109 protein-coding genes and 1 pseudogene (1 of these 110 cut by a window edge) are annotated in these 109583 nt (G+C 72.8%); 50 read left to right on the top strand and 60 right to left on the bottom strand.

Annotation, left to right across the window (positions count from 1 at the left end; genetic code table 11):
• Nucleotides 1-42: 42 nt before the first annotated feature.
• Nucleotides 43-843: an IclR family transcriptional regulator gene (locus OUQ99_RS19095; protein WP_267950421.1), complete on the top strand. Its 801-nt coding sequence runs from the start codon at nt 43-45 to the stop codon at nt 841-843.
• A 31-nt stretch (nt 844-874) separates the two neighbouring features.
• Here OUQ99_RS19095 and OUQ99_RS19090 read toward each other — a convergent pair whose 3' ends face one another.
• On the bottom strand, nt 875-1045 hold the full coding sequence (locus tag OUQ99_RS19090; RefSeq protein WP_267945139.1) for a hypothetical protein: 171 nt from the start codon (nt 1043-1045) through the stop codon (nt 875-877).
• Nucleotides 1046-1229: 184 nt separating this feature from the next.
• On the opposite strand from OUQ99_RS19090, the gene OUQ99_RS19085 reads away from it, so the two are divergent.
• Nucleotides 1230-2144 (top strand): LysR family transcriptional regulator, encoded by a 915-nt coding sequence (locus OUQ99_RS19085; RefSeq protein WP_267945138.1) that lies wholly within the window; start codon nt 1230-1232, stop codon nt 2142-2144.
• Between the two features lie 103 nt (nt 2145-2247).
• On the opposite strand, the gene OUQ99_RS19080 is transcribed toward OUQ99_RS19085, so the two are convergent.
• Nucleotides 2248-3336, bottom strand: coding sequence for an epoxide hydrolase family protein (locus OUQ99_RS19080; protein ID WP_267945137.1), 1089 nt, complete (start codon nt 3334-3336; stop codon nt 2248-2250).
• Between the two features lie 111 nt (nt 3337-3447).
• On the opposite strand from OUQ99_RS19080, the gene OUQ99_RS19075 reads away from it, so the two are divergent.
• Nucleotides 3448-3927: a MarR family winged helix-turn-helix transcriptional regulator gene (locus OUQ99_RS19075; RefSeq protein ID WP_267945136.1), complete on the top strand. Its 480-nt coding sequence runs from the start codon at nt 3448-3450 to the stop codon at nt 3925-3927.
• A gap of 45 nt (nt 3928-3972) precedes the next feature.
• Here OUQ99_RS19075 and OUQ99_RS19070 read toward each other — a convergent pair whose 3' ends face one another.
• From OUQ99_RS19070 to OUQ99_RS19050, 5 genes are all read right to left on the bottom strand, one after another.
• Entirely contained in the window at nt 3973-4302 is a 330-nt protein-coding gene (locus OUQ99_RS19070; RefSeq protein ID WP_267945135.1) for a PRC-barrel domain-containing protein, read from the bottom strand.
• On the bottom strand, nt 4299-4685 hold the full coding sequence (locus tag OUQ99_RS19065) for a hypothetical protein (RefSeq protein WP_267945134.1): 387 nt from the start codon (nt 4683-4685) through the stop codon (nt 4299-4301). The genes OUQ99_RS19070 and OUQ99_RS19065 overlap by 4 nt, the downstream gene beginning before the upstream one ends.
• A 1-nt stretch (nt 4686) precedes the next feature.
• Complete coding sequence (locus OUQ99_RS19060; protein ID WP_267945133.1) at nt 4687-5916, bottom strand: NRAMP family divalent metal transporter; 1230 nt, start codon at nt 5914-5916, stop codon at nt 4687-4689.
• On the bottom strand, nt 5913-6416 hold the full coding sequence (locus OUQ99_RS19055) for a hypothetical protein (RefSeq protein WP_267945132.1): 504 nt from the start codon (nt 6414-6416) through the stop codon (nt 5913-5915). The genes OUQ99_RS19060 and OUQ99_RS19055 overlap by 4 nt, the downstream gene beginning before the upstream one ends.
• Before the next feature lie 251 nt (nt 6417-6667).
• Nucleotides 6668-7678: a MerR family transcriptional regulator gene (locus OUQ99_RS19050; protein WP_267945131.1), complete on the bottom strand. Its 1011-nt coding sequence runs from the start codon at nt 7676-7678 to the stop codon at nt 6668-6670.
• A 315-nt stretch (nt 7679-7993) separates the two neighbouring features.
• Here OUQ99_RS19050 and OUQ99_RS19045 point away from each other — a divergent pair, with 315 nt between their 5' ends.
• Complete coding sequence (locus OUQ99_RS19045; protein WP_431061429.1) at nt 7994-8767, top strand: DUF2306 domain-containing protein; 774 nt, start codon at nt 7994-7996, stop codon at nt 8765-8767.
• A gap of 87 nt (nt 8768-8854) precedes the next feature.
• Here the strand turns inward: OUQ99_RS19045 and OUQ99_RS19040 are convergent, their stop codons facing one another.
• The 3 genes from OUQ99_RS19040 to OUQ99_RS19030 form a co-directional block, all read right to left on the bottom strand.
• Entirely contained in the window at nt 8855-8995 is a 141-nt protein-coding gene (locus OUQ99_RS19040; RefSeq protein ID WP_267945129.1) for a hypothetical protein, read from the bottom strand.
• Between the two features lie 202 nt (nt 8996-9197).
• A complete protein-coding gene (locus tag OUQ99_RS19035; RefSeq protein WP_267945128.1) occupies nt 9198-9347 on the bottom strand; it encodes an alkyl sulfatase dimerization domain-containing protein in 150 nt (49 codons plus the stop codon).
• Nucleotides 9348-9584: 237 nt separating this feature from the next.
• The gene (locus OUQ99_RS19030) at nt 9585-9872 is read right to left on the bottom strand and encodes a MerR family transcriptional regulator (RefSeq protein WP_267945127.1); all 288 of its coding nucleotides are present in this window, start codon (nt 9870-9872) and stop codon (nt 9585-9587) included.
• A gap of 160 nt (nt 9873-10032) precedes the next feature.
• Between OUQ99_RS19030 and OUQ99_RS19025 the strand changes: the two genes are divergently transcribed.
• From OUQ99_RS19025 to OUQ99_RS19015, 3 genes are all read left to right on the top strand, one after another.
• Entirely contained in the window at nt 10033-10461 is a 429-nt protein-coding gene (locus OUQ99_RS19025; RefSeq protein ID WP_276567167.1) for an Hsp20/alpha crystallin family protein, read from the top strand.
• A gap of 78 nt (nt 10462-10539) precedes the next feature.
• Nucleotides 10540-10863: a hypothetical protein gene (locus OUQ99_RS19020; protein ID WP_267945126.1), complete on the top strand. Its 324-nt coding sequence runs from the start codon at nt 10540-10542 to the stop codon at nt 10861-10863.
• Nucleotides 10864-11682: 819 nt separating this feature from the next.
• On the top strand, nt 11683-11955 hold the full coding sequence (locus tag OUQ99_RS19015; protein WP_267950419.1) for a MerR family transcriptional regulator: 273 nt from the start codon (nt 11683-11685) through the stop codon (nt 11953-11955).
• A 78-nt stretch (nt 11956-12033) separates the two neighbouring features.
• Here the strand turns inward: OUQ99_RS19015 and OUQ99_RS19010 are convergent.
• A pseudogene (locus tag OUQ99_RS19010) lies at nt 12034-12240 on the bottom strand (family 1 glycosylhydrolase); the annotation flags it as partial.
• 11 nt (nt 12241-12251) lie between these two features.
• Entirely contained in the window at nt 12252-13253 is a 1002-nt protein-coding gene (locus OUQ99_RS19005; protein ID WP_267945125.1) for an STM4015 family protein, read from the bottom strand.
• Between the two features lie 247 nt (nt 13254-13500).
• On the opposite strand from OUQ99_RS19005, the gene OUQ99_RS19000 reads away from it, so the two are divergent.
• From OUQ99_RS19000 to OUQ99_RS18990, 3 genes are all read left to right on the top strand, one after another.
• Nucleotides 13501-14427, top strand: coding sequence for a cation diffusion facilitator family transporter (locus OUQ99_RS19000; RefSeq protein WP_267945124.1), 927 nt, complete (start codon nt 13501-13503; stop codon nt 14425-14427).
• Nucleotides 14428-14619: 192 nt separating this feature from the next.
• Nucleotides 14620-15204 carry an SDR family NAD(P)-dependent oxidoreductase gene (locus tag OUQ99_RS18995; RefSeq protein WP_267945123.1) on the top strand — a complete coding sequence of 195 codons (585 nt, stop codon included), beginning with the start codon at nt 14620-14622 and terminating at the stop codon, nt 15202-15204.
• A gap of 126 nt (nt 15205-15330) precedes the next feature.
• Complete coding sequence (locus OUQ99_RS18990) at nt 15331-16341, top strand: STM4015 family protein (protein ID WP_267945122.1); 1011 nt, start codon at nt 15331-15333, stop codon at nt 16339-16341.
• A gap of 81 nt (nt 16342-16422) precedes the next feature.
• On the opposite strand, the gene OUQ99_RS18985 is transcribed toward OUQ99_RS18990, so the two are convergent.
• The gene (locus OUQ99_RS18985; RefSeq protein ID WP_267945121.1) at nt 16423-19242 is read right to left on the bottom strand and encodes a helix-turn-helix transcriptional regulator; all 2820 of its coding nucleotides are present in this window, start codon (nt 19240-19242) and stop codon (nt 16423-16425) included.
• A 186-nt stretch (nt 19243-19428) separates the two neighbouring features.
• Between OUQ99_RS18985 and OUQ99_RS18980 the strand changes: the two genes are divergently transcribed.
• Both OUQ99_RS18980 and OUQ99_RS18975 read left to right on the top strand, forming a co-directional pair.
• Entirely contained in the window at nt 19429-20343 is a 915-nt protein-coding gene (locus tag OUQ99_RS18980) for an MBL fold metallo-hydrolase (RefSeq protein WP_267945120.1), read from the top strand.
• Nucleotides 20344-20364: 21 nt separating this feature from the next.
• Complete coding sequence (locus OUQ99_RS18975) at nt 20365-21861, top strand: carboxylesterase/lipase family protein (RefSeq protein WP_267945119.1); 1497 nt, start codon at nt 20365-20367, stop codon at nt 21859-21861.
• A 117-nt stretch (nt 21862-21978) separates the two neighbouring features.
• Here the strand turns inward: OUQ99_RS18975 and OUQ99_RS18970 are convergent, their stop codons facing one another.
• Entirely contained in the window at nt 21979-22602 is a 624-nt protein-coding gene (locus OUQ99_RS18970; RefSeq protein ID WP_267945118.1) for an isochorismatase family protein, read from the bottom strand.
• 155 nt (nt 22603-22757) lie between these two features.
• On the opposite strand from OUQ99_RS18970, the gene OUQ99_RS18965 reads away from it, so the two are divergent.
• Nucleotides 22758-23711 (top strand): GlxA family transcriptional regulator, encoded by a 954-nt coding sequence (locus OUQ99_RS18965; RefSeq protein ID WP_267945117.1) that lies wholly within the window; start codon nt 22758-22760, stop codon nt 23709-23711.
• Between the two features lie 124 nt (nt 23712-23835).
• Nucleotides 23836-24291: an HIT family protein gene (locus OUQ99_RS18960; protein ID WP_267945116.1), complete on the top strand. Its 456-nt coding sequence runs from the start codon at nt 23836-23838 to the stop codon at nt 24289-24291.
• Nucleotides 24292-24382: 91 nt separating this feature from the next.
• Here OUQ99_RS18960 and OUQ99_RS18955 read toward each other — a convergent pair whose 3' ends face one another.
• Nucleotides 24383-24508 carry a hypothetical protein gene (locus OUQ99_RS18955; RefSeq protein WP_267945115.1) on the bottom strand — a complete coding sequence of 42 codons (126 nt, stop codon included), beginning with the start codon at nt 24506-24508 and terminating at the stop codon, nt 24383-24385.
• Between the two features lie 296 nt (nt 24509-24804).
• A complete protein-coding gene (locus tag OUQ99_RS18950; protein WP_267945114.1) occupies nt 24805-25512 on the bottom strand; it encodes an HAD family hydrolase in 708 nt (235 codons plus the stop codon).
• 478 nt (nt 25513-25990) lie between these two features.
• On the opposite strand from OUQ99_RS18950, the gene OUQ99_RS18945 reads away from it, so the two are divergent.
• On the top strand, nt 25991-27178 hold the full coding sequence (locus OUQ99_RS18945) for a helix-turn-helix domain-containing protein (protein ID WP_267945113.1): 1188 nt from the start codon (nt 25991-25993) through the stop codon (nt 27176-27178).
• On the opposite strand, the gene OUQ99_RS18940 is transcribed toward OUQ99_RS18945, so the two are convergent.
• From OUQ99_RS18940 to OUQ99_RS18925, 4 genes are all read right to left on the bottom strand, one after another.
• Entirely contained in the window at nt 27115-28101 is a 987-nt protein-coding gene (locus OUQ99_RS18940; RefSeq protein WP_267945112.1) for a helix-turn-helix domain-containing protein, read from the bottom strand. The two genes, OUQ99_RS18945 and OUQ99_RS18940, sit on opposite strands and share 64 nt — an antisense overlap.
• A 233-nt stretch (nt 28102-28334) precedes the next feature.
• Complete coding sequence (locus OUQ99_RS18935) at nt 28335-29243, bottom strand: hypothetical protein (RefSeq protein ID WP_267945111.1); 909 nt, start codon at nt 29241-29243, stop codon at nt 28335-28337.
• Between the two features lie 72 nt (nt 29244-29315).
• Complete coding sequence (locus tag OUQ99_RS18930; RefSeq protein WP_267945110.1) at nt 29316-29729, bottom strand: peptidase inhibitor family I36 protein; 414 nt, start codon at nt 29727-29729, stop codon at nt 29316-29318.
• 462 nt (nt 29730-30191) lie between these two features.
• Nucleotides 30192-31208 (bottom strand): arabinan endo-1,5-alpha-L-arabinosidase, encoded by a 1017-nt coding sequence (locus OUQ99_RS18925; protein WP_267945109.1) that lies wholly within the window; start codon nt 31206-31208, stop codon nt 30192-30194.
• Nucleotides 31209-31838: 630 nt separating this feature from the next.
• Here OUQ99_RS18925 and OUQ99_RS18920 point away from each other — a divergent pair.
• The 3 genes from OUQ99_RS18920 to trpD all read left to right on the top strand — a co-directional run bounded on the left by OUQ99_RS18920 (nt 31839) and on the right by trpD (nt 34268).
• Nucleotides 31839-32399: an NUDIX hydrolase gene (locus OUQ99_RS18920; protein ID WP_267945108.1), complete on the top strand. Its 561-nt coding sequence runs from the start codon at nt 31839-31841 to the stop codon at nt 32397-32399.
• A gap of 101 nt (nt 32400-32500) precedes the next feature.
• Nucleotides 32501-33004 carry an NUDIX hydrolase gene (locus tag OUQ99_RS18915; protein WP_267945107.1) on the top strand — a complete coding sequence of 168 codons (504 nt, stop codon included), beginning with the start codon at nt 32501-32503 and terminating at the stop codon, nt 33002-33004.
• A 220-nt stretch (nt 33005-33224) separates the two neighbouring features.
• Nucleotides 33225-34268 carry an anthranilate phosphoribosyltransferase gene (trpD, locus tag OUQ99_RS18910; protein WP_267945106.1) on the top strand — a complete coding sequence of 348 codons (1044 nt, stop codon included), beginning with the start codon at nt 33225-33227 and terminating at the stop codon, nt 34266-34268.
• Between the two features lie 6 nt (nt 34269-34274).
• Here trpD and OUQ99_RS18905 read toward each other — a convergent pair whose 3' ends face one another.
• Nucleotides 34275-35405, bottom strand: coding sequence for a DNA-binding protein (locus OUQ99_RS18905; RefSeq protein WP_267945105.1), 1131 nt, complete (start codon nt 35403-35405; stop codon nt 34275-34277).
• 161 nt (nt 35406-35566) lie between these two features.
• Between OUQ99_RS18905 and fxlM the strand changes: the two genes are divergently transcribed.
• Nucleotides 35567-36841 (top strand): methyltransferase, FxLD system, encoded by a 1275-nt coding sequence (fxlM, locus tag OUQ99_RS18900; RefSeq protein WP_267945104.1) that lies wholly within the window; start codon nt 35567-35569, stop codon nt 36839-36841.
• An 18-nt stretch (nt 36842-36859) separates the two neighbouring features.
• Here the strand turns inward: fxlM and OUQ99_RS18895 are convergent, their stop codons facing one another.
• From OUQ99_RS18895 to OUQ99_RS18885, 3 genes are read right to left on the bottom strand one after another with little or no spacing between them, the layout of a single operon-like run.
• Nucleotides 36860-37420, bottom strand: a complete 561-nt coding sequence (locus OUQ99_RS18895) for a kinase (RefSeq protein ID WP_267945103.1) — start codon at nt 37418-37420, stop codon at nt 36860-36862.
• Between the two features lie 47 nt (nt 37421-37467).
• Nucleotides 37468-38613: an RNA polymerase sigma factor gene (locus tag OUQ99_RS18890; protein ID WP_267945102.1), complete on the bottom strand. Its 1146-nt coding sequence runs from the start codon at nt 38611-38613 to the stop codon at nt 37468-37470.
• Nucleotides 38614-38617: 4 nt separating this feature from the next.
• On the bottom strand, nt 38618-39025 hold the full coding sequence (locus OUQ99_RS18885) for a YciI family protein (protein ID WP_267945101.1): 408 nt from the start codon (nt 39023-39025) through the stop codon (nt 38618-38620).
• A 140-nt stretch (nt 39026-39165) separates the two neighbouring features.
• On the opposite strand from OUQ99_RS18885, the gene OUQ99_RS18880 reads away from it, so the two are divergent.
• The gene (locus OUQ99_RS18880; RefSeq protein ID WP_267945100.1) at nt 39166-39429 is read left to right on the top strand and encodes a hypothetical protein; all 264 of its coding nucleotides are present in this window, start codon (nt 39166-39168) and stop codon (nt 39427-39429) included.
• Between the two features lie 42 nt (nt 39430-39471).
• Here the strand turns inward: OUQ99_RS18880 and OUQ99_RS18875 are convergent, their stop codons facing one another.
• The 6 genes from OUQ99_RS18875 to OUQ99_RS18850 form a co-directional block, all read right to left on the bottom strand.
• Nucleotides 39472-40350 (bottom strand): alpha/beta fold hydrolase, encoded by an 879-nt coding sequence (locus OUQ99_RS18875; protein WP_267945099.1) that lies wholly within the window; start codon nt 40348-40350, stop codon nt 39472-39474.
• Nucleotides 40351-40392: 42 nt separating this feature from the next.
• Nucleotides 40393-41691, bottom strand: coding sequence for a hypothetical protein (locus tag OUQ99_RS18870; protein ID WP_267945098.1), 1299 nt, complete (start codon nt 41689-41691; stop codon nt 40393-40395).
• 101 nt (nt 41692-41792) lie between these two features.
• Nucleotides 41793-42371 carry a TetR/AcrR family transcriptional regulator gene (locus tag OUQ99_RS18865; protein ID WP_267945097.1) on the bottom strand — a complete coding sequence of 193 codons (579 nt, stop codon included), beginning with the start codon at nt 42369-42371 and terminating at the stop codon, nt 41793-41795.
• A 329-nt stretch (nt 42372-42700) separates the two neighbouring features.
• Nucleotides 42701-42928 (bottom strand): hypothetical protein, encoded by a 228-nt coding sequence (locus OUQ99_RS18860; RefSeq protein ID WP_267945096.1) that lies wholly within the window; start codon nt 42926-42928, stop codon nt 42701-42703.
• A gap of 435 nt (nt 42929-43363) precedes the next feature.
• Complete coding sequence (locus OUQ99_RS18855) at nt 43364-44221, bottom strand: SigB/SigF/SigG family RNA polymerase sigma factor (protein WP_267945095.1); 858 nt, start codon at nt 44219-44221, stop codon at nt 43364-43366.
• 424 nt (nt 44222-44645) lie between these two features.
• A complete protein-coding gene (locus OUQ99_RS18850) occupies nt 44646-45695 on the bottom strand; it encodes a zinc-binding dehydrogenase (protein ID WP_267945094.1) in 1050 nt (349 codons plus the stop codon).
• Between the two features lie 100 nt (nt 45696-45795).
• On the opposite strand from OUQ99_RS18850, the gene OUQ99_RS18845 reads away from it, so the two are divergent.
• Nucleotides 45796-46371, top strand: a complete 576-nt coding sequence (locus OUQ99_RS18845) for a TetR/AcrR family transcriptional regulator (protein ID WP_267945093.1) — start codon at nt 45796-45798, stop codon at nt 46369-46371.
• Between the two features lie 208 nt (nt 46372-46579).
• On the opposite strand, the gene OUQ99_RS18840 is transcribed toward OUQ99_RS18845, so the two are convergent.
• Both OUQ99_RS18840 and OUQ99_RS18835 read right to left on the bottom strand, forming a co-directional pair.
• On the bottom strand, nt 46580-48184 hold the full coding sequence (locus OUQ99_RS18840; protein ID WP_267945092.1) for a BCCT family transporter: 1605 nt from the start codon (nt 48182-48184) through the stop codon (nt 46580-46582).
• A 406-nt stretch (nt 48185-48590) separates the two neighbouring features.
• Complete coding sequence (locus tag OUQ99_RS18835; protein ID WP_267945091.1) at nt 48591-49235, bottom strand: TetR/AcrR family transcriptional regulator; 645 nt, start codon at nt 49233-49235, stop codon at nt 48591-48593.
• A 39-nt stretch (nt 49236-49274) separates the two neighbouring features.
• Between OUQ99_RS18835 and OUQ99_RS18830 the strand changes: the two genes are divergently transcribed.
• The 7 genes from OUQ99_RS18830 to OUQ99_RS18800 all read left to right on the top strand — a co-directional run bounded on the left by OUQ99_RS18830 (nt 49275) and on the right by OUQ99_RS18800 (nt 57599).
• The gene (locus OUQ99_RS18830; RefSeq protein WP_267945090.1) at nt 49275-50117 is read left to right on the top strand and encodes an ABC transporter ATP-binding protein; all 843 of its coding nucleotides are present in this window, start codon (nt 49275-49277) and stop codon (nt 50115-50117) included.
• Nucleotides 50107-50862 (top strand): ABC transporter permease, encoded by a 756-nt coding sequence (locus OUQ99_RS18825; protein WP_267945089.1) that lies wholly within the window; start codon nt 50107-50109, stop codon nt 50860-50862. The genes OUQ99_RS18830 and OUQ99_RS18825 overlap by 11 nt, the downstream gene beginning before the upstream one ends.
• Nucleotides 50863-51322: 460 nt before the next feature.
• The gene (locus OUQ99_RS18820) at nt 51323-52240 is read left to right on the top strand and encodes a helix-turn-helix domain-containing protein (protein WP_267945088.1); all 918 of its coding nucleotides are present in this window, start codon (nt 51323-51325) and stop codon (nt 52238-52240) included.
• A 200-nt stretch (nt 52241-52440) separates the two neighbouring features.
• Nucleotides 52441-53319 carry an ABC transporter ATP-binding protein gene (locus OUQ99_RS18815; RefSeq protein ID WP_267945087.1) on the top strand — a complete coding sequence of 293 codons (879 nt, stop codon included), beginning with the start codon at nt 52441-52443 and terminating at the stop codon, nt 53317-53319.
• The gene (locus tag OUQ99_RS18810; protein ID WP_267945086.1) at nt 53316-54371 is read left to right on the top strand and encodes an iron-siderophore ABC transporter substrate-binding protein; all 1056 of its coding nucleotides are present in this window, start codon (nt 53316-53318) and stop codon (nt 54369-54371) included. Before OUQ99_RS18815 ends, OUQ99_RS18810 begins: the two co-directional genes overlap by 4 nt.
• Nucleotides 54368-56470: an iron ABC transporter permease gene (locus OUQ99_RS18805; protein WP_267945085.1), complete on the top strand. Its 2103-nt coding sequence runs from the start codon at nt 54368-54370 to the stop codon at nt 56468-56470. The genes OUQ99_RS18810 and OUQ99_RS18805 overlap by 4 nt, the downstream gene beginning before the upstream one ends.
• Nucleotides 56471-56504: 34 nt before the next feature.
• Nucleotides 56505-57599 (top strand): peptidase C39 family protein, encoded by a 1095-nt coding sequence (locus OUQ99_RS18800; RefSeq protein WP_267945084.1) that lies wholly within the window; start codon nt 56505-56507, stop codon nt 57597-57599.
• 26 nt (nt 57600-57625) lie between these two features.
• On the opposite strand, the gene OUQ99_RS18795 is transcribed toward OUQ99_RS18800, so the two are convergent.
• Nucleotides 57626-57766 (bottom strand): hypothetical protein, encoded by a 141-nt coding sequence (locus OUQ99_RS18795; RefSeq protein ID WP_267945083.1) that lies wholly within the window; start codon nt 57764-57766, stop codon nt 57626-57628.
• 41 nt (nt 57767-57807) lie between these two features.
• Here OUQ99_RS18795 and OUQ99_RS18790 point away from each other — a divergent pair, with 41 nt between their 5' ends.
• The gene (locus OUQ99_RS18790) at nt 57808-57933 is read left to right on the top strand and encodes a hypothetical protein (protein ID WP_267945082.1); all 126 of its coding nucleotides are present in this window, start codon (nt 57808-57810) and stop codon (nt 57931-57933) included.
• A 155-nt stretch (nt 57934-58088) separates the two neighbouring features.
• Complete coding sequence (locus tag OUQ99_RS18785) at nt 58089-58643, top strand: hypothetical protein (protein WP_267945081.1); 555 nt, start codon at nt 58089-58091, stop codon at nt 58641-58643.
• Between the two features lie 236 nt (nt 58644-58879).
• Here OUQ99_RS18785 and OUQ99_RS18780 read toward each other — a convergent pair whose 3' ends face one another.
• Nucleotides 58880-59332: a hypothetical protein gene (locus OUQ99_RS18780; RefSeq protein ID WP_267945080.1), complete on the bottom strand. Its 453-nt coding sequence runs from the start codon at nt 59330-59332 to the stop codon at nt 58880-58882.
• A 446-nt stretch (nt 59333-59778) separates the two neighbouring features.
• On the opposite strand from OUQ99_RS18780, the gene OUQ99_RS18775 reads away from it, so the two are divergent.
• The gene (locus OUQ99_RS18775) at nt 59779-61869 is read left to right on the top strand and encodes a serine/threonine-protein kinase (protein WP_267945079.1); all 2091 of its coding nucleotides are present in this window, start codon (nt 59779-59781) and stop codon (nt 61867-61869) included.
• Between the two features lie 207 nt (nt 61870-62076).
• Here OUQ99_RS18775 and OUQ99_RS18770 read toward each other — a convergent pair whose 3' ends face one another.
• Entirely contained in the window at nt 62077-62871 is a 795-nt protein-coding gene (locus tag OUQ99_RS18770; RefSeq protein WP_267945078.1) for an SAM-dependent methyltransferase, read from the bottom strand.
• Between the two features lie 536 nt (nt 62872-63407).
• On the opposite strand from OUQ99_RS18770, the gene OUQ99_RS18765 reads away from it, so the two are divergent.
• Complete coding sequence (locus tag OUQ99_RS18765; protein ID WP_267945077.1) at nt 63408-64208, top strand: GNAT family N-acetyltransferase; 801 nt, start codon at nt 63408-63410, stop codon at nt 64206-64208.
• A 314-nt stretch (nt 64209-64522) separates the two neighbouring features.
• Nucleotides 64523-65059 (top strand): class IV adenylate cyclase, encoded by a 537-nt coding sequence (locus tag OUQ99_RS18760; RefSeq protein ID WP_267945076.1) that lies wholly within the window; start codon nt 64523-64525, stop codon nt 65057-65059.
• A 111-nt stretch (nt 65060-65170) separates the two neighbouring features.
• On the opposite strand, the gene OUQ99_RS18755 is transcribed toward OUQ99_RS18760, so the two are convergent.
• The 3 genes from OUQ99_RS18755 to OUQ99_RS18745 form a co-directional block, all read right to left on the bottom strand.
• A complete protein-coding gene (locus tag OUQ99_RS18755) occupies nt 65171-66190 on the bottom strand; it encodes a LacI family DNA-binding transcriptional regulator (protein ID WP_267945075.1) in 1020 nt (339 codons plus the stop codon).
• A gap of 580 nt (nt 66191-66770) precedes the next feature.
• Nucleotides 66771-67241 (bottom strand): NUDIX domain-containing protein, encoded by a 471-nt coding sequence (locus OUQ99_RS18750; RefSeq protein ID WP_267945074.1) that lies wholly within the window; start codon nt 67239-67241, stop codon nt 66771-66773.
• 24 nt (nt 67242-67265) lie between these two features.
• Nucleotides 67266-68495, bottom strand: coding sequence for a helix-turn-helix domain-containing protein (locus OUQ99_RS18745; protein WP_267945073.1), 1230 nt, complete (start codon nt 68493-68495; stop codon nt 67266-67268).
• A 163-nt stretch (nt 68496-68658) separates the two neighbouring features.
• On the opposite strand from OUQ99_RS18745, the gene OUQ99_RS18740 reads away from it, so the two are divergent.
• A complete protein-coding gene (locus OUQ99_RS18740; RefSeq protein WP_267945072.1) occupies nt 68659-69906 on the top strand; it encodes a methionine adenosyltransferase in 1248 nt (415 codons plus the stop codon).
• A gap of 4 nt (nt 69907-69910) precedes the next feature.
• Nucleotides 69911-70813 (top strand): sulfatase-like hydrolase/transferase, encoded by a 903-nt coding sequence (locus tag OUQ99_RS18735; protein ID WP_267945071.1) that lies wholly within the window; start codon nt 69911-69913, stop codon nt 70811-70813.
• 1271 nt (nt 70814-72084) lie between these two features.
• On the opposite strand, the gene gltX is transcribed toward OUQ99_RS18735, so the two are convergent.
• The 3 genes from gltX to OUQ99_RS18720 form a co-directional block, all read right to left on the bottom strand.
• Complete coding sequence (gene gltX, locus OUQ99_RS18730) at nt 72085-73500, bottom strand: glutamate--tRNA ligase (protein ID WP_267945070.1); 1416 nt, start codon at nt 73498-73500, stop codon at nt 72085-72087.
• Between the two features lie 154 nt (nt 73501-73654).
• On the bottom strand, nt 73655-74722 hold the full coding sequence (locus tag OUQ99_RS18725) for a DUF2332 domain-containing protein (RefSeq protein WP_267945069.1): 1068 nt from the start codon (nt 74720-74722) through the stop codon (nt 73655-73657).
• Nucleotides 74719-75219, bottom strand: a complete 501-nt coding sequence (locus OUQ99_RS18720) for an NUDIX domain-containing protein (RefSeq protein ID WP_267945068.1) — start codon at nt 75217-75219, stop codon at nt 74719-74721. The genes OUQ99_RS18725 and OUQ99_RS18720 overlap by 4 nt, the downstream gene beginning before the upstream one ends.
• A 90-nt stretch (nt 75220-75309) precedes the next feature.
• Between OUQ99_RS18720 and OUQ99_RS18715 the strand changes: the two genes are divergently transcribed.
• The 3 genes from OUQ99_RS18715 to OUQ99_RS18705 are packed head-to-tail and all read left to right on the top strand — an operon-like array spanning nt 75310 to nt 77837.
• Nucleotides 75310-75591, top strand: a complete 282-nt coding sequence (locus tag OUQ99_RS18715; protein WP_267945067.1) for a hypothetical protein — start codon at nt 75310-75312, stop codon at nt 75589-75591.
• Nucleotides 75584-76345 (top strand): GNAT family N-acetyltransferase, encoded by a 762-nt coding sequence (locus OUQ99_RS18710; protein ID WP_267945066.1) that lies wholly within the window; start codon nt 75584-75586, stop codon nt 76343-76345. Before OUQ99_RS18715 ends, OUQ99_RS18710 begins: the two co-directional genes overlap by 8 nt.
• 28 nt (nt 76346-76373) lie before the next feature.
• Nucleotides 76374-77837, top strand: a complete 1464-nt coding sequence (locus OUQ99_RS18705) for a phytoene desaturase family protein (RefSeq protein ID WP_267945065.1) — start codon at nt 76374-76376, stop codon at nt 77835-77837.
• An 81-nt stretch (nt 77838-77918) separates the two neighbouring features.
• On the opposite strand, the gene OUQ99_RS18700 is transcribed toward OUQ99_RS18705, so the two are convergent.
• From OUQ99_RS18700 to OUQ99_RS18685, 4 genes are all read right to left on the bottom strand, one after another.
• Nucleotides 77919-78836 (bottom strand): AraC family transcriptional regulator, encoded by a 918-nt coding sequence (locus OUQ99_RS18700; protein WP_267945064.1) that lies wholly within the window; start codon nt 78834-78836, stop codon nt 77919-77921.
• A gap of 70 nt (nt 78837-78906) precedes the next feature.
• A complete protein-coding gene (locus tag OUQ99_RS18695; protein WP_267945063.1) occupies nt 78907-79815 on the bottom strand; it encodes a zinc-binding dehydrogenase in 909 nt (302 codons plus the stop codon).
• Nucleotides 79816-80446: 631 nt separating this feature from the next.
• Entirely contained in the window at nt 80447-81952 is a 1506-nt protein-coding gene (locus OUQ99_RS18690) for a multicopper oxidase family protein (RefSeq protein WP_267945062.1), read from the bottom strand.
• A gap of 287 nt (nt 81953-82239) precedes the next feature.
• On the bottom strand, nt 82240-83472 hold the full coding sequence (locus OUQ99_RS18685) for an MFS transporter (RefSeq protein WP_267945061.1): 1233 nt from the start codon (nt 83470-83472) through the stop codon (nt 82240-82242).
• Between the two features lie 120 nt (nt 83473-83592).
• Between OUQ99_RS18685 and OUQ99_RS18680 the strand changes: the two genes are divergently transcribed.
• Complete coding sequence (locus OUQ99_RS18680) at nt 83593-84150, top strand: helix-turn-helix domain-containing protein (RefSeq protein ID WP_267945060.1); 558 nt, start codon at nt 83593-83595, stop codon at nt 84148-84150.
• 34 nt (nt 84151-84184) lie between these two features.
• Here the strand turns inward: OUQ99_RS18680 and OUQ99_RS18675 are convergent, their stop codons facing one another.
• Nucleotides 84185-86884, bottom strand: coding sequence for an AAA family ATPase (locus tag OUQ99_RS18675; RefSeq protein ID WP_267945059.1), 2700 nt, complete (start codon nt 86882-86884; stop codon nt 84185-84187).
• A gap of 184 nt (nt 86885-87068) precedes the next feature.
• Nucleotides 87069-87806, bottom strand: coding sequence for an NADPH-dependent F420 reductase (locus OUQ99_RS18670; protein ID WP_267945058.1), 738 nt, complete (start codon nt 87804-87806; stop codon nt 87069-87071).
• Between the two features lie 152 nt (nt 87807-87958).
• On the opposite strand from OUQ99_RS18670, the gene OUQ99_RS18665 reads away from it, so the two are divergent.
• Complete coding sequence (locus OUQ99_RS18665) at nt 87959-88807, top strand: LysR family transcriptional regulator (RefSeq protein ID WP_267945057.1); 849 nt, start codon at nt 87959-87961, stop codon at nt 88805-88807.
• Nucleotides 88808-89032: 225 nt separating this feature from the next.
• Here OUQ99_RS18665 and OUQ99_RS18660 read toward each other — a convergent pair whose 3' ends face one another.
• From OUQ99_RS18660 to OUQ99_RS18650, 3 genes are read right to left on the bottom strand one after another with little or no spacing between them, the layout of a single operon-like run.
• Nucleotides 89033-89692: a response regulator gene (locus OUQ99_RS18660; RefSeq protein WP_267945056.1), complete on the bottom strand. Its 660-nt coding sequence runs from the start codon at nt 89690-89692 to the stop codon at nt 89033-89035.
• On the bottom strand, nt 89689-90852 hold the full coding sequence (locus OUQ99_RS18655; protein ID WP_267945055.1) for a sensor histidine kinase: 1164 nt from the start codon (nt 90850-90852) through the stop codon (nt 89689-89691). Before OUQ99_RS18655 ends, OUQ99_RS18660 begins: the two co-directional genes overlap by 4 nt.
• On the bottom strand, nt 90849-91685 hold the full coding sequence (locus OUQ99_RS18650) for a CPBP family intramembrane glutamic endopeptidase (protein WP_267945054.1): 837 nt from the start codon (nt 91683-91685) through the stop codon (nt 90849-90851). Before OUQ99_RS18650 ends, OUQ99_RS18655 begins: the two co-directional genes overlap by 4 nt.
• 457 nt (nt 91686-92142) lie before the next feature.
• Here OUQ99_RS18650 and OUQ99_RS18645 point away from each other — a divergent pair, with 457 nt between their 5' ends.
• Complete coding sequence (locus OUQ99_RS18645) at nt 92143-92400, top strand: carboxypeptidase-like regulatory domain-containing protein (RefSeq protein ID WP_267945053.1); 258 nt, start codon at nt 92143-92145, stop codon at nt 92398-92400.
• Between the two features lie 322 nt (nt 92401-92722).
• On the opposite strand, the gene OUQ99_RS18640 is transcribed toward OUQ99_RS18645, so the two are convergent.
• Nucleotides 92723-93721 carry a helix-turn-helix transcriptional regulator gene (locus tag OUQ99_RS18640; RefSeq protein ID WP_267945052.1) on the bottom strand — a complete coding sequence of 333 codons (999 nt, stop codon included), beginning with the start codon at nt 93719-93721 and terminating at the stop codon, nt 92723-92725.
• Nucleotides 93722-93818: 97 nt separating this feature from the next.
• On the opposite strand from OUQ99_RS18640, the gene OUQ99_RS18635 reads away from it, so the two are divergent.
• Nucleotides 93819-95066 carry an FAD-dependent oxidoreductase gene (locus OUQ99_RS18635; protein WP_267945051.1) on the top strand — a complete coding sequence of 416 codons (1248 nt, stop codon included), beginning with the start codon at nt 93819-93821 and terminating at the stop codon, nt 95064-95066.
• A gap of 208 nt (nt 95067-95274) precedes the next feature.
• Here OUQ99_RS18635 and OUQ99_RS18630 read toward each other — a convergent pair whose 3' ends face one another.
• Nucleotides 95275-96225 carry an NADP-dependent oxidoreductase gene (locus OUQ99_RS18630; protein ID WP_267945050.1) on the bottom strand — a complete coding sequence of 317 codons (951 nt, stop codon included), beginning with the start codon at nt 96223-96225 and terminating at the stop codon, nt 95275-95277.
• Nucleotides 96226-96309: 84 nt separating this feature from the next.
• Between OUQ99_RS18630 and OUQ99_RS18625 the strand changes: the two genes are divergently transcribed.
• Entirely contained in the window at nt 96310-96882 is a 573-nt protein-coding gene (locus tag OUQ99_RS18625) for a TetR/AcrR family transcriptional regulator (RefSeq protein WP_267945049.1), read from the top strand.
• Between the two features lie 257 nt (nt 96883-97139).
• On the opposite strand, the gene OUQ99_RS18620 is transcribed toward OUQ99_RS18625, so the two are convergent.
• The 6 genes from OUQ99_RS18620 to OUQ99_RS18595 form a co-directional block, all read right to left on the bottom strand.
• Nucleotides 97140-98084, bottom strand: coding sequence for an alpha/beta hydrolase (locus OUQ99_RS18620; RefSeq protein WP_267945048.1), 945 nt, complete (start codon nt 98082-98084; stop codon nt 97140-97142).
• Between the two features lie 496 nt (nt 98085-98580).
• Nucleotides 98581-99438, bottom strand: a complete 858-nt coding sequence (locus tag OUQ99_RS18615; RefSeq protein WP_267945047.1) for a maleylpyruvate isomerase family mycothiol-dependent enzyme — start codon at nt 99436-99438, stop codon at nt 98581-98583.
• 355 nt (nt 99439-99793) lie between these two features.
• Nucleotides 99794-100183: a VOC family protein gene (locus OUQ99_RS18610; protein WP_267945046.1), complete on the bottom strand. Its 390-nt coding sequence runs from the start codon at nt 100181-100183 to the stop codon at nt 99794-99796.
• Entirely contained in the window at nt 100180-100542 is a 363-nt protein-coding gene (locus OUQ99_RS18605) for an ArsR/SmtB family transcription factor (protein WP_267945045.1), read from the bottom strand. Before OUQ99_RS18605 ends, OUQ99_RS18610 begins: the two co-directional genes overlap by 4 nt.
• Nucleotides 100529-100963 (bottom strand): SRPBCC domain-containing protein, encoded by a 435-nt coding sequence (locus tag OUQ99_RS18600; protein WP_267945044.1) that lies wholly within the window; start codon nt 100961-100963, stop codon nt 100529-100531. Before OUQ99_RS18600 ends, OUQ99_RS18605 begins: the two co-directional genes overlap by 14 nt.
• Before the next feature lie 314 nt (nt 100964-101277).
• A complete protein-coding gene (locus OUQ99_RS18595) occupies nt 101278-101907 on the bottom strand; it encodes a TetR/AcrR family transcriptional regulator (protein ID WP_267945043.1) in 630 nt (209 codons plus the stop codon).
• Nucleotides 101908-101977: 70 nt separating this feature from the next.
• Between OUQ99_RS18595 and OUQ99_RS18590 the strand changes: the two genes are divergently transcribed.
• Together OUQ99_RS18590 and OUQ99_RS18585 are read left to right on the top strand one after the other, a co-directional pair.
• Nucleotides 101978-102850 (top strand): ketopantoate reductase family protein, encoded by an 873-nt coding sequence (locus OUQ99_RS18590; protein WP_267945042.1) that lies wholly within the window; start codon nt 101978-101980, stop codon nt 102848-102850.
• Nucleotides 102851-103588: 738 nt separating this feature from the next.
• Nucleotides 103589-104002: a spore-associated protein A gene (locus OUQ99_RS18585; RefSeq protein ID WP_267945041.1), complete on the top strand. Its 414-nt coding sequence runs from the start codon at nt 103589-103591 to the stop codon at nt 104000-104002.
• Between the two features lie 133 nt (nt 104003-104135).
• On the opposite strand, the gene OUQ99_RS18580 is transcribed toward OUQ99_RS18585, so the two are convergent.
• Nucleotides 104136-104843 carry a hypothetical protein gene (locus OUQ99_RS18580; RefSeq protein WP_267945040.1) on the bottom strand — a complete coding sequence of 236 codons (708 nt, stop codon included), beginning with the start codon at nt 104841-104843 and terminating at the stop codon, nt 104136-104138.
• Nucleotides 104844-105009: 166 nt separating this feature from the next.
• Nucleotides 105010-105612: a TetR/AcrR family transcriptional regulator gene (locus tag OUQ99_RS18575; protein ID WP_267945039.1), complete on the bottom strand. Its 603-nt coding sequence runs from the start codon at nt 105610-105612 to the stop codon at nt 105010-105012.
• A 122-nt stretch (nt 105613-105734) separates the two neighbouring features.
• Here OUQ99_RS18575 and OUQ99_RS18570 point away from each other — a divergent pair, with 122 nt between their 5' ends.
• From OUQ99_RS18570 to OUQ99_RS18550, 5 genes are all read left to right on the top strand, one after another.
• Nucleotides 105735-106388 (top strand): hypothetical protein, encoded by a 654-nt coding sequence (locus OUQ99_RS18570; protein ID WP_267945038.1) that lies wholly within the window; start codon nt 105735-105737, stop codon nt 106386-106388.
• A 25-nt stretch (nt 106389-106413) separates the two neighbouring features.
• On the top strand, nt 106414-107646 hold the full coding sequence (locus tag OUQ99_RS18565; RefSeq protein ID WP_267945037.1) for a DUF418 domain-containing protein: 1233 nt from the start codon (nt 106414-106416) through the stop codon (nt 107644-107646).
• Nucleotides 107647-107913: 267 nt separating this feature from the next.
• Nucleotides 107914-108447 (top strand): hypothetical protein, encoded by a 534-nt coding sequence (locus OUQ99_RS18560; protein WP_267945036.1) that lies wholly within the window; start codon nt 107914-107916, stop codon nt 108445-108447.
• Between the two features lie 294 nt (nt 108448-108741).
• The gene (locus OUQ99_RS18555; RefSeq protein WP_267945035.1) at nt 108742-109308 is read left to right on the top strand and encodes an FG-GAP repeat domain-containing protein; all 567 of its coding nucleotides are present in this window, start codon (nt 108742-108744) and stop codon (nt 109306-109308) included.
• A gap of 211 nt (nt 109309-109519) precedes the next feature.
• A protein-coding gene (locus OUQ99_RS18550; protein ID WP_267945034.1) for an SAM-dependent methyltransferase crosses the window boundary here: on the top strand, nt 109520-109583 show its 5' portion. It continues 788 nt past the right edge of the window; 64 of the gene's 852 nt are visible here — the first part of the coding sequence; its start codon is at nt 109520-109522; its stop codon lies off the right edge, out of view.

Below are 109583 nucleotides of genomic sequence, written 5' to 3'. Positions count from 1 at the left end.
GTCATCGACGACGGAGCGTGCTAGGAGGTCTCCTCAGTGGCGATGATCGACGGTGAATCGGCCGCTGATTCCAAGGGCACGGTCAACGCGGTGCTCCGTGCCTGCCGGCTCCTGGAGTGCTTCACCCACGAACGGCCCGCGCTCACGCTCGGTGAGCTGGCGGAGCGGACCGGCCTGAACAAGGCCACCACGCACCGCCTCCTGGCCACGCTGGTGCAGGCCGGCTGGGTCAGCCAGCGCGCGGACGGCGCCTACAAGGTCAACATGAGGCTGTTCGCGGTGGGGTCCGTGGCGCTGGCCGAGCTCAACCTGCGCGACGAGGCCGCACCGCTGCTGCGGGACCTGTCCGCGCGCTTCGGCCACACCGCCTACCTGATGGTGCCCTCCGAGGACGGGGCGGTCTGCATCGACCTCGTCGAGGGGGCCGGGCCGCTGACCGTCAAGCAGATCACCGTCGGCAGCGTGCTGCCCTTCCACACGGCGGCGGGGCCGATGACGATGCTGGCCCACTCCTCCGCGCTGCGGGAGCGGTGGCTGTCCCGGCCGCTGCGCAGGTACACCCCGCACACCCTGACCGACGCGGGGGTCCTGCGGGGTGAGCTGAAGAAGATCGCGTCCGAGGGCTACACCGTCAGCGACGAGGACTTCCTCCAGGACGTGGGCGCCGTGGCCGCCCCCGTGTTCGACTCCTCCGGGGACCTGGCGGCCACGGTGAGCCTGGGCGGCCCGGCCACGCACTTCCGGGGCACGGGCCTGGTCGGCGTCATCGCGGCCGTCCGCGAGGCGGCGGCCGAGCTTTCGCACCAGCTGGGGGCCCAGGGGCGGGTTCCCGCCGGGGGCTGAGGGCCCGGGGCGGCTCCGGCTCCCGGCCCCCTCAGCGGCGGGGGCGGCCCCACCCTCCGCCGGGCATCCAGGGCCCCTCGCACGCCACCCTCGACGCCTCCTCGGGCCGGCCGTCCTCCAACAGCCACACGATCACGTGGAGCTGCTCCCGGTAGGCGGTTTCCGCGGACCCGGCCGACGGCCGCCGCCACGCCTCTAGCATGGCCCGTAGCCCGCCCGGACGGCGCGCCTCCGGCCGCGGCCACCGCCACCGGCCGTCCCGTGTGACCACCATGGACCTCTCCCTCCGTGCTCGCCCGGAGCCGCCCGGGGCAGCGGCTCCCGGGGATTCTCGCCCATGGGCCCGGAGCTTGCGTTGAGGCCGGACGAAGAGGGGTGCCCAGAAGATGAAGGCAGGACCGATGGGGGTGGCCGACCTGAGCGACCTCGCGCTGCTCGTGGAGGTGATCGAGGCGGGTTCCATCACGGACGGGGCCCAGCGGTGCGGGATATCGCTGTCGGCCGCCAGTGTCCGCATCACCGCGCTCGAACGGCACTACGGGCTGCGGCTGCTCGACCGCCGCCACCGGGGGGTGACGCCGACCCCGGCCGGCGAGGCCCTGGCAGCGAGGGGCCTGGTCCTGCTCGACGGCGCCCGGGAGCTGGAGGCGGGCATGGCCGCCCGCGCCCGGGGGCTGGAGAACAGCGTCAGGCTGGCGACCAACAGCTCCGCCGCCGACGCCCTCACCGAGTTCCTCGCCGCCACGCTCAACCGCCTGCCCAACACCGCGGTCACCCTGGTCGAGCTGAGCAGCGAGGCGGCCGTCGCCCACGTCCTCGACGGGCTCTCCGACATCGCGGTCGTCTCCTCGGTGCCCGCGGGCGCGGCCTGCCAGACCCGCCGGCTGTGGGACGACGACCTCGTCGCCGTCGGCCCGGCCTCCTCCCCGCCCCGGAGGCCGCTCCGTCTGGCGGACCTGCTCCGCGAACCCGTGGTCGGCCTCCTGCGGGGGAGCCCTCTGCAGGACCTCGTCGACCGGCAGGCGCACGCGGCGGGGACGGAGCCCGCCTACCGGGTCCGGCTGCCCTCGCTCGGGGCCGTCTGCGCCGTGGCCTGCACCGGTGTGGGGTACGCCGTGGTGCCGCGGGGGGCGGCCCGGCGCCACGGTGTCTCTCCCGCGTCCCTGTACGAGTTGGACGAACCGTGGGCGCCGCGGCACGCCGTCCTCGTCGCGGCGGACTTCTCCACCCTCACCGAGGGCACGGCGGCGTTCGTCCACCACCTCCTGGAGCACGGTCCGGCCCTGGACGAGGAGGGGTAGGGCCCGCGCCGCTGTCGGGACGCGGCGGCGGGAGGAGGACGCGGCACAGCGAAACGCACAGGCGCCCCCCGGAGGGCGCGCGGGCCCGGCGCGGCGGCCGGTGTCAGTCCTTCCCGGGGAGGGCCAGGAAGAACTCCCGGACGTCCCGGGCGAGCAGGTCCGGCACCTCCATCGCGGCGAAGTGGCCGCCGCGCTCGAACTCCGACCACTGCCTGATGTCGTACAGCCGCTCGGCCAGCGGTCGCACCGACTGCGTGATGTCGTGGGCGAAGACCGCCACGCCGACCGGTACCGGGCACGGCTCGGTCCGCCGCCGGGCGTCGCGGTGCAGCCGCGCCGAGGAGGCCGCGGTGGCCGTCAGCCAGTACAGCGAGACGCCGGTGAGCATCCGCTCGTCGTCGACGGGCGAGCGGGGGTCGGTCCACTGGGCGAAGCGCTCGGCGATCCAGGCCAGCTGGCCGACCGGCGAGTCGGTCAGCGCGTAGCCGATGGTCTGCGGGGTCGCGGCCTGCAGGGCCTGGTACGGCGGGCGGTTCGCCATCAGGTGCCTGACCTTGTCCAGACGGGCCTCGTCCTCCTCGGACAGCTCGATGCCGGCGTCCGGGTCCGGCCTGGTCGGCAGGTAGTTGACGTGCACCCCGACGACCTGTTCGGGCGCCACCGCGCCGAGCGCGGTGGAGATGCCCGACCCGAAGTCGCCGCCCTGCGCCCCGTAGCGCTCGTACCCCAGGCGGCGCATCAGCTCGGCCCAGGCCCGCGCGATCCGGACCGTGTCCCAGCCGCGCTCGCGGGTCGGCCCGGAGAAGCCGTAGCCCGGGATGGAGGGGATCACCAGGTGGAAGTCGCGTGAGAGCGGTTCGACGACGTCGAGGAACTCCAGGAACGAGCCGGGCCAGCCGTGGGTGAGGACCAGCGCGAGCGCGTCCGGTCTCGGGGAACGGACGTGGACGAAGTGGACGGTCTGGTCCTCGATCTCGGTGGTGAAGTGCGGAAGCTCGTTGAGCCCGGCCTCGTGCTCGCGCCAGTCGTAGCCGGTACGCCAGTACTCGGCCAGTTCCCGGAGCCGTGCCAGCGGGAAGCCGTAGTCCCACCCGGCGTCGGCGACCTCGTCGGGCCAGCGGGTGCGGGAGAGCCTGTCGGCCAGGTCGTCGAGGTCGGCCTGGGGGATGTCGATGCGGAACGGCTTGATCATGGTCCTGGCTCCGGGGATTCATTGGCGACATGAATGTTTGGCCACCAAACGTTTGGGTCACGAACGGTAGCACAATCATTGGAGTCACCAACGGTTCGTTAGACTCCAGGCATGGAGAACCCACCGGAGAAGACGCCCGCGGCCTGGGAGGGCACGCCCAGCTGGCTGCTCACCCAGACCGCCCACCACGCGCACCGCCTGGTGGCCGACGGGTTCTCGTCCGTGCGCGCCCGCGGCTACCACTACCGCCTGCTGGCCACGCTGGAGGAGTCCGGCCCGGCCAGCCAGGCCGAACTGGGACGCCGCAGCGGCATCCACGTCAGCGACATGGTCGCGACGGTCAACGAGCTCTCCGACCGCCGACTGGTCGAGCGTGCCCTGGACCCCTCTGACCGGCGGCGCAACATCGTCTCGCTGACCGCCGCGGGCAGGAGGCAGCTGCGGGTGCTGGAGGAGCGGCTGGCCCGCACCCAGGAGGAACTGCTGGCCCCGCTGGCGCCCGAGGAGCGGCAGGTGCTGACCGGGCTGCTGGCCCGGCTGCTGGAGCACCACGACCGGCGGAGCGGTGCCTCCGGGGAGGCACGGAGCTGACAGGGGCCCGCCCCTCTCCGGAGGAGCGCGGTGCCGCGGCGCCGGTCAGGGCCGGCCGCGCCACCCGCGGGGCAGAGCCCTGCGCTCCACCGCGATCTCGACCCTGTCCTCCTCCACGGCCACGACGTCCTCCCACCGGACGTAGCGCTCGTGGCGCCGCAACCACCCCAGCAGATGCCTCCAGGGGGTGGGAGCCTCCAGGGAGTCCCCGAACCCGAAGCGTCCGGCGAGCGCGGAACGCCCCGCGACCAGTCCCAGGACGGTGTACGCGCCCCCGCTGTGACGGACGACGATGTCCTGGACCGAACCCGCGTCCTTCCCGTTGCAGTCGACGATCCGCAGCCCCAGGAGCGCGCCCGCGCGCAGCCGGTTCACCGCCGCCCCCCGGGGATGCGGCCGATGAGGTGGCGTGCCATCCACGCCTCCAGGGGGCGCATCCCCGGCGGGGCGTCCGTGGACAGCACCGTGGTGGGGGCGAACTCCTCGACGTCGGTGAGGGGGATCCGGGTGGGCGCCTCCTCCGGCGGGCGCATCCGTTCCAGGACCGTCTCCCAGAACCGGCCGAACCGCCCGGCGATCCGTCCGCCGAGGGAGGCCGCGTCGATGATCAGGGCCGTCATGGCCGGCGCCTCCCCCTCCCGCCAGGTGAACTCCACGTCGTCGACCTTGCCCAGGTTCTCGCCCCCGCGGTCGACCACCTGGCGGTCCAGGACGGTGAACCCGATCCGGAAGATCGTTCCGTCCGCCTCGTCGGACATCTCACTGCCCCGCTTTCGTGTAGAGCATGAGGGGGATGGCGGCCACCGACACCACGCACAGCAGCACCAGGTAGACCGAGGCCAGGATGTTGGTGAAGCGCGAGTTGACCTGGTCGCCGAGGTAGCCGCGGTCGTTGGCGACGACGAGGATCGGCAGGTAGGTCAGGGGCAGGGCCGCGGCCGAGAAGACCAGGCTGTACTCGGTGACGGTGATGGGGTCGACCCCGGTGAGGACGAAGAGGGTGCCGCTCAGCAGGCTCACCATGATGACGAGGTGGAAGTAGGGGGCGCTCGCCGGCGGCAGTGTCTTCCCCCAGTGCCAGCCGAAGTACTGGGCGACGCCGTACCCCGCCGCCAGGCCCGACTCCAGGGCGGCGCCGAAGGTGGCGGCGAAGAACCCGAGGATCACCACGATCAGTCCCAGCCTGCCGAGGGTCGAGACGACGGGGAGCGCGACCTGTCCCAGGTCGGACACCTGGACCCCGGCGGGCATGAGCAGGACGGCGGCGCAGCCCATGATGGCGAGGGACAGCAGCCCTCCCAGGGGGAGGCCGAAGAAGACGTTGAGGCGCGCGGTGGCCAGATCCTCGGAGGTCCACTTCTCCTCGACCCCGCCCGAGGAGAAGAAGAGGACGGTGTAGGGGGTCATCGCGGCCCCGAACAGGGTGATGGCGTAGTACCACCACACGGCCGCCCCCTCGTTCGGCGGCGGGGAGAAGGACACCGCCTCCGTGAAGAGCGCCCCCAGGTCCGGGCCCATCCTCCACAGGGCCACACCGAACACGACGAGGGCCAGGCCCAGGAGGCCGTAGGTCTTCTCCATGTACGCGAAGGGCAGCCGCCACAGCACGATCCAGACGAGGAACCCGACGACCGGCACCCACAGCAGGTAGTGGATGCCGCTGGCGAGCTCCAGGGCCAGCGCGATACCCCCCATCTGCGCGGACAGGGTGAGCAGGGTGATGAGGTAGGAGGCCAGGAGGTTGGCGAGACCGACCCTGGCGCCGAGCCGTTCGCGCACCAGGTCGAAGGTCCCGCGACCGGTGGCGGTGACCACGCGGGCGGACATCTCGGTGAACACCATCAGCCCGACCACGCCGACGGGGACGACCCAGGCCAGGGTCATCCCGAAGCGGGAGCCGACCACGGAGTTGGCGACCAGGTCGCCGATGTCCAGGAAGCCGCCGATGGCGGTGAGCAGGCCCAGGGTGAAGGCCGCCAGCCACCTCACGAGAGGGACTCCTCGAGGTCGGAGAGTCCGGACGAAACGGCACGGAGGGTCCGCCCGGCGGCCTCGACCGCGGCGCTGTCGTCCCTCTTCAGGGCGATGCGCAGGTCGGCGAGCGCGTTCACCGCGGTGTCGCAGAGGGGGGAGAGCTCCGCCCGCAGGGCGTCGGACCCGGCGGTGGGCGGTTGGCGCGTCCCGAAGGTGTCGGCGATCGAGCGGGCGGCGTCCTCGGCGTCCTCGGCGGTGGTCTCCGCGTAGGGGGAGAACGCCCTGTCGCCCCGGTGGATCTCGACGAGCAGGACGCCCGTCCCGACGGCCGAGAGGAGGTCCGTGACGGTCTGCTCGGCGGCGTCCCGGTAGGAGCCGGCGGTCGGGGTCGGGGCCGTGCAGCCGGCGACCAGGAGCAGGAGGACCGCCACCAGGGCCAGGACGGGGGCGGTGGGCTGCGCCGGGGACCGGCCGGTGCGACCGGGCTCCTGAGAGGGCGAACGGGGCTGGAGCACTCCACGACGATAGCCATCGGTGACGGGAGAATCACCGAGCGAGAGGGTGGGGCGTGTCGGGGCGGGGGCGGAACGGCGCCCCGGGGCGGTTCCGCTCCCGCGGTTCCCGGTCCTGCGCTCCGGCCGCCCGCCGGGGGACGCGGACGGGACAGGGGAGGAAGCCGCCGTCCGCGGCCCCGCGCGGGCGGTGTGCCGTCCCCCGGCACACCGCCCGCGCGTCACCCGTCCCGGGGTGGGCGCACGGGGTTCCCTCAGGCGCCGTCGTCCGGGGCGCGCATGGCGTCGGCGATCCAGGCGTAGGGCAGCGTGTCCTCCTCGGGCCCGGTCCCGTTGACCACTGTCACCAGGGACAGGTACCGGCCGTGGGTGTCGTCGTAGACGGGGTCCTCGGAGGCGGCGTCCTCCTCGGCGATCTGGCGCTCGATGTCGGGGAGCCGCCGGTAGGCGTCGGCCATCCGGTTGCGGATCTCGGGGGTGAGCGCTGTGTCGGCGGACACCGCCGTGACCGCCTCCATGAAGCGCGTGACCACCGCCTGCGCCCAGGGGGACCGGGGGGACTCACCGGCGCGGTAGGCGGCGAGGACCGCCTCCACGAGCGGTCCCCCGCTCTCGTAGATGAACTCCTGCATCGGCTCGGTCGCCATGGCCTGCCACTCGTCCGTGGTGTAGGTCTCGTGCAGGTAGGTGCGGACCGCGTCGCGGAACGCCGGGTCCCGCACCAGGTCGGCGAGTTCGATCCACGCCTCCAGCTGGGCGGCCGTGGGGTCGGCCGGCAGGATCGGCCGCATCGCGCGCAGCCGGTCGACGAAGCCGTCGGGGACGTCGAGGCCCTCCCCGACGTCGTTCCAGAAGTCGTCGATGGTCTGCTCGCGTTCCTCGTCGGTCATCGAGACGAGCTTGTGCATCAGGTCGGCCTGCGCGGTCGTGCCGCCCTGCCTGATCAGGGTCCGCAGCACCGCCCTCCTGGCCCGCAGGGTGCGCTCCTGGCGCTCGACGATCTCCAGGTGGGTGGTGAGCAGGTTGTGCAGGGTCGTGTCGCCTTCGAGCAGGCGGCGGATCTCGTCCAGGTCGGTGTCCAGATCACGCAGGGTGCGGACGAGTTCCAGGCGGGCGATGGCGTCGACGTCGTACAGGCGGTGGCCCGCCCCGGACAGGTGCGCGGGCTCGACGATCCCGGCGTCGGCGTAGAAGCGGACGGCGCTGACGCTCAGGCCGCTGCGGCGCGCGGCGTCTCCGATGGGGTACAGCTCGTTGTCGTTCATGGGAGCCACTGTGGTACCTCGAGCAGCTTGAGATGCAAGCCCCCGGGGCGCCCGGATCCGCGCGCAGGCGGCGGAGGGGAGGGGAGGGCTTCGCGTACGGGACACCCCGTCCGGTCGATCGCCTCAGGGGCGGGTCCCGCTCCGCGGCCGCCCGCCGACGGCCCGGGAGGGAACTGGGTGGTTCTCACCGACGCGAACGACCGCACGGGGACGCGACTGTGTCTGTGACACGCCCTGTGCCCCGGCGGGCGCCGTTCCGGCGCCGGATCCCGCCCCCGACGCGGCCGGGGCACCTTCCTTCCGTCCTCAGTGGAGATGCCTGTGAAAGACCTGACGAAGTCGACCCGCCGCCGCTGGTGGTGGACGCTCTGGGGCCTGTTGGCCGTGTCGGCCGCCGCTGTCGCCCTCTATTCGGCGGAGCCCTACGCTGTCGGGGACGTGGAGCGCAACAGGATCCCGCTCGACCCCGGGGTCGCCTCCCACTACCTCTCCATCGCCGTGCACGCGATCCCCAGCTCCTTGGCGCTGCTCATCGGGCCGTTCCAGTTCCTCACCCGGTTCCGCGTCCGGTACCCGCGTGCGCACCGCGTCGCCGGCCGGGTCTACATGGTCTGCGTGGTGCTGGGGTCGATGGCGGCCCTGTTCGCCGCCGCCTTCTCCGTCAGCGGGTTCTCGGTGCAGGTCGCCTTCTTCATCCTGACGGCGGCCTGGCTCTACACGCTCGTCCAGGCCTTCCGGACCATCCGCCGTGGGGAGGTCCGGCTCCACCGGGTCTGGATGATCCGCAACTACGCGCTCACCTTCGCCTCCGTGAGCCTGCGGATCTACCTCGGTCTCGGGCTGGCGCTCCAGGCGAACTACTTCCCGTCCCTGACCTTCGACGACGTCTACCACGCGAGCGCGTGGGCGTCCTTCCTGGTGAACGTCCTCGTGGCGGAGTACTTCATCGTCCAGCGCGTGCTGAGGCCCGCGGCCCGCCGACAGGGGGCCGCGGGGACCGCCCCCGCGTCGGCGGGGGACGGCCGCCGAGTCCCCGTGGACGCGGTCGGACCGGCCGGGAGCGGTTCCGGGGCACGGGACCGTACCTGAGCCCGCGCCCCTCCCCGTACGCTCGCGGTCGTGCCGCCCCGGGCGGCGACGGTCCGGGGCGGGGACGGGGCTCCGGGCGACGCCCTTTCAGGGCCGCACCACGGCGAAGGCGGGGGCCGGCGCCTCCAGGACGCCGAACAGCGAGCGGAGCACCCCGAGGCCCCCCTCGTGCCCGATGCCCCGGAGGTCCCGGCGGGTGATGACGCCGACCAGCTGCTGCCTCGTCATGGTGGGTGCCAGGCGCGCCCCCTCGTGGTCCGGCTCGGCGAAGACCGCGTGGTTGAGCAGGGTGGCGGCGAAGCGCAGGTCGCCCTCGCCGGCGAGGGCGTCCGCGTGCGAGGGTCCCGCCGATGCCGCCGAGCAGGTCCACCCAGAGCCTCGACTCCTCGATCGGCGGGTGCTCCCACAGGTGGGCGGGGTTTCCGTCGAGTCAGCCGAGGCAGTGCTGGTGGACGCTCTTGACGTTGTGGCTCAGCGACCCGCAGTAGCCGCGGCTGGCGCACTGCCGGTCCAGGGCGGGAGGAAGCGTGAGCTCCTCCGCGATCTCCCGGGGGGTGAGGCCCCGGTTGACCAGGCGCACCGTCCGGTCGTGCAGGTAGGCGTAGAGGTCGCGCTGCCCGGTCGGGAACCCCTCGATCCGGTCCGCGCCCCAGGTCGGCCGGTGGTGGGTGGCGAAGGCGACGTCGGCGCGGTGGCAGAAGAGCTGGACGGCCTCGGTGAGGTAGCGGGCCCACTGGTGCGCGTCGCGGACCCGGGCTCCTCGGAGGGGGCGCCGCCGCGGACCGGCCGCGGCGGCGGGGCCGGGGGGCAGACCTCCTCAACCGTTCCCGGGAGGGCCGTCGCGCAGGCGGGTGTTCTCCTCCTCCAGCTCCAGGATCCGACCGATCCCCGCCAGGTTCACCCCCTGGGCCGCCAGCTCGACGACCCGTCGCAGCCGGGCGATGTCGTCGTTGCTGTACATGCGCGTGCCGCCCTCGGTGCGCGCCGGGGCGACCAGGCCCCGCTCCTCGTAGGAGCGCAGGCTCGGTGGTGCGACCCCCGCCATCCGGGCGGCCACGGAGATCGTGTACAGGCCGCGTGCGGTACCCGGCCGCGGTTCTGCCATCAGCACGTCCTTCCTCGCCGAGCCATCGGTGCGCCCTCCGACCCTACCTCCGGGCTTGAGAAAACCTGTATCGGACACGGTTGTTTATCTCCCGTGTCCTGAGGTATAAAACTTGCGTCACCTCGCATCAGGTTTTCTCGTAGGGACAGAGGAGGTTTCCATGATGCTGATGCGTACCGACCCCTTCCGGGACATCGACCGCCTCACGCAGCGGATCCTGGGGGAGGCGTCACGACCGGCCACCATGCCGATCGACGCCTACCGCGAGGGCGATGACTTCGTCGTCTGCTTCGACCTGCCGGGGGTGCGCGCCGACTCCATCGACCTGGAGGTCGAGCGCAACGTGCTCACCGTGACCGCCGAGCGCCCCGACGCCGTGCGCGACCGCGAGGCGGTGGTGGTCGCCGAACGCCCCTCCGGCACCTTCTCGCGGCAGCTGTTCCTCGGCGAGACGCTGCAGACCGACGCCATCCGGGCCGACTACGCCGACGGTGTCCTGACCCTGCGCATCCCGGTGGCCGAGCAGGCCAAGCCGCGCAAGATCAGCGTCAGCCGGGGCGACGGCCGGCCTCGCAGCATCGACGCCTGAACCCCCGGCGGCCCGGCTCCGGCCGGGCCGCCCCCTGAGCAGTGTCCGTTCCCCTCTTCTCAGGAAGCAGTGAACCGAATGCCTTCCACACTCCGCAGGACGCGCGCGATGGCCGAGCACATCCAGCGCCACGACCACCGAGAGTCGACCCACCTGGCGTGCGTCCGCTTCTTCCGCGCGCTCCGGGCCTACGAGTCCGCCTGGGGGAGCACGCCAGGACGGCTCCGCCAGGCGCTGGAGGACCTCAGGAGTGCCACCGCCGACCTCACCGGCGATCCCGAGGCCTTCCGGCGCGCGTTCCGGGACCCCCGTCACCGGGGCGCGCCGCACAGCCTCGACGAACCGCTGGCCGAGCAGCTGCGGACGTTCTTGGAGGCCCCGGCCTACGCGGGGGCGGGCTGAGGCGCCGGCTCCAGAAAACCTGCCCACAGGGCGAGCCAAAATCTCCATCGGCCAGAGTAGACATGCGCCGGGACCGCTGATACATTTCCTGTCGTAGCCACAGGGATCCACGAGGTGGACCACCGGAAACGCCGGTGGGGAGCAGGATCGGCGTCCCGCCGACACGGGAGGCGCCGGGGTAGTGGGGAAGGACGCGGTAGGGCTCGACCGGTACGGAGATGTCGGACAGTACCGGGGGCCGGTAGGACCGCAGTGGCAGTAGCGGTGTCCCGCCCGTGGGGGACCGCGCAGTAACGAAGCAGGTCGGCTCGACCGGTGCGCACGTGCATCAGGGCACCGGCAGCCGGTTGGACCGGCGTCCCGTCTTCGCGGGGGACGCCGTGGCGGTGAAGAAGGACGCGGTAGGGCTCGACCGGTGCAGAAGACGTTGGACGGCACCGGGGGCCGGTAGGACCGCAGTTGCAGTACCGGCGCCCCCTTGTACGGGGGCGCCGCAGCAGGAGTGAAGTGCACGCAGTGAGATCGAGAGGAGTAGATGCCATCGAGGATCGCCCGGGTGTGGGTTGTTCCGCTCGGGTACCGCAGGCCCCGGTTCGGAAGAAGGTGGTCCACGGTCACACAACCGCGATCCCCGCGTTCCCGTTCCAGTTCCACATCGGGAAGCGGAAGACCGGCAGCAGCCGGTAGATGGTATTGAACTCTCGGACCCCAGCGCCGTTCGGCGCTGGGGTCCTCGGCGTGCGATGAGGAGAGAAAGAGAAACGCTTGACCAGTTCCGGAACCAACCGGTTCGACGATGACGACTACCCCGCCTACACCATGGGCCGCGCCGCGGAGATGATCGGCACCACGCCGGCCTTCCTGCGCGCTCTGGGCGAGGCCCGGCTGATCGAGCCCCTGCGCTCGGCGGGCGGACACCGCCGCTACTCCCGCTACCAGCTCAGGATCGCCTCCCGCGCCCGCGAACTCGTGGACGAGGGCACCCCGATCGAAGCCGCCTGCAGGATCATCATCCTGGAGGACCAGCTGGAGGAGGCGCAGCGGATCAACGAGGAACTCCGCACCTCCGGAGGCGGGCCGCGGACCGACTGAGCGGTCGCCGACCCGGAGGCGCCCGGGACGGCACGGACTCACAGGACCGCTCCTGGGAGCCCGTCCCGCCCGGTGGCCTCACCCCGTCCGGCGCTCCCGGTGTGCCCGCACCACCTGCCGGTACCAGTGGCAGCCGTCCTCGGGCGTGCGTTCCGGCGTCTCGTGGTCGACCGACACGATGCCGAACCCGCGGTCGTACCCGTAGGCCCACTCGAAGTTGTCGAGCAGGGACCGGACGAAACATCCCCGCACGTCGACTCCGGCCGTGACGGCGGCGGCCGGGGCACGTTCCGGGACTACTCCGAGACCGCCGTGTAGTAGCGGACTCCGTCACCGTTGTGGGCGGCCCTGGGCTCTCGCGGCTCGGACAGGTCGATCTCCACGCCCGGCAGGGCCTCGCGGATGCGTTGACCCACTTCCTCGGACAGGAAGTGGTGGTGCAGGTTCAGTCGGTCCAGGTGCGCGAAGGCGGGCGCGGCCTCGGCCAGGGCCCGTCCGCCCTCGTCGGCGAGGGCGCCCCTGGACAGGTCCAGCGTGTGCAGCCGCCGGGTGAGGGGGGCATCGGCCAGGACGGTGATCCAGTCGTCCACGTCCTGGGCGTTGCACAGACCGAGCGAGCGCAGCCGGGGGAACGCCTCTCCGCCCAGGACGGGGGCGAGGTCGCCCGGGGAGGTGTCGCCCCCGTACTCGGGCACCCCCAGCCACAGCTCCAGGTGTTCGAGTTCGGGGTAGCCGGAGGAGGCCACCTCTCTGGCCAGTTCGCCGGGCAGGCCTCCGCCCTGGAGGGTGAGCCGGCGCAGGGATTCGTGCCGGGGGACATGGAGGTACAGGGCCTCGGTGCCGCGCACCGCGAACTCCGTCAGCTGCGGAAAGGCCCTCAGCAGGAAGGACATGTCCTCGTGCCGGATCCAGGAGAGCTCGCACTCGTCGAAGGTGACGTCTCCGTAGAAGAGGGAGCGCAGTCCGCTCAGGCGGGGTGCGACCTCCACGAGGGACTCCGCGAGGGCGGAGTTGCCTTCCGAGACGAAGGCGTTGCAGACGTCCCCGATCACGATCGCGGCGACCCGGTCCTGGTCGACCGCCTCGGCGAACCGCCGGTAGTAGCCCAGGGGGGAGGTGTCGGAATCGCTCTCCTGCCCGTTGGCGTCGTCGAGCCGCCAGGCCACCGAACCGGGGTCCGCCAGGGCCGCGAGCAGCTCCGGCGGAGGGCCGGAGGAGGCGCCCTCGAAGGCCGTGGCGGAGCGGTACTCCACGACGGGCAGGCCGGCGAACTCGGACAGATGGTGGTTGAAGACCACAGGGACTCCCGGAGGGGGCAGGGGTGAGGTGTCCTGCCTACCAGCGCGCTCCGACATCCCGGCGCCGCGCGGCCCGGGACCCGTCCCGGTCCCGTCCGACACGGCAGCGGGGTGCTTGCACGTGCACCGCCCGCCACGGAACCTGGGAAAGTCCGGGGCGGGCCTTCCGGACACCGCGCCCCGGGAGGCCGGCGGTGCGACCGCCGCGGCCCGGCCGTCGGTCCGCAGCTGACGAGGAGGCGACGCGGTGAGTACCGAGGACAGCACGAAGGCCGTGGTCATGGCGCTGGCGGCCAACCTCGGGATCGCCGTGACCAAGTTCGTGGCCTATCTCCTGACGGCGTCCTCGGCCATGCTCGCGGAGTCGGTGCACTCGGTGGCCGACTCCGGAAACCAGATCCTGCTGCTCATCGGCGGACGGCGGTCGGTGCGCACCGCCACGCCGGAGCACCCCTTCGGCTTCGGCCACGAGCGCTACGTCTACGCCTTCCTCGTGGCGATCGTGCTGTTCACCCTCGGCGGGCTGTTCGCCCTGTACGAGGCATGGGAGAAGATCCGCGACCCCCACCCGATCACCTCCTGGCAGTGGGTGCCCATCGTGGTGCTGCTGCTGGCCGCCGTGATGGAGGCGACGGCTCTGCGCACCGCGCTGCGCCAGTCCAGGTCGGCGCGCGCCCGGGTGGGGTGGTTCGGGTTCATCCGCCGCACCAAGTCCCCCGAGCTGCCGGTGATCCTGCTGGAGGACACCGGCGCCCTCATCGGCCTGGCCTTCGCCCTGGTCGGGGTCGGTCTGACCCTGATCACCGGCAACGGCGTCTGGGACGGCCTGGGTTCGGGGGCCATCGGTCTGCTGCTCGTGGTGTTCGCCGTGCTCCTGGCCGTGGAGGTCAAGAGCCTGCTCATCGGGGAGTCCGCCAGCGAGGAGAACATCCGCCTCATCCGCCGGGCCATCCTGGACTGCGCGGACATCGACGCCGTCATCCACATGCGCACGATGCACCTGGGGCCCGAGGAACTGCTGGTCGCGGCCAAGGTCGCCGTGGACGCCGAGGACGACGCCCGGCGTGTCACCCGCGCGATCGACGAGGCCGAGCGCAGGATCCGCGAGGCCGTGCCCATCGCGAAGATCATCTACATCGAACCCGACCTGCTGCGCCCCCGCTCCCCGGGCTGAGGCGGCCGCGGAGTCCCCGGAGGCCGGGTCCGCGGGGGTGCGGTGCCCGGACAAACGGGTTGCGGCTGCGGGCGGGCGGGGCAACCCTGGGCGTACCGGCCCCCGCAGCGGGTCGGGCCGCGGCCGGGGCGTGGGGTGTGGGCACGCCGGCCTCCGCACCGGGCCGACCGACGAACCACCGAAGGGGCAACGATGATCGACACCCGCCTCGCCGGACAGACCGTCCTGGTCACCGGCGGATCCGGGAACATCGGCGCGGCGATCAGCCGCGCGTTCGCCGCCCAGGGGGCGCGCGTGGCGGTCCACCACCTCGACCGCGACCCTCCGGCGCCGGCCGGGGCCGGGTGGGCCCACGTCACCCCCGCCGCGGGGACCGCGGACGAGCTCGCGGAGGAACTCGGCAACGGCTCCTTCGCCGTCGGCGCCGACCTGTCCGAGCCGGACGGGCCCGTCCGGCTCGTGCGCGAGGTCGCGGACCGGGCCGGACCGATCAACGTCCTGGTCAACAACGCCGCCCACTGCGAGACGCCGGACACCGTCGACACCCTGACCCACGCGTCCCTGGAGCGCCACTACCGGGTGAACGCCGTCGCCCCGGGGCCCGTCCAGACCGGCTGGATGGACGAGGAGCTCGTCGCCCGGGCGGGGGAGGCCGTGCCGATGGGCAGGGTCGGAGAGCCGGACGACATCGCCGACGCCGTGGTCTACCTGGCCTCCCACCAAGCCCGATGGGTCACCGGGCAGGTCCTGCAGGTCGCCGGGGGACACGCGCTGTGACCGTGGCGGGGAGAGGTGCGCCTTCGGCCAGTCCCGCACCGGAAGGCTCCCGATCTCCTGTCTGTCCCTCGGAACTGCTAGGCATGGGGGACATTTCGCCCCCTGAAGCCTGAGAAGAGAACCCCCATGTCCGACCTCACCGAGTTCGCGGGCCTGCCCGTGGTCGAGTTCCCCGCCAGCGGCACGTGGGAGGAGCGGCTCGCCCGCATCCGGGAGCAGGGCGGCGACCCGCACGACCCCGCCGCCACAGCCTGGCGGCTGCGGACCAGCGCGGGCCTGCGGACACCCCCCGAGGACGAGTGCGCCGACTACCTCGCCCGGTTCCTGTCCGAGGTGGACGCCGAGCAGCTGACGGCACTGGTCATCGGCGAATGGTCCTATGCCAATGAGGGAGGCATGTACCAGGCCGCGGACCTGCTGGTCGAGCACGCCGACGCGCTGCCGAACCTGCGCTCGGTCTTCTTCGGCGACATCACCTTCGACGAGTGCGAGCTCTCCTGGATCTCCCAGCCCGACCTGGCGCCGCTCGTGGCCGCCTTCCCCCGGTTGGAGGCGCTGACCGTGAAGGGCGCCGACGGCATGGAGGGCCGGCTCGGACTGCACGTGCCCTCGCACGCCTCGCTGCGTTCCCTCACCCTGCAGAGCGGTGGTCTGCCCGGCCGGGTCGTACGCGAGGTGGCGTCCTCGGGGCTGCCCGCGCTGGAGCACCTGGAGCTGTGGCTGGGGATGGAGGACTACGGCGGCAGCACCTCCCCGCAGGACCTGGCGCCGGTGCTCTCGGGAGAGGCGTTCCCCCGGCTGCGGTACCTGGGGGTGCGCAACGCCGAGAAGTGGGCCGAGTGGGTCCCGGTGCTCGCCGAGGCCCCCGTTCTCGCGGGCCTGGAGGTCCTCGACCTGTCCCTGGGCATCCTCACGGACAAGGGCGCACAGGAGCTCGTCGACCGGGCCGGGGCCTTCTCCGGTCTGCGCCGGCTCGACCTGCACCACCACTTCCTGGGCGAGGAGACGGTGGAGCGGGTGAGGGCCGCGTTCGCCGGATCCGGGGTCGAGCTCGACCTGGACGCCGGCAGGGACGACGATGACGAGGAGTACGACGAGGACGAGGAGCCCTACTACTACACCGCGGCGTCCGAGTAGCCGGAACGCCCACGGCCGGGGCCGGACCGACCACCGGCGGCCCCGGCCGAACACGGTTCCCCGCGCCGCCACATCCCGCCGCTACCCGGTGGCGGGGCTCCGGCGGTCCCGGTGTCCGACCGCCGCGGGCGCGCCCCCGACGAGGTCGCGCAGCTGGGACCGGGCGGTGACTCCCAGCTTGGGGAAGCTGCGGTACAGGTGCGAGCCCACCGTGCGCGGGGAGAGGAAGAGCTTCTCGCCGATCTCGCGGTTGGTCAGCCCCCGGGAGGCGAGCCTGACGATCTGCTGCTGTTGCGGGCTGAGTTCGGCGAGCGCGTCCGGGGCGGAGTCCACGACGTCGAGGCCCGCGGCGCGCGCCTCGGCCCGGGCTCGCTCGATCCACGGCCGTGCGCCCAGACGGCGGAAGACCTCCAGGGCCTCGGCGAGCGGCGCCCGGGCCTCCGCGATGCGCCGTCGGCGCCGCAGCCGTTCGGCGAGGTCGAGCAGGGCCTGCGCCCGCTCGAAGGGCCAGTGCTCCAGGACCGGGTCCGCCAGGGCGGCCCGCAGGTGCGGTTCGGCGTCCCCGGGGTCCGCCAGCAGGCCCCGGGCCCGGTCGACCAGCGCGCGCAGGCGGGGTGAGGTGCCCTTGGCGAGCAGGTGTGCGCAACGCTCGACGATCGCGGCGGCCTCCTCGCGGTGACCGCTGCGCACGGCGGCCGCGGCCAGGTCGGCGAGGGCCGGGTGGGAGGCGTGGTAGTGCACGGGCCCGCCGTCCGCGGTGAAGACCGCGCGGAGGTGGTCGTAGGCAGTGCCGTACGCGCCTTCGACGGCAGCCGCGGCCCCGAGCGCACGGCGGGCGTAGACGCCGATCGAGCGGCTTTCCAGCGGGTCCACCAGGGCGAGCGCCTCCTCGGCCCGGGCGCGGGCCGCGACAGCGTCACCCCGGTGGGCCAGCACGACGGCGTCCACGGCTGCCGCGCAGGCCACGGCGTGGTCGAGGACGGCCAACCGGCCGACCGCCGTGGTGCGGGCGCAGGCCTCCCGGGCCTGGTCCCACCTTCCCCGGTCCACATAGGCCCAGGCGACGGCGCCGCCCAGCCCCTCCGGCAGCGTTCCCCGCACCTGCCAGCGGTCGAACGCCTCGTCGAAGACGCGGACGGCCCGCGGGGTCTCGTCCAGGAGCCATGCCATGATCCCGACGGCGGTGAGCCGCTCCGGCCGGTCCCGCGCCTCGGCGGCCAGCCGCGGGAGCAGGGGGAGGACCTCGTCCCTGGCGGCGAAGGGGTCCGACACGGTCCTCACCCAGGCGCGCAGGAAGGCGTCCGAGGCCCCCTCGGGAAGGCGCCCCAGGAGGTCGTGGACGCGGTCGTGCTGGGCGTCCTCCCCGGAGTAGAAGCGCACCACGGCGGCCTCGGCGAGAAGGTCCAGGGCGGCGGCGGGCCGGGAGGCCGTCAAGCCCCCGGCGGCGTCGGCCAGCCGGGAGAAGACCGCGGTGTGGCGCCCGGTCAGGACCGCCAGCCGTCCGGCCTGTACGGCGACGGACGCCAGCAGCGACGCGTCGTCCGTGCGCGCGCGTGCCGCGGCCGCCAGTTCCTCGACCCGGGCGAGGTCCCCGGTGAACACGGCCGCCGAAGCGGCCCCGACCAGCAGCCGGGCGCCGTCCTCGCGCCGCGGCGCCAGCTCCGCGGCGCGCTGGAGGGCCTCGGCCGCCGCCGCGTGGCCGCCGCGCCGGCGGGCCCGGTCGGCGGTGCGCTCCAGCTCCGCGGACACGGCCGCGTCCGGGCGCGTGCAGGCGGCGGCCAGGTGCCAGGCGCGCCGGTCCGGTTCGTCCCGCAGCAGTCCGGCGAGCGCGAGGTGGGCCTCGCGCCGTGCCTCCGGGGGTGCGGCGTGGTACACGGCGGACCGCACGAGCGGGTGGCCGAACCGGGGGACCGGGCCGGTCCGCCGGACCAGCCCGGCCTCCTCCGCGGGCGGCCAGACGGCGTCCCCGGCGCCGGGCAGCCCGGCCGCGGCGGCGACGTCGGAGTCGGCGCTGTCCATGGCGGCCAGGAGCAGCAGAGCCCGCCCCGTCGCCGCGGGAAGGCCGTCCAGGCGTGCGGCGAAGACCCGCTCCAGGTGCCCGGTGAGCGGGAGCGGGCCCGCGTCGGGCAGCCCCGCGGCCGTGTCGCGGGAGGCGGCCGCCCTTGCCAGTTCCACCAGCGCCAGCGGGTTGCCGGCGGCCTGCTCGGTGATCCGCGCCCTGGTGCGTCCGGTGGGAGCCGCCGGCTGCAGGTCCAGGAGCCGGCCGGCCGCGGCGCCGTCGAGCGGGCCCAGGGTGAGTGTGGGCACGTGGCGGTCGAACCCCGGGAGGCGGTGGCCCTCGCGGGCCGCGACCAGCACGGTGACCGGTTCCCCCGCCAGCCGCCTGGCGGCGAAGGCCAGGGCGTCCAGGGAGGCGCGGTCGAACCACTGCGCGTCGTCCAGTGCCACGAGCACGGGCTGCCGCTCGCCCACGGCCGACAGCAGGCCCAGGACGGCGATCCCGAGCAGGAGGGGGTCGGGCGCTCCCTCGCGAGCGACGGCGCGCCCCGCGCCGAAGGCCTCCCGCAGGGCGGCGCGCTGCCCGTCCGGCAGTTCGTCCACCTCCTCGTGCAACGGCCGCAGCAGCTGGTGCAGGGAGGAGAACGCCAGCCCGGACTCCGACTCGCTCCCCGCGGCGCGCAGCACGCGCGCGCCGTCGGCCCCGGCCCGGCGCGCCGCGCGGTCCAGGAGCGCGCTCTTCCCCGTGCCCGCGTCCCCCAGCAGCACCACCACCGGGTCCGCCGATTCCGGCTCCACCGCACGCAGGAGACGCGCCCACTCCGCTTCCCGGCCGACGAACGGCCCCCCGGCCTCCGGCTCCGGCCCCGCGGCCGTGCCGACGCCGCCTGTGTGCTCACCCACGGAAGCCCCCCGCAAACATGGCTCTTCGACCCGGTGCCGTCCTGCCCCGGCCCCGGCAGGCTACAAGCCGCCCGGCCCCGAGCCCGGAAGGGCCCTGCGCGCAGGTGCAGTCACGTGACGGATACCGGGCCCGCCCGGGCCGCCCGTACGGTTCCCCAGAACCCGCCGAAAACACGAGGACGCCCCATGGAACAGATCACGCTCGGAAACGTCACCATCGACCGGGTCCGGGAATACTACGGAACCGTCGACATGACGACCGACGCCTTCTTCCCGGAGACCCCGAAGGAGGCCTGGAACGACGGCGCCTCCTGGCTGGACCCGCATTTCCTGGATTCCGGGACCAATACCGTGAATTCCGCGATCCAGACCTGGCTGCTGCGCAGCGAGGGCAGGACCATCCTCGTCGACACCGGTGTGGGCAACCACAAGGAGCGCCCGTACTCGCCGGTCTGGAGCCGCCTCGAAACAGACTTCCTCGCCAATCTCGCGCGCGCCGGCGTCGAGCCCGAGGACGTGGACATCGTGATCAACACGCACCTGCACGTCGACCATGTCGGCTGGAACACCTACCTGGACGGGCGGAACTGGGTACCCACGTTTCCCAACGCCACCTATCTCATGCCCAAGGACGACTTCGACTTCTGGAACCCCGAGAACGGGCACGAGCCGAACCTCGGCCGGGGCAACCAGAACGTCTTCGAGGACAGCGTGGCCCCGGTCCACCGGGCCGGTCTGACACTGCTGTGGGAGAACAGCCACCGGATCGACGCCGGCCTGCGCCTGGACGCGGCTCCCGGGCACACCCCCGGCTCCTCCGTGCTGACCCTCACCTCCGGAACGGACCGCGCGGTGTTCGTCGGCGACATGCTGCACAGCCCGGTGCAGATCCTCGAACCCGACTCCAACAGCTGCTTCTGCGAGGACCCCGCGGGCGCCCGCGCCACCCGCCGCAAGGTCCTGGGCTGGGCGGCCGACAACAACGCGCTCGTCATCCCCGCGCACCTGGGCGGCCACGGCGCCGCCGAGGTGTCGCGCGCGGGGGACAAGTTCGCCGTCAAGGGCTGGGCCCCCTTCGCCCCGTACACCGAGCAGGGCTGAGGCCCGCGGAAAGGCATCACCATGAACCACCACACCGGACCCGTCGTCACCACTGCCCGGGGTGCGGTCCGCGGCCTGCGCCGGGGCGACACCGACGCCTACCTGAACATCCCCTACGCGGCGCCGCCCCGCGGCGCCGGCCGCTTCGCCCCGCCCCGGCCGCACGAGCCCTGGGACGGCGTCCGGGACGCCACCGCGCCGGGCCCCAACGCGCCCCAGGCCGAGCGCAGGCTCGGCAGCTTGGACATGTCCCCCTACTTCGGAACCGGCTGGAGCCGAGGGGAGGACTACCTCACCGTCAACGTCTGGGCGCCCGCCGGAGGCGGCGACGGCCTGCCCGTCATGGTGTTCGTCCACGGCGGCGGGTTCGTCGCCGGCTCGACGCGGTCCGCGCTCTACGACGGCTCGGCCTTCGCCCGCGACGGCGTCGTCCTCGTCACCCTCAACTACCGGCTCGGCATCGCCGGGTTCCTGGACCTGCCCGGGGCGCCCGCCAACCGCGGCCTGCTCGACGTCGTCGCCGCGCTGCGCTGGGTCCGCGAGAACATCGCCGCCTTCGGCGGCGACCCGCGCAACGTCACCCTCTTCGGCCAGTCGGCCGGGGCGACCGTCGTCGGCGGCGTCCTCGCCTCCCCCGAGGCCGTGGGCCTCCTGCGCCGGGCGATCGTCCAGAGCGGCAGCGGCCTGGGCGCGTTCACGCCCGAGCAGGCCGCCCGCGTCACCGAGGCGGCGGCACGGGACCTGGGGGTCGAGCCCCACGCAGACGCCTTCGCCGGCCTCTCCGACGACCGCCTGGTCGAGACGTCCTCCCGGCTCTCGGGCATCGACCTGCGGGCCGGGACGCACCGCGACCCGCTGATCGGGCTCAGCCCCTTCAGCCTGGTCCTCGACACCCAGCCCGCCGTCTCCCTCGCCGCCGGCCCCGGCGCCGACGCCGACCTGCTCATCGGGACCAACACCGAGGAGGGCAACCTCTACCTGGTCCCCGTGGACCGGTACTCCGCCTCGACCGCCGAGGACGTCGACGGCGCCGCGGCGCGCTCTCACCCGGATCCCGCCCGTCTCGTCGCGGCCTACCGCACGTCGCGCCCCCGGGCGTCCTTCGGCGAGCTGCGCTCCGCGGTCATGGGCGACGCGCTGTTCGGTGCGGGCACCCGGGCCCTGGCCGACGCCCACACCGCCCTGCCGCGGGTCGCCACCTACGGCTACGAGTTCGCCTGGCGCTCACGCGCCCTGGACGGACAGCTCGGCGCCGCCCACGGGGTGGAGCTGCCCTTCGTCTTCGACCTGGCCCACCTCTCCCGGCTGCGGGGTCCGGCCGCCCTGCTCGGCCCCGAGGAGCCGCCCGCCCGTCTCGCCGCGCGCATGCACGGGGCCTGGGTCCGGTTCGCCGGGACCGGCGACCCCGGATGGGACCCGTACGACGACGGGAACCGGGTCACCATGCGCATCGACGCCGAGTGGTCCCGCGTGGAGGACCCCCGCGGTCGGGAGCTGGAGGCCTGGACGACCGCGTGACGCCCCGTCCCACCGGTTCCGTCCACCCGCCCGCCGGGTGACGGAACCGGTGGGGGCCGCCGCGCCCGCCGGGGCGCTTCGGCAGGCTCCCCGCCACGGACGGGCCACCGGCAGGTGTCACCGGTCCCGGCCGGCGGCGGCCGACTCGACGAGGTTGCTCTTGGGCAGCCCGGCTCCGGAGGCCACGGCCCGGACCCACTCGTCGGTCGTCGCCACGGCGGCGAAGTTCGAGTTGAGCATCGCCATCAGGGTCTCGTGCACGGTCTTCGCGCGAACCGAACCGGCCGCGTTGGCGATGTCGACGGCGCCGGTCGCGTCGGAGAGCACCTCCGCCCGGAGCCCGCGGGCCTCCGCCTCCACGGAGGAGGCGAGGATGCAGTTGTTCGTCATGTATCCCACCAGCGTGACGGTGTCGATGCCCCGGCCGCGCAGCCAGTCCTCCAGGTCGGTACCGGCGAACACCGAACCGTGCTGCTTGACCAGGGGCTTCCACGCGTCGCTGCGGCGCTCCTCGACGGCGGGGTGGAGCTCGTAGGTCGGCAGCGTCGGGTTGAACACGGGGGACCGGTCCCCGGCCGAGTGCTGGACCACGACCACCGGGATCCCGGCTCCGGCGGCGGCGTCGATCGCGTTCGCGACCTTCAGCACGGACTCGTCACGCGGCGGGTACTGAATCGGCAGCAGGCCGGTGAAGTACTCCTGCTGGACGTCGACAACCACCAGTGCACGCGACTGTGCCATGGGTTCCTCCTCGGGTCGGGTGGCGGCGCTCCTGGCCACCGCGGGCATCCTCGCCCGCGTGCAGCGCCGCTGGGACAAGCCTGGCGAGAACGGCGAACGGCCACCAGTGGCACGAGTGCAATCCTTCGATGCATGCGTGCCATAGTGTGAGGATCATGCGGATCGCTGTCTATGCGTTCGACGACGTCACGATGTTCCACCTGTCCACGCCGACCCTCGTCTTCGACGAAGTCGCCCGGCAGGGGTTCGCCGACTGGTCGTCGGTGTTGTTCTCCGAGGCGAGGGGGCGTGTACGCACGGCGGAGGGGTACCAGCTCGGCGGGCTCGCGGACCTCACCGCCCTCGAGGACGCCGACGCGGTGGTGATCCCCTCCTGGCACACGGACTTCCGAAGGCCGAGCCCGGCCCTGATCGGCGCGCTCCGCCGCGCGCACGAGCGGGGGGCGACCGTGGTCGGCCTCTGCCTGGGGGCCATCGCCGTGGCGGACGCCGGTTTGCTGGACGGGCGGGCTGCGGTCACGCACTGGAAGGCGTTCGAGACCTTTCGCACGCGGCACCCGGGTGTCGCCCTGGACAAGAGCGTGCTGTACATCGACCACGGTGACGTCCTCACCTCCGCCGGCACCGCCGCTGGCCTGGACGCCTGCCTCCACCTGGTCCGCACCCGACTCGGATCGCACACCGCAGGCCAGGTCGCCAAGGAACTCGTCGTGGCCCCCCACCGCGGCGGTGGCCAGGCGCAGTACATCGACGGCCCCCGCCCTTCGCGGACCACTGCCGAACCGATCTCCCGGGTCCTCGAATGGGCGCTCGAACACCTCGCCGAACCGATCGACGTCGACACCCTCGCCGGCGTCGCACGTATGAGCAGGCGCACCTTCATCCGCGCCTTCACCGCCACCAACGGCACGACCCCGGCCGCCTGGCTCCGGGAACAACGCCTCAACGAGGCCCGCCGGCTTCTGGAGACCACCGACCTGCCGATCGAACAGGCCGCCGCCCGGTGCGGACTGCACAACGCGGCCACGTTCCGGAAGCACTTCCGGACCTCCTTCGGGATGACACCCTCGGAGTACCGCCGCGACTACAGCACCCGGCACGGCGACTGACCCGGCCCGGCCGGGAACGCGGGGCCGTGACCCCGGTGTCCGTTCGCCCCACCGCTATCGTGGCGACCGGACCAGAGCCGATCGAGGCTGCCTCAGAAGGACGCGACGGAGAGCCTGACGCACGATGACCGACCCGTACGATCCCCAGAACGTCTTCGCGAAGATCATCCGCGGCGAGGCGCCCGCCTTCACGATCCATGAGGACGACGAGGTCCTCGCGTTCCTCGACGTGTTCCCCCAGTCCTACGGTCACGCCCTCGTGATTCCGAAGACCGGGCAGCCCCGGACCCTCCTGGACGCCACGCCTGCACAACTCGCCACGCTCATCCAGAAGGTGCAGCGGGTCGCGCGGGCGATCGCCGACGAGCTCGAACCCGACGGCATCCAGATCATCCAGTTCAACGAGGCCGCCGCCGGGCAGACCGTGTTCCATCTGCACTTCCACGTCATTCCCCGATACGAGGGCGAGACCCTCGAACTCCACGCCGCCGTCCGGGCGGACGACAGCCGGCTCGAGGCGCTCCAGCGGCGGCTGCGGGACCGGCTGGACGCGGCACCGCAGGCTCCGTCCGCCTCCTGAGCGGCTTCGGGAGGACCGGGCCCCTCGCACGCGTGACGCCTGTGCGGCGTGGCACGCGTGCGAGGGGTGTCACTGCTGGCGGAGGGCCGGGTCAGCTGGCGAAGTGGTCGCCCGCCACGACACCGCTGGCGTGGTGGTCGTCGGCGTGCGCGGGGGCTCCGAGCACGAGGGCGGTGGCTGCGGCGAGGGCTGCGGTGGCGATCAGTCGGCGGATCATGTGTGTCTCCCAGGAGAGGCCAACAGGTCCCTTCGAGCATGGCAAGCCTCCCCGGAACTGTCGTTGGCCCCGAGTCGCCGCTTTCTTGATCCTCGGTCGACTGTTCCGGGACGGATCCGGCGGAGGGCGAGGCGCCCTCCTCTCCGGAACGGTCCCGGAGGTCGCCGAACCGGGGCCGAGGGTGTCGGTAAGAGGCCGACCTGGGGCCCGCCGTCGCGGTTCCCCTCGTCCGCCCCGCTCCGGCACCGTGAGGTCACGAGGCCCTGCGCGCGTCGGTGAAACCGGTGAGCAGTGCCTCAGACCGCTCCCGGGCTCCGCGTGGAGACCTCCGTCGCCCCCTCCCGGCCCACCCCGTCCGCTTCCTGGAGGGGGAGGTCCAGCAGGGCGGCGACCCTGGCGGCGAGGTCCGGCCCGCCGTCGGCGTGGACCGTCGTGATGCCCAGCTCCCGGGCCGGAGGCAGGTTGTCGGGGTTGTCGTCCACGAACACGCACGCGCCGCCGTCCAGGCCCAGGCGCTCCAACGTGCGCCGGTAGATCTCGGGGTCGGGCTTGGCGATCCCCTCGACCTCCGACAGCACCGTCACGTCGAACAGCCCGTTCACCCCGAGCGTCTCGTAGGGGTCGTACGGGTCCAGACCGAAGCTGTTGGACAGCAGGGCGACCTTCAGCCCCGCGCGGCGGGCGGTGCGGGCCAGGGCGATCATGGCGGCGTCGGAACCGACCCCGGCCCAGGCCCGTCCCATGAGGTCCTCGTGATCGGCGACGCCCAGCAGCGCCGCGGTGCGCCGGTTCCACTCGCTCTGGGAGAGCCGGCCGGCCTCCAGGTCCAGGTAGAGCCGACGGCCCTCGGGGTGATGGGTCAGCGTCGTCCCCCACGCACGGGGATGCAGCCCCTGGGCCACGCACCAGCCCTGCACGGACGCGCGCACGTTCGCGGTGAGCACGCCGACGAAGTCCAGGAGGAGCCCCCGGTAGGGGCCGGGAGGGGGAGGGGAGGAGGTCACGGTTCACCTTCGCTGTCGGAACGGCGGGGTACGGACGGGCGGACACGGGCCTGTGGCCGTGGGGCCGGGCTTCCGGAGGCCTGCCGCCGCTTCGGGACGGGGCCGCCCGCCCTCGCCGTCCGGCTCGAAGTGGCGGCCCGAGTGATACCTCCTCGCGCGTGTCCTCGAAGGACAGTAGCCCGCCGGGCGCCGTGGGTCCCCGGCGATGACCGGACCCGGTCATTCCGGGCATTCCAGGTTCCCCGGTGCCGGGACGGTCGGCCACGGAGCCGCGGAATCCTCCGCTGCCGGACGGCCCGCGCCCTGAGCAGCCTCCGCGTCGACCGGTCCGCCGACCGTCCCGGGCGTTCGCGTCCGAAGGGCGGCCCCGGGGCGACGTGCGGTGAAGGCCCGCTGAAAGCACCGTCGGTGACCCTGGTGGTACGTGGAGCCACCGGCTGACGGGGCCGGTGGCGGAGCCGAGCGAAGGACGGACACGGTGATCGAGTCGGAGTTCAACACCGACGAACTGCCCGCCGCGGACCGCTTCGAGGTGTGGCGCCGGATCATGGCCACGGCCCCGACGCCCATGGATGCCACGAGCGACCGGATCGCTGACTTCCGGGTCCACCAGCGGGACCTGCACCTGGAGGGCGCACGCGTGTGGAAGATGGGGTTCCGGGCCCTGACCGCGCGCAGGACGGCACGGTTGATCCGGCTCTCCGACCCCGAGGCGTACAACATCTGCCTGGTGCGGAGCGGCACGATGGAACGGGACTGGGACCGGCGCAGGGCCGCGTACGGCCCCGATGAGATCCACGTGAACGACTCCTCCACGCCGTACGACATCCAGGCGCCGGGCGACAAGGGACTCGTCGTGAGCGCGGGCGTCGACATCCCCAAGCACCTGCTGACCCTGCCCCGGAGCAGGGCCGACCGGATCACCGGTCTCCGGCTCTCGGGACGGGAGGGGTTCGGAGCCCTGCTCACCGGCTTCGTCCACCAGCTGACCGAGAACCCCGGAACCTACTCCCCGGGCGACGATCCCCGACTGGCGCTGATCCTGGGCGACCTCGTGTCGGCCCTGTTCGCGCACACCCTGGAGGCGGAGGACACCCTGGTCCCGGAGAGCCGCGGCCGGAGCCTGCTGCTGCGCATCCGGGCCTTCGTCCTGGAGCACCTCCACGACCCGCGGCTGACACCGGCGGCGATCGCCGCCGCGCACCACATCTCCACCAGCTACCTGCACCGCCTCTTCCAGGAGGGCGACACCACCGTCGCCGCCTGGATCCGGGAGCAGCGCCTGGAACGCGCCTGCCGGGACCTGGCCGACCCCGCCCTGGCGGCGGTCCCGATCCACAGCATCGCGGCGCGCTGGGGATTCGACCACGCCGCCGCGTTCAGCCGGACCTTCCGAGCCGCCTACGGGATCCCCCCGCGGGACTACCGGTCGCAGGCGCGGTCCGGTCGGCACGGCGGGCACGCGACGGAGGGCGGGCGTCCCGGCACGGTGCCTCCGCCCCACGGCCCGGCGGGGACGCAGCGGTCGGGCACGGTCCCGGCCGTGCGGCTGCACGTGGTGGACCACCCGGTCCGGGAACAGCGGGAGGGCCCCGGAAGGGTTCAGCGGGCCGGTGGCCGTGCCGTCCGGCGTTCGCCACGGGTGTCACGGGGAGAGACTCCGTAGCTCTCACGGTAGGCCCGGCTGAAGACGGACGCGCTGGAGAACCCCCACTTCTCGGCGATGCGGTGGATCGGCACCGGGTCCAGGTCCGGGTTCTCCAGGTCGGCACGGGCGTTCGCCAGGCGCTGTCCGCGGATCCACGCGCCGACGCTGGCGCCCTCGTCGCTGAAGAGCCGGTGCAGGTAGCTGGTGGAGATGTGGTGGGCACGGGCCACGGTGCGGGGTGTCAGGGACGGTTCTCCCAGCCTGCTCCTGATGAAGTTCCTGGCGCTCATGCGCAGGGTTCTCGCCCGGCTCTCGGGAGGGAGCCGATCCTCCGCCTCCAACGCGTGGGCGAACAGGCCCGAGACGAGGTCGCACACGACGGTGGAGAGGTGGTTGCCGTCCGAGGGCCGGTAGGAGGCGCTGTCCTGTGCCAGCTGGGAGAGGAACCGGCGCAGGAGGGCGCCGTAGCCGTCGGCGGCGGAGAGCTTGGCGCCCACCAGGGGCTCCACGCTGCGCCCGGGGATCGCCAGTCTCCTCTTGGGGATCTCGAGGCCGATGCCCACCTGTCGGGGAAGCCCTGCCGCGGCTCGGATCCGGAAGGGGACCGAGGTGTCGACCACGTTGATCTCGTGCTCGCGGACGTCGCTGGAGCGGCCCTCGGACTCCACCTCGAGCCGACCTGTGGTCACGAGGCTGAGGTGGTAGCGCTCGGGGTCCGAGGCCCGGATGAGCCGCGGGATCCTCTCGAAGGTCACCGGCTGGAAGGCCGTCGGCCACACCATGACGTCGGACAGCTCCATCATGTGCTGGTAGGCGAGGAAGTCGTCGGTGCGGTCGCTGGTGAGGCGGACGGGGGCGTGGGTCATGCCGATGCAGTCCTGCCAGTAGCCGAACCGGTCAGCGGGGGGAAGGTCCCGTGTGTGGAACACTTTCTCGATCACAGAGAGATGTCCTGGGTCTCACGGATTCTGCTTTCGAGGAATGGTACGTCGGCTCGGCGAGCGGCCGTCAAGGATTTCTTCTACCGAACGCCGTGAGGGGAAATCACTTTTCACACCGGGCCGTTGCCGCCCCTCGGGCAACCTTCGGGAAGGGAAGTGCACGGTGTTCCTTGAAAAGGGCTCCCGCTGTTCCGGGGACGCGTGTTCCGGCATTGCCGGTGCGGCGTCAGGGGCTACGGGCCGAGAACGACGTCCGAGGGGCGCCGCGGTTCCGTGTCCGACTGTGCGGGGGCGGGCCCGTGCCGGGCGATCACGCTGCGGGCGGCGTCGAGCTCGGCCTCCTTCGCCTGTGCGAACCCGGCGAAGTCCTCGGGGTGGGAGTCGATGACCTCTCGCTGGATCCCCTCCTCCACCGCGGACCACACCTCCACGAGACCGGTCTCCTCCTTGCAGCGCACGTCCGTGCGGGCCGCGGTGATCTCGAGGTCCGAGGGCTCCTCGGTCTCTGCCCAGGCGGGGTCGCCGTTGGCGTCGAGCGGATCCGCGTAGTCGAACCCCTCCGCTCGCATGCACGTGCTCCACCCGTCGAGGGCCCGCACCACCTCGGGGTGTTCCCGGGAGGCTTCGTAGGTCTGGCCGATGTAGCCGTTCAGCAGGGTGGTGTCCACCGCCGGGACGTCCCGGCGGAGCGTCTCGCGAGCCTCGGCCAGACATCCTCCCTCCCCGTCCTCTCCGTACGCGGTGGTCCAGTGGTCGCGGGGCAGGGCCTCCCTGGCCTGCCACACCCGGTCCCGCGTGCGCTGGTCCTCGGCGGGAGGCGGCGGATGGTAGCCGTGGCGTTCGGCGAGCTCGGGCTCGACCAGCCCGTAGCGCTTGCGGTTGAGCGGGTCGCTGTCCTCTTCGGGAGGGGGCGGCAGGGGCTCCCACGGCAGGCCGGCGTCGCGCATGCAGCCACCGGCCAGGAGGTCCTCCGCGTACTGGACCGTGAGCAGGTCGGGTCTGGAGAGGCTGTACTCGTCCAGGGGAACCCACAAGTCGGCGACCTGTTCTCCCACTCGCGGGGCGGTCTGTTCCGCGGGGGCGGTGGAGCACCCCACGACGGCGAGGAGCGCTCCCGCCCACAGGACCAAGGAAGTCCGCACGGTTGCTTCTTCCCTTCTCGAACGGAAGGGGTGCGGCGCCGGAACCGGCACCGCACCCGGTGCGTCGTTCTCCTAGCTCAGGAACTTGACGGAACTCGCCTTGTTATCGAAGTTGGACGGGTTGTTCGAGTTGCTGCTCAGGTCCTTGTCCTGTGAGGTGGGCTGGGCCCTGTAGGGAGTACCGCCGTGGTTCGGGGAGGGGTACAGGTAGGCCCACATGTCGCCCTGGTTCTTGATGGAGCTGATGTTGTCGTCGATGGTCGCGGTGGTGTTCGTGTTCCACCTGTTGTTGTTGAAGTTGCTGTCGTTCGCGGTCAGGTGGGCCGAGCGGCCCCCGAAGTCGTCGTGCTCGTAGACACGGAGGGAGCGGAGCGCCTGGGTTCCCACGTCGCTGGTCTGGGCGGCCGTCGCGGGCGCCCCCATGCCCAGTGCCCCGGCGAAGCCGAGTGCCGCGAGCGTCGCCGCCAGACCGAATGTGCGCTGCATGTCGATTCCCCTGTTTCTCAGCCGCCCTGTGGGGCGGGAACGCCTTCACCCGTGGCCCGGGTGCGGAGGGACGTGCTCCTGAGAGGGGCCGGGGCCGCCGGCCCGGGGGACCGGTCGGCGCCCGGGCCGCCGGGGCGGGGGACCTGCTCCCACGCCCCGAACCCCCAGGGGCTCGCCGAGCGGACGTCCGTGTGTCAGGCGCCCTGCGGGCCCGGCGTCCGGCTCTCTTCAACGATCGCGCTTGCGCCGCCCGCTGTCATTGACGCAGGATCCACGGTTCCTTGACGTTCCCTCCACCCGGGCCGCCGCGGCATCACGCCCCAGCCCGGCTGCCCCGGCGCTGCCGCCAACCCGCGAACCGGGCCCGTCCCACCGGCTTCCCCACGCGCGCGCGGACCCGGCGCGCGTGCGCCGGGTCCGCCCGGTGCGGGGCCCGTGGGGGCCGGCCCCGCGAGGACCGGATCAGTGCACGTAGGGCCATCCGGAGGAGTCCCAGCCGAGCCAGTTCAGGCCCAGCAGCGCCGTGCCGTTGTCGTCGTAGTAGTGGTAGGCCAGGATGTCGCTGTCGGTGTCGGCGAAGACGTCCTGGTGGCCGGGGCCGTGGATGCTGCCGTGGCCGGACAGGACCTCCGTGCCCCCGCCCGCGAGCATGGCGGTGCCGTTGCGGTCGACGTAGGGGCCGGTGATGCTGCTGGAACGGCCGACCATGATCCGGTAGGTGCTCGCTGCCCCCTGGCAGCACGTGTCGAAGGAGACGAACAGGTAGTACCGGCCGCCGCGGTAGAAGATGGTCGGGGCCTCGATGGCGTCCCCGCCGCGTCCGGCGATCGAGTACAGGGTGCCGTCGTGGCGCTTGCCGGTCGCCGGGTCGATGCGCACCATCTTGAGCCCCGACCAGAACGAGCCGAACGCCAACCACCAGCGCCCCTGGGCGTCCACCTGCAGGTGGGGGTCGATGGCGTTGAAGTCGTCGGAGGTGAACGACTCCACGACCAGGCCCTCGTTGTTCCAGGTTCCGGAGTTTCCGCTGGTGCTGGTCGCCAGGAAGATCGCCGACCGGTTGGAGCCGAAGGTCGAGGCGGAGTAGTAGAGGTGGTAGCGCCCGTCGGCGTAGGACAGGTGCGGGGCCCACAGGTTGCGGTCGCCGCCCGTGTAGGGGGTGGTCCACGGTGCGCCCGAGGGGAAGACCACGCCGGCGTTGCTGAAGGCGGTCCGGTCGGTCGAGGTCTTCAGGCCCACGCCGTGGGCGGTGTGGGCGACCAGGTAGCCGCCGCCGGGCCGCTTGACGAAGGACGGGTCGTGCACCCTGACGTCGCCGGTCACGAGGCCGGGGCCGGGGTAGTCGGCGGCCGCGGCGTGTCGGGGGAGGGCCGCGTCGGCGATGCCCGGGACCGCTGCCAGCGCTCCCGTGGCCAGGGCGGCGCCCAGCATTCTGCGGCGGGAGAGGAAGGGGGAAGGGGTGAGCGGGTTTTCCTTCATGGGGGAGACTCCTCGGTGTCGGTGCCTGTCCTGGCCGACATGGGTGGAGGGGACCGACGCGGTCGCCCGCCCGCGCCGCGGCGGAGCCGTGCCCGCCGCAGGTCGCGGTGGGGGGCGGTTGCCCGGGCGCAGGGGTGGAGCCCGGGGGAGCCGAGGATGTGAGCGTTCACAATGTGAGCGCTAACAATGCGGGCGGCGAAAGCGTCGTGCATGGGGGTCCGTCAGTGGGGGGCTGGGGGATCGCCGGACACCGCACATCCCGATCCGACTCGGCCGTCCCGGTCCCGTGGTTCACCGGGCAGAGGGCGGCGGTTCGGTGGGGGCGTCGGTGGATGTGGTTCGTTGTTACGAACACGCTTCGTAATTGTTCGGTCATCGTAAGATGGCGCCCCTGCAGCGTCAACCCTCCTTCGCGTACCGTCCTGGCCGGCCGGTCCGCGGTGTGTGTGCCGCGTGGGAGCCGACCCCCTCCCGCCCGGAGACGGGCAGCGGCCCGGACACCCGCGCGGTCCCCCGGAGGCCGAGGACGTGGAAGCACCGGCCCTTCCCCGCGAAACGTGTGTACCGACCAGGTGCGACTCGTAGACTGCGGACACCCTTCGAGCCGCGCGTCCTCTCTGGAGCCGACCGGTGACGATCACCGACGAACTCATCTCGACCACGCTGACCGCCTACCTCGGGCAGCGCCCCGACGAGGCCGGGGCGCTCGCCGAACCGGTGCGGTTGCTGCGCCGGGGCAGGGATTTCGCCTCGCGCCGCACCTTTCCCCTGCATGTGACCGTGGGCGCGCTCCTGGTCCACCGGGAGGCCGGGATCCTGCTCGTCCGGCACCGGGCGTACGGGCTGCTGCTGCAACCCGGAGGACACCTCGAACCCGGGGACACCGCCCTGGCCGGCGCGGCCGTGCGTGAACTGGTGGAGGAGACCGGTGTCGACGCCGACGCGGTGTCCCTCTCCTCGCGGGTCCCGGCCTACGTCGAGTTCGGCCGGGTTCCGGCACGGCCGGACAAGGACGAGCCGGACCACTGCCACCTCGACTTCGGCTACGCGTTCACGACCGCCCGCGCCGAGATCGGGCGCGTCCAGGAGTCCGAGGTCACCGGTGCGGACTGGTACCCCCTGCCGCTGGCCGAACGTCTCGTCGGGCCCCGCGTCGCACGTGCTGCGGGTCCGTCGGGTCGGATCGACTGACGGAGCCCCCGGGACGCTCCCGGCCCCACCCCGCCGTCGGAGTCATGGGCAATATGCGGAAACGACCGGACCGGCGGGCCGAAGCCCTCTAAAGTTCTCCCATGAACAGCCCGGACGAGGTGTCCCTGACCTGGCACTCCGACGAGCGACCGCCTGCTGACCTGCCCGTTCGACAGGTCTACGGATGGGTGCTCGACGCCCGCGCCCGTGTGGTGCTCCTGCGCGACCTCGGCAGATGGAACCTGCCAGGGGGAAAGCCCGAACCCCGCGACGGCGGCGACCTGGCCGCGACGCTGCGCCGGGAGGTGTGGGAAGAGGTCCAGGTCACCCTGGCCGACCCGGTCTATCTCGGCTACCAGAGCGTGCACGGGCCCGGTGCGCCCTTCGCGCAGGTGAGAATGGCCGCCCGCCTGCACCGCCTGGCCGAGCGCGCGCCCGATCCCGACCCCGCCAAGAACCGGATCCACGAACGCCACCTGCTCCCTCTGGACAAGGCGTTGGAGCTGCTCGACTGGGGGCCTTCGGTCCTTCCCCAGGTCGCACACCTGGCCCGCGTGGCGGCCGAGCGCTGGGTGCTCGACCTCGGCGTCAGCCCCGTGGCGTGAGCCGGGTGCGTGCCCGCAGCGGCTCGTGCGCCCGGGGACGGTGGCGTCCACCGCGGACCCGGCCAGGGGAGGTTCCGCCCGTGGGCGTCACGGGCCGCCGCCTCCCGGCGGCGGGGCACGCGCACGCGGTGCTCCCGACGGCTTCCCCGAACCGCCGGTGGGCCGGGTCCTGGACGGTGACCGCGCTCGGGGAAGAACGGCACGCCCCGAGGAGCATTCCGTGAGCCGATCCTGGCCGGAGCTGTTGTCCGCGCTGCTGCGCGGACAGGACCTGGGCGCGGCCGACACCCGGTGGGCGATGGGCCGGGTCATGGACGAGGCGGCCGACCCCGTCGAGCTGGCCGGGTTCCTGGTCGCGCTCCGGGCGAAGGGCGAGTCTGCCGCCGAGATGGCGGGCCTGCTCGACGCCCTCATGGAACGTGTCGTGCCCCTGCCGGTGGACGGCACCGCGGTCGTCGACATCGTCGGCACCGGCGGCGACGGGGCCCACACCGTGAACGTGTCCACCATGGCCGCGATCGTGCTCGCCGCGACCGGTGTCCGCGTGGTCAAGCACGGCGGCCGTTCGGTCTCCTCCCGGGCGGGTTCCGCGGACGTGCTCGAAGCGCTGGGCATCCCGCTGGACCTGGGCCCCGACCAGGTCGCCCGGTGCGTCGACGAGGTCGGCATCGGGTTCACCTTCGCCCCCGTCTTCCACCGGGGCCTGCACCACGCGGCCCCGGTGCGCAGAAGGCTGGGGGTGCCCACGGCCGTCAACCACCTGGCCCCGCTCACCAACCCGGCCTTCCCCTCCACCTCCCTGGTGGGCTGCTCCGACACCCGCCTGGCCCCCGTGCTGGCCCGGGTCCTGGCCGACCGGGGCGCCACCGCCCTGGTGGTGCGCGGTGACGACGGGGTGGACGAGATCACCACCGCGGCGACCACACGGGTGTGGGCGGTCGCCGACGGTCGGGTGGAGCGGATGCGGCTGGACACGGCCGGGCACGGACTGGCCCGCTGCGGCCCCGATGCCCTGCGGGGAGGGGACGCCGTCTTCAACGCCGGTGTGGTGCGGCGGGTCCTGGAGGGGGAGCGGGGACCGGTCCGGGACGTGGTCCTGGCCAACGCCGCCGGCGCCCTGGCCGCCCGCCGGGGGTGGGCGCACGGTCTGGACGCGGCGTTCGCCGACGCCCTGGCGGCGGTCGCCCCGGCCGTGGACTCCGGTGCCGCCCGCACGCTGTTGCGGGACTGGGTCGATTTGGCCCGATCCCTGGCCGTGCCGTAGAGACCTCTACCGCGCCGCGGCCACCGCCACCCGCATCAGCTCCCGGAACGGTGCGGGCGCCGAGGCTTCTGCGCCCAGGCGCGCGGTGCGGGCCAGCACGGCGTCGACACGTCCTGAACGGACCTGTCCCACCAGGGGGACCACCGCTGTGGTCAGCACCTCCTGGGCGGCCGCCCATGCCCTCAGGCGCACCAGGGCGTGCAGTTGGTGGACCGCGTAGATCAGCGGCCCCCGCGGATGGTGGGGCGGACAGTGCTCCCGAGCCGACGCGAACAGCTCCTGCGCCCTGTCCCACCGGCCGTCGTCGACGTGGATCATGGCCTCGTGGCAGGTCAGCTCACTGTCGACGATCCACCATGTCCAGGGCGGGTCGTGGTCGCCGGCGCCCTCCCGGAAGCGGGAGCGGGCCCGGCGCAGAGTGGCCAGGGCACGGACCGGTGTGTTGCTCTGCCCGTGGGCCCGTGCCAGACGCAGCTCGAACAGGCAGGCCAGCCGAGGGGAGAGCTTCTGGTCCAGGACGTGCTCGCACACCTGGTGCGCCTGGGACGGCCGGTGTTCGTGGGCGTCGTGCATCGCGAGCTGGGCCAGGGCGAACAGCTCGCCGCCACGGTCACCGCCCGCCCGCGCGGTCACGATCGAAGCGCTGGTCAACCTACGGGCCAACCCGTGTTCATCGGCGTCGAAGGCCAGCCACCCGGCCACCTGCAACGCCTCCGCGGCGGCCGAGACCACGTCCGGTGAGGCGCCGGACCGGGCAGCGGTGCGGGCGGTGCGCGCCGCGAGCACCGCTGCGGGGACCAGGTCTGTTCCGTCCGGGGTCCCGTCCAGGGACACCAGGTGGGCGCTGGTCGCCCGGATACGGTCCGCCTCGACGCGCTTCGCCCGTGCGCCGACGGCCAGATCCTCCGGATGCACGTCCAACACCCGGGCCAGCGGCAACAGGTAGTGCTCACCGGGCCCGTACCGGCCCGCCTCCCAGTCGCGGACGCGCCGTACCAGGCTCCGGGGGGTCTCGGCGGCTCCCCGGCCGACCGCGTACGCCGTCTCCTGGGCCAGACGCAGCGGGTCCCACCCGCGGACGGTGCGGGCGGTGTGCAGGTTCCGCGACCACACCGGGTGTTCCGATGAAGAATCCATGACGTCATCGTCCCCACCGCGCGCGCCGGCCACGCGGCCCGCGGGCACCGACCGGAACCGGCCGGGGGCAGGGGGCGGACCCGCACGCGAGTTCCCGGACGCCGCACGCCCAAGATCGCCAAAACCCCGCGCGGGGGATCACCACTGGTCAGCCTGCCGGTGTGACGACTTCCGACACCTCCGCCCCGGCCCCGGACGCCCCTGCCCCGGACACCGACCGCGCCGACGAGATGCGCGAGCGGTTGATCACCCGGCTGCGAGCCGTCAAGGCCCTGCGCACCGAGCCGGTGGTCCGGGCGGTGCGCACCGTGCCACGCCACCTGTTCGCCCCCGAATTCCCACTGGGGGAGGTGTACGACCTGACGACGGTGCTGCGCACCCGCTTCACCGACGACGGGGCCGCGACCAGCTCCGTCTCGGCGACCTGGGTGCAGACCCTGATGCTGGAGCGCGCCGCCATCCGGCCCGGCATGCGGGTCCTGGAGGTGGGCAGCGGCGGCTACAACGCCGCGCTCATCGCCGAGATGGTCGGCCCCACCGGGGCGGTGACCTCCATCGACATCGACCCCGCGGTCATCGACCGCGCCCGAACCCACCTGACCCGGACCGGATACGCGGACCGGGTGGAGCTGATCGTCGGGGACGCCGAACACGGCTGCTCCGACGGCGCTCCCTACGATCGGATCGTCGTCACCGTCGCCGCCACCGACCTGCCCCCGGCCTGGACCCGCCAGCTCGTCGAGGGCGGACGGCTCGTACTCCCGCTGGGGGTGCGGGGCTTCCAGCGCATCTACGCCTTCACCCGCCACGGCCGACTGCTCCTGGGCGAGACCGGCAACCACGCGGGGTTCGTTCCCATGCAGGGCCTGGGCGCTCCCGCCTCCGCCACCGTGCCGGTCACCGACACGGTCGGACTGACCACCGACGCCGACCCCGTGCCCGCGCCGGAGAACCTGCCCGGGGTGTTCGCCCTGCCCGCACACGAGCGGTTCACCGGGGTCCGCATCGGCGGCACGGAGCCCTTCAGCACCCTGCAGATGTGGATGGCGACCCGACTGCCCCACTTCGCCACCCTGACCGGCACCGTCGACGACTTCCCCCACAAGCCCATGACCCGCGACCTGACCCCGGCGATGTGGGACGGCACTTCTCTCGCCTACTTGTTGTCTCCGGCCATGCCCCAGAACCCCTCTCGGTGCGAGTTCGTCGCCTGCGGCCACGGGCCCGGCGCCGCCGACATGGTGACCCTTCTGGCCGACCATGCCCGCCGGTGGGAGCGCGGGCACCGCGGCGGGCCCGGCCCCCGGTTCCTGGCCCACCCGGCCCTTCCACCCGCCGACGGGGTGGTCCGCACCCGCCACACCCGCCTGCTGGCCCTGTGGGACCAGGCGGAGGAGAACCACGGCCCGGACTGGCCCGCCGACCCCGGCCCGTGACCCCTGCCGGAGCGAGTGTCAACTTCGGGACACCGGACCGTCCCCGCCCGCCGGCCGACCCTTCCCGAGACCGCTCTCGGCGAGGATCCGGTCCAAGCTCTGCCGGAGGGTGCTGTGCTCGCCGATCACCGCCTCCGTCCCGCCGGGCAGCAGGTCGTGCGGGCGCCACCAGGCACGCATCTCGCTCTCGCCGAACTCGGCAGCCGTGGGCCGGGTCTCGTGCCGCCGCAGCGTGGTGGCGAAGGGAACGTCCAGGTAGTAGCAGCGCGAGAGCCCCCGGTGCTCGTCGACCAGGCGGGTGAGCGCGGGCCCGTAGCGGTCGGCGTACAGGATCCCCTCGACCACCACGTGGAAGCCCGCGTCCAGGGCGTGGCGGGCCATCAGGTCGACGAGCCCGATGGCGGCCCCCCCGGGGACGTCCTTCTCCCGCAGGACGGTGCGGCGCACGTAGTCCTGCTCGATGAGAGCCAAACCGCGACCGTACGCCGCGCGCAGTCCGCGGGCGATCGTGCTCTTGCCCGAGCCCGAGTTGCCCCGGATCACCACCAGGCGTGTGTGCTCGCTTCCCGTAGGAGCCATGACCGCGACCCTACAGACCGCTCGTCGCGCCCGGTCCGGGCCCGCCCTCAGCCTCCCCCTCGGGCGTTGAGCCCGGCGGCCCGGCGGGTGAGGTGGTCGCGTTCGGCGAGGTTGGGCGCCTTGAGGGCCGCCTCGGCGTACAGCCGTGCCGCTGTCGCCGGGTCGCCGTCTCGCTCGTGGAGGTAGGCGGCCACCGCGCCGTGGCGGGGCAGTGAGTCGTCCAGGTCCGCGAGCGCCGCCAGGCCGGCGCGCGGACCGTCGGCCTCGCCCACGGCCACCGCGCGGTTGAGCCGCACGATCGGGCTGTCGGTCAGACGTACGAGTTCGTCGTACCACTCGACGATCTGCACCCAGTCGGTCTCCTCCGCGGTGGGCGCGTCGGCGTGCAGCGCCGCGATGGCGGCCTGGGCCTGCAACTCGCCCAGCCGGTCGCGGGCCAGGGCCGCCTGCAGGATCCGGACGCCCTCGGCGATCGAGGCGGTGTCCCACGAACCGCGGTCCTGCTCGGCGAGCGGCACCAGGCTGCCGTCGGGCGCGGTCCGGGCGGCGCGCCGGGCGTGGTGGAGCAGCATGAGTGCGAGCAGTCCCGCCGCCTCCGGGTGGTCGACGGCCGCCGCGAGCCGGCGTGTGAGGCGGATGGCCTCGGCGGCGAGGTCGACGTCTCCGGAGTAGCCCTCGTTGAAGACCAGGTAGAGGACGCGCAGGACCGTGGCGACGTCGCCGGGGCGGTCGAGGCGCACGTCGGAGACGGTGCGCTTGGCCCGGCTGATGCGCTGGGCCATGGTCGCCTCCGGCACCAGGTAGGCCCGGGCGATCTGGCGGGTGGTCAGCCCGCCGACGGCGCGCAGCGTGAGCGCGACGGCGGACGCCTGCGTCAGCGACGGGTGGGCGCACAGGAAGTAGAGCTGGAGGGTGTCGTCCACCGCGGGCGCGGGTCCCGGGGCCGGTTCCTCGTCGAGGAGGGCCTCGCGCCTCCGGCGGGCGGTGTCGGTCCGGGTCGCGTCGAGGAACCTGCGCCAGGCCACGGTGACCATCCACCCCTTGGGGTCGCGCGGCGGGTCGGAAGGCCAGGTGCGGACCGCCTCGACCAGCGCGTCCTGGACGGCGTCCTCGGCCGCCGCGAAGTCGGCTCCGCGGCGGACGAGGATCCCGAGCACGCCCGGCGTCAGGCTCCGGAGAAGGAGCTCGTCCACAGTGTCACTCCGTGATGGTGGGCGGGGCGGTCAGGAACGGGCGCACCTCGAGCCACTCGTGGATCGGCTCCCCGCCCGCCCCGGGGGCGGCCGACAGCTCCCCGGCCAGTTCGACGGCGCGCTCGTAGCTGTCGACGTCGATCACCATCCAGCCGGCGATGAGGTCCTTGGTCTCGGCGAACGGGCCGTCGGTGACGGGCGGGCGCCCCTCGCCGTCGTAGCGGACGAACGTCCCCTCGGGGGCGAGCGCCTGCCCGTCCACGAACTCGCCGCTCTCCTCGAGCCGGTCCGCGAAGTCCTGCATGTACTGCATGTGGGCCGAGATCTCCTCGGGCGTCCACCGGTCCATGGGCACGTCGTTGACGGCGGGCGGGGCGCCACGGTAGTGCTTGAGCAGCAGGTACTTGGCCATCGTGCTTCTCCTCGGTGCTGGTGCGACCCATTGTGGTCGCGTTCACCACGGGGACGGAGCGGGCCACGTGTTCTCGACACGGTCTTCCGAACTTTTTCTGATTCCTCTCCATCGCCCGGCGCGGGCCGGCACGGACCGCGGTGCCCCGGGCCGGGACGCCCGGGGACACCGCCGGTTCAGGACCGCGGTCCGAAGGGGCGGCGATCTTCCTGCTGTTCCTGCTCCCCGGCTTCATCGTCGCGGCCGACGACCTTCCGGCACCGAGCGCGATCCCGTTCTCCATGGCCCTGATCGGCGTGATGGCGATGGCGACGGCCCTCCTCATCCCCGTGGTCGCCCGGAGGGCCGGCGTATCCGGGACCGGGGGCGGTGGCCGCGCCGAACCGAGCCGGAGGGAGGAGTGAGGGGCCGCGGAGCCGACAGGGCCGCTCGTCGGTCGGGCGCGGTCACACGTGCGCGCCCAGGAACGGAAGGACGACATCGGCCATGTCGTCGGGTACCTCCTCCGCCAGATCGTGGCCGGCGTCGAAGACGTGTCCGGTGACGTCGTGGGCCATGAGCCGCATCTGGGATTCGTTGCGGTCGCCGATGAACGCGGATCCGCCGAGCGCCAGGACCGGGATGTCCAGTTTCTTCTGTGCGGCCTGCCGGTTCTGTTCGGCGTCGACGAGCATCGCCCGGTAGATCGAGAGCATCGCACGGATGCCGCCGGGCATGGAGTAGCAGCGCACGTATTCCTCGACCGCGTCGGGGGTGGCGGTGTCGGGGTGGCTGCGCTCGGACTTGATCATGTAGGTGATCAGCTCGCGCTCGTGCCCGCTGATCAGCATCTCCGGCACGTCGGGCTGGAAGTAGAAGCCCAGGTGCCACAGGTGCATGCCGCTGGCGACGTTCTCGGGCGTGAGCGCGGTGTGGTCCTCGAAGCCGAATCCGGGGAACAGGGCCTCGGCGAACACGAGAGCGGTGACGCGGTCGCGGTGGCGCGCGGCGAGCTGGTAGCCGATCACCGCACCCCAGTCCTCTCCCGCCACCGCGTATGTCTCGTGTCCGAGGTGGGCCATCAGTCCGGCGATGTCGTCGCTCATCGTCGCGGAGTCGTAGCCGTCCGCCGGGCGGGCGGAGTCGCCGAGACCGCGCAGGTCGGGCACGACGACGGTGTGGTGGGGCGTCAGTTTCGGGACGAGGTGGCGCCAGTGGTAGCCCGTCTTGGGCACGCCGTGCAGCAGCACCACGGCGGGGCCGGACCCGGCCGTCCGGTAGTGCAGACTCGTTCCGTTGACGGCGGCACGGCCGGTGCGGAGGTGTGTTCCGTCATGGTCGAACATCGTGTTCTTCCCTTTCTCTGTGTGTACTGCGCGGTGCGGGTGTCAGCGGGTCCGGGGAGGGTCGGTGAGGACCACCAGGCGGCCCGGGCCGGTACCGGCCCCGGCTCTCCGGGCAGCGGAGCCGCCGACCGGCCGCAGGGTGACGTTCTCCGGGTAGAGCCGGCCGAGCAGTGCCAGGACGACGAGGTCGTTCTGCCCGGCGGCGTCCAGGGTCGTCTCGCCCGCTCGCGTCCACACCAGCCCCGGTGCGCCCAGCGCGGACCACACGGTCGTTGCGCGGGACCCGGTTCCGGGGTGCGCGTCGTCCGCCGCGGGGGCCGGCCGGTGGGCGTAGCGGTGGCTGCGCAGGGCCTGGCCGAGATCGACGCGGACGGTGGCGCCGTCGCCGGTGACCTCGATGCGGGCGGTGCGGGTCCCGTCGGCGGGCAGCCCGGTGACGGTGCGTGCGGTGAGCGACCCCGGTGCGGGGTCTGCGGGCGGCAGGTCCTCGACGGGGGTGCGGGGCGCGGCGTAGTAGTCCTGTTCCTCGGCGACGTACGTGACGGGTTCGTCGGCGGTGGGGGAGGAGCGCCAGGTCAGCAGGTGCCGGGGTGCGGTCAGGGGCGGATGGTCGAGGACGGCGGGCAGGGCGGTGCCGCCGCCCGCCTCGAAACCGTAGCCGGTGGGGCCGCCGGTGCCGGTGACGGCATGGCGGGCGAAGGCCACGATGCTGGGATGCCGGATCTGACGGACCAGCAGTTCGGTGAGGAAGGCGTCGTGGGCCGGTTCGGTGTGCCGCAGCCCGGTCGGGGTGGTCAGGAGCGGCACGTCCTGCCAGTTGGTGAAGGGCAGGAGGGCGTCACGGAGCAGGACGACCTGGTGCAGCCACTCGTTGTAGAGCTGCATGGCGACGGGCCCGCCGCGCGGGCCGCGGAGCAGGAGGTCGGCTGCGGGAGCGGTGAGCAGGTGGCCGTAGCAGTGGCTGCGCACGACCAGCGGTCCTGCGGGCAGCGGTACCGGGTCGGTGAGCAGCCTCTCCAGGGCCGCGGCTGCCCAGGAGGCCAGCTCCCGGCCGATCGTCTCGGCCTGGGCGCCCAGTTCACGTACTGCCGAGGCGCTGTCCGGGCCGACGGCCAGCGGCAGGGAGGCCTCCCGGGTGCCGAGGGCGAGCGTCGCACGGATCTGGGCCTCCAGGACCGGGCGGTCGGCTCCGGTGAGACCGCCGGCGTCGATGACGCCCTGCAGCAGCGGTTCGGTGGCGGTGAGGAGGTCGCGGGCTGTCAGGGCGGCGCCGTCCGCGGGAAAGGTGTTCCAGCGGCTGCCGCCGAGAGGGGGCGTGCTCCGGGTGGGGGCAGGGGACATGGGTCCTCCTCGGTTGTCGGTGGCGCGGGATCGGCGGTCTCGTGCTCGCGGTCTCCGGCGTCTTTCTTGATCGTCCGATACAGATTCAAGGCATGAAGCAGTCAGTCGAGGGAGGCCAGTGCGACCTCCACGAGGGGCTCGAGGGCGCCGGCGTCCGGCGTGACCTTGGCAGAGACCAGCAGTCCGTTGAGGAAGGTGATGAGGAAGGCGGCGAGGGTGTGCGGGTCGTGCCGCGCCGAGATCTCGCCCCGCTCCGCCGCGACCGCCAGCACCTCGGCCAGCGCCTCCCGGCTCGCGTCCTGCACGTCCCGCACGATGCGCCGGACGGACGGCTCCTCGGGCAGGCGCTCGCAGGCGGCGTTGACCATCAGGCAGCCCCTGCCGTCGTGCTCCACGGCGATGCGCACCCGTTCCGCCAGCAGTCCCCGGACCGCCGAGCGGACGTCCGCCCCCTCCTCCAGGCTGCGCAGGGCGGCCGCCGCGAGGGTGGATCGGTAGTGCTCCAGTGCGGCCCGGTACAGGCCGTGCTTGTCGCCGAACGCGGCGTACAGGGATCCCTGTCCGACCCCCAGGTGCCGGGTCAGATCGCGTACCGAGGTCGCCTCGTAGCCGCGCGTCCAGAACAGCTCCATGGCGCGGCCCACGGCCGCCTCGGTGTCGAACTCACGGGTTCTTGCCATGGCCCCACCGTAACCTATCTGGATCGTACGTTCAAGAAAAGGGGCCGGGGTCCGCCCCGGCAGTGCGCGGCGTGGGCGGCTTCGCGGTCGTGTTCGGGGTCCCACCTGCCCCGACGACTCCCCGGCCGGCGATCGACAGGCCGGTACTCGTGGGGCCCGGACAGGGGCGGCCGGTCATCCCGGGCCGCGAGCCACGTGCCCGGCTCCACGGAACCCGGCGACCACCCGGCGCTCCACGCCGACCGGCGCCGGAGCACGGAAGAGGGGAGGGCGCCCCCGGCCGGGACCGGGGGCGCCCTCCCGTGTCCGGGTGCGGCCGTGGCGAAGGCTCAGTCGTTCTCCTTGGTGATGCGTTCGACGAGCAACCTCTTGCCCTGGTCGCCGGCCTTCTGGTTGTTCTCCTGGATCCTCCGGAACCAGCGGGCGAGCTCCTCGTCGCCCTGGCGCTCGGCGTCCTTGATGTAGCCGTCCAGGCGCCACACGTTCTCCAGCGACTGGTGCACGGCCCAGACCAGGTTGTAGTTCTTGTCCTTGAGCGGGCTCTCCGGCTCGGCCATGACGGCCTCCTCGGTCTCGCGGTTTCTTCGGCCAGGACCCCACTGCCCTGACCCGCCGGGAGGTACACACCGCCGTGCGCGGCGACCGCGGATTCCCGCCCCCGCCCTGCTCCGGTGCGTACGGGCCCCGGGCGCGGGTGCGGAAACCCCCTCGGAGACGGAGTCGATGACGGGTGGTGTCTGTTGCCGGAGGGCGCGGAGGACACGGCCGCCGCCGGGCGGAGGCCGGGCCCGGCGGCAGCCGAACGGCTGCCCCGGAATTGCGCCGGGTCGGTTCCCGTCGTGGCGGCGCCGTTTCCACGCCAACGGGGTCGGAGGTGATCACCAGGGTTTCCCGGCGTGTGTCTCCCGTCGGGGGAGGCGTGTCCTGTGCAGCGGTGCCTCCCGGCCGGGAGACGCGGACGCCGTGGGTCCCGCCTCTTCCCGTGGCGGTCCTCAGGCGGCCGTGTCCATGCCCAGGTCCTTGCGCAGCTGGTCCAGGGTCGCCCGTAGGAGTCGGGAGATGTGCATCTGGGAGTAGCCCAGCCGTTCGGCGATCTCGGTCTGGGTGTGGTCCTGGAAGTAGCGCAGCATGAGGATGTGGCGTTCGCGCTCGGGAAGGCGTGCCAGGGCGGGTTTGAGGGCCTCGCGGTCCACCACCAGGTCCAGGAGGTGGTCCTCGCAGCCCAGGTGCTCCTCCAGGGAGGGCGTGACCTCCCCGTCGGACTCGGAGCCGTCGGGGGCGTCCAGCGACAGGGCCCGGTAGAGGTCGGAGACCTGGCGGACCTCGTCCAGCTGCTCGCGGGTCATCCCCAGCCTGCTCGCGAGTTCGTCGCCGGTGGGCGTGCGCCCCAGTGCCTGGGTCATCTCCTGCCGGGCCTGGTGCAGGCGGATCCGGTTCTCCTGGGCCGACCGCGGCACCCGCATGGCCCAGGTGTGGTCGCGGAAGTGGCGCTTGACCTCGCCGGAAGCGGTCGGCATCAGGTAGCCCAGAAAGGGCACGCCCCGGTCGGGGTCGAAGCCGCGGATGGCCTTGCACAGGCCCACCATCGCCGTCTGGTACAGGTCCTCCACCGGTTCCCCGCGGCCCCCGTAGCGGTGCGCGATCCGCTTCATGGCCGGCGCGTAGTGGGACACGACCCGCTCCCTGAGCGCGCACGCCCGGGGGTCGTCCTCGTCGAGGGCCTTGAGCTGTCGCAGGAGGGCTTCGCCCGGGTCCTGTTCGCCCGGTCCCGGGCGGCGCGGCGCCGGGATCAGGGGTCTGTTGTCGGAGGAGGGGCGGGCTGGGAGCGCGTCGGTGTCGGTGACGGACAAGAGGGTCCCCCTGAAAGTTCGCCTTGTATGTCACTGCCGCGACGGCAGAGCACCGGCATTCGAGTGCCGTCTCCATCCTTCCCTCAGGAAGAGGACTAAAATGTATAGAGGTAACTTTTAGTGTTAAACTGCCATAAATAAGACATTTGACGCAGAAGTCACGAGAGTGGGCGGCCGACGTGCCCGAGGCGCTCCCCAGGCCTGCGAGGGCACGTCGGCGGCCTCCCGCTCCCGGCGACGGCGTCGCGCGCCGTCCCTCATCCCCTGCCACGAGAACCACGGCTCAAACACGCCCCTTCAGGCACACGGCGAGAAACCGTTCCGCTCCGGCGGGGGAGGGTCTGCGCGCCCACGCGGTCCGGGCCTGGTCGCCGGTCGGGCGCCCGCCGCCCGTCTGCGCCCGCCGACCGGGGCGGGCGTCCCGTCAGGGGTGCAGGACGATCTTCCCCACGTGCCCCCGGCGGGCGAGTTCCTCCTGGGCGCGGGCGGCCTGGTCCAGCGGGAACGCCGCGGCGATCACGGGTCGGATCGCGGCCCGGCGGGCCAGGTCCATGAGCAGGTCGAAGTGCGCGGGCGTGTGCATGGCCGAGCCGATCAGCTGCGCGTTGTGCAGGTAGAGGCGGCGCACGTCGAAGGACGCGTCGTACCCGCCGAGCGCCCCGGCGACGACCCACCGGCCGCCCTCGCGCAGGAGCGGAAGCCCCTCGTTCAGCAGGTCCCCGGCGATCACGTCGAGTGCGACGTCGATGCCCTCCGGGGCGGCGGCGCGGACCTGCCCGACGACGTCCCGCGCACGGTCGACGACCTCGTGCGCGCCCGCCTCGCGCACCGCGTCGATCTTGGACCCGCTGCTGACGGCGACCACCCTCGCGCCGCGCGCCCGGGCGATCTGGATCAGCGCGAGACCGACGCCGCCGGAGGCACCCGACACCAGGACGGTCTCCCCCTTCCGCATCCGGCCCCGCTCGATCATGCCCAGGGCCGTGCCGTAGGCGGTCGGCAGTGCTGCGAGCTGGTCGTCCGTGAGCGGGGACTCCGTCACGTCGTGGGCCTGCTCCGCCGGCGCGGTCACGTACTCGGCGTAGCCCCCGTCGCGCTCGCTCCCCATCAGGCCGACCGGGTTCGCGTCCGGCCCCCCGGTGTCGTAGATCGCCGGATCGACGACCACCCGGCGGCCGACGAGGGCCTCGTCCACGCCGGCGCCCACCGCCGCGACCCGGCCGGCCACGTCGGCCCCCTGGATACGCGGGAAGCTGATCGGGCCCCGCCAGCCCGACAGCGCCTCCGGGTCCCCCGGGCGGCCGTAGGCGCCCTCCCGGGTCCACAGGTCGGTGTTGTTCAGCGCCACCGAGCCGACCCGGACCAGCACCTCTCCCGCCTGCGGGGCGGGCACGGCCACCTCCGCCGGCTCGAGGACCTCCGGTCCTCCGTGCTCCGCGATCCGTACCGCGCGCATGGTCTCGGACACGTCCATCGTCTGAACCCCCTCGTAGGTATACCGATCGGTGAACTTCTACCACGGTACACCGATCTGTAAACTCCTGTCACGGTGTACCGAACAGAGAGGGTGCTCGATGCAGGAAGCACAGCCCATGTCACCGGCGGGCCGCCGTATCGCGGCGGCGGCCGAGGAGCTGTTCTACAACCGCGGGATCACGGCGGTCGGGGTGGACCTGATCGCCGAGCGCTCGGGTGTGACCAAGCGGACCCTGTACAACCAGTTCGGCTCGAAGGACCGCCTCGTGGCGGTCTACCTCGCAGAACGCGACCGGCGCTGGCGCTCCCTCGTCCGCGCCGCCGTCGACGCCTGCGACGACCCCCTCGAAGCCGTCACGGCGCCCTTCGAGGCCCTGTGGACCTGGAGCGGGGCCAACACGCGCGGATGCGCGTTCATCAACGCACTGGCCGAAATCCCCGACCCCGCGCATCCCGCGCACCGCATCGCCGCGGACCAGAAGCTGTGGCTGCTGAACCTGTTCGAGGAACTCGCCGCCGCGGCCGGCGGCCCGGCCCCCGCCGCCCTCGCCACCCGGCTGCTCGTGCTGCACGAGGGCGCCCTCGCGGTGCAGCCGCTCCCGATCGACGTCCTGGCGCAGACCGCCGACCTCGCACGAGCCCTGGTCCGGTCCGGCGCACCGCCCCGCCGGTGACGGCGCCGGACCTCCGACGGACGGGCCCGCGGGGGCGGGCGTGCGAAGGGCGGCGGACGCCGTATCGGAGTACCCGCCCGCTCCGGGGGCGTGCCGCGGTGCGGTCGCGGTGTCCCCGCCGCCCGTGCCCCGCCCATCGGACGGGCCACGGGCGGCGTGTGGGGCCCGCGGGGGAGGGGCGCCCCCTTCCCCGCGGACCCGGGACCGGTCAGGCCACCGGCTCCTCGTCGCGCTCCCGGACGGCGCCGTCCCCGTCCTCGCCCGGGGGGCGGCTCGGGGCGACGATGCCCTGCTCGACCGCCATCTCGCGCAGCAGCGGGTGCGTGGTCCACAGCGTCGGCAGCATGACCAGGCCCACGGGGACCGCGGTCACCACGATGAAGGACTGCAGGGCCTGGATGCCGCCGTCCCCCACCAGGAGCAGCGCGACCGCGGCCAGGCCCATGCCCACGCACCAGAACGCGCGGACCAGGCCCGAGGGCTCGCCCGCGTGCATGCTGGAGACCGAGATGGCGTAGGACATCGAGTCGAGCGTGGAGGCCAGGAAGATCAGCGCCACGAGCACCATCAGCACGCCCAGCGCCCCCGTCAGCGGCAGCGCCTCCAGGATGGCCAGTGCCGCGGCGGGCAGGCCGTCCTCGTTGTAGGGGCCCGTGATCGTTCCGGGCGAGCGCTGCTCCAGCCAGATGCCGGTCCCGCCCAGGGCGGTGAACCAGCCCATGGTCACCACCGAGGGCACCACCGTCGCGCCGACGTAGATGTCGCGCACGGTGCGGCCCCGCGAGATGCGGGCGAAGAAGACCGCCATCATGGGTCCGAAGCCCAGGAACCAGCCGAAGAAGAACAGCGTCCAGTACCCGAGCCACTGCTCGTCGCCCCCGTACAGGGCCATCGGCAGGAACTCCTGCGCGTGCACGACGCTCGCCTGCACGAACAGGTCCAGGACGAAGGGCAGGGAGGCCATGCCGACGATGGCGGCGATGAGGGCCAGGGCCACCCAGACGTTGGCCCGGCTCAGCAGTTGGATGCCCTTGTGCAGGCCGCTCAGCACCGACACCGCGGACACGGCGGTCAGGCCCAGGATGATCAGGGCCTGGACGGGATAGGTGTCGGGCAGCCCGAACAACCGGCTGCAGATGTAGGAGATCTGCAGGCCCAGGAAGCCGATGGGCCCCACGGTCCCGGCGATCACGGCGATCACGCAGCTGATGTCGGCGACCGCGCCGATCCAGTGCGTGCGCACCCGCTCGCCCATGAGCGGCCACAGCAGGGTGCGCGGGCGCAGGGGCATGCCCTTCTCCACCCCGCGCATCATGACCAGGGTGGCCAGCGCGCCGCCGATCGCCCAGCCGATGAAGCCCCAGTGGACGAAGCTCTGCGCCAGCGCGTAGGCCGCGCCCTCCGGCCCGCCCGCCAGGTCGGCGTACTGCGGGGGCGGGGAGGCGTAGTGGGCGATGGGCTCGGCCGCCGCCCAGAACACCCCTCCCGCGGCCAGCAGGGTGGTGACGATCATCGCGATCCAGGTGAACCTGCCGAACTCCGGCGAGGAGGTTCCGCCCATGCGGACCCTGCCGTAGCGGGAGAAGGCCAGGATCGTCATCACGACGAAGGTGGCCAGCATCAGGAGCTGCCAGTAGGCGCCGAACCAGCGCGCGGACCAGACGAAGGCCGCGTCGACGACGGCCCCCACCGCACCGGGGGAGGCCAAGGACGCGGTGACGAAGACGACCATGAAGACGCTGGTCACGCCCATGACCCAGGGATCGGAACGTCTGCCTCGCGCGGACGCGCGTGAGCGCAGAGTGGAGAACATGGAGTAGAGGAAGCCCCTCGAATGGAAGCACCGGCCGGGACACGCCGCGGCCGGCATCTGAAGGCCCGTGGCTGCGCGCGGAGGCCGCCGGGAACGACGCCCGGTCTCACTGCCGGCGCAAGAGGTGCTGCACGGGGCCGGCGGGGAGCCGAGAACGGTCCCGCCGGGTCGCCGACGGGCACGGGCGGGAGGGGACGAGGGGAAGACCCCGGGGCCCGTGTCCGCCGGCGCGACGACGACTGTCCACATTACCGCAGGCCCCGGTGTCGGCCCGTGTGAGGGCGGACACGGTCGGACGGGTGTCCGCCGACTCTCCTCCACCGGGAGGAGCCGGCCCGCCGGCTTCGGCGCAGCCGGGCCGACAGCGCGCGGCCCCGGCCGCCCGTCCCGGCGGTCGCCCGGTGCCTCATGCGGGCCCCGTGCCCTCCGCCTCGACCATCGCCACCAGTCTCGTCAGTCCCTCCTCGAACTCCGCGTCCCAGTCGACCGGCAGGTCCAGCACCTCTCCCAGGCGGTGGTGCGCCGGCAGCTCCCGGGGGCCCAGGCGCTCACGCCGCTCCCGGGTCCCGAGGTTCCCCTCCCCGAAGCGGCCGCTCACCTCCGAGACGGCGAAGCCCAGCACGAACGTGCTGAACATCCGCTCCCAGCCCGCCACCCGCTCGTGGGGGATCCCCGCGTCCATGAGGGCGCCGTACAGGGGATCCACCACGCGCATCGCCTCCGGTAGCACCACGGGCCTGTTCAGGAGCACCGAGAACGTTCGCGGGTACCGGTGCGCCGCGGCTCTGGCCCCACGGGCGCACGCGAGCAGCCGCTCGCGCCAGTCCGCCTCCGGATCGGGCAGGGGCACCTCTTGCAGGACTCGGCCGACCAGCCAGTCCAACAACTCGTCCTTGCTCGCGAAGTACCCGTACAGGGCCATCGGCGTCAAGCCGACCTCGGCCCCGATCGCACGCATCGACATGGCTGCGAGACCTCCGTTCTCGGCGATGCGCAGAGCGGCGGAGAGGATCTCTTCCCGTCTTTCTTGATTTATCTTTCCCATGGCCATACTTTACGCCATAGACAATGTTTCTATACACCGAACAGAATGGGTGGTCGTGGCATGTTGGAGGCATTAGGTCTGGTGAAGGGGTACGGGCCGGTCAACGCTCTGGACGATTTCACCCTGGCCGCCCGGCCGGGTGAGATCGTCGGACTCGTCGGGCACAACGGGGCCGGTAAGACCACCTTCGCCAACATCGTCTCCGGGCTTCTGCGCCCCGACGGCGGGCGGGTCCTCGTCGACGGAAAGGCCCCCGGCGCCGCACGCCGCCTCCTCGGGCTCGCACCCCAGCACATCGCGCTGTACCCGACGGTCACCCCCCGTGAGACCCTGCGGCTGTTCGGGGGACTGCAGGGGTTGCGCCGGCGTGAGCTCGGCCGGGCCGTCACCGAGATCGCCGAGGCCCTCCGGATCACCGACTTCCTCGACCGCAGGGTCGGGGTCCTCTCCGGCGGCCAGCAGCGCCGGGTCCAGGCCGCCGCCGCCATGGTCCACAGGCCCGCGCTCCTCCTCCTGGACGAACCCACCGCGGGTGTGGATCCCGAGACCCGCCAGTCCCTGTTGGAGGTCGTACGCGACCACGCCCGGACCGGGGCGGCGGTCGTCTACACCACCCATTACCTTCCCGAGCTCACCGACCTGGGGGCCAGCATCGCCGTCGCCCGCCACGGGCGGGTCATCGCCAGGGGCGAGGCCGGTGAGCTGCTCCACGGACTCCCCGGAGAGGTCCGCCTCACCTTCGACGACGAGGAGATGCGCGTCCCCACGACCGATCCCGCCGCCACCCTGGCCACGATGCTGGTCGAGGCCACCAAGCCCGTGCGTTCGGTGGACCTGAGCCGGCCCACCCTCGACGATCTCTACCGGGCGGTGGTCCGTGCGCACTGACCTTCCCCGCCGCCTGGCCCTGTTGGTCGGCCACAACACCACACTCCGGTTGCGCGACCCAGGCCACCTGATCAGCTACCTGGTCATGCCGATGGTGCTCATGCTCGTCTTCAGCCCGCTCTACAGGGCCGCGCTTCCCCGGGGCGGTGAGGCCCAAGCGGTCATCGGCATGCTGGTGATGTTCTCCGTGCTCTCCCTGTCCGTCGTGGGCACCGCCTTGCTGACCGAACGCACATGGCGCACCTGGAACCGGATGCGGGTCACCCCGGTCTCGGTCGTGGAGATGCTCATCGGCAAGGCGCTGCCCGTCTTCGTGCTGCTGGTCGTGCAACAGACGATCCTCATCGTCTTCGGGGCCCAGGTCGTGGACATGCCCGTCGCCGGCTCCTTCGCGCTGATCCTGTCGGCGGTCTGCGTGTGGTCCTTCGCCCTGCTGGCCATCGGCGTGGCCCTGGCCGGCGTGGTGCGCAGCCACGGAGAGCTCGCGGCCGTCTGCGACGTCGGTGCGCTGACGGTGAGCGCGTTGGGCGGAGCTCTGACCCCGATCGCGATGATGCCCGCCTGGGCTCAGGCCGTCGCGCCCGCCTCCCCCGGCTACTGGGCGGTGACCATGCTCAAGGCCGCGGTCGCGGGGGAGGCCGACGCCGTCGCGCGGGCGGCGCTCGTCCTCGTCGCGGTCGGAGCGGTGGCGGGCGTGCTGGCCTGCATCCGCATCGGCCGGGGTCTGAAGGAACTCCAGGGGTAGAGGCGCGCCTCACCGTCGCGGCCCCTCAGGGGAGGGGGCGCGCGACCGGTCCCACCGCCGGCGCGAGAGGCGCCGCACGGGACCGGCGGGCAGCCGGGACCGGTCCGCCGGGCCGCCGACGGAGAAGGGGGCGAGGGGAGAGTCCCCGAGGGCCTGCCGCGGGGCCGCGGGGGCCCGCGGCACGCGTGCGCCGCCCCCGCGGACCGCGCGGGACATCGACGTGCCGCTGCGCCACCCCGAACGCCGTACCCGGCGCCGCCTGCGACAATAGGGACATGCCGTCCATCTCTCCGTTCCCGGGGCGCACCGCCCGTGCCCACCGGGAGCGGTCGCGCCGCCGCGCCCGCCACGGTGCTCTCCGGGCGATCCCGCCGGGGAAGCGCCCCGCGATCGGCACCGCGACCCCTCGGCGCCGTGCCGCCCGGCGGGTGCTTCCGGCGGGCGGCGGGGCGTGCCGCCCGTGAGCGCGACCGGGGCGGACCCGTCCGGACGCCGTCCGCCCTCCGGGTCGCCCCCGCCCCCCGGTGAGGGCGCGGGCCTGGGGGCCTGGCGGCGTGAGCCGAGCACCCTGGTGAAGCAGGCCGCCCCGCTCCCGGGGGGCGCTGACGCGCCCTTCGTCATCATCGCGGAGTCGCACGTCCCGGGCGCCCCCGCGGAGTGGGAGCCGCACGCCCACCCCGCGCACGAGCTCGTGTGGGTGCGCTGCGGGGCCGTGACCGCCCGTGTCGGCGACCGCGTGTTCACCGTCTCCGAGGGGTGCGGGCTGTGGGTGCCCACGGGGGAGGTGCACGCCGGCCGGCTGACGGCCAGGGCCGAACTCCACACCGCCTTCTTCGCCCCGGACCGCACACCGGTCGCCTTCGAGGGCCCGACGGCCATCGCGATGACCCCGGTGCTGGAGTCCCTGCTCCTGCACCTGGCCCGCACCGACATCGACGCCGGGGCGCGGGCACGGGCCGAGGCGGTCGTGTTCGACGTGCTGGAGCCCTCGCGCCCCCAACCCGCCCTGCAGCTGCCGGGCGACCCCCGGGCCGACGTGATCGCCGAGGCCCTGCTGCGCGATCCCGCCGACGACCGCTCCCTGGAGGAGTGGGCGCGCGACCTGGGGGTCAGCCCCCGCACGATCAGCCGCGCCTTCCGCACCGCCACCGGGCTGTCGTTCGCGCAGTGGCGACAGTCACTGCGCATCCACCGGGCGCTCACGCTGCTCAGCGAGGGGTGCGAGGTGCAGGACGCCTCCGAGCGCCTCGGGTACGCCCAGACCAGCACGTTCATCGACGCCTTCCGGCGTGTGATGGGCACCACCCCGGGGACGTACTTCGACACGCCCCGCGCGACCGCTGACCGGAATTCCGTATCCGGAGTCCGGAAGTCCTGATTGCAGCCTCGGAGCAGCCGTACCTATCCTGAGTGAGTGAAGGCTAACCTAATCTCCTCCTCGGGCGGGCTCGCGTGCGCACGGCCGAAACCGCTGCTCACGGGGCCCGCGCACACCGCCCCCGGCGCCGCCCGAGCCCTGCCGCGGCCCTCCTCCACCGCGGCCGCCGGGAACCCGGCGCGCGCGACGCGCACAGCGCCGTGACGCGCGCACACGCCCTGAGCGGGGAACAGCTGGTCCTGAGCTACGGCAGGTCCACGGTCGTCCACGGAGCCTCCCTCACCCTGGAGGCAGGCCGCGTGACCGCCCTGGTCGGACCCAACGGCAGCGGCAAGTCGACGCTCCTGCGCTCGCTCGCCCGACTCCACCGCGTCGACGACGGCCACGTCACCCTCGGCGGCCGCGACGGGCAGCCCGAGCGCCCGGTGTCCCTGCTCAGCGCACGCCGCTTCGCCAGGGAGGTCACCCTCTTCTCCCAGTCCCGCCCCACCCCCGAGGGACTGGCGGTCAGAGAGGTCGTCGCCTTCGGACGCCACCCCTACCGGCGCGGCTTCGCCGGCCTCTCCGCCGAGGACCGCCGCGCGATCGACCACGCCATGAGCGCCACCGGCGTGCGGGACATGGCCGACCGGGCCGCCGGAGAGCTCTCCGGCGGGGAGATGCAGCGCGTCTGGCTCGCCGCCTGCCTGGCCCAGAACACCGGCGTCGTCCTGCTCGACGAGCCCACCAACCACCTCGACCTGCGCTACCAGATCGAGACCCTCGACCTGATCCGCGACCTCGCCGAGGACCACGGCGTCGCCGTCGGCGTCGTCCTGCACGACCTCGACCACGCGGCCCGCATCGCCGACACGCTGCTCCTGCTGAGCGCCGGCCGCGTCCGCGCCGCGGGCGACCCGGCCGAGGTCCTCACCACCCCGAACCTCAGCGAGGTCTACGGCATCCGGGTCGAGGTCGTCCAGGACCCCCGGACCGGTCGGCTCCGCATCGACCCCGTGGGCCGGCACACGGCCCGCGCCCGCACCACCGCCTCGGACCACCCGAGCACACAGGAACAGAGCAGAGAGAACCACCGATGACCCGTCTCCGCCACCTCGCGGCCGCGGCCTCCGCCGCCGCCGTCCTCGCCGCAACAGCATGCGGCACCACCAGCGTCGAGGAGGCCGAACCCGAGGCCGTCGCCGCACCCGCCTCCGAGAGCTGCGCCGACGACACCACGGCCACCTCCACCGACCCGGTCTCCCTCACCGACGGCGTCGGCCGGCAGGTCGAGCTCGACAAGCCCGCCGAACGCATCGCCGTCCTGGAATGGCAGCAGGTCGAGGACGCCCTCACCCTGTGCGTCACCCCCGTGGCCGTCTCCGACACCGAGGGCTACAGCACCTGGGTGAGCGCCGAGGAACTGCCCGAGGGCGTCACCGACATCGGCAGCCGCGAGGAACCCGACCTCGACACCCTCTACGCGCAGAACCCCGACCTGGTCGTCGTGGAGGCCTTCAGCGCCGACGACGAGATCATCGCCCAGCTCGAGGAGCGCGGCGTGCCCGTCCTCGCCACCCTGGGCGCCGACCCGGCCGACCCCATCGGGAACATGCGCGAGGTCTTCGGGATGATCGGCGAGGCCACCGGCCGCACCGAGCGCGCCGAGCAGGAGCTCCAGAGGTTCGACGACCACCTCGCCGACGCCAAGGAGCAGGTGGCCGCCCTCGACCTGCCCACCACGGACTTCCTCTACTTCGACGGATGGCTCCAGGGCGGCAACCTCACCATCCGCCCCTACGGCGAGGGCGCGCTGTTCACCGCGCTCGGCGAAGAGCTCGGCATGACCCCCGTCTGGACGGACGAGATCAACGAGGCCTACGGCGACGGCGGCGTCAACCCCTCCTACGGCCTCGCGCAGACCGACGTCGAGGGCCTCACCGCCGTGGGCGAGGCCAACCTCTTCTACGCCAACGACGAAGGCGTCGGCGGCTACGTCGAGGAGCTGGAGAAGAACCCCATCTGGACCTCCCTCCCCGCCGTCGAGGAGGAGCGCGCGCACGCCTTCCCCCCGCGGATCTGGGGCGCCGGCGGCCCGCGCTCGACGGAGCAGGCGATCGACGGCTTCGTCGACGCGCTCACCCAGGGATGAGCGGAACACTCCAGGCCCCGCCCCGGCGGTCCCCGCTGCCGCGCGTCGGCATGCGCGGCGGCACCGCCGGGGCGGCGGTCGCCGCGACCCTCACCGCCGCGATCCTCGCCGTCGGCCTGTGGCACCTCACCCAGGGCACCTCCGGCGTGGGCTGGTGGGACCTGGCGCGCTACGCGCTCGGCGAGCGCGAGGACGTCGACGGGGTGCCGGTCGGCCACGTGCTCACCGGCTCGCGCCTCCCGCGCCTGTTCGCCGGCGTGGCCGTGGGCTTCGCCCTCGGCGCCGCCGGAGCACTGCTGCAGTCGGTCACACGCAACGCGCTCGCCTCACCCGACACCCTCGCCGTCACGGCCGGTTCCTACTTCGCGCTCACCGCCGTCGCCGCCTTCGGCCTCGCCGTCCCGCTGTGGGCCTCCGGCCTGGTCGCCTTCACCGGCGGCCTGCTCGCCGCCGCCCTCGTCCTGGGACTCGCCGGCCACGCCGCCGGAACGGCCACGACGCGGCTCATCCTGGCCGGCTCGGCCATGGCGATGGCCCTGGACGCGGCCACCGCCATGATGCTCATCCTGTTCAAGGAGAACACCACCGGCCTCTACGCCTGGGGGAACGGCTCCCTCGTCCAGCTCAACATCGACGCGTCCCTGCGCGCCATGCCGGTCATCGTCGCGGTGCTGGCCGTCGCGCTGCTGCTGAGCCGGCGGCTGGACGTGCTCGGCCTGGGCGACGACACCGCCGCGTCGCTCGGCGTGCCCCTGCGCTCGACCCGGACCATCGCGGTGCTCTGCGCCGTGCTCCTCACCGGGGTCTCCGTCACGCTGGCCGGACCGATCGCCTTCATCGGCCTGGGCGCCCCCGTGCTCGCGCGCCTGATCGCCGGACGGATCCCCTCCCTGCGCCGCCACCTCCTCCTCGTCACCGTCTCCGGCCTCCTCGGCGCACTCCTGGTCCTGTTCGCCGACGCCTCCCTGCGCGCCGTGCTCGGCGCCGAGGGCGCCGCCTCCATCCCCACGGGCGTGCCCACGGCCGTGCTCGGCGGCCTCCTCATCGTCGTCCTCGCCCTGCGCCTGCGCGACGCGGGCCCCGTCCGCCGGCCGCCCGGCGCACGGACCGGGACGCGCACCCGCCGACGCTTCCTCGGCGTCCTCCTCACCGCGGCGGTCCTGCTCGTCGCGGCCGTCCTCGTCGGCGTGCTCGCCGGCAGCCTGTGGCTGCGCACCGGCGACATCGCCCTCTGGCTCCAGGGAACCGCCCCCGACCTCATCGGCCGCGCCCTCGACGAACGGGTCCCCCGCGTGGCCGCCGCCGTCCTCGCCGGAGCGGCGCTCGCCCTGGCGGGCAGCCTCGTCCAGAGCACCGTGCGCAACCCCCTCGCGGAACCTGGCCTGCTCGGCATCACCGCCGGCGCGGGCCTGGGCGCGGTCATCGTCGTGACCTCCGCCGCGGGCAGCGGCCTGCCCTCCCTCGTCACCATGGCGATCCTCACCGGCCTGGCCACCTTCGCCGTGATCGCCGCCCTGGCCTGGAGGGGCGCACTGCGCCCGGACCGGTTCGTCCTCATCGGCATCGGGCTCGGCTACAGCCTCAGCGCCCTCACCACGTTCCTCCTCCTGCGCGCCGACCCCTGGCAGACCCCGCGCATCTTCACGTGGCTCTCCGGGACGACGTACGGGCGCACCTTCCCCGACGTCGTACCGGTCGCCGTGGTGCTCCTGGTCGCGGCGCCGCTGGTCATCGGCCTGGCCCGCCACCTCGACCTGATCGCCGTCGACGAGGACACCCCCCGCATCCTCGGCATGCGGGTGGGGCGGACGCGGCTGGCGCTGCTCAGCGTCGCCGCGCTCCTCGCGGCCGTCAGCGTGGTCGCGGTCGGGGTCGTCGGCTTCGTCGGGCTGGTGGCGCCCCACCTGGCCCGCGCACTGGTCGGCGCCCGGCACGGGCGCAGCATCCCCGTCGCGATCGTGCTGGGAGGACTGCTGGTCTGCGTCGCCGACACCCTCGGCCGCACGCTCATCGCCCCCTCCCAGATGCCGGCCGGGCTCATGATCGCCCTGGTCGGAGCCCCCTACCTCATCTGGCTGCTGCGCCGCTCCCACATCTGAGCCCCCGCAGCCCGCACCCCACGAGGAGACCCCGATGCCATCCAGCCGCCCCGACGCGCCCGCCCGCGGCGCCGTCCTCCCGTTCGACCCCGCGGCCCGGCTCGCGCAGCTGGAGCGGATCGCGCCCGGCCCGGTCCTGGAGCGCTGGGAAGCGGTCGACCGCTCGAACCACGCGCCCCGGATCGTGGCCGTCCCCGACGCCGCAGGAGAGGGCTGGGCCGGCGCCGCGCTGGTGACCGCGCGCCCGCAGACCGCCTACACCAAGATCGTCGACGCCGTCGGCGACGTCCCCGCCGCCGTGGAGGCGGTCCTCGCCCACGCCCGCGACCAAGGGCTCGTGCAGGTCAAGTGGGAGGGATGGACGGCCGACTCCGCCGACGCCGCCGCCCTCGGCTTCACCCCGATGGAGGCCCCGCGCGGGACGGCGGACGGCGCCGCCCGCCCGCCCGCGGGCTACGTGCGCTGGCTGGACGGGGGCGGTGACGGGACGGCGGAGCCTCCGTACCACCGCCAGTCCACGAACTTCACCTGCGGCGCCGTCGTCGCCTTGCTCGCCCAGGTCCAGGCGGGGGCGGCGCCCCGCGACTCCCTCGACCGCACGGCGGAGCTCACGCTGTGGCGCGGCGCCACCAACTTCCCCGCCTGCGAACCCGTCGGACTGGGCGTCGCCGTGCGCCGGACCTGGCCGGCCTCGCCCGTCACCGTCTTCCTCGACACGGACCGGTCCGTCCTCCTCGACTCCTACACCGAGGCCGAACAGGAGTGGCGCGCCCTCCTCCAGCAGGCGTCGCGGACGGACGCGGCCCGGGCCGGGGTCCCGATCGACCCGCACCGCCTCACCCTGCCCGAGCTCCGCGGCGCGATCGACCGGGGCGACCGCGTCCTGCTCCTGCTCTCCCTGGCCGTGATGCTGGGCTTCGACGTGCCGCACTGGGTCCTCTGCCACGGCGCCGTACCCGGCGCCGTCGTGATCGAGGACCCGTGGACCAACGACACCACGGGCGACACCTGGGTCGACGCCCACCTGCTGCCCGTGCCCGACGCCGCGCTCGACGCGATGGCGGCGGTGGAGCGGGGCGGCCACCGCGGCGCCGTGGTCATCGGAGCGCCTGAGGCGGCGGGGGAGTAGCTCGTTCGTGGAGGGGGCCGTAGCGATCACCCCTCGACGCGGTAGGCGCGGGCCTGGATCCCGTACAGCTCGGCATAGCGTCCGCCGAGCTCCATGAGCTCCGCATGGGTGCCCTGCTCGATCACCCGCGCCCCGTCCATGACGACGACGAGGTCGGCCGTGCGCACGGTGGAGAAGCGGTGTTGCCGGGCAGTGTTCCGGCAGAGTCATGCCCGTAGGAGCTTCGAGGGGCGGGGGCATCGCGTTGCGTGTGGCGGTGGGCTTGGGGGAGGGTGGCGTGGTCGGCGTGGTGGAGCAGTTCGACGGCGGGTTCGCGCACGACCCGACCACCTGATCCGAACAGGTACGCGCGGTCGACCACGACGCCACGCTCGAGAACGAGCCCGGTGAGGCCGGTGTCAGGGAAACACCGGATTTCGACCGGACCGCGGACAGGACCCGGGTCGGCCAGATCGGACCCGGGCCGGCGACCCCGAGGAATGCACCCGCATGACAAGCAGTGCTCAGCAGCTGATCGACACGGCACGTCCCGCACCGCCGGCCGCCCCGTTCGACTGGGGACAGGTCAGGCTCCGGCTCGGGGCGCCCGTGCCGCAGGACTACCGCGAGCTTCTCGACGCCGGGGGCGGCGGACTGTGGCTCGGTTTCGTGAGGCTCTACGTTCCGGCGCCCGGCCCCGGTCTCCGGCACGTCGATCTCGAACGGTCGGGATTGGAGTTCGAACAGCTCCAGGACCTGTTCGAGGACGGGGTCGTGGGGCCGCCCGACGACCTCCGCCCCGGTTCCAGGCTGCTGCCCTGGGCCTCGACCGGCACGGGGGTCACGCTCTACTGGCAGGTCTCACCCGGGACGGCGGCCGAGGCGTACCCGATCCGGGTCTCGGACCGCGACGGCGACGTGTGGGAGAGGCACGACCTGCCCGCCACCGACCTCCTCCTGGGACTCGTCCGGGGTGAGGTGCGCGGTGAGCTGCTCGACGGGTCGGGGACGGAACGCGACGCGCTCTTCACGCCCTACGCCGAGGAAGGGGCGCAAGGTGGGTGACGGGCTGCTCACCGGGGTTCTCCCGCCCCGTCCCCCGGTGTGGTGATTCGCCTGCGACCGGCGGTGTGGCCCGCCCCGGGGCATCCGGCCCGAGCCCTGGTGCGTCACCGGGATCACCGCGGCCGCGCCCTCCTCCTGCTCCACCTGCAACGGCTCCACCCATACGACGTGAGAAAACCCCGGTGGGGCCCCGCTCGCACGAGGCCCCACGACGTGCCAGGCCCTGCTCAGCGGTTTCAGTGGGCCCTGCCCATGAAGGTGACGGTGCGGGAGCTGTGCTCGCCCGTGCTGTCCTCCAGGGTGAGGGTGTAGGCCCACCACCGGCCCGACTCCGGTGAGGGGCAGGAGTCCGTGACACCCGTGGCCAGGTGTGCCGGGAGAGAGACCCTCTCGCCACCTCTCTCGGCCAGGGCGGAGGGGCCCGACTCGCGTGGTGACGCGGCGTAGCGGCACGTCGAGGCGAGGTTCAGGTCCAGGGGCTCGTCCGTCCCGTTGAGGAGGCTCACCTCCCACGTGACCCTTTCCTCTCCGCCGACGTCCTCGTGGGAGATGCTCAGGAGCTGCAGCCTGATCCCGTCGCCGTACTCGAAAGGCCGGTTCGCCGGTACGAGCAGGTACCTGGCGCCGACTGCGAGGATGATGAGGGCGAGCACGAGGGTGAGTGCGGTCCACGGCGCGAGTCTGCGCACGATGCCCTCCAGGGGACGGTGGCGCCGAAAGCGCCGGGGGTGCGCACACCCTACGGTGGAACGTCCGGTGCCGGAGACATGGGAGCCTTTCCCACACGTGGTTCCGGCAACACCCGCCGCCTTCCCGACAGCGGATGACGCAGGCAGGGAGATGTCCGGTTCTCGTCGAGGTTTTCTCGTTGCCGGCACCGATCGTGCCCGGCGCCGTCGGCTGTCGAGCCGGACTCGGAAGGCCCCGCACTCGGACAGGAACGTGCGTACGGCACACGTGAAAGGCGAGGGCCGGCGCGGATTTCTCCGCGCCCGCCTGATCACCGCTGGTCGAGAACGCGGTCGCGGCCGGGAGGAGGAATCGGCCCTTCCGCACGGATCGCCGCGGCGCTATACACGTCTGAGGAGCGGATCCCGGGCCCCGCGAGGGGACGGGCGACAGGGCGTGGTGGGTCATGGACGCGGAGACCGGCGAGATCGGCGGATACCGGCTCCTGGAGGAGATCGGCCGGGGCGGCTTCGGCGTCGTCTACCGGGCCCAGGCCCCCGGCGGCGGCCCCGCGGCGGTGAAGCTCCTCCACGCCGGCGCGGGCGCGGACCCGGGGCTGAGGGAGACGTTCGCCCACGAGGTGGCGGCGGCACGCAGGGTCAGCCCGTTCTGCGTGGCGCGCGTCCTGGACGCCGACCCGCACGCCGAGCGGCCCTGGATCGCCAGTGAGTTCATCGAGGGCCGCACGCTCACGCAGGAGATCGGGGCGCGGGGCCCGCGCCGCGGCGCGGACCTGCACCGCCTGGCCGTGTCCACGGCCACCGCGCTGACGGCGATCCACCGGGCCGGCGTCGCCCACCGGGACTTCAAACCGGACAACATCATGATGGCGCCGGACGGCCCCAGGGTCATCGACTTCGGGATAGCGCGCTCCTTCGAGAACACGGCCTTCCAGGCCACGGCCAAGGTCGGGACCCTGCGCTACATGGCGCCCGAACGGCTGAACGACGCCCCGTACCTGACCCCCGCGGTGGACGTCTTCTCGTGGGGCGCGGTGATGGTCTACGCGGCGAGCGGGCGGCACGCGTTCGAGGGGCGCACCCCGGTCGCCGTGATCACGAGGATCCTGACGGGCGACCCCGACTGCTCGGCAGTCCCGGAGGAACTGCGCGGACTCGTCGTCCGGTGCCTGGACAGCGAGCCCGACCGGCGACCGACCGCCCACCAGGTGCTCAACTCCCTGCTGGGACTCGGCGCGGACGACACGGACGTCGAGACCGCGCTGGTCTCGGGCAGGACCGCGGCGACCGGGGCGGCCGGGACGCTGCCGACGGAGGACATCCGCGGCGTCCCGACACTGCGGGAGACCCTGAAGCTGACGGAGGAGCTTCCGGGCCCCGGGGTGCGGCCCGGACGCCCGTACGGGTTCGCCGGCGGGTGGTACCGCTCGCTCGGCGGCTTGGCCGAGGCCTTCCACGCGGACACGGACGCCGCGTGCGAGCTGTTCGGGGACCCGGACGAACGGGCCGACCTGGCCGCGTGGATCGCGGAGCACCCGGGGGACACCGGGATCGACCCGGACCTGCTCCGCCGACAGCCGGTGGACGTCGAGCTGGCGGTCCTGCGGTTCGTCGCCCGGGTCCGACCGGACCTGCCGCCGAGGTACCGGGGGACCGACGTGGGACTGTCCGGAGCGCGGGCGACGGCCGCCGGACGGGCGGACCCGCTGGACGACGACGTCGACCTGCCCCTGAACGCGGCCGAGGCGGCGGCCGGGTGCGACTGCCGGGAACCCGGCCACCCGTGCCGCCCCGGGCAGGGGTGTGACGAGTACCGGCGCATGATCAGGGCGGCGCGGTCCGCGCTGGCCCTCTACCTCCGGGAGAGCGAGCGCTACGCCGCAGTGCTGTCCCCGGCCGAGCCCCGGTCCCGGACGGCGTTCGACCGTAGGGCGGACGGCGGCCTGTTCCTCCGGGCCGTCCTGGCCCCGGACGAGTGGCGGCGCGCGGTCGGGCGGGACCGCGACGCCCTGGACCCGTCGCTGCGGCGGTACCTGCCGACCGAGCCGCCGACCGGGACCCCGCAGCCGGTGTGGGCGTGCCACGGGCTGGTGGTCCGTGTGCTCCGCGAACTCCTCGCCCGACTCGACTCCCGGCACCGGAAGCTGAGCGAGAGGATCGAACGGCGGGAGGCGTTCGCACTGGCGCTCAGGCGCCGGAACACGCAGCACACGTGGGCCCGCCTGATCGCGGCGGGTGCGGCGTGCCTGTTCGCCCTCCCGCTCTACTTCAGCGACGACCGGGCGGTGGACGCGGTCACGGGAATGGCGCTGACGGCGTTGCTCTGGTCGGTCTTCTTCCTGCTCGGTTACGCCCTGGTGATGATCGCCGCCGACTCCCACAAGATGCTGCACCCCCCGCCGTCGGACAGGATGAGGAAGAAGTACCGGTCCACCCGGGGATGGCGGAACAAGGCGCGCCAGGCGGAGGAGGACGCCGCTCGGCTCCGCCGGGAACTCGTGGAACTGGACGGGGTTCGCGAGCGGTTGCCCGCCTGAGGCGGCCCGGACCACTCGGGGCCCGAGCCGGCACGCGCTGCTGGAACGCGACGGCCGGGACGGTGCCGTCGCCGCGGCGGTGGACACGGTCGGAGGGACGACGAACGCGTGCTGGCGGTACACCGGGGCACCGCGGTCGTGCGTCGGGGGAGGGGCGCGTCCGAGCGGGGAGCCCGGACGCGCGGGGGCGGGGGACCGTGCCCGGGCTCAGGGCTTGCGGGCGACGCCGCCGTACTGCGCGATCTCCCCGGCAGCGCCCGCCCCGGTCGTCCCGGGCCGCCAGAACGGGACGGAGACCACGCCGGGCTCCAGCAGCTCCAGGCCCTCGAAGAAGGCGCCGATCTGCTCCGGGGTGCGCAGGTGGATGGGCTGGGCGGCGTTCTCGTTCCAGGCCCTGGCCGCCTCCACGATCTGCCGGCTGGTGTCGGTGCTGTCGCACAGGGCGAGGAAGCTGCCCGCCGGCAGGGCGTTCACGTAGGCGCGGGCCACGGCGTAGGTCCGCCCGTCGGCGGGGAAGTGGCCGAGCACGCCCATGAGGACCAGTCCGATCGGCCGGGTGAAGTCCAGGTGCTCGCGTGCCCGGGCCAGCAGCGCCTCCGGGTCGAGCAGGTCGGCGTCGAGGTAGGCGGTGGCTCCCTCCTCGGTGCTGGTCAGCAGCGCACGGGCGTGCGCGAGCACCAGGGGGTCGTTGTCGGCGTAGACGATCCTGGCCCCGGGGGCGATGGCCTGGGCGACCTCGTGGGTGTTGTTCGCGGTGGGCAGGCCGGAGCCGATGTCCAGGAACTGCCGGACGCCCTCCTCCCGGGCCAGGTGGGCGACCGCGCGGGCGAGGAACCGGCGGTCGGCGCGCATGAGCTCGACGATCTCGGGAGAGGCCTGTTCGACCTGCTCCCCGAGGGCGCGGTCCACCGGGTAGTGGTCCTTGCCGCCCAGCCAGTAGTTCATCACCCGTGCGGAGTGGGGGACGGTCGTGTCCAGGGGGACGCGGGGGGTGTTCGTCATGGGAGTGCCTTCCGGCTCGGCGGACGATCCGGGGACACGGTCGTCCTTCTCGTTCGCGCATCTTCTTCGCCGTCGGGGAAACCCTGCCACACAAGGGTTTTCGCGGCCATCACCCCGTCGGCCACGTGCGTTCGGCGTGCCTCGACACGGGACCTGGCCAGGAACCCCCTCCGTGCGCGGCCGGACTCCGGCGCCCGGTGGACGGGGTGCGGGGCCGACGCAGGGCCCGGCCGGACCGTGTTCCGCCCCTGTGCGGGAAACGGGGCTCAGTAGTCGTCGTTTCCGTGGGACGAGGAGCTTTCGGAGGAGGGGACGGGCCACGGTCGTCCCCCGGTCTCCTTTCCCCTCCACACTCGCGCTCATCCGTTCCGATACCGATCCGTGCCCGCCTCCAGGTCACAGATCGGACGAACCGGCCGGTAACCGGGGGACGGTCGGGGATCGTGGAGCCGGAGCACGCACGCGGCCACGGGCCGGGGCGGCGCCCCACGCCCGGCCGGACGGGCTCCCCCCTCCCCACCGCTCGAAGGGTTCCGATGACTGATCGCACGGAGTCGATCGAATCGATGCGGCAGCTCGCCGCGGCCTGGCGCACCATGGTGCTCGACCGCGACGCGGACGCCGACGTCCGGGACCTGCCCGGCATCGCCGTCCGCTGGGCCGACTGCCGGTTCGCGTTCTGGAACTGCGTCACGCTGACCGACGTCGGCGCGGACGCGGCGCTCGTCGAGGAGCGTCTGACCGGGGCGGCGGAGATCATGCGCTCCAAGGCCCGTCCGGGGTTCCTGTGGCTGTTCGAGGACCTCCTCGGCGAGGACGCGCGGGAGGGGGTGCGGGCGACCGCGGAGAGGGCCGGCCTGGAGTTCGCCTTCTCCGGCACCGGCATGGCCGGGGACCTCCTTCCCGTCGCCGAGCCGTCCCACCCCGACCTGGTCTTCGTGCGCGTGACCACCGAGGAGCGGCTCCGGGAGTACGCGGACCTCAACTCGCGCGCGTACGGGTTCCCGCTGGAGGACGGCCGCGACGGGCTCCTCGGGTCCGCGCTGTGGAAACAGGGGGTGTACGCCTACCTCGGCCTGCGCGACGGCGTCCCCGTGACGTGCGCCGCGACGGTGGAGGCGGAGGGCCGCCTGTTCGTGGCGCTCGTCGCCACGCACCCGGACTGGCAGCGCAGGGGCTACGGCGAGGCGGTCACGCGCAAGGCGCTGCACGAGGGCGGGCGGGCCACCGGCCTGACCCGCGCGACCCTGCACGCGACCGAGGCGGGGGCGCCCGTGTACCCCCGCATCGGCTTCCGGCCGAACTCCCCGGTGCACTTCTACGGTCTGAAGGGCTGAGCTCCCCGGCGTGTCCGGGGCGGACCTCGCGCCCGGGCTGCGGCGAGGAGCGCCGGAACGAGGCGAGCGGCGGGCCCGGGTACGAGGACCCCTGAGCGGCGAACCCGCCGCTCGCTGATCGAGAACCCAGGAGAGAGGGTCCCGGGAATCCTCGGGGACTTCCGGTCGACGGGAAAGACATCCTGAGCAGCAGTTCCGGGGACGCCCCGAAAGGGACGTGTGTTCGCATTCCGGCGCTGGACGGGCCGAACCCCGGACGCCGTCGTGAGCCTTCACTACGCTCGCCCCGACAGCGCTGCGAGGAGAGGCCGAGGATGCGGGAGATCGAGGCGAAGTACCGGGTGCACGACCCGGAGGCGGTCCTGACCGCGCTCCGGGAGGCCGGGGTGACCATGGGGGAGCCGGTACACCAGGACGACACGGCCTACGCGCCCCCCGGCTGGGATCCGGGGCAGGGCAAGCGCGGCTTCACCTTCGCCCGCCTGCGCACCGAGGACGGCGTGCACATCGTGACGGCCAAGACCCCGCTGGCGAACGCGATGGAGTGCGTGGAGCACGAGACGGCCGTCGCCGACCGGGACGGGATGCACGGTGTCCTGACCGCGCTGGGCTACGTGCCGAGCGTGCGGATCGTCAAGAGCCGTCGGACGGGCCGGTCCGGTCCGATCGCGGTGTGCCTCGACGACGTGCGGGGAGCCGGGGTGTTCCTGGAGCTCGAGGTGCTGGTCGACGACGACCGGGACGGACGGGCGGCCCAGGAGGAGTTGGACGCGTGGGCGCGCGGACTCGGGACGGACCTGGAGCGGGTCACGGAGACCTACGACGTCCTGGTGCGCCCCGTGCCCGCCTGAGGCCCGCGGCGGTGCCCCGCGGCCCCGCTCCCGTGGCCGGAGGGCACCGCGCGGCGAGTGCGGGTCGGACTGCACGACGCCTCGCGACGTGATGTCGCTGTGCCGGGGCCCTCACCGGGGGAGGCGGAGGGGCCCGCTGCTCTCCCGGGGCACCAGCTCTCCGCCGGGGAGCATCTCCTCGGCCACCGGTGCGCCCTCGACGGCCCCGATGAGCAGGGCCGCCGCACGACGGCCGTATCCGACGATGTCGCGGCGGACCGCCGTCAGGGCCGGCCTCACCAGACGGCACAGGAGCGAGTCGTCCCAGGCCACGATGGACAGCTCGGAGGGGACCGCGACGCCCATCTCCTCGGCCACCGCCAGCCCGCCCACCGCCATCACGTCGTTGTCGTACACCAGGGCCGTCGGGCTCTCGGGCAGGGCCAGGAGGCGCCGGGTGGCACGCGCGCTGTGCTCCCCGCTGCCGTCGGTGTGCACGACCACGGCCCGGTGGCCGAGGTCGCGCGCGGTCTGCTCGAAGGCCTTGGCCCGCGCGTGCGCGTGGGCGAGGTCGGCCGGCCCCGCGACGTGGGCCAGGCTCGTGTGCCCCAGGGCGACGAGGTAGTGCATGACCTCGTTCATCGTGGGGTGGTCGTCGACCGGCAGTGACAGCGTGCCGTTCCCCTCCATCGCGGCTCCGAGGACCAGGGCGGGCACGGCGGGCGAAGACGCGGGGGGCCGTCCCATGCGCTCCTCGGCCAGGAGCACACCGTCGACACGGCCCCGGGTCTCCCAACGGCGGCGCGGAGAGCCCTCCCCGTCGGGATCGGAGTGCACGATCATGTCCATCCCGGTGGAGGCGAGTGTGTGCTGGACCCCCTCGACCAGGAGCGCGAAGGAGGAGTGGCTGCCCCAGAGGCGGCCCGCCCGGCGTGTCACCAGTCCGATGGTGGCCGTCCTGCCGCCCGAGGACAGGGCGCGCGCCGGGCCGCTGGGCGACCAGCCGAAGTCGCGGGCGGTGGCCAGGATGCGCTCGCGGGTCTGCGCGGAGACACCGGGGCGGCCGTTGAGGGCGTAGGACACCGCTCCTTTGGAGACCCCCGCCGCTCTGGCGATGTCCATGATCGTCGGGCGCCGCATCATCGAGCCCATCGGTACTCCTGTCGGGTGTGTCCGGTCGCGGCACGGGGCCTGAGCGGGTCAGGGCGTGCGGGGTCGGGGCGCGGTGATCTTCGCGACGGCCTCGCGGGTGAGTTCGCGGTCCGCGGGTTCGGGGTCCAGCGCCCGGTGGATCCCCGCCCCCTCGATGAGGGCGTCGAGCAGGCGGGCCGTGCGCGCGTCGAAGTGGCGCTCCAGAGGGAACGGATCGCTGTTCTGTCTCGGTTGAGGTCGTACAAGCGTGCCAGAACCTCAGCACGAACTTTCCCGACCCAGCGCCTCAGCGCTCCATACGAGGTGCTGAACCTGATGTGGCGGTCCAAGACCCGCGACAAGGGACGAAGCCTCGCTGGACAAGGCACGTGCGCTGGTGGGATCTCCTGCCGCTGGACAGTGCGTCGGCAGAGGTGACCACCTCGATGACCGCACATCGGAGCCCTGGGCCCGGGGGAGGCCGGGCCGGTTCCGCGGTTGCGGTGGCCCGCCCGGTTTTCATCGGTCCTCGCATGCGCACTTCACTCAGGAAGAACGGAGTGCTTCGTCAACGCGCCCCACCTCCCCTGTGAGTATGCGTCTACAAGACGGGCTCGCCGTTCTCCAGGTAGACCGTTGTGCCCTCCTGGCGTGCGCGTGCGCCATGGGTGATCCTGCGCGCGAGACGAAGGATCGTTGCCGCCTCGATCGTGGCTACGTCGTGGAACTCGTATCCGGTCAGCTCGGCCGGAGCGAGGGTGATCTGGTCCAGCCACCCCTGACCCAGCACTCCCCCGTCGAAGATGAACAGCTGCTTGTCTCCTTCGGAGGGGTTGGGTGCCCAGTCCACGACCAATAGCCGTCCGATGGGTGGAGCGATCCCCAGTTCCTCCTTCACCTCGCGCACTGCGGCCTGGGTCGGTGTCTCACCGTGCTCGATGTAGCCGCCGGGGATATCCAGGTAGTCCTTGTAGGAGGGAACTACCATCATCACCTGACCGAGGTGATTGAAGAACAGGGCACCTGCGGCGACCCGGGGGCGGGAGAAGGATTCTGTGGGATCAGAGACCATGCTCCGACAATAACGGCCTTCGCGTCAGAACATCCCCATCCGGTGCGCCAGATCCGCCAGCCTCCGATCCCGCCTCCCCGCCTTGGTTCGCATCATGCGTACCACGATCTGATGGCTCGTCACGTGCCGGTGGACATGGGAGACGGCCAGTCTCTCCGCCTCGAGCATGCGCTCAACGGCTGACGGAATCTGGTTGACGTCCGCGAACGCTCCGGCCACGTCGAAGAGATGACGTACCCGCCTCTCCCGTGGCAGGGCCGCGGTATCGACACCAACTCCCAGTTCGAGGACAGCACGCGGATCTCCGAGGCTGGCGGCAACGGTCGCTCTGTGCAGGAGCACGTTGGTCGGCCCGAACGCCGTCCACAGATGGTTGGCGTCTCGCCCGAGCCGGGAAGCAACGCGTTCGGCTTCCTTCAGGTACTCCATCGCGCTGGCACGATCCCCGTTGCGCGCTGCGGCCACGGCTCCCGGCAACAACAGGGTGCCGTAGACGGATAACAGTCGCGTATTGGTGGGACGACTGCCCTGCTCCCGCCGCAGGTACGAAGCGGCTTCCCCTGTCAGCGCGACAGCCGTCTCATGTTGTCCGCGTGAGTGGAGGGAGTGCACCCCCGAACGCATCAGGGAACCCTGCAGGGGCAGATCGCCGTAGTCGAAGGCCGCCTTCATTCCTCGCTCCGTCGCGATCCAAGCCAAATCTGGTTCTCCGACCTTGGTGAGGATCATCGCGCACGCCTGACAAGCCAGGGCGAGCAGAGCTCCGGCCCGCCGCCTCTGCTCACCTTCGTAGACACGCACCGCGGTCTGCGCCTGAGCGAGGAGGTCGGGGAGCCCACGAAACACCCGGCTGTAGTCGGATGCTTGGTAGGCGCCCATGACTGTTTCCGCCTCGTTTCGAAGAAAGCGCAGGTCCGGTTGCTCACCGTTGTTGTCGGCGAACGGGAAAACCGGGCTGATCTGGCGGTAGTCCATCAAGACTGACCGGATCTGTGCGACATGCACGTCCGTTTCCTCATGGTGCCCATGGTGCGAGTGGTCTCCGATCAGAGCGATGAGGGGAACGCCGAGGGCCTCGGCCAGTGAGCTGATCACCGAAAGTCGGTCCAAGGGCGCCCGGTCGTTCTCGACCTTGCCCAGCCAGTCGGCCGTTCTCCCGACCAGACCCGCCAGCACCTCTTGAGAAAGGCCGCGTCGGAGCCGGTGCCAGGCGACCCGCTGGCCGGGGCTGAGCTGAGGGGAGCTCGGCGGCATCAGAGCCCTTCCTGAACACCCCGGAATTTCTTTCCGGGTTACGCGGAGAACGTGGCCTTAACTTCCTAACACCCCGCCTGGCCGCAGAGAAGGCCCGGCCATCCCTCTTATCTGAAATTCCCTTGAAGCTCGTTAACGGACTCGATCAAAGAGGAGACAGTCAATGCACATAACCTGCCACGAAGTCCTCGTTCCCAGCACGGACTCCGGGTTCAACGTGGTCGAACGCAAGGGCATCGGCCACCCCGACTCGCTCGCTGACCTCATCGCGGAGGAGTTCTCCCGCCGCTACTCACTTCACGGACTCGACCGGTTCGGAGCGGTTCCGAACCACTGGGTGGACAAGGTCGCCCTGGTCGGCGCAGAGGCTGAGATCGTTTTCGGCCACTACACGGTTCACAAGCCCATCAGCGCGTACCTGTTCGGCAAGGTGACGCGCTCAGTGGGTGACCGGTCTATCCCGATCGAGGGCATGTTTCGGGCGGTGGTCGAGGACGTCCTGGCCGAGGCGACCGGTAGTGAGGACATCGTCCGTTCCGTGCGCAGCTTCGTGGAGAACACCGCTGGCGTAGGCGCGGACCACCTCTCCTCGTTCTACCGTCCCTCCGCTGGCGACGAGTGCCGTGTTCCGGGTGGCGGCGCGCTGGCCAACGACACGGCCTTCTGTAGCGCCTACGCCCCTGCCGATCCCTTGGACGTTCTGGCAGTCGACGTAGAGAACCACGTCAACGGTTCCTCCTTCAAGGACGGGCTCGACGGCCTCGGTTCCGACGTCAAGGTGATGCTGGTCCGGTCGGGGAGCGTGTTGGAGGTGACGGTTTGCCTTCCGGTGCACCCCGAGGCGGTCGGCTCGCACCGTGAGTACACGGCCCTGGTAGCCGAGGCGTATGGCCGCCTCGACGCCTTCATCAACGAGCATCCGATTGTCCGGCGGCAACCGTGGCTGACCCGGTTGAGCGTCAACACCAAGGACCACGGCCGTAACGCCTACCTGGCACCCTTTGGGACCTCGCTGGGTAAGGGCGATTGCGGGCTTGTCGGGCGCGGCAACAAGGCCAACGGTGTCATCTCCGCCAGCGGCGGTGCGGGAGTGGAGGCCCTGGCCGGGAAGAACCCCATGCACCACACCGGCAAGCTGTACACGCTGGCCGCTGCACGTCTGGCGGACCGAATCCACGCCAAGCTCGGTGTGCCCAACGAGGTCGTGCTCGTGTCGCGCAACGGCGATCGCCTGGAGGACCCGTCGTTCGTGGGCGTTCGACTGGCACCGCGTGACAGCCGTCTCGAACGCGATGCCGTCGAGGAGCTAACCATCGCGACTCTGGCCGAGCTTCCGCTGCTTTCCGAGCGCCTGCTCGCGCTGTCCCCGATGGATCGCTTCCGCGACCCGTCGCTGGTCCTGGAGGTGTGAGCCGATGGCGAACATCGACCTTGCCGAGCGCAGCGTCGTTCTGGTCACCCTGGACTCGTGTCGCTACGACGTCGCGGCGAGCGCGCACACCCCGAATCTGGTGAAACTCGGCCCACTACTGAAGGCCGAGAGCCCGGGAACCTACACGCTCCCCGCCCACGCTGCCTTGTTCAACGGCTTCCTGCCCCGGCCGGTCTCAGGGCCCCTCACACTCGGCGAAAACAGCGTGGAGTCGATCTGGCGTTCGGCCGTCGCCCGACCCTCGAATCGCCATGCCGCCGTTCCCTTCGACGGGCCCACGCTGATGGCGCACTACAGCGGGAAGGGCTACCGGGTGGTGGGCGCTGGGGGCGTCACCTTCTTCGACTCCTCGGATCCGGCCAACGGCCTGCCGAGGTTGTTCCCGGAGTTCCACTACTTCGGACGGGCCTCCCGCGCCCCGGCCACTCCAGAGGCCCGTGTCGCCGAGCGCGGCAAAGACCTCCCGTTGGCCCACACCCGGACGCTTGCGGACCTGTGTCTGAAGGCCGCACGGTTCTTCCTGTTCGTCAACTGCTCCAGCACGCACATCCCCTACACGACCCCGTTCAGCCCTCTCACCGAACGGAACAGGGGCCTTCTTCGACGCCTCTACCAGCTGCACGACTTCCAGCAAGACGCTTCCGACGATGACCTCCTGACCGCTGAAGACATCGGAGTACTCCTGGACATGCAGAGGCGCGCCCTGGAGTGGGCCGACACCCGCTTGGGCGACCTGTTCTCACGGCTGAGCACACGACGCCCATTGGTGGTGGTCTGCGCCGACCACGGCGAGGAGTTCGGAGAGGGCAGCAGGTTCGGCCACGCACACCCGCATCCGACGGTCGCCACGGTGCCCCTGTGGTGCGGCGTGTTGGGCGGGGGATAAGCCGTGGCCGTCCTCCAACCCTGGTTCACGCATCCTGCACTCATCACGGCTTCCTCCGAGGGTGTCAGGACACGGTTGGGCGTCTCTCCCAACCACGCGTCCTTCCGCGCCGGCGTCCTTCGAACCCATCTACTCACCGCGCTTTTGGCCCACAGGGCCGCACAGCATCTTGGTGTCCGTACACGGGTAGCGGTCCGGTGGGACGACAGCGACAGCCTGCGCAGCCGCGACGAACACCGACCACGGCTTCTCCGAGAGCTCACGCAGGTGGCTCAGATACCGGTCGAGGAAGAACAGCGGGTCTTCCGCCAGAGCCAGAGAGGCGACCGGTACCAGCAGGCCTTACAGCGGCTGGATATCCAAGGTCTCCTGGTGACGCGCCGAGGACTTCCCTGCCTCGATGTGGCGGCCGTGGATCAGCTCATGGCCGGACAAGGCGTCTGCCCCAAGGCCTTGACCACCTCGGTGGCCGTGAACACGACCACGGCCCTCTGCCCGGCGCAGGAGACGGTTCCGCTCATGCGCGGTGACGGGCGGGCCCTGTGGCATCTGGCCACAGTCGTGGACGACATCGAACAGCGCACGACCCTGATCGTGCGAGGCACCGACAAACGCGACGCCATGCCCGTCCAGGTCCGCCTGTACTGGGCCCTAAACGAGGGAAGGTGCCCTCCGGCGCACCTGTTCCTGCCCAAACTGCTGGAGCCGGGGTCTGTAGTACCTCGCATCTCAGGCCTGCTCGAACAGGGAGTCAGACCCTCGACGCTGCGGTGCTTCCTCGCTGAGCCGTACCTGGGCCAACTGCAACCAGCTGCACTGCCGGTCAGCTTCTCCGCCCTGGTGGGCCAGGTCCGAACGGTTCTTCCCCGGCACGGGGACAGCCTTCTGGACGAACGACGTCTACGGTCTTTGGACCGGAAGGTGTCCGTCACCCTCACTCCAGAGGTGGCCAAACAGGAACTGGATGACCGCTGTCCGGGGACATCCCCGCGCGTCACCGCGTGGATCACCCGGTGCTACCCGCGGCCGCTGTCCCAACAGGTCCGGCTGTGCCGGGCACTCACCGACATCGAGATCAACCATGAACCGCCTCCCGACCAGGCGGAGGAGGCATGGTGGTGGCTGGACGCATGGTCACGCGACATGGCGAAGGGCCCGCCTCCGCATCCGGTCCGCTGGGTGCTCACCGGGCAACGGGACGGGCCCGCAGCTTCAGAACTCCTTGAGGTTCTACCTCAGGAACTGATGGACTCGCGGCTGGCCTCGGCCCGTCAGGCGTTGAGCCGCTCCAGCGCCGCGCGCAGGCGCTCCAGTGTGCGCTCGCGGCCCAGCAATTCCAGTGACTCGAACAGCGGGAGCCCGACCGTGCGACCGGTCACCGCCACCCGTACAGGCGCCTGAGCCTTGCCGAGCTTGAGCCCTTGGGCGGCCCCGGCCTGCTCAAGGGCTCCCTTGAGGGTTTCAGCGTCCCAGGTCAGGCTCTTGTCGGAGAAGGCCGCGATCGACGCGGTGAGCATCTCCGCGCCGATCCCGGGCTTCATGGCCTTGGACCAGCTCTTCTCGTCGAAGACCGGGGTGTCCAGGAACAGGAAGTCCACGTTCGGCACGATCTCGCTGAGCACCGTCAGGCGGCTCTGCGCCAACGGGGCGATAACGGCGAACACGTCCGGGTCGAAGTCCTCCGCGCGCCAGGGCACTCCCTCGCCTTCAAGGTAGGGGGCGCACCGTTCGGCGAACTCGTCTGCCTCCAGGGCGCGGATGTAGTCGCCGTTGAAGGCCCGCAGCTTCTTCTCGTCGAAGAACGCAGGGGAGGAATTGACGTCGGCCAGGTCGAAGAGCGGAATCATCTCCTCGATCGGCATGATCTCGCGGTCCTCGCCGGGAGCCCATCCCAGCAGCATCAGGTAGTTGACCATGGCCTCGGGGAGGTAGCCCTCGGCCTGGTAGGACTCCATGGCGACCTTGTCACGCCGCTTGGACAGCTTCTGGCGCTTGTCGTTCACCAGCACCGGGGCGTGCGCCCATACCGGCGGGGTGTGTCCCAGCGCCTCCCACAGCAACTGCTGCTTGGGAGCGTTGGACAGGTGCTCCTCGCCCCGAATGACGTGCGTGATGCCCATCTCGACGTCGTCCACCACGTTCGCCAGGACGAACAGGGCGGTGCCGTCACCGCGGGCGATGACGAAGTCCTCCAGGGCCTCGTGCGGGAACTCCACCCGGCCTCGGATCCGGTCCTCGACCACGGCCGGTCCGCCCTCGGGGATGCGGAAACGCAGCGCCCGCCCGGGCCCGGTCTCCAGACCGAGGTCGCGGCAGAACCCGTCGTAGCCCAGGTTGGGGTTGTCCCGCCGGGCCTGGACCTGCTCGCGGGCGCAGTCGCAGTAGTAGGCCAGCCCTTCCTTCAACAGGCGCTGGGCGGCCTCGGTGTGCTTGTCCGCGTAATCGGTCTGGGAGTAGGGACCCTCGTACTGGGTGGCGTCCACGCCCATCCACGCCATCGCCGCCAGAATGCCCTCGGTCCATTCGGGGCGGGAGCGGGCGGCGTCGGTGTCCTCGATCCGCAGCACCATGGTGCCGCCGGATTGTCGCGCGACCACCCAGTTCAGCAGCAGTGACCGGGCATTGCCCACATGGAACATACCGGTCGGGGAAGGCGCGAACCTGGTGCGAATCGAGGTCTCAGTCACACGGGGGATCCTATCCCCGAGAATGCCGCCCCTGCTCAGTTGTCGTCACTTCGCCCTGTCGGGGACTTCGGGTGTGATCCGGGGACACTTCAGTCGCCACGGTCTTCCCGGCAGGGCCGCTGCCCGAAAGGCGCCCACTGCCGGCCGGCGGCCTTCACCCCCGGTGGTGCCATTCCAGCCAGGCGCCGTGCGGGTGGTAGCCGCCCAACACGACCTCGGTGCGGGCCAGGCCGCCGTCCAGGTCGGTGAACCGCAGTCGCGGCTCCTCGACGGGTTCGGCGCGCAGCCACAGGATGCGCCTGCGCTCCGAGAGCCTGCGCAGCAGGTCCCGGTGCTCGGCGCGCGCCCGGGACGTGAAGTGCGCGGTGACGGCGGTGTGGTAGACGCACACCACCGCGTCCACGGGAGCCTGTTCGAGGAGGGCGGGCAGGTGCTGGGAGGCGGTGCCCCGGTGGAGGGTCGGGAGTTCCCCGGTACGGGCGGCGGCGAACGCGGTGTCCAGACGGGCCGCGCGGTCGGGGTGGTCCGGCCAGACGAGGGACCGCAGCCAGGCGCGGTCCTCGGCGTCGGCCAGGTTGAGGGGGTTGAGGTCGATCCCGGCACGCCAGGCGATCTCGGGGCCGCGGTCGAGCGGGGGGCGGTGGGGCCCGCGCAGTTCGCTCCTCAGGAGGAGGGGGGAGTCGGGTGCGCCGGCGGTGGTCCCGTCTCCGTAGGAGTAGGCGTAGCGGTCCGGGACCAGGGTGAGCCCGGCGGAGGGGCCGATCTCGATCGCGGCGAGCGGCGCGCCGGCGTGGCGGCGGACGGCGGTCAGGGCCGGGTAGAGGTAGGAGCACCGGCCGACCTCGTGGGTCTGGACCAGGCGGGTGGTGACGATCTCCGCGATCCGGTCGCGGTGCCGGGTGAGGAACGCCCGCAGGTCGGGCCACGGGTCGTCGACCTGCGGGTCGGGGGCCGGCCGCCCGGTGAGGGTGGGGTAGAAGCGGGCCAGCGCGTGGCCGGGGTCTCGGCGGGCGAGCAGGTACTGCACCGCGCCCAGCAGCAGGGAGGGCGGGTTCTGGCCGTCGGCGGCCCGGGAGGCCAGGTCCAGGGCGCAGGGGTCGGTGGCGCAGGCGGTGGCCATGGCCGCGTGGACGGGCGCGTACCCGCCGCCGGCGCGGCGCTCGGCGATGTCGGTGAAGGCCGCGGCCACCGCGGCGGCGCGGTCGGTGCCGGGCGCGGTCAACGGTCCTCCTCCAGCGCGTGGTGGCCGTGCTCGAGGTAGACGGTGGTGCCGGACGTCCGGGCGGCCAGGGCCGCGGTGGCGCGGCGGGCCACGTGGGCGGGGAGCAGGTCGCCGAGGCGTCCGGGTTCCACCCACGCCCAGCCCGACAGCTCGTCCGGGGGGAGGCGCGGTTCGGCGCCCTCGGGCAGGTGGGCGGTGAACAGCCACTGGAGGGCGGCGGTGCGCTCGCCGGAGGACGGGACCCAGTCGACGGCGGCCAGGTGCGTCACGGTGGCCCGGACGCCGAGTTCCTCGGCCAGTTCGCGGCGGCACGCGGCCAGCGGGGACTCGCCGTGTTCGACGATGCCGCCGGGGAGGCCCCATGGCCGGTCGGGCTTGTAGGCGCGCTCCACCAGCAGCACCTGTCCGCCGGGGGAGAGGATGAGCGCACCCGCCGCGCCCCGGGTGGCGGGCAGGCGCGCGTAGAACTGCCGCTCTGCTGCGGTGTCGTGGCTCACCCGGTCGAGCCTAGACGAGTCGTCCCCCCGGGCCGGTGGCCGTGGACCGTTGGGGACCGCGGCACCGACCGCAGTCCGCTGTTCGACGTCATGGTGGCGCTGGACCGGCCCGACCGAGCGCAGGCGCCGAGCGCAGGCGGCGTCTCCTTCGCGGCCCGGGAGCTGCCGCGGCGCCCGAAGGAGGCCGACCTGTTGTTCGCCTTCGTACCCTCCGACGGGAAACCGGAGCTCGCCCTGACCTGCAACAGCGAGATCTTCCGCGCGGAGCGCGCCCGGGGCCTGCTGGAAGGCCTCTGCCCTATTCTCGACGCCATGGCCGGCAACCGGCCGGTGGCCCGGATCCTGGACCGTGAGGAAACCCCGTATGAGTGACCACGACCTGTTGGCGGGGCTCGACGGCGAGCGCCGGGCCTCGGGGGACAGCACCGGCCGGGGAGGCGTCGTCCGCGAGCACGCGGCGGACGGTTCCGAGCGCCGGATCGTCTACGCGCGCTGCGCCCCCGGGGAACTCGACGGGGTCATCCGGGAGGAGGTCGACCTCGCGCGCCGGACGCCCTACACCCTGGAGTGGAAGGTCTACGGCCACGACACCCCCGCCGACCTGGGCGAGCGGCTCACAGCCGCGGGTTTCGAGCCCGACGACCGGGAGAGCGTGCTGGCGCTGGCGGTCGAGGGGGCCGACCCGGCGGCCTTCGACCCGCAGGGGCGCGACATCCGGCGCGTCGTGGACGAGCGGGGCCTGGACGACTACGCCGGGATCGCCGCCGCCCTCGGCCGGCGCGACGTGGAGCAGGAGCGGCGCAGGCTCGCCGAGGGTCTGCGGAGGGCACCGGAGGCGATGAGCGTCCACATCGCCTACGAGGACGGCCGCCCCGCGGCCTGCGGCCGGATCCACCTGCGGCCGGGCGGCCCCTACGCCGAGCTGGCGGGCGGGCGCACCCGGCCCGAGCACCGCAAGCGGGGCCTGTTCACCGCGCTGGTCGGCAGCAGGCTGAGGGAGGCAAGGGAGCGGGGGCGCACCCACGTCCTGGTCGACGCCCTGCCGACCTCGGAGCCCACGCTGCGCAGGCGCGGCTTCGAGCCGGTGACCTGGACCCGGCCCTACGTCTACGAACCCGGCGCCTGAAGGCCGCCGGGGTGTGGAAGGGGAAGGCATGAGCGAGGACGTCGCCGTGGTGGGGAGCGGGCCCAACGGCCTGGCCGCAGCGGTCACCATGGCCCGGGCGGGCCTGTCCGTGACCGTGTACGAGGCGGCGGAGGACATCGGCGGCGGCCTGCGCACCTCGCCGCTGTTCCGTGACGACGTGGTGCACGACATCTGCTCGGCAGTGCACCCGATGGCGGCGGCGTCCGCGTTCTTCCGCGAGTTCGACCTGGCGGCCCGGGGGGTGGAGCTGCTCACGCCGCGGATCAGCTACGCGCACCCGTTGGAGGGCGGCCGGGCGGCGCTGGCCCACCACGACCTCGACGCCGCCTGCGCGGGCCTGGGCCGTGACGGGCGAGCCTGGCGGGCGCTGATGGGACCGCTGCTGGAGCACAGCCGCGCGGTGGTGGACTTCGCACTGGGCCGGCAGCGCAGCCTCCCCGCCGACCTGCGCGCCCCGCTGCTGCTGGGGCTGGGCATGCTGCGCCACGGCACCCCGTTGGCCCGGCACGCCTTCGCGGGGCCGGAGGCCGCGGCGCTGCTCGCCGGGGTGGGCGCCCACGTGGTCGGCCGCATGCCCACGCCCTCCTCGGCCGCGGTCGCCCTCCTGCTGGGCCATCTCGCCCACGGCTCCGGCTGGCCGGTCCCGCGCGGCGGGAGCGCGCGGATCGCCGAGGCGATGGCGGCCGACGTCCGGGCCCACGGCGGAACCCTCGCCACCGGGCAGCGGGTCGACGACCTCAGACAGGTCCGAGGCGCGCGGGCCGTGTTCCTGGACCTGTCCCCGAAGGAGTTCCTGAGGATCGCGGGCCCGCTGCTGCCCGGCGCCTACCGCGCGGGCCTGCGCGCCTTCCGGTACGGCCCCGGGGCCGCCAAGGTCGACTTCCTCACCTCGGAGCCGATCCCCTGGGCGAACCCGGAGGTGGGGGCGGCGGGGACGGTCCACCTCGGGGGCCGCCAGGGGACCGTGTTCCGGCAGGAGTCCCTGGTGGCCCGGGGCAGGCCGGGGGAGGTGCCGTTCGTCCTGGTCGTGGACCCGGCCGCGGCCGACCCCGGGCGCGTGGGCGCCGGGGGGCACCGGCCGGTGTGGGCCTACGCGCACGTGCCCCACGGGGACCCCGCCGACCCCGCCGAGCTCGTGACCGCCCGCATCGAGCGGTACGCGCCCGGGTTCGCCGACACCGTGGTGGCGCGGAGCTCCCGGAGCGCGGCCGACCTGGAGCGGTACAACCCCAACTACGTGGGCGGCGACATCGCCTCCGGTGCGATGACCCTCAGGCAGACGCTGCTGCGGCCCGTGCCCCGCTGGGACCCGCACCGCACCCCTCTGCGCGGCGTCTACCTGTGCTCGGCGTCCGCCCCGCCCGGACCCGGTGTGCACGGCATGGGGGGCCACCTGGCCGCCAGGTCGGCGTTGCGCCACGAGTTCGGCGTGCGCACGCCTCCGGCGCTGTCGCCGGCGCCCCCGGGGTAGGGCGTGTCCGTCCGGGCCCCGGCCCGGGGACGGCCGGACCGCACCCGTGCGCAGGTGTCGCCGGTGACCTCCTACCCGCGATCACCGGCGAAACCGGGAACGGTACTCCCCGGGGGCCGTGCCCCGGGCACGTCTGAAGGCACGGCTGAAGGCGTGCGGCGAGGCGTAGCCCACCGCGCCGGAGATCGACTCGACCGGCTCGTCGGTGTCGCGGAGCCGGACGGACGCCAGGTCGATGCGCCACTGCGTCACGTACGCGCCCGGCGTCTGTCCGAGGGCGGACCGGAAACGCCTGGACAGCGTCGCCCGGGAGACGCTCGTCGCGACGGCCAGGGCCTCCGTGGTCCAGGGGCGTTCCGGTTGGGCGTGGACGCGTGCCAGGGCGTCGCGCACGACCGGATCACGCATCGCTCCCAGCCATGAGCCGGACCGCGCCTCCGGATGGCGCTCCAGCCAGGCGCGTACGAACTGGACGAGCAGGAGGTCGACGATGCTGTTGACGGCGGCGGCGGTGCCGATCTGCGGCTGTGCGAGCTCCTCGGCGAGAAGTTCGGCGGTCCTCCCGAACTGCGTGTTCTGGCGGGCTGTGACGTGCATCGGCCGGGCCAGGGAGGTGAGCACCGGTGTGCTCACCTCCGGGTCCTGCTCATAGTGCAGGACGATCACCTCCGCCTGTGCCGGCTCCGAGCCCAGCCGCAGGGCCCGGCCGTCGCCGAAAGACCGGGCCGCCGCCTCACGGTCGCAGGAACCCATGGTCACGCCGGCGCCGCCGGCTATCCCGTGCGCGGTGCCCGGCGGCACCAGGACGGCGTCTCCGGCCTGCACCCGAAGAGGTTTCTCGCCTGAGGCGTGCAGCCACACCGTGCCGCGAGAGACCACGTGCAGTGTCGCTCCCGGAGAGGCGTCCAGCCACAGGCCCCAGGTTCCTCCGGCCTTCACCATGACCCCGAGTGCCCCACGCGAACCCGAGACACGCAAGACCTCCGCCAACACGTCCATGGGTCCATTCTCGTCCGCGCCGCGGACCGCCCGCCGACGGGCGACGGCGCACGTTCCTTCGTTCACAGCTTCAGGCCACGTCGAGAACGACCTTTCCGTGCACCTTCCGCGCGAACAGCGCCTGGACGGCGTCGTCCACGTCCCGCCAGTCGCCTCGCAGGCCGACCGGCGCCGAGAGCCTCCCGGCGGCCATGAGGCCCAGCAGGTCCGCCAGTTCCCCGCTGGTCGGTGTCATGTCGCCGTAGGTGGCGATGCTGCGGGGTTCACCGAAGCCGAACAGGGCCCCTGGCGGGAACGTGGTCTCCTGCCCCGAGGAGTAACCGACCACGTGGATGGTGCCGCCCTCGGCGAGCGAGTTCCACGCCCGGGCCACCAGCGGCCCGCCGACCGTGTCCAGGACGAGGTCGAACCGGTCCCCGGTCTCGGCCAGGTCGGTCAGGACCTCGTCGGCGCCGAGTTCGCGCAGTCCGGCGGCCCGGTCCGGCGAACCGACGAGTGCCGTCACCCGGGCGCCCGCCAGCGCCGCCAGCTGGACGGCGAAGTGCCCCACGCCCCCGCTGGCGCCGGTGACCAGGACGTTGCGCGCCAGCAGGGAGCGCTTGCGCAGCACCCGGAACGCGGTGACTCCGGCGATCCCCAGCGCGGCGGCGTCGGCCAGGTCCACCCCCTCGGGAACGGCGCCGAGCGAGGCCGGGTCGACCGCCACACGCTCCGCCCACGCGTGGGGGGTCATTCCCAGCGCGACGCGCGTACCTTCGGGCGGCCCCGAGCCGTCGGATGCGGCGCGCACCACGACGCCGGCCGCGTCGTGACCGTGCACGGCGCCGGCCGGCCACTGGTGCACGTAATTCAGCTCTCCGAAGTTGAGGCCGATGTGCCGTATCTCCACCAGCGCCTCACCGGTGGACGGTACGGGCTCATCGACATCGGCGAACCGGATGGGACCGGCCTCGCCGTGAGCGACCACGAGGGCGCGCATAGTGTGTGCTTCCTTCTGTCGTCGATAAAACGGAACGCTCGGCGCGGCAGTGGGTCAAATACGCAAATAACGTACTGCCGACTTCTTGAAATCCTACGCAGGACCGGGGTGGCGGCCAGCCCCGGGAGAATCAATCAGTTGACGATCTGTGTCAGAGCGACTCGCGGCGCGACGAGCCCTGTGTCCCTCCGGCGGACGGCGCTGTGAGGGGCGAGGGACGGCCGGACGGCCCGGCGCGGCCGGCCTGGGGGCATGCGTCCGGCGCCGGTGCTTCGGCGGGCGGAATCGCCCGCCACGGGTCGCGATGATCACGGCAGGGGCTCCGCCGCAGGGAATTCCGTTATTCGCTGCGACAAAGCCTCGATGGGTTGTCAGCACACGGAATTCCGAAAACCCGACCTGAAAAGGAATCACCGCTACCGCCGTCCGCCGACACCCGCCCGCGGCGCGGCCACGGGGTCGGGTGCGGCGACCCACCGGACTGCTGTGCGGCTCACCGCGGCTTCGGGAGAACCGGACCGTGTGCGGGTGCCGCACGCCTCGGGCGTCGGCGCGTGCGCGTACGGTTCCGCGGGCGCCCCTCCGGCGACGGGCCGGCCGCCCCGACGGCGGCCATCGCGCAGCGCGCCCCTCAGGCGTGGTCGTGCGCAGCCGGCACCGCGCCGACCTCCTCGCCCTCGCCCAGCACGACGAACTGGCCCATCATCCCGTCGTCCTCGTGCTGCAGCAGGTGGCAGTGGTACATGTACGGCATGTTCGGGTCGGTGTGGCCGCCGAAGCGCATCGCGAGCCGGTAGCGCCTGCCCTGGGCCACCATGACCGTGTCCTTCCAGCCCCGCAGGTGGGGCGGCGGGGTCTCGCCGTCGACCGTCAGGACCTGGAACTGGACGTCGTGGACGTGGAAGTTGTGCAGGTAGCCGTTGTCGTTGGTCACCTCCCACACCTCCACGGTGCCCTCGCGGACGCCGAAGTCGATGCGGTCCATCGCCATCGAGCGGTCGTTGATCCGGTCCGAGGCGAGCACGAAGGAGCGCTCCTGCGCCACCGCCTCGGCGGCCAGATCCGGCGCTGCGCCGAGCACCGCGGGGACCTCGGTGTCGTCGGACAGGGTGTCGGCGGCCCTGAACCGGCAGATGTCGAGCAGGTCCGCGAAGCCGTCGAGCCTCCCCGACGCCCCGCCGTACTCCGGTGAGGGGTAGGAGCGCAGGTCGACGGTCTCGCCGGGCTCGAAGGCCACGACGATCTCCGCCCGTTCACCCGGCGACAGGTGCAGGCGGTCGGTCTCCCACGGCTCGGCGAGCAGGCCGCCGTCGGTGGCCACGAGCGAGAAGGCCCGGTCGTCCGAGAAACCGAAGTTGTACAGGCGGGCGTTGGACCCGTTGAGCAGTCGCAGCCGCACGAGCCCGGTCGTGACGTCGAAGTACGGGCCCAGCGTGCCGTTGACGAGGATCTCGTCACCGATCACGCCCAGCGAGCCCGCCAGCGGGATCCTCTCCTCGAACTGGTTGTCCCGGTCGAACGCGCGGTCCTGGACGATCATCGGGATGTCGTCGACGCCGTACTCCGAGGGCAGGTTCAGCGCGTCGGTCGCGTCGTCGTCGACGATGAACAGCCCGGTCAGGCCCCGGTACGTGTGGTCTCCGGTCGCCCCGTGCACGTGGGGGTGGTACCAGAGCGTCGCCGCCTGCTGGTCGATCCTCCACCGCGGCTCCCACGTACCGCCGGGGGCGACGGTCTGGTGCGGTCCGCCGTCCATGGCCGCGGGCAGGTGCATGCCGTGCCAGTGGAGCGAGGTCTCCTGGTCCAGTTCGTTGCGCACCGCGAACGCGACCTCCTCGCCGCGGCGGGCGCGGACCGTGGGGCCGAGGTAGGCGCCGTTCACGCCCCAGGTGCGGGTGGCCGCCCCCTCCTTGAACGCCGTCTCGCCCGACCGGAGACCGAGCGTGAACACCCGGGACCCCGCCTCGCCGGGCGCGGACCCGGCCAGGGGAGGGACGGCCAGCGCCGAGTCGAAGCCGATCCTCCCGGCGGTGTCCCGCTTCGCGGCGGCGTAGTAGACGCCGAGGCCGCCCCCGGCGAGGGCGAACGCCCCGCCGATGCCGATACCGAGGACCTTGAGAGCTGTGCGACGTTCCATGGGACGAACATCCCGCGGAACGGGGCGCCCTCGCGTCGGCGATACCTACGTAGACGGTTCTCCCGGGGCCCCGGAGCCCCGGAGAAACAGGGCGCGGGCCGACGCGGCGCCGCTGCCCTCCTCCGGCTCTGGTGACCGTCGACGGAATGATGCTCCGACCCGCGAGCACACCGACACCTGCGTGGCCGCAGGCCCTGTCATCCCCGCGGCCGGCGACAACCGGCCCCCGGCGCGGAGCCGGTCGGCCGAAAGCCCGGCGGCCCGTGTCCGTCGGTGTCCCCGCGACCTCAGGCGATGGCATCCTCGCGGCCGTCGACGTGCGTCAGGGGCTGGGGCCGGCGTCCACGGCGGACCAGGACGGCGTGGAGCGCGGCCAGGCACGACGCGAGCAGCAGGAGCGCCGCACTGCCGAGGAGCGCGGTCGGCAACCCCTGGAGGGCGAGCAGGCCGCTGGTGGCGATGACGCCGAGCGAGTTCGCCGTGCGCAGGAGGGCGAACATCTCCGCACGGCGTCCGGGCGGTGCGAGTTCGTCGACGACCAGCGAGTAGAACGTCCCCAGGAGCGGCAGGAAGAACCCCAGGACCGCCGCTCCCGCGAGAGTCGGGGCGATGTGCCCTCCGGCGAGGATCACGCCGGAGGCCGCGGTGCTCATCACGAGGAAGAAGGCGACCTTCCAGCGCTCCGGCACGCGGTTGCGGAGGCTGACCCAGACGCCGCCGGTCACGGCGCCGACGCACAGGACCGAGGCGAACAGGAACGCCCAGCCCGGGGCGAGCCCGAAGGAGAGGGCGAACGACACGGCACCGACCTCGACGGCCGCGACCGCTGCGCCCCCCGCGGCCGCGCAGAACAGCCAGAGGAGCACCTCGGCGGGGACCCGCCCGCCCGTGCCGCCGGGCCGGCCGTCCTCCGGTCCGCGCGCCTGCGGAATCGGGGGAAGCAGGAGCATGGGCCCCACCCCGAGCACGGTGATCGCCGCCATCGCCCCGACGGGCGAGACCGCGCCGAGCAGGGACGCGAGCACGGGGGACAGCACGAAGTTGATCTCGTTGAGCGTCGCGGCCACGCCCAGTGCCCGGGGCAGCCCTCCCGGAGAGACCAGGTGGTTGAGGAGGAGCCGCTGGTAGCCGTAGGCGGCTCCGTTGACCAGGCCCGCGGCGACGACCGCGGCGACGAGGAACGCGAACGGGGCCCCCACGGCCGCCAGCACGGTGACCGCGGCGAGGGCGATCGTGCGCACGGCGATCAGGGCCCGAAGGTAGTGCACACTGTTGAACCGCCTGCCCAGGCGCGAGACGGGGACGGCGCCCAGGACCTGGGCCGTGGTCATGGCGAAGACCATCGTGGCGCCGGACTCGACCGAGCCGGTGAGGGGGAGTGCCACCAGGCCGAAGGCGATGGGCGCGGCGGCCTGCGGCACGCCGAGGGTGCCGTAGGCGAGCTGCCACCGTAGGATTCTGGCCCTGGCCTGCGGCGTACCCGTCTTCCGGGGCGGGGGAGTCACGTGCTTGCGGGTCATTCGCGCCTCTCAGCTTCGTCTGTGCACACGGCGGACGGGCCGGCCCGGCAACCGAACAAGCACGCGTGAGCATTATAGTGCTCACCTTGGATCCGTCCCGAGACACCGGCTGAGGAGCGCATGACCGAGCAGATCCGACCCGAGGTGGTCGTCCTCCTGGGCAACCGCATCCGTGCGGTACGGCAGGGCAAGGACCTGAGCGTGGTGAAGCTCGCCGAACTCAGCGGTGTGAGCCGGCGGATGCTCACGCAGATCGAACTGGGCCAGGCCAACCCGAGCATCGCGACGGTCGACAGGATCGCCTCCGCGCTGGGCACGACGTTCCCGGCGCTCGCCGGCGTGCTGGGGGAGGGCCCGCCCGAGGGGGTCGAGGTGTGGTCGACGCCGAACGGGAGTTGGGCGAGCCTCCTGCAGGCGGTCCAGACGAGCCAGGTGTTCGTCGAGATGTGGAAGTGGCATCTGGTCGGGGGCGACCGCTACCACGTCTCTCCCGCCGCGGGCGCACCCGAGACCATGGCCCACGTCCTCCAGGGCCAGCTCCTCGTCCGGTCCGGCTCGTCGGACCTGCGCGTCGACGCAGGGGGATCGGCGCGGATCGGGAACACCGCGGACCACACGTTCGAGGCGGGCACCGACGTCGCCGTCTTCCTCGGGGTGGTGACGATGCCCCGCCTGTGAGACGCCTTCTCCGCCCCGCGCGGAGGAACCGGCCCTACGCGGACGGGGACAGGTCGGGCAGGTCCTTGAGCTGTCGGCGGGAGGTGAGCCCCAGCTTGCGGAAGATGTTGCGCAGATGGGCGTCGACGGTGCGCGGGCTGATGAACAGCCGGGCCGCCACCTCGTTGGACGTCGCGCCGGTGGCGACCAGGCGGGCGATGTGGAGCTCCTGCATCGTGAGCCGGTCGCGGGTGTGCCCGGAGCGGCTGCGGGCCGTCTCTCCCGTGGCCCGCAGCTCGTCGGCGGCCCGCCGGGCGAACGCCTCCAGCCCCGCGCCGGAGAGCAGCGCGTGCGCCGTGCGCAGGTGCGGACGGCAGTCCCGGCGGCGCCCCTCGCGCCGCAGCCACTCCCCGTACAGGAGGTGGGCCCTGGCCCGGTAGGGGAGCAGCGGACTGTCCGCGAGGAGTTCGACGGCCTCCCGGTAGTCGTCCTCGGCGCCGCTCACCAGTCCCCGGACGTAGGCCGCCACGCCCAGGCCCGTCGCCGTCCCGCTCGCCCGGGTCCGTTCGGTCAGCGACGCCAGCGCCTCGGCCGCCGCTTCGCGCTCGCCGCACCGCACGGCGGCCTCCACCAGCTCGGGCAGGGAGAACCCGGCGATGAAGAGGTCCCCGTGGGCGACGGCCCGCCGGGCCTCGGCCAGCGCGGCCCGGTAGTCGGCCAGGCCGTTGTGCAGCACCGCCCCGGCCCAGTGGACGTTGGCGACCAGCTGCCCCACGCCCTGCGTCGCCGCCGCTGCCGTGGCGGTCCCGAACAGAGCGAACGCCTCCTCGCGGCGGCCGCGCATCGCCGCCAGCTGCAACCGGTGGTAGGTGATCGAGGGGGCGCCGGTCGCGTCGGCGATCGCCTCCTCCTCGGCGATCGCGGCCATCGCCCGGTCCAGGTCGCCCGCCAGCGCGGCGCCGGAGGCCGCCTGCGCCAGACCGAGGCGCAGCACGAGCGGCGACCCCGACTCGCGGCCGTTCTTCATCAGCCACTCGATGATCGTCGCGTGGGTGTGCGGGTCCCACAGCTCGGCCGCCAGCGTGACCGCGAGCGCCGGGTGCCGGGTCCACAGCGCCCCGCCGGCTCCGTCGAGGGCCTCGCGGACGAGGGGGACCGCCGCGCGGTGCCCCTGGGCGGCCAGCACGGTCAGCGCGTCCAGGGCGTCGGGCCCGTGCGGGGGCGGCGCGGAGTCCTGCGCCGCGGCCAGAACCGTGTCCATCACACCGCTCGCCCGGCCGACGAGCAGGCCCATCTCCAGCGCCTCCAGGTAGCTCTCACGGGACCGGGCGGGGTCCAGGGGCGCGAGCCGGCGCGCGGCGCGCAGCATGAACACCGGGCCGTCGCCGTCGCCCGGGCGCACGAAGGCGATCTGCCCCCGCAGCAGGTCGGCCTCGGCGTTCCGGAGCTCGTCCGGGCCCGAGCCGTCCACGGCCGTGAGCAGTCGCGCGGCCCGGTCGGCGTCGCCTGTGGAGAGCGCGGCCCGCGCCGCCGCGAGGGTCCGTCCGACCCGCCGGTCGGCGTCCAGCGTCAGCTCCGCCGCACGTTCGAGGAACGCCGCGGCGGCCACGGCCCCGCCACGGGCCTCGGCGCGCGACGCCGAGCGCTCCAGCTCGTCGGCGACGCCGTCGTCGGGTCCCGCGCTCGCCTGGGCGCGGTGCCAGGCGCGCCGGTCCGGGTCGACGACCGGGTCGGTGACCTCGGCGAGCGTGCGGTGGGCCAGCCGGCGCTCGTCCGCCTCCGCCGACCGGTAGACCGCCGTCCGGGCCAGCGGGTGGTAGAAGCGGATGCGGGTGCCGAACTCCACGAGCCCGGTGGCGGAGGCGGCGGCGCCGGCGGTCGGCAGGTCGATGCCCAGCCGCTGCGCGGCCGGCCACAGCAGCCCGGGGTCGCCCGTCGGGTCGGCGCTCGCGACCGTCAGCAGCCGCCGCGCCCCGGCGGACAGGCCGGCCAGCGCCTCCCGGAAGCCCAGCTCGACACGGGTCGTCACCGAGGACGCGTCCGGCGGCGCGAAACCGCCGGCCCTGGGCAGGGCGAGCAGTGCCAGGGGGTTCCCGCGCGCCTCGGCCACGATCCGCTCCCGGACCTGCTCGTCCAGCACCTCGTGGCTCAGCGACGCGAGCAGCGTCCGCGCGTCGGCGTCGGCCAGCCCCTCGACGGTCAGGCCCGGCAGGTCGTCCAGCTCCCCGGCCGGGCAGGGCAGCCGCACCCCGAACACCAGGGCGACCGGCTCGGCGGCGACCCGGCGCGCGAGGAAGGCCAGGACCCTGGTCGAGGCCGAGTCCAGCCACTGGGCGTCCTCGACCAGGCACAGCAGCGGGCGCTCCCGCGCCGCGGCCGCCAGCAGCCCCAGGGCCGCCAGTCCGACACGGAACACGTCCGGGGTTCCCGTCGCCGTCCCGAACGCGGCCAGGAGGGGCTCGCGGTGCTGGGCGGGCAGCTGGTCGAGGTGTCCCAGCACCGGCAGGCACAGCTGGTGCAGGGCGGCGAACGGCAGTTCCGCCTCGTACTGGGACCCGGACACGTGGACGACCCGGAACCCGGAGGCGGCGTCGCGGGCGTGGTCCAGCAGGGCGCTCTTGCCGATGCCCGCCTCGCCGCGCAGGACCAGTGCTCCGCCCCGGCCCGCCCGTGCGGACCCGGTCAGCTCCTCGATGCGGTCGCTCTCGTGCCGCCGGCCGACGAGGGGGCCGCGAGGGGGAGCTGGCGTTCGCATGGCACGTACGTTACCAAGGGTGCGAATCCGGCCGAGTCGGTCGGAACGTCGCTCTCCCGGCGGGCGCGGCGCGCGGCGGCCGGGACGCTGCGGCAGCCGGGCCCGCCCCCTGCCGTAGCGCCCGCAGGGGAGCCGCGGAGAGGGCGGGCGGACGCCCGGCCGCGTCGCCGGGGCGGATCACCCGCTAGGACATCCGGAAACCCGCGGGCCCCCGCACTGTGTCGGCGAGCTCCTCGATCCGGGCGGCGGACACGGGCACACCGGGCGCCTGCTGGACCCAGGCCACGAATTCCCCGGGAGTGAGGCCGGACGGCGGTCGTCCCACGTACGGGAGGGCGTACAACGGGGTGTTGGGTTCGCTGCGCCAGCTGTCGGCCAGTGTGCCGAGGTCCACCGCGTCGAAGCCCAGGACGTCCAGCAGGTCGGCCACCTCCTCCTTGGCGTCCGGGGCGTCGCCGGAAAGCGGCACCGCGGTGCGGTCGGGGGCCCCGGCCGGGCGGAACAGCTCCAACAACTGCTTGGGGCCGATGTTGTGCAACGCCTTCACCACCCGGGCATCCGCGAGGTGGCGCTGCACCAGTTCGCTGGAGGTCAGCTCGTCGCTGTCGAGTTCCGGCACTGCGAAGCCGGGATGCGGCGCGTAGTTCATCGGGTCGATCACGGTCTTGCCGGCGAGCTCCGCCCGGGGCAGCCGCTCGTGGGCGGCCAGCGGCACGGAGGCGATGACCAGGTCACCGGCGCTCGCCGCTTCGGCCGGGGCGGCCGCGCGGGCCCGCCGGCCGAGCTCCGCGACGGTACCGGCCAGCGTCTCGGGGCCGCGTGAGTTGCTCAGGACGACGTTCAGGCCGGCGTCGACGGCGCGGCGGGCGGCCCCGAGGCCGACCATGCCGGTGCCGATGACGCCGAGGGTTGTGGTGCTCACTCTGTTCTCCGTTCGCGTCTCCCGCGCGTCGCGGCCTCCAGCGGACAGGAGGACCGCTCCGGCGGGCTCGTACCCATCACAGCGGGAGCGGGCTACGCGAACAATGACCACAAACGCCCGGCAGCGATCACATCGTGTGATAGATCAGGCAGATGGAACTGAGGGCGCTGCAGTACTTCGTGACCGTCGCCGAGGAGCTGCACTTCGGGCGTGCGGCGCAACGGCTGGGCATCGTGCAGCCGGCGGTGAGCCAGCAGGTCGCCCGGCTCGAACGCGAGCTCGGAGCGGGCCTGCTCGACCGCACCTCACGCCGGGTACGGCTCACCCCGGCGGGCGAACGGGTGCTCGCCGAGGCCCGTAGGACCCTCGCCGCGGCGGCCCGCGTGCGGGTGGTCGCCGCAGAACCGGCGGCCGTCCTGCGGATCGGGGTCGCGTCCTGCGTCACCCGGCGGCTCGACCGGGCGCTGGGCCGACTCGGCGAGGGCGAACGCCCCGCCGAGCCGAAACTGGTCGACCTGCCGGTGGCCGCGCGACTCGACGCCGTCCGCGACGGCGAGCTGGACCTCGCACTGGTGCGGGGAGCGTTCACCTCCGCGGCGATGACGGTCGTGCGCGCCTGGTCCGAGCCGCTGCACGCAGTGCTCGCGCGTGAGCACCCCGCCGCCCGCAAGCCCGCGGTCAGCCTGCACGACCTCGATCCGCACGGCCTGCGGGTTCCCGCCCGCGCCGGTGACCCGCCGATGCACGACGCGATCCTCGCCGCCCTGCCCGTGGCCCCGCTGCGGCCGCCTGCCGGGGACGTGCTCAACGTGCTGTTCGAGGTGGGCCGGGACCCCGGGGGCTGGACGCTGATGCCGGCCGAGCAGTTCGACGGGGCCCGCTCCGAGCGGCTGCTCCAGGTGCCGCTCGACCCGCCGGTGACCGTCGACGGCCACGTCGTCACCTCACCGGCCACCCCGGAGCCGTGCGTGGCGTCGTACGTGGCCGCGTTCGCGGATTGAACCCCCGCCCAGGGTGGGCAGGTCGTGTCGGAAAGGCGCGGCCGCGTCCCGCCCCGAGCCGGCGGCGACACGCTGAGCTCGCCCGCCCGGACCGGCCGCCGGTCGCGGATCTCCGCCGCCCGGGAAGAAGCCGGCCGGGCCGGGGCGGCCCCGGCCCGGGCCTGCCGGGGGCCGGGAACCTCCGCCCGCACCCGCCCTGCCCGTGCGCCGGAGCCCGACGCCGGCTCAGGTGACCAGCCCGTGCCGGTAGGCGTAGACCACCGCCTGGACCCGGTCGCGCAGGCCGAGCTTGGCCAGGATCCGCGAGACGAACGTCTTCACCGTCTCCTGGCTGATGAACAGGGCCGCGGCGATCTCACCGTTGGACAGCCCGTCGGCGATCAGGCGCAGGACCTCCAGCTCGCGCGGGGTCAGCGGCACATCGGCCGGCTCGGCCCGGGAGGGCCGGATCCGGGTGGCGAACCTGCCGACCAGCCGGCGGGTGACGTCGGGGTCCAGCAGCGCCGCCCCGGTGGCCACGGTCCGGATCCCGTGCAGCAGCTGGGCCGGGGGCGCGTCCTTGAGCAGGAACCCGCTGGCGCCCGCGCGCAGCGCCTCGTAGACGTACTCGTCGAGGTTGAACGTCGTGACCACGAGGACCTTGACGGGGTGTTCCACCCCTGCTCCGGCCAGGCGCCGCGTGGCCCCGATGCCGTCGAGCACGGGCATGCGCACGTCCATCACCACGACGTCGGGGCGCAGCCGTTCGGCGAGTTCGACCGCGGCCCTGCCGTCCCCGCACTCGCCGACGGTCTCCAGGTCGGGCTGGGCGTCGATGATGGTGACCAGCCCGGTGCGGATCAGCACCTGGTCGTCGCAGACCAGGACCCGGATCGGCACGCTCATGCCCGGCCGCCCGCCGGGGCGCGGGCGGGGATGCGCGCGTCCACGGTGAACCCCCCGTCCTCGCGCGGCCCCGCGGTGAACTCGCCGCCCAGGACCTCGACGCGTTCGCGCAGGCCGACCAGGCCGCGCCCGCCGCCCCCGGGCGGGACGCCGGAAGCCCCGGAGCGGTCGGTGGTGACGTTCACGGTGATCTCCTCGGGGCGGTGGCGCACGCGGACGGTGGTGGGGCTGCCGTGCGCGTACTTGAGGGCGTTGGTCAGGGACTCCTGCACGACACGGTGCGCGACGAGGTCGGCGCTGCCGCGCGAGGCGGCCGGGGCGCCCTCCTCGGTGAACTCCACCGGCTGCCCGGCCCTGCGGGTGCGCTCCACCACGGACAGCAGCCCTTCGTCGGACCCGGGGACAGGGGCGGAGTGGTCGGGGTCGAGGACGTCGAGCAGGTGGCGCATGTCGGTGATGGCCCGCCGACCGGTGTCGGTGACCGCGGTCAGGGTCTCGTCCAGCCGCTCGGGCGCGGCCGTCAGGTAGCGGGCCGCCTCGGCCTGCACGACCATCGCGGTCACGTGGTGGGTCACGACGTCGTGAAGCTCGCGGGCGATGCGGGTGCGTTCGGCGGTGCGGGTGGCCTCGGCGACGAAGCGGCGGCGTTCGGCCTCGGCGGCCCTGGTGGACCGCAGCCACGCCCCGGTCCCCCAGGAGAAGGCCAGCGTCGCGTAGAAGACCAGGTAGGAGGGAAAGGACTCACCCGCGCCGACCTGGGCCACCGCGACCGCCAGCACCACGTAGGCGGCCGAGCCCACCACCACGGCGGTGGGCCGGTGCCGGTGGAGGTGGGCGCCGGCGCTCAACACTGCGATGGGCAACGCGGTGCCCGCGACCAGGTGGTAGCCGCTCAGCTGGTCGAGGGCGAAGCCGCAGGCCACCACGGCCAGGGACAGGGCCGGCCACCGGCGCCGCACGGCCAGGGGCAGGCACTGCAGGGCTGCCGCGAGCAGTCCCAGGGCGTCGAAGGGGCGGTCCGCCACGCCGCCGAAATCGGTCCCGTAGCCGTGCGTCGACGGGACGAGGGAGACGGAGAGGATCAGCAGGGCCAGGGGCAGGTCCTGGAGGGAGACGTCGAGCCGCCGCCACAGGTGGGAGAGCCGCTGGAGCGAGGTCACCGGGGAGGTGCGGCGGTGGTGGCGGGCCGCGCGTCACGCCGGCGGACGGGGACGATCCGGCCGCGGCGGCGGGCGATCCACATGAACACCACGGTGGCGATGACGCAGAACACCACGGAGTAGATGCTGCCCTCGGGGCCGAACCCGCCGCCGGTGATCAGGGTGTGGCCGGACATGGTGGCGTCCAGCAGCCCCGGGGGTGTGCCGTTGCCCGAGACCTCGGTGCCGAAGAGGGCGGACCCGGCGATGTTCCAGCCGAAGTGCAGGCCGATGGGCAGCCACAGGCTGCGGGTGGCGATGTAGGCGGCGGTGAGCATGCCGCCGGCCTCGATGGCGATGGCGATGGCGCCCCACAGGGTGGCGTGCGGGTTGGCCATGTGCACGAGGCCGAAGGCCAGGCCGGTCAGTCCGAGGGAGATCCAGGTGCCGGCGCGCTCCTCGATGATGCGGAACAGCACACCGCGCCACATCAGCTCCTCGGTCACCGCGGCGGCGCCCATGAAGCCGACCAGGCCCAGGGCGCTCATCGGGGAGCCCAGACCGTGGACCTGGTAGCCGCCGAGGAACGTGATGTTGGCGATGACCAGGGCGAACAGGCCGACCCCGAGGAGGGTGCCCCAGCTGGTGGCGGCGGTGGCGCCCTTCCAGGCCAGCTCGGTCACCTCGCGCTTCTCGGTGCGGCGCACCACCCACCGGTAGACGAACACCGAGATCACGACGGTGAGGAGGCCCAGGGCCAGGGTGAGCCAGGGGTTGTCCTGGACCGCGAAGGCTGCCTGTCCGCCGAGGAAGGCGACCGCGGCGACGGCCAGGAGCTGCCAGAGAAGTCTCATGGGGGTCTTTCATGACATCGGTGCGGCAGGGGAGCCGCGACTGGTGAGAACGCTACTGACCGGGGCGGGGCGAAGTCGTCACCATGGGGTGGACACCTGCGTGTAGCTCTTCCGGGGGACACGGGCCGGCGGAGTACCCCGGCCCGGCCGTCGGGAACGCGGGCAGGGGATGATGAACCGGGCTGCCCGGACCACTCCGGAGCGGTACCGCCTCGGGCCCGTGGCAGCAGACCTGCCCGATGGCGGAAGCCATAACACGGGCCGGTGCCGTAACCGGAGCCGGTTTGCTTCCGTGGTCCGGACCCGGCTTCTTTCGAGAAAGAGGGTGGCGTGGATGGCCAGTATCCGCCTGCGGGGATCAGGCGTTGTATCCACGGTTCTCCTGGCCTCTTCGTGCGCTCTTCCCTGGACAATGGTCAGCAATGACGACCCCGGTCGAAGTCCTGGGGAAACCGGGATGACGGCCATCACAGGCACGGTGTACGACTCCTCGGGTCAGCCGGTCGAAGGTGTGAACATCCAATGGTCGTCGAACGAGGACCCGCCCGTGTCCTCGCACGAGAGGGGTTCACGCACCATCGACGACGGAAGCTACCGACTCGTCCTGCACCGGGGCAGCTGGGACGTCCACGGGACGAAGGACGGAACGGGGACCGAGGTGGAAACAGTGGTTCTCGGGGCAGACGACGCCGTCGTCGACCTGCACTTCCCCTGACGGCAATTCACCACCTGGACGATGGCCCCGGCACAGGTATTAGACCGGCGGAGCAAGAGCCCACACGAGACGAACGCCAGGGGAGGGCCTTGCAGGTCTCGTGGTCCATGAAGGAACTGATGTCCATGTTGGCGAGCTCCAGGTTGACCACCATGATCCCAGCGCGATCGGTACGGACCAGCAGCGTGCCGGGCACACGCGGGCCGTCGCCGGTCCGGCGGAGGGGCAGAGAGGGTCGCGTCACAGAGGGCCTCGCGTCGGGTGGTGCGTGGTGGCCCCGTTTCTCCAGGCCGGGACCGACAGACGCCGCCCCGGCCCGCCTCTACGCGGTCGGCCCCGTGGCGGCGGACCACCGTTCGGCGAGGCGGTGGCAGGCACCGACCAGCTCCTCAGGGGTCACCTCGGTGATCCCGGTGTCGAAGGTGGAGAGGATCCCGGCGACGCCCGCCCACGACCACGCTCCGAGCGTGAGCCGGCAGTGGTCGGCGTCCAGGTGCTGGATGACCGACCCGCCGGGCGCCCAGCGGGCGACGACGTGGGCGGGCAGGTCGAGGCGCGCGGTTCCCATGCACGGCCAGGCGGTGGGGACGTCGCCCCGGTCGTGGCTGGTCATGACGAACCGGGCGACGTCGCCCCCGGGGAGGGCGCGGTCGGTGAAGGGCTGCGTCGTCGGGCGGGGGACCAGCCGGTCCACACGGTGGATGCGCCAGGCCTCCTCCGCGAGGTCGTAGGCGACCAGGTACCAGCGTGCGGCCCACACCACCAGGTGATGCGGCTCCACGCGCCGGGCGGGTACGAAGTCCCCGTCCCCGGGCAGGGCCCGTGTCCCGTCGGCGCGCAGGGTCTGGACGGTGAGCACGTGCCGGTGGCGTACCGCCCCGCCGACCGCGGTGAGCGCGTCCGGGGCGACGGGCGGAGTGGGGAACTCCCAGTAGTTCTGCAACCTGGTCAGGTGCAGGGCCTCCATGGACGCCCGCACGCGGGCCGGCATCACCTGGGTGAGCGTGTCCAGTGCCCTGGCCGCGTCCTCGGCCAGGCCGAACACCGTGCTCGGGGCGGTCTGCAGGGCCACCGAGACCGCGAGCGCCTGATCGTCGTCGAACAGCAGCGGGGGGAGGGTGTGCCCGGAGCCGAGCCGGTACCCCCCGTCGGGCCCGCGGACGGTGGTGATCGGGTAGTCGAGCCCGCGCAGGGTCTCGATGTCTCGCCGTGCCGTGCGTTCGCTGACGCCGAGCCGGGACGCGAGCTCGCCCAGCGGCCACTGGCGCCGAGCCATGAGCAGGGAGAGCAGCCGCAGCGCCCGCCGTGAAGTATCCGCCACCACCCCATTATGGGCAGTGGTGGACATTCGGTGGCCACTACATGCCCCATCCTCCAGCATGACCGGGACGATCCCGGAACGGAGAAGGAGCGGGAACATGGTGCGTGTCGTCGTTGTCGGTGGCGGAATCGGTGGACTCGCGTTGGGGGCCGGGCTGCGCCGCCGCGGGATCGAGGTGGCGGTGTTCGACCGCGACACCGACGTCGCGGCCACGGGCGGATACCACATCACACTCGACCAGCGGGCCCAGACGGCGCTGCGGGAGCTGCTCCCGCCGGAGGTCTTCGAGCGGCTGCTGGCGTCGTCCTCCGCGCTGCGGCTGCGCGACCGCGACGCGTTCTGGGACCGGCGCGGCCGACTGCTGGGACACGGCCCGGACCTCGGCGCCGACCCGAGTGCGGACATCGACCGCATCACCCTGCGCACACTGCTCGCCGAAGCGGTCGGCGACGACCTCCACCTGGGCCGGACGGCGACCGGGGTCGGCCACGACGACCACGGGACGCCGCGCGTGGAGTTCGCCGACGCCGCACCCGCCACCGGCGACCTGCTGGTCGGAGCGGACGGCACCCACTCCCTGGTGGCCCGGCACCTGGCCGGTGGCCCCACGAACACCCCGGCGGGCATCATCGGCTTCTCCGGCCGGACACCGCTGCCCTCACTGAGCCGGAGCGAGCGGGAACGGCTGGGACCGCGATCGGGCCTGGCGCTCGGCGGCCACGGCGCCGCACTCTACGTGGGCTACCTCGACCCCGTCGGCAACGCCGCCCTGGACAGGCCCGAACTGTGCATGGCGCTCACCACGGGCCCCACCTACATCTGGGGGGCCATGCTCCCCGAGTCCTCCGCCACCGACGCCCTGCGCGGCCTGCACGGCGAAGCACTGCGGGCGGCGCTGATCGCCCGGTTCGCCGAGCTGGGCTGGAGCGAGCACGTGCTCGAGGTCCTCGACCGGGCCGACCCCCACACCGTGGCCGCGTTCCGCTTCAACGCCGCGTCACCACGGGCACGGGAGCTCGCACCGTGGCCCGCCGGCCGGATCACGGCGCTGGGGGACGCGGTCCACGCCACCCCGCCGACCGCCGGAATGGGGGCCGGCGCCGCCGTCCGCGACGCGGCCGACCTGGTCGAGAACCTTGGCGGGGCCGGAGCCGACCCCGCCGCGCTCACCGCGGCCGTCGACCGGTTCGAGGCGGCCATGCGCCTGCGGGGCAGCGAGGTCATCACCCGGGGGATGATGACCGTCCGCTGGATCCTGGCCACCGACACCGTGCTCGGCGCGGCCGCCACCACCCTCACCACCCCGCTCCTGGCCGCCGCCACCCGGCTGCTCCACCGCCGCTGAGCCCCGGCCGGCGCGTACCCCTTCTCCGTTCTCCACCTCTCCCAGCCGTGAACCGCATCCCACCCACGCCATCGAGGACTTGACGCTGCAGCAACCAAAACGGGGGTCGAGGAGGATTACCACAGGATTTGGTCACGTGTTGACGAGCACAGGGATGTCAGTACTCGCCCTCCGGATCCGTCTACCAGGCTGACGGTGCGCTCACAGCTCACAGGACGAGTATGAGCTTGCCGCCGGGTCGGCGGGACTGGCTGAGTTCGGCCGCTTTCTGGATCTGGTCGAGCGTGTAGGTGCGGGCGACCGGTACGACCAAGATGCCTTCGCCGGCGAGCCGGGCGAACTCGTCCATCTGGTCATAACGGATCTCGGTGGTGATCCGGACGCCCAGCTCGGCCGCGGCGGCGAAGTCCGAGACGGTGAGGACACGGTCGGGATCCCCGGTCAGCTCGATCAAGGTCGGTAGTGAGCCGCCGGCCGGGCTGGGCTGGTCGGCACGGTCGATCCGACCGCCGGTCGGCGCCGTGTCCAGGGCGCGGTCGACGGGGCCTCCGGTCAGTGCGCTGACGCGTTCGGCCATGCCCTCGCCGTAGGCGGTCACCTGGGCGCCGATCTCTTCCAGGGCGGCAGCCCGGGTCGGCCCGGCGGTGGCGATCACCCGGATACCCCGGTGCAGCGCGAAGCGCACCGCCGCCTCACCCACGGTAGTGCCCGCGCCGTGGACGAGCAGCAGCTCACCCGCCTGGACGCCGAGGTCGTCGAGCGCGCGCCACGCCGTCTCGGCCGCCATCGGCAGCGCGGCGGCCTGCTCGGCAGTGACGCCTTCGGGGATGCGTGCCCAGGCCGGCATCAGCGCGTACTCGGCGGCGCCGGCCGTCGGGCCGTGGAAGGTGGCCGGGCCGAACACGCGGTCGCCGATCCGGACGCCGGTGACGCCCTCACCGAGCGCGTCGACGGTGCCCGCGATCTCGAGGCCGAGCCCTCGCGGCAGTGGCGGCAGATGGTCGGCGAGGAGACCGTCGACGAGGTGCCAGTCGGCCGGTGCCAGGCCGCACGCCCGCACGGCGATCCGGATCTGGCCGGGTCCCGGCTCCGGCTGCGGGACGTCGCGGAGCGCGATCACGTCCGGGGATCCGAACCGGTCGAACTGAAGAGCCTTCATGACGATCTCCTATGTGATGACAGCATCTGTTGTCATCGATCTTAGTGTCACGACGACAGCCTCTGCTGTCATATCCTGGTGGGCATGCCGAGATGGGAGCCAGACGCACAGGGCCGGCTCAAGCGCGCGGCGCTCGAGCTGTTCGAGGCGCAAGGTTTCGAGCGCACCTCGGTCGCACAGATCGCGCGCACCGCCGGCCTGACCGAGCGCTCCTTCTACCGCTATTTCCCCGACAAACGGGAAGTCCTCTTCGCCGGCGACGAACTCCAGACCCATCTCGTCGCCCAGGTCGAAGCGGCCGACCCGGGCCTCACGCCGATCGAGGCGCTGCTGACCGCTCTGGGGACCGCCGACGAGATCTTCCGCCCGCGCGAGTTCCTGCTGCGCCGCGTCAGGGTGATCGCCGCCAGCCCGGCGCTTGCCGAGCGCGATCTGATCAAGCTCGCCGACATCGCCGACGCGCTGGTGCGGGCGCTCGAACACCGCGGCGTCGAGCCCGGCAAAGCACGCTTCATCATCGACGTGGCGATAGCGGTCGCCCGGCGCGCAACGTCCCGCTGGCTGGCCGACCCGGACGCGACCCTCTCCGAGCTCGTCGCCCAGACCGCCGACGAACTGCGTGAGGCGGTCGCGCCGCCGGCCCCGACGGTCGGCTGAGTCTGCCGCACGGGCTCGTGTTCGGCTCGTCGTGGCCGATGCCGGACACACCCCGGGACACCCTCCTCGCGTGGTGCCGCACTCGCGGACAGGGTCGTCGGGCGGCGGTCGCCGGAGGTGCGGGGACAGTGGATCGGCTGATGGATCCGGTGTCGAGCCGGGCCCCGCGTCGTGGCGGGGACCTGCCCTCAGGTGCGGGTGCAACAGCTTGACCGCACGCGCCGGTCCCGCGACCCCGACCCGGTCCGCTCCTTCGATCAGCGGGGACGTCGGAAGGCCGAGCCCAGGTGCTCGCCCATCAGGGAGATGGCGGCGCGGGCGGGTCCGGCCGGCCGGTGGTAGAGGAATCCGTGGTCGACGCCCTCGAACACGCGGTGCACGACCTCGACGCCCGCGCGTTCGAGGGCGCCCGCGAACCGGTCCGCCTCGTCCCTGAGGGTGTCGTGCTCGGCGGTGATGACCAGGGTCGGGGGAAGCCGGTCGAGTGCCGGGTGCAGTGCGGGTGAGACCAGCGGGAGGCTGGTGTCCGCTCCGGCGAAGTAGGTGTTCATGACGAGGTCCATCAACGCCTTTCCGACGACGGGCCGTGACCGGGGCGACGTCCGCTGCGCGTTCGGCAGCGTCAGGTCGACCGGGGCGAACTCCACGGACAGGGCCGCCGGGGAGGGGTCTTCGCGCTCGATGGCCGTCAGGGCAACGCCCAGGGAGAGGTGCCCGCCGGCGCTGGGCCCGCCGACGGAGACCCGGTTGCCGTCCCAGCAGTGGGCCGCGCCGCTGCCGCGGACCCAGAGGTAGGCGTCGTAGCACTCCTGCTCGGCCACCGGATGGCAGACCTGGGGGGCGGCACGGTAATCGGGCATGACGACGTAGCAGCCCAGTTCGGAGGCGAGATAGCGCGCGACGTTGCCTTCACCGAGCGGATAGCGGGTGATGAACCCCCCGCCGTGGATCAGCATGTGCACCGGAGGGCTGCGACCGTCGGCGAGCTGTGACTCGATGTCCTCGGAGGTGGGGCTGAAGACCAGGGCGCCGATATCGCCGTGGCGGGTCGGGATCCGCACGGTCGCAGGCGCGGCGATCGGCTTGGTCGCGAACTCCACCTCCGGCGGGAGCAGCAGAAAGCGGTTCATCGCGGGGTAGGTCAGTTGGAGCGCCCGTGCGGCGAGTGCGTGCCGCCAGGAGATACGGGGGTCCCTCTTCATGCGCTTGGTCCTGTCGGGTAGCAAGGGGGGCAGTGGGGGAGAGCCCGCGCCGACGGAACTGCCTCCACAGGTGTGGGTCCGCCTGGACGAGCACGGACGTCTCCGCGCGGAGACGTCCTGGGCAACGGGTCGGGAAAACAGCGACGCGCACTCAAGGGTAGGCCGGTCTTCCTTGCCGTGGAGGGCGGTCTCGGTGACCCGGCCGGCGTCCTGGGAATTCGAGGTGCTCAGGAAGAGCCGCGGTTCGACACCGGTGTTCCAGCCCGCCCCGGTAGCCGAAACAGAGTTCGCGGGTCAGGGCCGGCGGGGCGCGCCGCCCCGTGTGCACACAGGTCGGCACGTGCCGCCACACCGCGGCGCCTCCTCCCTCCCGCCTCCGCCGAGGAGGGTCGGGAGGCCGGGGCGGTGGGGAGGGCATCGACCACGGGCGGCCGTCACCGGCGCGGGCCAGGTCCTGCCGGTATCGGATCACCGCCTCCTGGCGGGGGCCGGGGCGTCAGTGGATGATGGAGACGATCCGGCAGGCGGCCCCGGCCAGGTGGGGGTCGCCCTCGACGCGGGCGCGGGCCAGGGCGGTGCCCGGCTCGATGCCGCGGGTGCAGAGCCGCCAGGCGGTCTCGGCGTCCAGGCGGAGGGTCGAGTCCGGGTGCCGGACGCCGGGCTCGGCCAGGGACCAGCGGTCCCCGGTGGCCGTGGCGGTCCAGAGGCCGCCGGCCGGGCCTTCGACGCTCACCCGGACCTGCGTTCCCACCGGTGCGTCGACCTCGCGCAGGGTGTGGGGCAGGGCCCGCATGAAGGTGTCCAGGACCAGCGCCAGGGACCTGGGGTCGGGGTCGGTCTCCTGGCCGGCGGCGTGGCGGATCTGCTGGCGGTGGGTCCAGAACTCGGTGAGATCGCGGGCGCTGTCCAGCCACAGGGGCGCCGGGTCGGCACCGGCCCAGGACACCCCCGTCGACGGAGCGTCCGGGTCCGCCGTCTCGAAGAAGCGGACGACCTGCTGGCCGATCAGCCCCAGGGTGTCCGTGAGCGCGGCCGGGCTCACCCGGCGGTGGGCGTCCACCCATTCCTGGTTGATGCGGTGGATGAACGCCTCCAGCGTCTCGCCCGCGGCGAAGGAGGGCCCCTCCGGGTGGCCGTCGCGACCGCGGGCGAGCCGTCCGTAGCAGTCGCCGAGAAGGTGCGCGGCGAGATCGCGCACGGTCCATCCCGGCACCGCCTCCTCACGCCAGTCGGCGGGTGCCAGCCCCCGCAGCGTGGCCATCAGCGCGGTGTGCTCAGGGGCGAAGAGGGGGCGGGCGTCGATCGGGGCGCCGAGCCAGGAGTGGTCCGGCAGGCCGCTGGGCTGGGAGGTCATGGCCGTAGCCTGTCACGCGCAGGGCCGTTCCTCCATCGGATATCCCGCCTTCGCGCTGCCCCGGGAGACGTCGGGTCCCGATGGGGCCGGTGAGGATCACGACGGGGGTGGCGGTGGCCCTTCGGCCGCTCACCGGTCGGTGGTGAGCCCTTCCAGAGCACGGGTCTCGCACGCCTGGGGCGGCCGGAGGAGGAGCGAGGTGGCGCCGTGCCGGTGTCCGATTTACCTAAACCTCGCACGTGATGAGTGTGCTCGCCCGCCGCAGCGCAGATGGCCGGTTTCGGTTGAAGAGGCTCCAGCCTGAGGAGCGGTAATGGCCTACGGCACCTAGGGCAAGGGCTCCTTCCTCGACCCCCTACTGCACCTCGTCGGAGAGCCGGACGATGTGCGGGATGCCCACCGGGCTGCTGATCCAGTGGGCATCCAGGCCGGAGGGGAGCGGTTCCAGTTCGTCTTGGACCGCGATACCGTGCGCGGCCAGGTGTCGGGTCGCGAGGCCGACATCGTCGGTGAACAGCTCCAGCCACAGGTCGGCTCGCGCGTAGTTATCGACGCGGTCGAACCACAGCTTGACCGGACCGAACCGCACTGATGCGCTCCGGGCAACGCCGTTCGCGACGGCCTCGCTGCTCTCATCGGTGACCTCCATCCCCAAAATGTCGCGATAGAAGGCGATGGTGCGGTCGAACTGGGCCTTGGGCAGCTTCATGGCGATGTTGTGGCCGCCGCTAAACGTCGGGGTCATGTCCCATTCCTTCTGTGGTCGTCGAGGTGGTCGCGCAGTGCACCCAGGTGTCCGTCCCAGTCGCGCGCCATCGCGGCGAGAAACGACTGGGCAACGGCGACCGGCCTGGTCTGCAACCGGAAGCGGATCCGGCGCCGTTCCCCGGTCTCCGCTCGGACCAGCCCGGCATCGGACAGCAGGGCGAGGTGTTTAGCGATCGCCTGGCGTGAGATGGGGAGCCGCTCGGCCAGATCGGTCGCCGTCGCCGGGCCGCGCGCGGCGAGTTCGGCGAGGATGCCGCGCCGCGTCGGGTCGGCCAGTGCGGTGAAGACCGCCTGGGCGGTTGACTCGGTATCGGTCTCAGGGTCAGGACGCGGCATCGAGATACTCGGCCAACTCGGTCAGCTCCGTACGCCAGCCCGTGGTGTGGTCCTCGTAGGCGATGGCCAGGTCCTCCGGCATCCGGGCGAAGCCGGTCTCACGCACCGTCAACCGCGTGCCCGTGCCGGTGGACTCCAATGTGAACTCGACCCGGGTCCGGCGCGGGTCACCCGTCGGCAGTCCGTCGATCGCCCACGTGTAGGCGAACCGGCGGGGCGGCTCGACGACCTGGATCGCGAGGGTGTGCCCGTCCTGCTGGTTCCACCACACGCGTGCCTCGCCACCGGGGCGCAGGTCGTTGATTTCCGCGCGGGAGCCGAACCAGCCGCCGAGTCCTTCGGCGGTGGTCAATGCTGCCCATACTTTCTCGGGTGGATGGGCGAGTTCGAGCACACGCTCGATGCTGTCGGGGATGGACACCGCAACCTCCATTGCAACACTTCGGTTGCCATGCAACTTATCACAACCAATAGGTTGCGATACAGGTGTCGACGCAGGGGACTCGTCGCCCGCAGGGGCGGTTTCCGGCCCTCGCTTAGTGACCCTTATTGGCAGGTCGGCAACCCAGGTCGGCTGGTTCGGGCACAAGGCAGCCCCCGCGCAAGGCCACGTTGCACGGGGACGTCGTGGTCGGTCCGTGGCCATCGGCGGGGTCTGCCGCCAACGGCCGCGGCAATCCCCGCCACCCCGGAGCGCTCCCGATGGCGGCGATCGGCCGCGGCCGTTCCGGGGTGTCAGGTCCTCGTCGGTGGTGCGCTCAGCGCCGCGGTCAGGAAAGTGATCGCCCAGTGCCGGGCTGCCTCGCCCGCTACCGGGGACGGGCAGGTCGGGGAGCTCTGCTGGTAGACCTCGACGCGGTCCACGGCCGTCACAGCGAGGATCCCCCGCATCCGGAACCGCAGTTCCTCCGGGGAAAGGTCGGGCAGTGCGCGCCCGAAGGCCGCCAGGTAGCGCTCGCGGACCGTGTCCTCGGCCGGGCCGGTCCAGCTGCGCACCTCCTCGGCCGGGTCGCCGAGGATCGTCACGATCAGCCGGGATGTCCGGGCGCCGCCCTCGTCGCCGGCCTGCATCTCGTCGAACAGCGGCCCCGTGAAGGCCTCCACCAGATCGGCGACCGCAGGGTCGGGAGTCCTGGCGAGCAGCCGGTCGAGCCCGGCGCACTGTGCGGCGTTGATGGGCTCGACCACCCGGCGGGCGACCGCGGACATGAGTTCCGCCTTCGACCCGAAGTGGTATCCGACGGCGGCCAGGTTCGCTCCGGCGAGGTCGGTGATCGCGCGGACCGAGGTGCCGCGGTAACCGCGTTCGGCGAAGAGGTGTTCGGCCGCGTCGAGGAGCTGGGTGCGGGTGTCAGGTGACGCCATGTCTGCGTACACTACAGACGTTTGATTCAAACGAACGTTTGATTGAAATGAGCATACGGAGAAGATCGCCATGAAACTGCTCGTGTACGGCGCCGGGGTTCTCGGCAGCCTGTTCGCCGTCCGTCTGCATGAGGCGGGGCACGACGTCGCGCTCCTGGCCCGGGGCGAGCGCCTGGCCGCCCTGCGCCGACACGGCGTGCAGCTCGCCGAGGAGGACAGCCCGGCCGTCAGGCGGGTACCGGTGCCCGTGGTCGAGCACCCGGACGGCGGGTACGACCTGACCGCGGTCCTGGTCCGCGCCCATCAGGTGGACGCGGTGCTGGGGTCGCTCGCCGGTCTCGAAGGCGACGTGCTGTTCCTGCACAACTGGGCGGGCGGCCCGGAGCCGCTGGGCTCGGTGATCGGCCACGAGCGGGTGCTGCTCGGCTTCGGCACGGACGGCGGCATGATGGACGGCGACGTGGTCCGCCACCGCGCGGACAGCTTCATCACCCGCCGGGTGGCGATGCCGATCGGTGAACCCGACGGCCGGACCACCCCGCGACTCGAACGGATCGTGCGGACGTTCCGCACCGCCGGGATCAACGCCAGGGCCGAGCCGAGGATGGACGCCTGGCTCAAGACGCATGCCGCGTTCGCGATGCCGCTCGAGCAGGCGGTGTACGCGGCGGGCGGCCCGGCGGCGCTGGCCGACGATCCGGACGCGGTCCGCGGCATGCTCCGCCTCATACGGCAGAACCTGGCCGCCATGCCGACGCCGCCGGTCCCTCGCGGGTTCTCTGCGTTGCGGTCCCTGCCGGAAGGACTGCTCGTGGCCGTGCTGCGGCGCTTCCTGCGAAGCCCGGCGGCCGTGTACAGCGGACTCAGCAACGCCTCACCCGCGACGGCGGCCGAACTCGCGCGGCTGGCCGAACAGATCCGCGCCCATGCGAAAGACCGGTAGGCGGCCGCGTCTTCTCGGCCGGATCCCACGTGGGCGGAGAGTGAACCGAGTGCGATGGAAAGGGGCGATGGGGCAACGGTCCTCGGGTCAGAAGGTAGACCGATCCAGCTGGGCGGAGTGGTCCAGTGATCCAGGGTGGTTCGTCCAGATATCAAACGGTTCTGACCGCCGGTCATGCTCTTCTTCGTGCGGTCGGAATGCACGTGGATCCCACCGGAAGCGATCAGGTGACACCCCTTCTGCTCCAGGAGGGGGCGTTGAGGTGGCGAGGGTTCCTGCTCGGGTGTTCCCTCACCTCTGGTTCGGGCAGCGCCGCGCCTGCCCGTTGATCCCGTACACCGTCGACTCTGGGGCGGAGGCATCGGGTAGAGCTTCGCGCTCCCGGCGGCGGGCGCTAACGCGGCTCCAGTTCTCCCAGGTGATGCGCTCCAGCCATAAAGTGTCCGCGTTGGGGCGATGAGGAGGGAACAGGGCGAAAATTCGCGCGGTCCACCGAACCTCGGACGGAGGCCCCTTGCCCCCTGGTCGACAACCGCCTGGTCGCTCGTGTGCCCGAGAACGCCTGTGGGACAGGCGTTCTGTGAATAGGTGCAGGATGCCTCGGTGGCGGGTGGTCCCTGCTTTCTCCGGGCCGCGGTTGCTCACCTCATGACCGCAAATGGTCACACACTGTTGCAGAAGGGAGAAACTCCCTACGCTTTCGAGCGTCCTCACCCCCTGGATGAACGGATCTTATTCGTGCGATTGCTCAAGAAGAGCCTCGCCACCGCCGTCGCGACGCTCGCGCTCGTCGCGAGTGGAGCCTTCACCGCAGCCCCGGCCTCCGCGGCCGGCTACAACGGTGCCTGCGGGGCGGGCTACGGCGTCGTCAACGCCGCTCAGGTGCCGAACAACCTGGGCACGGTCTTCCTGACCTACAACAACTCCAACGGCTACAACTGCGCGGTCACCATCCGGAACAACCCGGGCCCCTCCGTCCGCATGGACGTGTGGCTGCGCAGGGCCGGAGACCCGCCCTCACTCCAGCAGGACATGGGCGTGTACATCAGCTACGCCGGACCGGTGTACGTGTACGGGCGTGGTTCCTGCATGCAATGGGGAGGCTCCATCGACGGCAATGAGGTCAACCCGATCTCCCTCCCCTGCAACTGAGGCGCGCGGTGCGGGCCCGTTCTCCCTGATGTGGTGTCGGGGCAGTTCTCGGCTCCACCGGCAGATCCTCTCCTGGGGGCTGTGCCTCCGACGGTGCGCTCGAAGGGGGAGATATCGGCGGGCGGGACGGCGATCAGTCCCCGCCGTCTCCTCCGTCGCCCCCGTCACCGGAGCCGCCGCTGTAGCCCGCGCCGCCGCTGCGGTCGATGCCGTGCTTGCGCTTGTACTCCCGCCACTCCCGCTGCTGCCGGTTCCACACCTGCCTGCTCATCCCCTTGGGGCGCCGAGGAGTGTTCTGGTCCTCCCCGCCCACGAGGACCATGAACCCGAGTGTCACGACGATCGTCACGACTATGGCCACCAGGGTCAGCAGGCCCTCGAGAAACGCGCCGACCGCGCCGACCACGTCGCCGACCACCTCCCGGGCGCCTGGATGGGTGAGGGCCCCGACCAGGGCCAGGAAGGCGGCCCCGGCGGCAGCCCACATCGCAATGGTCAGGAGGTCGCGGATGCGGTTCCGGTGGCGGGCCCCGTCCAGGTGGTCGGTCGCCCAGACGCACCCGGCGCAGACGAGCACGTACACGGCCAGTATCGCCAGGAAGCCCTTCGTGCCGGTGCTCTCCGGCTGCGCGTGCGCGTGCGCGTGCGCGAGCAGGATCAGGGTCATGGCCGCGCTGCCGCCGGAGGACGTCGCCGCCACCTGCGTGAGTGTGTCGTCGCGGTCCTTGAGGCGCTTCTCCTCGGAGGCGCTGACCATCTTGCTGTAGGAGCCGACCACGACCCACAGCAGCCAGGCGGACGCGAGCGCGCACCCGGCCACGATCAGCAACATCACAGGCATAGCGGCCCTCCGCGGAGTGACGGTGGTCCGCTCCTTACCCGGTCCCATCCCGCCGACGACTGACGGCGGTGGCCGGATCAGGACACCGGCCCACCCCGTGCCGGGGCCGTCCTCAGCGGTCCACGCTCACGGGCGGGCGGCTCACGTGACGCACGGCGCATGGTCCTCAGCCGCGCAGAACGCTGTCGGCGGCGGTGAAGAGGGTCGCGGTCTCCGACGCGAGCAGGGCCTCCGTGCTCGGAAGCGCCCGCTCCAACGTCAGGCCGTTGACGACGGTGAGCAGGAACCTCGCGCGTGGTGCGTTGTCACCGCGGGGCAGCACCCCCTCGTCGACCAGGACCGACAGCCAGTGCTCCACGCGGTGCCGCATCTGGCGTTCGATGCCCAGGTAGGCCTGCCGTGCCTCCTCGGTCGGCTCGCAGGCGAAGTACGTCTCGTACATCGTGGCCCAGGTCTTCCTCGCCTCCTCGCCGGTCTCTGCGGGTGCGAGGAGCTGTCGCATGCAGGCGACCAGCCGGTCCCGTGCGGGCAGCGCCGTGTCGTGGATGGGGTCACCGGGGAACACCGTCTCGTAGATCCCCGCGAGCACCGCGTCCTGCAGGGCGTGCTGCGTCGGGAAGTGGTGCCGCAGGGAGCCGGTACTCACCCCGGCCCTGGCGGCGACCGCCCGCACGCTCAGCCGTGCCGTCGGATCCTCGCCCAGCATCGCCGCGGCCGCAATCAGGATCTTGTCGCGAGAACTCGTCTTCGCGCTGGTCGTCTCAGTCATCGGACCTCCTTCGCCCATCTTGCCAATACGCCGTACTAATACACTGTGTTAGTCTGTCGACGGCACCAACACAGTGTATTGGTGGGGGATGGCGCCGGGACGCGGGAAGGCGGGGGAGGGGCATGCTCGGCCAGTGGCGGAACCGCCTGGCGGCACGGCGCCTGAGGGAGGGGGACGGACACGCACTGCGGCGCTTCCGCTGGTGGCAGCTGTTCGGACGCTCCCTGTTCCACCTGCGCCTCACCGGCGACGACGGCCGCGAGGCCGAGTACACGATCGACGTCCGGCACCAGGGCGAGCCCGAGGACGGAGTGGTCAGGGCGCACCTGTACCTCGACGGCCGACACAGCGCCCGGTCCAAGACCCCCGCGTCCTTCCCCGTCCCCGGAGGCCGCATCGAGGTCGCCACGAGCGGCTTCGGGCTCAAGCGCTGCCACTACGTCACCGACGACGGCGCGGAGCACCGGCTCACCCCCGACCCCCGGTCCGGCGAGGGGCGCCGCGCCCGCCTGGACCGCGAGCACCCGGCCCTGAGCCGCTGGATCGGGGCCGTCTCGGTGGTCCTGCTCATCGTCGGCGTCGGCCTGAACCTCCTCCAGATCATCGAACCGGTCTCACAGATCCCCCCGGCCCAGGAGGCCGTCGGCGCCTTCGCCTCCCCCGTCCGACTGCCGCTCTGGCTCGACATCGCGCTCGGCGCCGGCGCCGTCCTGGGCAGCGCCGAGCGCGCGCTCCGGCTGCGCTACTCCTGGCTGCTCGACGGTGCGGCCAACTGACGCTCTCCCCATCGAAAGGACACCCGTGACCATCCGCGACCCCGATCGCCCCCCGACGCCGTCCACCGGCCCCGTGCGCCCGACGCCGCTGTCGGAGCGGTCCCTGGCTCCCGACCTGGCCCGGGGCATGATGCTGCTGCTGATCGCCCTGGCCCACGTGCCCTACTTCCTGTACACCGCGCAGGCGGGCACGGTCGGGGTGCACCCGGTGGAGGGGGGTGCGGCCGACAGGATCGCCCAGGCCTTCACACTGATCGTGGTGGACGCCCGGGTCTACACGATGTTCGGGTTCCTGTTCGCCTACGGCATCGGACAGATGTACGCGCGCCAGACGGCCAAGGGCGCCGGCGCCGTTCAGACGCGGAGACTGCTGCGCCGACGCCACCTGTGGATGATCGTGTTCGGGGCGGTGCACGCGCTGCTGCTCTGGCAGGGCGACATCATCGGCATGTACGGGCTGATCGGCCTGGTCATGGTGCCGCTGTTCTTCCACCGCTCGGACCGCACGCTCAAGGTCTGGATCGGGGTTCTGCTGGGGCTGGCCGCGCTGGTCAGCCTGGCGGGCGCGCTGGCCACGACCGATGCCGGCGGCGCGGTGGCGGCCGAGGTGCAGCGGGCCAGCATCGCCGAGCCGTCCTATGCGGTCTCGGCGGCCGTGCGGCTCCCGGTGTGGGTGGTCCAGACGATCACCGGCATCGCGCAGTCCGCGCTGCCGGCGGCTTTCCTCATGGGGGTACTGGCAGCGCGGCACCGGCTGCTGGACGAGCCGGGGCGGCACCTGGTGCTGCTGCGACGGCTGGCGCTGTGGGGCATCGCCGCGGGGTGGACCACCGGCGCGGTTCTGGCCCTCCAGCACACCACGTCTCTTGAGTTCGGCCCGGTGTCGGTGCTGACGGGGGTGCACTTCGTCGCCGGGATCTTCACCGGGGTCGGGTACGCGGCGCTGTTCGGTCTGGTGGCGCACCGGTTGAGCGGGCGTGCGGCGGCCACGGCACTGCCGGTGCGGTGGATCGGGGCCCTGGGGCGACGCTCGATGAGCGGGTACCTGGCGCAGTCGCTGGTGTGGGGACCGGTGCTGGCCGCCTGGGGACTGGGCCTGGGCACGCACCTGTCGAGCTGGTCGGTTTCCTTGCTGGCGGTGGTCACCTGGGCGGCGACCGTGGCCGGGGCGGCCGTGCTGGAGCGGTCGGGCCGACGGGGCCCGGCGGAGGTACTGCTGCGCAAGCTGACCTATCGCCCGGTACGGTCCCGGGGCTGAGGCAGGTCGGCCGTCGGGGTCCTCCCTCGGGATCCCGGCGGCCCGGGGACAGCCACGCGCCGACGGAGGACGCGTCGGTGTACCCGGAGGCGCGGTCCTCGACCGCGCCGCAGGGCTGTGGTTCCCCCGGAGGCGTGAGGGCGGTCTGTGGTTCTCCCTCCCGCGGGGGAGGCGTCGACGACGGGATCCGTGTTGGCTTCTGCAATGACCTCCTCCACTGCGTCCACAACCGATCGTTCCCCTGTCCCTCCACCACCCGGCACTGCCGTGACCGCGATCGGCCTGCTGATGGCCCTGTGGTGCGTCGGGTTCGCCGTCTTCAACGTCGTCTTCGAGATCACCGACCGTTTCTCCGACGGCGCCTACGCCGACTACAGCTCCGCGATCACCGTGATGAACTGGCTCGTCGTCGGGCTGAAGGCACTGGGGGCTGCCGTGGCGCTGCTGTCGGTCGCCAAACGCCCGACGTTCGTTCCCCCGGCTCTCCTGGCCGTGGCGGTGTGGGCGGTTTTCGCGACGCTCGGCCTGTACGCCACGGGCAGCGTCGTACAGGTGGTCGGCATGGTTTCCGGCCTGGCGGGCGGGGTCGACCAGATCGACGCCGCCGGTGTCGGCTACGTGCTCCTCTTCCTGCTGGCCGCGGCCGGTTTCGGGATCCTGGCGGTCTCCCACTCACGGCGGAACGGCCTCCGGAAGGGCTTCGCCGTCCTCGGGGTGCTCGGCGCACCTGCCGTGCTGGGTCTTGTCCTGCTGGCCGTCCCGGCGCTGCTGGCCGCCCTCGGCCTCATGCCGGCACCCTGACAGTCCCCGGCGAGCGGCCGGCTGCGCTCGGCGCGCGGCCCCGGCACGGATGTCCGCTCCGGGGCTGCGCGGTTTGCGGGTGGCCCCGCACTCGGTGACACTCTTCTTTTCTGGCCGACACCCCACCGAGGACGGGCACACGAGATGATCACCAGCCGACGGCACCGAGGACTCTGGGTGGCAGCCGGCCTGGGGCTGGCACTCACCGGCTGCCTCCGTCCGGCACCGCTCGAGCCGTCCGGGCCCAGCGCCTTCCCACCGTGTTCGGATATCAACGGCCGGCTGATCGCCGATGTGGACAACGACGGCCACCCCGACCGCATCTCCGGCACCGGGGGCATAGGCAGCGACCTGGCCATCGCCTTCGGCGAGGAATCCGGGTTCGCGGAACCGCGGACCACGGGCGTCCTGCTCGGAAGCTCACGTGAAGCAGGTGAGGAGGTCATGGCGGCGGTGGCCGACTTCGACGGCGACGGGTGGCTCGACCTGGCGATCGCGGCCACCGCCCCCGTCGGAGGAGACGACCCGGTCCCCTCCAGGGTGGCCGAACTGCGCCTGGGCCCCTTCTCGGACCGGGGAACCGGACAGCGCACCCACGAACTGGACCTGGGGACCACGTTCGGCCTGCGCGTGGTCGACTTCGACGACGACGAGCACCCCGACCTCGCGTCCTACCGCTACGAGGGGGACGGCGTGTACGGGACGGGCGCCCTGCTGGGCGGTGGCGAGGACGGGCTGAGCGACCAGGACGAACGCTTCTCCGACGTCGACGCCCCCGGCTACAACCTTCCCAGGGCAGGACCCGAAGAACATCTTCCCCCCTCGGCCTCGGACCGGTTCCACCCGGCCTGCGATGCCTGACCCGGGCGCGCTCACCAGCTGACCCGGCCTGTGGCGCCGGCCTCGCCACCGGGCCGGGCGAGTATCGACCGGTGCCGGCGGGGATCGGCCGCTGGGTACGATGACCGGCATGTCCTCCTGAACGTGTGCGCAGCTCTTCTCCACCGCCGGGCCCGGGTGAGTCGCCTCGGGCGTCCCCGCCGGTGGTCCCACACGTACCAGGAGGAACCCCGTGAACTCCCTCTTCACCGCCCTGTCCGCCATGGCCGAGCGCCCCGCTCCCTACGCCCTCGTCA

The sequence above is a fragment of the Streptomonospora nanhaiensis genome, assembly GCF_026642255.1.
Taxonomy (GTDB): domain Bacteria; phylum Actinomycetota; class Actinomycetes; order Streptosporangiales; family Streptosporangiaceae; genus Nocardiopsis; species Nocardiopsis tropica.
Note: the sequence above shows the minus strand (reverse complement) of the source record. Positions and strands in the feature narration are given on the sequence as shown.

Excerpts from the sequence above, each read along its gene's own strand:
- OUQ99_RS18700 (WP_267945064.1), bottom strand. The coding sequence starts at position 78,836 with ATGGACGTGTTGGCGGAGGTCTTGCGTGTCTCGGGTTCGCGTGGGGCA.
- OUQ99_RS18965 (WP_267945117.1), top strand. The coding sequence starts at position 22,758 with ATGCGGATCGCTGTCTATGCGTTCGACGACGTCACGATGTTCCACCTG.
- OUQ99_RS19085 (WP_267945138.1), top strand. The coding sequence starts at position 1,230 with ATGAAGGCAGGACCGATGGGGGTGGCCGACCTGAGCGACCTCGCGCTG.
- OUQ99_RS18575 (WP_267945039.1), bottom strand. The coding sequence starts at position 105,612 with ATGACTGAGACGACCAGCGCGAAGACGAGTTCTCGCGACAAGATCCTG.
- OUQ99_RS18590 (WP_267945042.1), top strand. The coding sequence starts at position 101,978 with ATGAAACTGCTCGTGTACGGCGCCGGGGTTCTCGGCAGCCTGTTCGCC.
- OUQ99_RS18980 (WP_267945120.1), top strand. The coding sequence starts at position 19,429 with ATGGAACAGATCACGCTCGGAAACGTCACCATCGACCGGGTCCGGGAA.
- OUQ99_RS18805 (WP_267945085.1), top strand. The coding sequence starts at position 54,368 with ATGAGCGGAACACTCCAGGCCCCGCCCCGGCGGTCCCCGCTGCCGCGC.
- OUQ99_RS19040 (WP_267945129.1), bottom strand. The coding sequence starts at position 8,995 with ATGACGAGGCAGCAGCTGGTCGGCGTCATCACCCGCCGGGACCTCCGG.
- OUQ99_RS18775 (WP_267945079.1), top strand. The coding sequence starts at position 59,779 with ATGGACGCGGAGACCGGCGAGATCGGCGGATACCGGCTCCTGGAGGAG.
- OUQ99_RS18925 (WP_267945109.1), bottom strand. The coding sequence starts at position 31,208 with ATGAAGGAAAACCCGCTCACCCCTTCCCCCTTCCTCTCCCGCCGCAGA.
- OUQ99_RS18810 (WP_267945086.1), top strand. The coding sequence starts at position 53,316 with ATGACCCGTCTCCGCCACCTCGCGGCCGCGGCCTCCGCCGCCGCCGTC.
- OUQ99_RS19080 (WP_267945137.1), bottom strand. The coding sequence starts at position 3,336 with ATGATCAAGCCGTTCCGCATCGACATCCCCCAGGCCGACCTCGACGAC.
- OUQ99_RS19065 (WP_267945134.1), bottom strand. The coding sequence starts at position 4,685 with ATGTCCGACGAGGCGGACGGAACGATCTTCCGGATCGGGTTCACCGTC.
- OUQ99_RS18660 (WP_267945056.1), bottom strand. The coding sequence starts at position 89,692 with ATGAGCGTGCCGATCCGGGTCCTGGTCTGCGACGACCAGGTGCTGATC.
- OUQ99_RS18835 (WP_267945091.1), bottom strand. The coding sequence starts at position 49,235 with ATGGCCATGGGAAAGATAAATCAAGAAAGACGGGAAGAGATCCTCTCC.
- OUQ99_RS18995 (WP_267945123.1), top strand. The coding sequence starts at position 14,620 with ATGATCGACACCCGCCTCGCCGGACAGACCGTCCTGGTCACCGGCGGA.
- OUQ99_RS18610 (WP_267945046.1), bottom strand. The coding sequence starts at position 100,183 with ATGACCCCGACGTTTAGCGGCGGCCACAACATCGCCATGAAGCTGCCC.
- OUQ99_RS18645 (WP_267945053.1), top strand. The coding sequence starts at position 92,143 with ATGACGGCCATCACAGGCACGGTGTACGACTCCTCGGGTCAGCCGGTC.
- OUQ99_RS18685 (WP_267945061.1), bottom strand. The coding sequence starts at position 83,472 with ATGACCCGCAAGCACGTGACTCCCCCGCCCCGGAAGACGGGTACGCCG.
- OUQ99_RS18975 (WP_267945119.1), top strand. The coding sequence starts at position 20,365 with ATGAACCACCACACCGGACCCGTCGTCACCACTGCCCGGGGTGCGGTC.
- OUQ99_RS18755 (WP_267945075.1), bottom strand. The coding sequence starts at position 66,190 with ATGGGCTCGATGATGCGGCGCCCGACGATCATGGACATCGCCAGAGCG.
- OUQ99_RS19015 (WP_267950419.1), top strand. The coding sequence starts at position 11,683 with ATGGGCCGCGCCGCGGAGATGATCGGCACCACGCCGGCCTTCCTGCGC.
- OUQ99_RS18740 (WP_267945072.1), top strand. The coding sequence starts at position 68,659 with ATGCACATAACCTGCCACGAAGTCCTCGTTCCCAGCACGGACTCCGGG.
- OUQ99_RS18790 (WP_267945082.1), top strand. The coding sequence starts at position 57,808 with ATGCCCGTAGGAGCTTCGAGGGGCGGGGGCATCGCGTTGCGTGTGGCG.
- OUQ99_RS18690 (WP_267945062.1), bottom strand. The coding sequence starts at position 81,952 with ATGGAACGTCGCACAGCTCTCAAGGTCCTCGGTATCGGCATCGGCGGG.
- OUQ99_RS18635 (WP_267945051.1), top strand. The coding sequence starts at position 93,819 with ATGGTGCGTGTCGTCGTTGTCGGTGGCGGAATCGGTGGACTCGCGTTG.
- OUQ99_RS18705 (WP_267945065.1), top strand. The coding sequence starts at position 76,374 with ATGAGCGAGGACGTCGCCGTGGTGGGGAGCGGGCCCAACGGCCTGGCC.
- OUQ99_RS18905 (WP_267945105.1), bottom strand. The coding sequence starts at position 35,405 with ATGGATTCTTCATCGGAACACCCGGTGTGGTCGCGGAACCTGCACACC.
- OUQ99_RS18745 (WP_267945073.1), bottom strand. The coding sequence starts at position 68,495 with ATGCCGCCGAGCTCCCCTCAGCTCAGCCCCGGCCAGCGGGTCGCCTGG.
- OUQ99_RS18675 (WP_267945059.1), bottom strand. The coding sequence starts at position 86,884 with ATGCGAACGCCAGCTCCCCCTCGCGGCCCCCTCGTCGGCCGGCGGCAC.
- OUQ99_RS18885 (WP_267945101.1), bottom strand. The coding sequence starts at position 39,025 with ATGGCCAAGTACCTGCTGCTCAAGCACTACCGTGGCGCCCCGCCCGCC.
- OUQ99_RS18595 (WP_267945043.1), bottom strand. The coding sequence starts at position 101,907 with ATGGCGTCACCTGACACCCGCACCCAGCTCCTCGACGCGGCCGAACAC.
- OUQ99_RS19075 (WP_267945136.1), top strand. The coding sequence starts at position 3,448 with ATGGAGAACCCACCGGAGAAGACGCCCGCGGCCTGGGAGGGCACGCCC.
- OUQ99_RS18800 (WP_267945084.1), top strand. The coding sequence starts at position 56,505 with ATGCCATCCAGCCGCCCCGACGCGCCCGCCCGCGGCGCCGTCCTCCCG.
- OUQ99_RS19050 (WP_267945131.1), bottom strand. The coding sequence starts at position 7,678 with ATGAACGACAACGAGCTGTACCCCATCGGAGACGCCGCGCGCCGCAGC.
- OUQ99_RS18830 (WP_267945090.1), top strand. The coding sequence starts at position 49,275 with ATGGGTGGTCGTGGCATGTTGGAGGCATTAGGTCTGGTGAAGGGGTAC.
- OUQ99_RS18765 (WP_267945077.1), top strand. The coding sequence starts at position 63,408 with ATGACTGATCGCACGGAGTCGATCGAATCGATGCGGCAGCTCGCCGCG.
- OUQ99_RS18785 (WP_267945081.1), top strand. The coding sequence starts at position 58,089 with ATGACAAGCAGTGCTCAGCAGCTGATCGACACGGCACGTCCCGCACCG.
- OUQ99_RS18845 (WP_267945093.1), top strand. The coding sequence starts at position 45,796 with ATGCAGGAAGCACAGCCCATGTCACCGGCGGGCCGCCGTATCGCGGCG.
- OUQ99_RS18960 (WP_267945116.1), top strand. The coding sequence starts at position 23,836 with ATGACCGACCCGTACGATCCCCAGAACGTCTTCGCGAAGATCATCCGC.
- OUQ99_RS18580 (WP_267945040.1), bottom strand. The coding sequence starts at position 104,843 with ATGCCTGTGATGTTGCTGATCGTGGCCGGGTGCGCGCTCGCGTCCGCC.
- OUQ99_RS18605 (WP_267945045.1), bottom strand. The coding sequence starts at position 100,542 with ATGCCGCGTCCTGACCCTGAGACCGATACCGAGTCAACCGCCCAGGCG.
- OUQ99_RS18760 (WP_267945076.1), top strand. The coding sequence starts at position 64,523 with ATGCGGGAGATCGAGGCGAAGTACCGGGTGCACGACCCGGAGGCGGTC.
- OUQ99_RS18665 (WP_267945057.1), top strand. The coding sequence starts at position 87,959 with ATGGAACTGAGGGCGCTGCAGTACTTCGTGACCGTCGCCGAGGAGCTG.
- OUQ99_RS19090 (WP_267945139.1), bottom strand. The coding sequence starts at position 1,045 with ATGCTAGAGGCGTGGCGGCGGCCGTCGGCCGGGTCCGCGGAAACCGCC.
- OUQ99_RS18750 (WP_267945074.1), bottom strand. The coding sequence starts at position 67,241 with ATGGTCTCTGATCCCACAGAATCCTTCTCCCGCCCCCGGGTCGCCGCA.
- OUQ99_RS18715 (WP_267945067.1), top strand. The coding sequence starts at position 75,310 with ATGGTGGCGCTGGACCGGCCCGACCGAGCGCAGGCGCCGAGCGCAGGC.
- OUQ99_RS18990 (WP_267945122.1), top strand. The coding sequence starts at position 15,331 with ATGTCCGACCTCACCGAGTTCGCGGGCCTGCCCGTGGTCGAGTTCCCC.
- OUQ99_RS18915 (WP_267945107.1), top strand. The coding sequence starts at position 32,501 with ATGAACAGCCCGGACGAGGTGTCCCTGACCTGGCACTCCGACGAGCGA.
- OUQ99_RS18865 (WP_267945097.1), bottom strand. The coding sequence starts at position 42,371 with ATGGCAAGAACCCGTGAGTTCGACACCGAGGCGGCCGTGGGCCGCGCC.
- OUQ99_RS19030 (WP_267945127.1), bottom strand. The coding sequence starts at position 9,872 with ATGGCAGAACCGCGGCCGGGTACCGCACGCGGCCTGTACACGATCTCC.
- OUQ99_RS18875 (WP_267945099.1), bottom strand. The coding sequence starts at position 40,350 with ATGTTCGACCATGACGGAACACACCTCCGCACCGGCCGTGCCGCCGTC.
- OUQ99_RS18630 (WP_267945050.1), bottom strand. The coding sequence starts at position 96,225 with ATGAAGGCTCTTCAGTTCGACCGGTTCGGATCCCCGGACGTGATCGCG.
- OUQ99_RS19025 (WP_276567167.1), top strand. The coding sequence starts at position 10,033 with ATGATGCTGATGCGTACCGACCCCTTCCGGGACATCGACCGCCTCACG.
- OUQ99_RS18650 (WP_267945054.1), bottom strand. The coding sequence starts at position 91,685 with ATGAGACTTCTCTGGCAGCTCCTGGCCGTCGCCGCGGTCGCCTTCCTC.
- OUQ99_RS18860 (WP_267945096.1), bottom strand. The coding sequence starts at position 42,928 with ATGGCCGAGCCGGAGAGCCCGCTCAAGGACAAGAACTACAACCTGGTC.
- OUQ99_RS19045 (WP_431061429.1), top strand. The coding sequence starts at position 7,994 with ATGCCTGTGAAAGACCTGACGAAGTCGACCCGCCGCCGCTGGTGGTGG.
- OUQ99_RS18620 (WP_267945048.1), bottom strand. The coding sequence starts at position 98,084 with ATGAAGAGGGACCCCCGTATCTCCTGGCGGCACGCACTCGCCGCACGG.
- OUQ99_RS18625 (WP_267945049.1), top strand. The coding sequence starts at position 96,310 with ATGCCGAGATGGGAGCCAGACGCACAGGGCCGGCTCAAGCGCGCGGCG.
- OUQ99_RS18710 (WP_267945066.1), top strand. The coding sequence starts at position 75,584 with ATGAGTGACCACGACCTGTTGGCGGGGCTCGACGGCGAGCGCCGGGCC.
- OUQ99_RS18735 (WP_267945071.1), top strand. The coding sequence starts at position 69,911 with ATGGCGAACATCGACCTTGCCGAGCGCAGCGTCGTTCTGGTCACCCTG.
- OUQ99_RS19020 (WP_267945126.1), top strand. The coding sequence starts at position 10,540 with ATGCCTTCCACACTCCGCAGGACGCGCGCGATGGCCGAGCACATCCAG.
- OUQ99_RS18615 (WP_267945047.1), bottom strand. The coding sequence starts at position 99,438 with ATGACCTCCCAGCCCAGCGGCCTGCCGGACCACTCCTGGCTCGGCGCC.
- OUQ99_RS18570 (WP_267945038.1), top strand. The coding sequence starts at position 105,735 with ATGCTCGGCCAGTGGCGGAACCGCCTGGCGGCACGGCGCCTGAGGGAG.
- OUQ99_RS18840 (WP_267945092.1), bottom strand. The coding sequence starts at position 48,184 with ATGTTCTCCACTCTGCGCTCACGCGCGTCCGCGCGAGGCAGACGTTCC.
- OUQ99_RS18930 (WP_267945110.1), bottom strand. The coding sequence starts at position 29,729 with ATGCAGCGCACATTCGGTCTGGCGGCGACGCTCGCGGCACTCGGCTTC.
- OUQ99_RS18870 (WP_267945098.1), bottom strand. The coding sequence starts at position 41,691 with ATGTCCCCTGCCCCCACCCGGAGCACGCCCCCTCTCGGCGGCAGCCGC.
- OUQ99_RS18970 (WP_267945118.1), bottom strand. The coding sequence starts at position 22,602 with ATGGCACAGTCGCGTGCACTGGTGGTTGTCGACGTCCAGCAGGAGTAC.
- OUQ99_RS18770 (WP_267945078.1), bottom strand. The coding sequence starts at position 62,871 with ATGACGAACACCCCCCGCGTCCCCCTGGACACGACCGTCCCCCACTCC.
- OUQ99_RS18695 (WP_267945063.1), bottom strand. The coding sequence starts at position 79,815 with ATGCGCGCCCTCGTGGTCGCTCACGGCGAGGCCGGTCCCATCCGGTTC.
- OUQ99_RS18895 (WP_267945103.1), bottom strand. The coding sequence starts at position 37,420 with ATGGCTCCTACGGGAAGCGAGCACACACGCCTGGTGGTGATCCGGGGC.
- OUQ99_RS18680 (WP_267945060.1), top strand. The coding sequence starts at position 83,593 with ATGACCGAGCAGATCCGACCCGAGGTGGTCGTCCTCCTGGGCAACCGC.
- OUQ99_RS19095 (WP_267950421.1), top strand. The coding sequence starts at position 43 with ATGATCGACGGTGAATCGGCCGCTGATTCCAAGGGCACGGTCAACGCG.
- OUQ99_RS18955 (WP_267945115.1), bottom strand. The coding sequence starts at position 24,508 with ATGATCCGCCGACTGATCGCCACCGCAGCCCTCGCCGCAGCCACCGCC.
- OUQ99_RS18850 (WP_267945094.1), bottom strand. The coding sequence starts at position 45,695 with ATGGACGTGTCCGAGACCATGCGCGCGGTACGGATCGCGGAGCACGGA.